The sequence below is a fragment of the Enterococcus malodoratus genome, from assembly GCF_027659535.1.
In the GTDB taxonomy this organism is placed as follows: domain Bacteria; phylum Bacillota; class Bacilli; order Lactobacillales; family Enterococcaceae; genus Enterococcus_A; species Enterococcus_A malodoratus.
Genome location: NZ_JAQDPG010000010.1, coordinates 1 through 115,343, shown reverse-complemented (window position 1 = coordinate 115,343; position 115,343 = coordinate 1). Strand labels below are relative to the sequence as shown.

Here is a 115,343-nt window from a genome sequence, read left to right as displayed (position 1 = left end):
TTTAAGCTAAATATCGCTCGGCTAAGAAATAAAGAACAAAAATTTCAGCGAGAGATGAGACAAATGAAAATCGTTGGAACAACAATGGTCGTATTCGTATGCATCGTTCTAATTGTATTGCATTTTATGTAGAGAAGAGGGCTTTGAATGAGTAAAATTTTCAAAATGAGTTTCGCTTCAATTTATCCTATGTATGTGAAAAAGGTTGAGAAAAAAGATCGCACCAAAGATGAGCTTGATCAGGTTATTTATTGGTTGACAGGCTACGATGAGGCAGGCCTGCAAAAACAAATAGATGATGGTGTCGATATGGAAACCTTTTTCGCGGAGGTTCCCCAATTAAACGAAAATGTTTCCTTGATCAAAGGTGTAATCTGCGGGTATCGTGTCGAAGATATTGAAGATCCATTGATGCAAAAGATTCGCTACATGGATAAGTTAGTGGATGAATTAGCCAAAGGCAGAAAGATGGAAAAAATCTTACGTAAATAATCAGTGCAGCAAGTCTAAGAAGACTTGCTGTTTTTTTATAACCTTCTTTATCTAACGATCGGATGATAGAATAAAGTCAGCCAGAATGAAACGAGGTATGAAGGGGATGCGAGGAATGATAAAGAAAATTAGTGGTGCATTATTTATTCTAGTTGGTTTATTAATGTTCTACGGTTCTTATGATAATTGGCAAAGTAATCAAGAATTTATTCATAGCAGCAAAGGACGGTCGCTTGGGACAGTACATGTTGAGCGGGGCGTCGAAACGGTTAGTTTTCCAGAAAATAGCTACGGTGTAGCGTTGGATGGAGAGGGTCGCAAAGAAGGCGAACAGGTTTATATTTATTATCAGAAGGATAAACCTTATCGTATCTCGACCACGCCCAGCCAATATAAAACGAAGAAGGAAATCTATGGAGCGTTCTTATCAGGAATTTTTTTTATTGGATATGTGATCTTTATCCAGTTTATCGCTCCGAAAATTTGGAGAAAGTTTGCACAGAAACACCATTTGTTGAAGGATGATAATTGACGCTAAAGTTTAATTGATCAACAGGATTGTGACAAAAATTTTTCACCTTAATGAGCAAAAAACGGACAGCAGAACAAACACACTACAGTTCATGATAATGTGCTTGTTCTGCTTTTTAAATATTCACGGTAAAACATACATATAAACTCTACCATTGAATTCATTTTTTGCATGACAAATAAAGCCCTATAGGAGAAGGTGTTTCTATCGATCACTTTATCAATACAACACTACTCTGGACTCATCGTTTTTTCTTCTTTTTACGCGAGGCGCGTTTGCCTTCTGGGGTCTTTTTAAACAGTTCAGCTTGGGATTCTACCTGTTTTTGCTTCTTACTTTTCGGTTTTTTATAATCTACATAGGGGCTTTTCTCTTCTGCGGAAAGTGCCATCGGTTTCTGTGCAGCGGGTTTCTTGGCTTCGGCTTTTGGCGGTTCTTTGACAGCGGATGCGGTTGAACCACTGATTGATTCAGCTTTTTGAGCTGTAGCGGCGATCGTTTTTTCTGGCGCATTAATGTCTGAATCATTTGCCAAAACGTCTTCTTTGAGTTCTTCCATGCGAGTATCGGTCAAAACAATGCCTTCAGGCAGGAGTAATTTTACTATTTCCAGCTTTTCTTCCTCCGTTAAATCATCCAAATCAGCTTCTGGTGATAGTCCCACTTCTGGTTGAAGTTCCTCGACTATATCCGCGTCCTCCACAATTTTTCCTTTTCTAATCTTGATATTGCGGGTACAGTTGTCGATTTCGGAGTTTTCCAATTTAACGAAACGTCGAACGTCATCCTTTTCAAAAATGGTGAAAGAGGACATCAATTCTAAGACAGAATCGATTTTAGTTGCCGAAGAATTCGGATCGGCATCGCGCAAACTCCACGTATGCACCTTGCCCATCGCATCTTCAAAGGTCGAGAGAATTTTATATTGTTGACCTTCTAATGCTTCAATAGGTGTCGTTTTTTCAAGTAAATATCTTTTGCTGTCGCCTAAACGGTTGTTATAACGGTGGATTTGTTTTGAGTTTTTGTAGAAACGTTTGAGGACTTGGTCCCATTCTTTGTCGCTTTCAAAATACGTTTTTCAAGATTCGTTTTTCCCATGGTAAAAAGTGTGATTTGCGACAATGTTTTTGGCATAAGTGTACTCTCCTTCTATTTTAAAGTTATTATTTTTTTTGATCTCTGTTTTTAAATCCACTTTTATGATACATCAGAATAAACTAAAAATAGCCTTAGAAATACTCTATCTTTTAATTAAAATGAATAAATCTGAGTATATGAGTGGTACAATTATCAACTTCAATATATAAAACAATAAGCAAATACGAATAATGAAAAAAGATTAATTCGCTTGTTTTCTTGGTATTGTTTCTATGTTTTTTAATTTTCGTTGTTTCTGGAGAAGAAGCAAATGTTGGGGTTATGTATCGTCTATACAATACCAGTTCAGATGAACATTTCTATACCGCGACTACTGGTGAAAAGAAACATTTTGTGGTGGGGGATTATCATGATTTCTCAAAAGTATGCTTACAAAGAAGAGATGCTTAATTTTGAGCATCTCTTCTTTGCGTTTATATCCTATAGTGTAATGACCAAAGTGATTAGAAAACATAGTTTTGATTAGTCAATCAAAACACGGGGAGAGTGATTAATTAAGCTTCTCACTTTTCAAATCGAACTATCCCGAATTTAGTTGTTTTCAATCTTTCTAATTATATCCTCCTTATTGGAAAATATCCGCAAGATCAAAATTGCATTATTCACATCATCAACTTGATACAAGATGGAATTTTTTTCTTGGCGACATAAGAAGTGATTGACTAATTCGATATTGAACGTTTTTTAAGATCTCTGCCAATTTTCGGATTAGCGAGGGATTGGAATGTTTTAAAGAGTGCCTCGATCATTTTTAACAAAAAACAATTGCTGATAAGTAACCATCCATTTCTTAAAAGCAAAGACCTTTTGTGGTATACTACGTAGGAATCTATTTTTAAAGGAGGAGCCTCATGGCAGAGAAAGAAACATTTTATATCACAACGCCAATTTATTATCCAAGTGGCAAACTGCACATTGGGAATTCTTATACAACGATTGCCTGTGACGCGATTGCTCGTTACAAACGTTTGATGGGCTTTGATGTGTTTTATTTGACTGGAGTCGATGAACACGGACAAAAAATTGAAAAGAAAGCCGATGAACTTGGCGTAGACCCACAAGAGTATGTGGACAAGATGGCAACGGATATCAAGAAATTATGGAAGACGTTAGACATCAGTTATGACAAATTTATTCGGACGACAGATGATTATCATCAAGCAGCAGTCAAAAAAATCTTTGATCAGTTGTTGGAACAAGGGGATATTTATCTAGGGGAATACGAAGGCTGGTATTCCGTATCTGATGAAGAATATTTTACTGAGACACAATTAGCTGAAGTGTATCGTGATGAAGAAGGCAACGTGATCGGCGGAAAAGCGCCAAGTGGTCACGAGGTCGAATTGGTGCGCGAGGAATCCTATTTCTTCCGTATGAGTAAATATGCGGATCGTTTATTGGAATACTACGAGGAACATCCTGAATTTATTCAACCGGAATCTCGTAAAAATGAAATGATCAACAACTTCATTAAACCGGGCTTGGAAGATTTGGCCGTTTCACGGACGACCTTCAAGTGGGGAATTCCAGTCAATGCGAATCCTGAACACGTGGTTTACGTTTGGATCGACGCATTATCGAACTACATCACTGCTTTAGGTTACGATTCGGATGATGACAGTCTATTTAAAAAATACTGGCCCGCAGATGTTCAAATGGTCGGAAAAGAAATCGTGCGTTTCCATACGATTTATTGGCCAATCATGTTAATGGCACTAGAAGTACCATTGCCGAAGAAAATCTATGGTCACGGCTGGTTAATGATGAAAGACGGCAAAATGTCTAAATCTAAGGGCAATGTCGTATATCCTGAAATGCTGGTAGAGCGTTATGGCTTAGATGCGGTTCGTTACTACCTATTAAGAGCGATCCCGTTTGGTTCAGATGGCGTATTTACACCAGAGGATTTTGTGGCTCGGGTGAATTATGACTTGGCTAACGACTTAGGAAACTTATTAAACCGGACAGTTGCTATGATTAACAAATACTGTGATGGAGTTGTACCGGCTTATAAATCTTTAGTAACAGACTTTGATAGCGAATTATCAACGACAGCGGCCAATGTGGTTAGTCGTTACCGCGAATCCATGGACAAAATGGAGTTCAACAATGCGTTGGCAGAAGTTTGGACGTTGGTTTCTCGTGCGAATAAATACATCGATGAAACAGAGCCTTGGGTCTTGGCTAAAGATGAAGAACGCAAAGCTGAATTAGACAGCGTGATGGTTCACTTAGCGGAAAGTCTGCGCATCGTTGCGATTTTATTGCAGCCAATCATGACACAGACACCAAAACGTATTTTTGAACAATTGGGCTTAAATGCTGACATGATGAATTTATCAACGATTCATTTTGGTGAGTTCCCAGAAAATACTAAGGTGACACCAAAAGGCAAACCAATTTTCCCTCGTCTAGATATGGACGAAGAAATCGCTTATATCAAAGCTAAAATGTCTGAAGGCAGTCAGCCGGAAGAAGAAAAAATCAAATGGGATCCAGAAGAAACAGAGCTTGTTTCCGTCAAGGATAAAGAAATCAAATTTGATGTTTTTGATAAAGTTGAATTAAAAGTTGCAGAAGTTATGGAATGTAAAAAGGTCGAAGGTGCAGATAAACTTTTACAATTCCGTTTAGATGCAGGAGATAAACAAGATCGTCAAATCCTTTCCGGAATCGCTGAATTCTATGCGGACCCAGAAAGCCTAGTCGGCAAAAAACTAATCATCGTTGCGAACTTGAAGCCACGCAAAATGCGCGGAGAAATCAGCCAAGGAATGATCCTTTCTGCTGAAGCTCCTGACGGTACATTGAAAGTCGTGGAAGCACCAAACGACATGCCAAACGGCGCGATTGTCGGATAATAGAAATTCTAAAGCTCTCGAAGTTTCGAGAGCTTTTTTTGCTGATTACACGCCTTGCTTTTTCAGAGTGCGATGAAAATGCGGTTTGTAAGGGAATTTATTTAAAACTGAGCTGGATAAGCCAAGCTTTTTTCAATAATCGGATATACTTGGATAAAGTAAATAATTAGGAGTGATTTTAATGCCACTTATTGCAATCTTGATCGACTTAATAACACTTGGAGGCTATTTTCTTCAGTTAAATAATGGCGCCCCCACGCTCTATTTGCTAGGCTTGATTTTCCAAACAATCATGACCGTTTTATTACTGATCATCATGATCGGTTATCATGGCAAGAAATATTCTGGCTTCCGTCCAGAGGGATATTCATACCTAACCATTCGCTATGGGATCATTGTACTTTCATTTGTGCTCAACGGAATTGCCTTGTTTCTATACGGACTCAACTATTTTGGCATCAACGATATTGTGTTCTCAGGCTTTTAATTTTGCTGCGAATAAATTGCTATTTGTATTGTCCATTTCCATAATGCTAAAATGAGAGGACTACAATACGTGAGGTGGATCAATGACATTTAGAATAATTGAGCTTCCAGCTTTTAAGGCGGCTTCATCAGGGGTAGATTCAAACTTTGATTTTTCTGAAAAGGGCACTCTCGGAAAATTTAATGGTTACTTTTCGGCGCTTACACTTAGTCCGCGGGATTCATTTATGCCTAGAGATTTTTTATTTTTTGACGCGGTAAATGGCGGAATGGTCTGGCTGTATGCTTTATCTGAGGAAATCGATGCGGGTGATTTTGACGTGATTGATGTTGAAGGCGGCTATTTTTTGACTTATGTCTATAAGGATGGAGACGAGAAAGCTCGTCGTGAATTGTTTGAAGAAGCAAAAGACTATATTGCAAAATTAGATTCGCTTGAATTGGATATCTCGGAAACACGTTTTATGATGGGACACATCATCACACCCAAGAGAGTTATTGAGCAGCAGGGATGGTCACAAATGGAAAATTTTATTCCAATTAAGTTAAAAGAGCTGGCCGGTTAATAGTATAGTGAAGCCAGGGAACTGAATAATAAAGAATTTGATAATAATCAATTTCACTATTTTTCTTTAGCTGAAAGGTATGCTATAGTTAATAAATACGAAAAATATTTTTATGCGACACTTTAACTCATTTTGATGAAATTTAATCAAACTGGCGTAACTATAGGGTTACAAGGATGTATTAGAAGGATTTGGGAATACATCGTTTAAACGAGAAATAGTTAACTTTTAGTAATAGTAACACCCACAACTTTAAAATAATAAATATTGATTAGTTAGATAGCCCGCTCTTGATTGAGCGGGCTATCGTTCATTTTCAAGGCCTCAGGAGCTTGTTACCAAGTAGCAAGCTCCTGAGGCCTTTTTCTGATTAATTATCATTATGGATTTGAAAAAAAATGGGATATATCTGATTGCTGTTTTTATAACCAAAAAATTTAGAAAAGCTTGATTTATCAAGGATTAAGGACTGTTAGTCGCAGGTTTGAATCAATTTAGAAAGTTTTTTTGATTAAAAATGATTTTTATTATTAGAAAACAATTTTCTCATAACATTAAATAAATGGCATTCTTAATTTAAATAGGAAAATAGCCTCGTTAAATTACATACGAATATTCTTTTTGACTGCATTTTAATATTATTACACTAATTTGATGAATGGAAAGTTTGTTGTTAGGATTTAATTAAGATGTATTTTATTATATTTGTCTTGTTAGAAATATTTATAATTAATTTTTGACGATTTGTTTATAGTATTTTTTGTTTTTGATTTTTTGAGGGGGAGATGAAGAATATGCGTAAAGCAGGTTGGATGACAAGTGTGCTGCTGGTGGTTAGTTTACTTTTTAGTTTAGTTCCAATAAATGCAAGCAGCCGTGCTGAAAATTTGGACGTTCAGAGTGACATTCGAGTAACGGATGCAACAATTTTTAATTCAGTAGGAGAAACGAACGCACCGGATACTCGGGCTAATGCGTTGGAACTAGTGACGATCGATCTTACGTGGCAAATGACTGATCCAAGTCTGATTGAAGAGGGCGAGACGCGAGAATTGACACTGCCGAAAGATCTGGCCTACAGCGAACAAAGCGGCACCTTGCCAGATGGGATGGGCAGCTTTCAAGTCAGCGACGGCAGGATTCAATTTACTTTCTCTCAAAATTATCAAATGATGCCTGATGAACGAATGCCGGATTATCAATTTGTCAGACACTATCAAGGTAGTGTGACGATCCAGGCGGAAATACCTAAAACAGGTTTGTCCGAGGTATCACTTGATTTTGGCAATCAAGTAATCAAAACACTCTTCATCGAAACAAAAGCTGAAACCGAGAGTAAGAGGGAAATCTTGCAAGAGGCGGGACGAGATTTAAATGATTTAGGAACTTGGGTGCTGCGTAGTATGAAAGTGACAGACGAGAATGGTGAAAAATTCTCGGAAGAAAAACCACCAACCCGAGATGATAACATTCAAATCGATTTTGATTGGCTGCTGGACAATGAGGCAGAGATTCAAGCGGGTGATTATTATACCTATCAGCTGCCGGATTATTTTGCAGTGCACCAAGCAATAAAGAATGAACCATTGAAAAATGAAACACCCGGTGGTGGATCGTTAGGCAGTTTTGATGTTAGTTTGGATGGATTGATGACGATCACATTTAATGACAAGGCGACAGCGGTAAGCGAACGTAAGGGAACGATTCAAATTGTGACCCAGTTAGATGTGAAACAATATATTGATGAAATAATTACGGAAGAAGAAATCAATGAGGATGGTACTACAAGCGGAGAGATAAAGGTCACTATTGCTCAAGCCGAGATTACCAAAACCGGCTCAATTGGTACGGACAATATCATCACTTGGGAAGTCATTATCAACGGGAATAGTCGAAAGCTGTCAAATGTCAAAGTTACTGATAATTTGCAGGCTAATCTCGAATTTCTGAGTACTAAATGTGAGGTTCCTGATGGAAATGGCGGTTGGAAAGAAGCCGAATCCGGCTTTTATCATTGCTTGCACTTCAGGCCAGAGGGAGAGCGTCCTTACTTTGAATTAAGCTTTCCTGATTTGAATCAGAAAAAACAGAAGCTGACACATCCTGTAAAATTCACCGTTCGTTCGAAGATTACAGATGGAGGCAGGGCGAATGCTTACGAGAATACAGTTAAGATCGCAGGGACAAATTTTAGAGAAAATGGTACATCGGCGACTGTGGCCTTAAAAAATATTCCTAGCTATAAATTCTTACTTGGTTCCCAATTTGAAAAAGGTATCCTTGATTGGCGCGTCAAGGCGACAATCGAAAATAACGGGGGCAACATCATCGATCAGATGTATAAAACGGATGGTTGGCCGCAAGGGGCGCTGCATTATTTGGAGCCTTCGACGCTTGTAATCACAGATGCAAAGGGAGATACACTTGGGAAGGATCAATGGAAGTTTCTTGAGAAAGAAGAGAAAACAAAGAAGGATGAGTCTGGTACTGATCAAATCATTCGATTCGGCATCGAATTTGCTAAAGCGGGAACTTATTATCTCAGCTATCAAACGAAAGCCTTCGAGCTGCCACTACCGCTTGATGAGGAAATCGCGAATTATCTATGGGTCGAAGGAAAAAAATATAACGGCAGTAGCGGCATCGATGATGATGATCCGTTAGGCGTAACCAAATATCATGCGGGAACCGATTACATGAAACGTGAACTATCCTGGTGGACCTCCATCAATAAGAATCAAATCGTGATGAAAAATGCCGTGATCGAGGATCGCTACAGCAGAGTCGACGGCAACAACAAGTGTGCGCTGCGACTAAATGAGAAGACTCTTCACATCTATCCATTGAAAGAAAAACCAGCTAATGACAACGATATTGATTATTCCCGAGAATTAAAAAAAGGGACAGATTTTACTTTAGAATCTAAAGGCGAGAATTATAAAGATGGTTTTGTGATTCGACTGATCGGGGATTACGCAAGTACGAGCGAAACTTTGCAGATTCGTTATAATACACATTTTAAGATGGAAGATCAAAGCGAGTATTCCCGAGGGAAAAGCAATCACTTTACGAACTCAGCGATCGTAACCTATCAGTATGAACACGGAGAAGGATATGGATACGATTCAGATGAAACCGAAGTTTGGGTTGATGCCCAAATGAGTCAGAATGGCTGGAAATATGGCGCATTTGTAGCAAAAGATGAGGAATACAAAAATCAAGTCAGTCCTTTTGCGGGGGAAAAGCCTTCTGAGGATTCTGTTTACTGGACTGTCCCGTTAAATTCATGGGGATTGAACTTAAAAGCCGGAACGATTATATGAGAGGATATTCATGAAGGGCAATCAAACCCGGAGGTCAAAATATACGAAGTAGAGTACGGACGACCTGAATATGGACTAACAGGATATGGGCGCAAACTTGAGGAGAACGATGATTACCAGCTTATACCGAGCAAAGACGGATCTGAAGACTTCGAAATCGAACTTTTGAAAGATATCGATAAACCGTTTGCGCTTTTTATCAAGGTAAAGGCTGATGAAGATACCTTTAAGTATAAAAATAAAGCCTATATGGACTTTGAGGATGAAAGGCTCGAAATTGAAGCCTTTGTTGAAAAGAGCTATAAAGGAAATTGGCTCACTAAAAGCGGCAGTCAAGAAATGAACGACTCAGAAGCCAAGCTGCAGGCAAATTATGAAATTGTATTAAATAAAGATAGCCGGACGATCAATGATCCGATTATTACCGATACAGTGACAATTAACGAGCAGACCTTTCAGCAAGAGGATGGAGTAGTAAAGGTAAAGGCCCATAAAGCAATCAAACGAAATGGGCAGTATGAAAAAGGGGAAGAAGTTGATTTAAGTACGGGCGGGCGTTCAGTAAAACTCACCAATAATCTTGAAACGGGGAAGCAAATGCTGACGATTGTCCTAGGTGACTCTATTTCGGAACCTTATATAATCACCTACTACACCAATATTGATCCGGCAATCAGAAATGGAACTCAGATAACAAATAGTGCCTCACTTTCTGGAGCCGGCCATCTAATTACCGAAACGGTCGAACGGGTGGAAATCAAGTCTACCCAAGGATCAGGAACTTCCAGTGGAGTAGACGGCGCATTAAAAATCAGAAAGGTAGACGAAAAAGGTGAACTGATTGACGGTACTGCCGAATTTGCGGTTTTTCGCGTAGATAAAGATGAAGAGCTGCATGATTTTCTGCCAAGTATCAAGGTGAAGAAAGATCGAATCGTTCAAATCGGCGAGGGGGAAACGGTTGATCTTGAGAAAATCGCGAATCTTCGTTACGGAAAGTATGCGATACAGGAAATTAACGCACCAGATGGGTATGAACTAGATGATACTATCCATAAATTCACCATTGATGACAAGACACCGAACCACGAATATCTTCACGAACACAAGAATCATCGGCTCAAACCGTTTGAGCTATCAATCTTGAAGAAAAGCATGGTCAGTGAACGAGTGCTGAAGGGCGGCGAATTTTCATTAAATGCGGCTGGAGAAGAACCGATTCTGGCGACAGCGACAACGGAGAAAAACGGAATCGGAAAATTTATAGATGACGAAGAAAATCCTTATCTGCTTCAATTAGGAAAAACTTACATTGTCAAAGAGACAAAAGCGCCAGACGACTTTGACAAATTGAAGGGCGATTTTACTGTTTCGATCTCCAAACGAGGAGAAATCATTGTGACGTACGATGGCGATGAGCTTGACGAACAAGATGTAAGCATCGTAAAGGGTGAGGAAGGAAAGAACACTCAAATTCAGTTCACGGCTAGAAACAATCCGCGAACTCCATTACCGAAAACAGGTGGTGCTGGCGGAGCGTTGCTGATAACGCTCGGACTTATTGGTTTGCTGGTTGGACTGTGGTATCACTTTCCGCTGAAGAAAGAGGAGGGATTGTCATGAAAAAGCTCGTTAGGCTGATAATGCTGTTTGCGGTTCTTCTTTCAACTGTTTTGGGAATGAGCGGTCGTGTTGCTGCAGCCGAGACAGATTCGATAACCTTTACTTTACACAAACTGGTGTTTCCAGAAAATGCACTACCTGAAGCGAGTCAGAACGACGGCGATGAACGTCTGAAGGACTATGACGGGTTGAATGGTATGACCTTCGATGTGTATGATGTGACGGCAGATTTTAATCGTTTGCTGGATGAATCCGACGATCAAGATGCTAAAAAGGTTCAGTCAGAGCTGCAAAACATGGATGTTTCCAATCGAAATATGATCGCGCAGCAAGTTACAGCGACACTAGGCGATAAAGACGGTATTGCCACTTTTCTATTGCCAAAGTTTTCTGAAGGAAAGGATGCTGTTTATCTTTTTCGGGAGAGTGCCGCACCCAGCGATGTAAAAAGTAAAGCGGCGGATATGATCGTAGCTTTACCTGCCTTCGATGCTGCTGGCGATTTCCTTGAAGGTCCGATTCATTTGTATCCCAAGAATGAGATTACGCAACCTCGTTTTGAAAAAGCGGTCCTTGATCAGCAGTTGAGTTATCAGCTAGGAGATCCGATCAAGTATGAGCTAAAAACTAGATTGCCATCCAATTTATCACTTTACAGCAAGTACCGCATTTCCGATCAAGCGGATTCGAGTTTATTACTGAATGCCAAATCGATCAAGGTCCGAATTGCGGATGGACCGTATGAGGACTATCAGTTAGAAAGTTCGGACCATGGCTTTAGATTGCTTTTTGATCTGACAAAGCTAAAAGAACATGCTGGAAAAAACGTTACGGTATCCTACACTATGACCTTGCAGGATACAAATAGGATCGTTCACGAAATCATTAATCGTGCTGAACTTGAAACCGATTTTGATAAGATCATTCGGGAACGCAAGATCAGGACAGGCGGAAAAAAATTTATTAAAGTCGATGCGTTAAAAAAGAATCAAACATTAGCGGGTGCCTCATTTGTGGTCAAAAATGCGAAAGGACAGTATTTGCAGGGGGGAGAGAATGCCTATTATTGGACCGCAAAAAAAGAAGAGATGGACGTAGTTAAATTAACTTCGAATAAAGATGGATTCTTTGAAATCAAAGGCCTAAGTTACGGCAGCTATTCATTAGAAGAAGTGAACGCCCCTGCTGGATATCTTTTAAGTGAAAAAGCAGTTCCCTTCGAGATATCGGAAAACAGCTACACCTTTTCCAAAGGAATCCTGCAGGTGGTCAATCAAAAAACGACTTCAACAAGCAAACAGCCAAATAAGCCTAGCTCGGTCCAAACAAAGAAACAAACGGCTGCTGGTCCGCTTGCTCAGTATCCTAAAATGAATGATAGTCGAAACTTGTGGTTCATCGTAGTTGGCGGAATACTCGTCGTATGTGTCATTGTGCTGGTATTTCTACGCAAAACTAAGAGGAGTGAATAATCCAATGAAAATCAAAAAAGGTTTATTTCTGATGATCGGTTTATTAGCAGCGGTAGTGTCCCAAGGTTTGTTTGGTTTTGCCAGGACAGCAGAAGCCGACAGGGATGTCGAGCAGACAGTCGTGATCCATAATCTAACCTATGATAAATTACCAAGTGAGATTCAAAATACGGGAGATGAAATGACCGACTTTTCCGGCGAGCCATTGGCGGGGTCAACCTTCACAGCCTATGATGTAACGAGTGTTTATTGGGACGCCTATGATGCTGCGAGCGGTGAACACCTAGCGAAAGAAACCGTGGCTATCAAGGCGGCAAAAAAAGTAGATACTTCAACGATGAATGGAAAAGAATTTCCAGAAACAAATACTGATGGCTTAGCTGAATTAGCATTGTCGATAAAAGCTAAGACGGGAAGTGCCATTTATTTAATTAAGCAGACCGGCTTTCCGGCTGGAGTCGTTCCAGCTAAATCAGAACCATTTGTGATTGGCTTGCCTTCTCATGATAAAACTGGGACTTTAAGAGAGAAAGTGCATGTTTATCCCAAAAATGAAATGCTGACAAATGATGTGAATTTTATCAAATATGGGATTGATTCCGATGGAGGAAAAGCCATTTTAAAAGACGCAAAATTTATTTTGAAGAAAAAAGACGGCAATTACTATAATTCTACTACCAACGAGTTTGATCTCGAAGAAGTAAACAAAGAACAGGCGGCGGTGTTCCTATCCAATGATAAAGGTGTTGTGAAAGCAGAAGGGTTGGTGTTATCACCGGGAATCTACGAGTTTTATGAGATTGAAAGCGACGTTGCCACCTCCGAAAAACAGGATACTAATCCGGATAACAACTATAAATATCACTTTTTGATCAATCCAAAAGTGTCTTTCACTGTATCAGACGAGTGGAAAGTGACGAAGTATAATTACTATGATCAAAAACTTCAGCCAAAAGAGTTAAATGCACCATTTGGCGACAATTTAGCGGAGGCCTACAATTTCAAAGTACCGAATGTAAAAAAAGAGGTGGATGATTCAGACGTCCGAAATGGTCAAGAACTCACTTACACCATCTCGAAAAAAATTCCTGAGGATGTCGGAAATTATTCAATGTACAAACTGATCGATACGTTTGATAAGCGATTGGAACTCTGCTGCAATGAGGAAAAAATCATAAAGAGTATCAAAATAAATGATGGAGAACCCACGGGATTGTCTCCTAAATTTTCTATGGAGCCTGGAACGAATGAATTTTGCCTAACCTTCACACCTGCTAATTTAGCGCAGCACGCGACAAAAACATTATCCTTTAGCGCGACGATGAAGGTCAAAGCAGGAACTGATTTGAAAGATATTGATAATGATGTTCTTTTCGAAAATAGCTTCCGGGATTCCAAGGATGAGGAGCGTGTACAAACATATGGGAAACGCTTTGTCAAAGTAGATAGCCGAACAGATAAAAAGCTAGAAGATGTGGAATTTGCGATAAAAAATAAAAACGGCGAGTTTATGAGCTTGGCGCAAGAGTCAGATGGGAAATTTGTTGAATCAGTGACAGGTTGTGCTCAAGACTATGTTGTCAATTGGGTCCCAACTGAAAAGGATGCCACAAAACTTATTTCTGATAAAGCTGGGAATTTTGGAATCTACGGTCTTGGATCAAATGAGGAGAACTACTATACATTAGTTGAAACCAAAGCGCCTGATGGCTATGTCAAATTAAAAGAAATGAAATTTACAGCAGACGGAGCAGGAGATGCTCAAATTCTGCGTGTTGAAAACAAGACAAAAGGAATCCTTCCGATGACTGGAGGTTGGGGGATCACAGGATTGGTTGTCATTGGAATCTTCGGTTTGGCAAGTGGAGTCACCTACTTTAAAAAACGAAATCGATTAACTGGAAAATAGAGAAATTGGTGGTTCGATGAAGAAAAAACGCAGATATTCATTTATAGATATTCTTATGTTTGCGGTGATGCTCGGCGGGGCGGGAGCGCTGCTTTACCCCTTCGTAGGCGATGCATTGAATAATTATTGGAATCAGCAAGTCATCAATTATTATCAAGAAAAATCGAATACTGAAAATCGGCAAGCGATCCAGCAGGAACAAAAACGAATTAAAGAAGAAAATAAAAAAGTTGCCAAGATGGGAATTCCAGGCAGCGATCCATTTACGAAAAAGGAACCTAAGGTCACAAAAATTGAGAAAGATTATTATCAAAAGCATACGATTGCTGTTGTACGAATTCCTAAAATCAACGTTGCGTTACCCGTCTTTGATCAGACAGACACTCTTTTTTTAAAACGCGGGGCGGCCTTGCTGGAAGGAACTTCTTATCCTAACGGCGGCAAAAATACGCACACGGTGATTACTTCCCATCGCGGCTTAAAAGAAGCTCGCTTATTCAGTGATCTGCCTAAATTAAAAAAGGGCAATCAATTTTATCTGGAATACAAAAATCAGACACTTGCTTACGAAGTAGATAAAATTCAAACAATCGAGCCGACTGAGGTTGAGTCATTGAATATCGTTGAGGACAAAGACTATGCGACGTTGATGACCTGCACGCCTTATGGTGTTAACAGTCATCGGCTTCTAATCCGAGGAACACGGATTCCTTTTGATAACGGTATGAAAAAAACGCTAGTCGAGGCCGATCACGTCCGTCGAAATGTGTCTCTGGCAATTCTAATTTTCAGTCTTTTGCTGATTATCGGGCTGATCAGCGTAGTTTTTAAGCGTATCAAGGCCTTAAAAGCACGTTAAGAGCTGTACGATCACTTAGTAAAAATATTATTCTGCCTTTGAACTCAGAAAATCCTTGATACCGTTAACATTTCGCTCTATTTTTGCTAGACTAATTGATAGATTAAAAAAATGGAGTAGTAATGGGAGGAATAGAGTTTATGAATTTTAAACAGGTTGTGGTTTTTTCAATTAAGGATTTCAATAAGAATAAAGAAAAAGATGGGTATCTTCCGCAAAATGGAACGGTTATCAATGCCTTTGTAGGATCGAATGGACTGAATTGCATAGCGGTAGGGTATGTAAGATAGGCCGAATACTTTAGTGGCTAGCATAGCAGAATCGAATAAAGCAAAAAGGACTAGAAAAAATCTAGTCCTTTTATCTTTCAATCTACGCATGTAAAATTTCGACGATTTTCTCATTGAAATCAGGCAGATCATCTGGCGTACGGCTAGTCACCAGTTTGTTATCTACCACAACTGGTTCATCTTTGACGATCGCTCCGGCGTACCCAACATCCGGTCGAACGGTTGTATAGGCGGTCATTGTCCGGCCTTTGGTCAAGCCTGTTTGGATAAACAGCTGCGGTCCGTGGCAGATCGCGAACAGAGGCTGTTCTTTATCTAGGAAGTAAGTCACAAATGAGACAAATCGTGCATCGCTGCGTAATTGATCGGGAGAAAATCCCCCTGGAATTAACAGAGCATCAAACTCTTCAGGTTTCACCTCATCGATTCCTTTATCACTTTTGAACTTCGTGCCTTTTTTACCAGTGATTTCTTGATCGGCCTCAAAACTGATAATCGTTACCTCGTTGCCGTCTTTTTCCAGTGCTTCTTTCGGAGAGGATAGTTCAACATCCTCTACCAGATCTGTGACGATTGCTGCAATTTTCTTAGTCATTGAATGTTCATCCTTTCTTTTCGTTACTTTAACCCTAAAGGATAAATACTGAGATTTCAATTAATCTGTTTGGCCGATAGTTGAAACACTTTTTCCGTTTGAGTATGTTAATACCTACTTTTGAGGTAAAATCTAGGAAAGAGGGGGAAAGAATATGATAATCGGTGTGGCTTTTTTAATTCTTGGGGTGTGGCAATTATGGATGACTAAACGGTCGTTTACTAGTCTGAAAAAGAGTGGCAATCAAAATACGTCTCCTTTCGTGATGTTTAGTTTGTGGAGTAGTTTAGTTATGGCAATTATTTTTTTGGCGCTCGCCTTCAACTTCTTTACAGGTAATATTGGCTTCTAATTGAGTTCACTAGGGACCAATTGTATTGCTGCTAGATTCAGAAATATTTTTTATAAAGCGGTCAATATTCGATTTACAAAAAAGGGGGATACAGAAAATCTTTTTGTAAAATCTATTGACAGCGCTTTCTCTATTTGTTAAGCTAATTTTGAATTAAATAGACCAAATGATGGATAGTGATTGTTTTAATACAAGCTAAACCTGATGATGTGTACGAGTTATTTGTCGTGCCCTCATTGGGTTTTTTTGTTGCTCTAAAACAGGAGGTGACTTTATAAAAAACAACAAACTTGGGTTTGACAACGATTACAAAGATATCTATCATTTTAAGTGAACGAAGTCAGTGGAAGCGATTTTTAGTAGCGAATGTCACAGAACGGAGGAGCATTGGATGCAGATTCAGAAGATTTTGAATAACAATGTAGTCATCACGACTGATCAAAAAAATAACGAGATCGTCGCGATGGGGCGTGGTCTAGCCTTTCAGAAAAAAATAGGGGATGAGATAGCCGAGACGGCGATCGATAAAACCTATCACCTTGCGAATAGTGATTTGTTCCTTAAATTTCAAGAACTGTTAGTAGATGTTCCAATCAGCTATGTAGAAATTGCCAATGACATTATTGATGAGGCAAAGGTCACATTGAAAAATCCGTTGAATGACTCGCTTTATATTTCGATCACGGACCATTTATATGCCGCGATCCAGCGAGTTAAAGAAGGCGTGCGGGTGCGGAACTTGTTATTGTGGGATGTCAAACGTTTATTTCCAGACGAATTTTCAGTCGGGGTAAGTGCCGTAAAGAAAATCAAAGGTAAATTCAACATTGATTTAGGAGAAGACGAAGCCGGAAATATTGCATTGCATTTAGTAAATGCGCAAACGGAAAGCGATAACGAAGATGCTTATCTGATGGCAGAATTGATGCAAGAGATTATTCAAATTACCAGCTATTATTTTAAAGTTCAATTGGATGAGGAATCTGTCTACTTCTATCGTTTTACAACGCATTTGCGTTTCTTTGCTTCTCGTATCATGAATCAACGGCAACTGACTGATGAGACGGATGACGAGCTTCTTTTGATCATTCAAAAGAAGTACCAAAATGCCTATCAATGTGTGGAAAGAATTGCCGATTTTATTAGCAAAAAGTATCATTACGAAATGTCCAATGATGAAAAGTTATATTTAACGATCCATATCGCACGATTAGTCCAAAAAGTAAATCAATAGAATTACCCGCCTGCTTTGCACATGAATCCCGGGTTGTTGCTTAGTGAAAGGGTATACATTATAAAGGATGAAATGTTGTTAAAAAGAACTCTTTTAAGATGAATACAGTAAATTGAATTAGGAGGAAAAACGAGTGGGTAAATATCAGGATTTAGCAGAGAAAATTATCGCAAATGTAGGCGGAAAAGAAAATATCAATAGTGTGACACATTGTATCACGCGTTTGCGTTTCAAATTGAAAGATGAAGCAAAGGCAAATGAAGATGTCTTGAAAAACATGGATGGTGTTGTAACGATCATGAAGAGCGGGGGACAATTCCAGGTGGTTATTGGGAATCATGTACCGCTAGTTTATGCTGATGTATTAGAAGTTGCAGGGATTACAGGTGAAGCAAGCGACGATGACGAAGGTGAAAAGGGCAATATTTTTAACCGTCTGATTGATCTGATCTCAGGCTGTTTCCAGCCTTTCTTGGGCGCTTTGACAGCCTGCGGTATGCTGAAAGGGTTTAACGCACTCTTCTTATATCTCAAATTGTATGAAGCTGGAGCTGGAACAGACCTATTCTTTACTGCAGTCGGCGACTGTATCTTCTACTTCATGCCGGTAGCGATTGGGTTAACCGCAGCTCGCAAGTTCAAGGTTGCTGACTTTACAGGGCTTGCGATTGGGATGGCGATGGTTTATCCAACGATTCAAGCCTCTGCTTTGGGCGCTGGAAAACCGATCATGACGTTGTTTGCCAATACGATCTTGGAGAGTCCTGTATTCATCAGAGTTTTTGGACTGCCGATTATTGCGAACAACTATACAAGTAGTGTGGTTCCAGTTATTTTAGTTATCTGGTTTGCGAGTCGTATTCAAAAATTGGCGAAACGTTTAATTCCTGAAATGCTGCAAACTTTCTTAGTACCTATGTTTACGATTTTGATTTCAGTATTCTTTGGTTTCTTGATTATCGGTCCGGTAATTACTTTCTTGACAAACTTGTTAGGCAGCGGATTCACAGCATTGTACGAATTCTCACCAGTCTTGATGAGTGTTACGGTTGGTTTCTTCTGGCAAGCACTGGTAATCTTTGGGTTACATTGGAGCTTGATTCCATTGGCGATCATCAACATCTCAACACTAGGTTTCGATACGATCTTGGCTGCTTCATTCTCAGCAAGCTTTGCTCAAACCGCAGTTGTTTTGGCGATGTTCTTCAAACTAAAAGACAAAAAATTAAAACAATTGGCGATTCCAGCAGTTATCTCTGGACTATTCGGAGTTACTGAACCAGCGATTTACGGGTTGAGTTTGCCAAAGAAAAAACCTTTCTTGATCTCAATGATCGGTGCAGCAATCGGTGGTTTGATTACTGGATTATTTGGGGCTAGAAGCTTTATCATGGGCGGTTTAGGTATCTTTGGTTTTGTTAATCATATCGATACAGCCAATAGCGATATTAGCAATATGATCACACAGTTCATCGCGGTTGGTGTAGCGATGGTCTTCAGTTTTGTAGCAACGATGCTGTTCTGGAAAGATGATGAAGTAACAGAAAAAACAGAGGTTCAAAATGAGATGGGTGTTCGCAAAGAAATTGTGACATCTCCTGTACAAGGCAATATGATGCCATTAGAGACGGCGAAAGACCAAGCATTTGCGCAAGGCGCGTTAGGCAAAGGAGTAGTCATTCATCCGACGGTCGGGGAAGTAGTCGCACCATTCGATGGGACTGTCATGACGATGTTCCCAACCAAGCACGCGATTGGTTTAGTATCAGACAACGGATTAGAATTATTGATTCACATTGGATTAGACACTGTTCAATTAGACGGAAAATATTTCGAAGCCTATGTTGAGCAGGGAGCAAAAGTAAAACGCGGCGATAAGCTAGTCAGTTTTGATATCCAAGCGATTGAAGAAGCGGGCTATAGTGTAGAAACACCGGTGATTGTGACCAACTCGGCAGACTACCTTGATATTATAGAGGCAGATCAACAAGCAGATGTTGGAAATAGTGATGAACTATTGACTGTTCTAGTCTAAATTAGGGTAAAAATTAAAGTTCGGGACAGTGTCCCGAACTTTAATTTGGTCGAAAGGATTCGCTGATCTGGATCATGGATTCTGGTGATTCAGCCATGATTTCTGAACTAGTTTTTCGTGTATCGGCCAATTCGCCGATAGCAATCAAATGATTCAAGTTTTTCTGGTAGTCTTCAGCAAAGACACAGCTGTACAGTACATCCAGCAAATAACAGATGGATGAATTGATTGTGAAATTGGCGATCTTTGAATAGAGACGCTCGCGAGTCGTGATTCGCAAAGTAGCCTGACTTATCGATGCCAAAGTGTTATCACCAATACTGGTCAAGGCAATGACAGGGATATTCTGTTTTCGCAGGATTTTCGCGAGACGTAAAATGAAATTATTCTCTCCTGTATAGGAAATCAAGATGGCGCATGTATCTTCCTGACTGTTGAAGGCTTCGTAGGTATCTTCGCCCATTGTTTGACTCGTCACGACATTCTTTTTGATGCGGCGCATTTTTAAAGCGAAGTCTTGCGAGATCAGCAGATTGGCATTGCTGCCGAATATTTTGATCTGTTTCGCATTCAATAAAAGCTGTTTGGCTTTTTGCAGATCATCATGATTTAACAAGCTCAAGGTATCATCAACTGTGGTTCGTTCTAAAGAAGCAATTTTGTTGGCGATAGTCATTAGGCCGTCGTTTGTTTGAAAAGGAAAGTTCGCATCGACATCTTCAAAATATGTTTGCAGATAGGTTTGTTCTGCTAAAAATTCTGTTCGTAGTTCCAACCAGCCTTTGTACCCCAATTTTTTTGCCACCCGGATCAAAGTGGATGGATGGACAAAATTGGCTTCCGCGATCTCTTTGATCGTCAGAGGTTCAATCTCGATGCCTTTGTCCAAAACGTAATTGACTAAGGCAGCCTCTGCATTAGAAAAATCAGTTTGTCTCATTTTTTCTGATAAGAGCATTTAAGCACCTCCTAGTCGTTTACGTATAGTATAAATTATTTGTAAACACTTTTGTGGATCAATGTAGAAAAAAAGAGAAATAATCCACCAACATTTACAAAATAAACCGTTTTCTTCTACTGATTTGTAAATAAGAATGGAATAGCTTGTAAACGGATTGAATTAAGATTTTACGTAATAGATAATTGAATTGTAAATAAAAACAGAAGGAGTCGATCGAATGTCAGCAGGAGTAAAAATCGCCACAATTGGTGGAGGCAGCAGTTACACACCGGAATTAATGGAAGGGTTTATCAAACGTTACGATGAATTGCCAGTTCGTGAAATCTGGTTAGTCGATATTGAAGCAGGTCGTGAAAAAGTTGAAATCGTTGGTGCAATGGCACAGCGTATGTGGGATGCATCCCCTTATGATGTTAAAGTTCATATCACTTTAGATCGTGAAGAAGCTTTGAAAGACGCAGATTTTGTGACAACTCAATTCCGTGTTGGCTTATTAGAAGCTCGGATCAAAGATGAACGTATTCCCGCGTATTATGGCATGTTAGGACAAGAGACCAATGGTGCCGGCGGAATGTTCAAAGCCTTCCGAACTGTTCCGATTATTTTAGAAATCGTCGAAGACATGAAACGTCTATGTCCAGATGCTTGGCTGATCAACTTTGCTAACCCAAGTGGTATGGTGACTGAAGCTGTCGTTCGTTACGGCAAATGGGACAAAGTCATTGGCTTATGTAATGTACCAGTAATGGCACAAATGATCGAACCTGAATTATTAGGCAAAGAAGCAGATGAATTGATCTACAAGTTTGCTGGCTTAAACCATTTCCACTGGCATAAAGTGACGGATCTTAAGGGCAAAGACGTGACGATGGATATCGTCGAAAAAATGTACGCAGGCGACGAGACAGGTATGCCGAAAAATATCCATGATATTCCATTCCCAAGAGAAATTTTAGAACAAATGAAGATGATTCCTTGCGGCTACCATCATTATTACTATCAAGAAGAAGAAACACTTGCTCATGCGTTAGAAGAGTACAAAACAATCGGTACGCGTGCGCAGCAAGTGAAGCAAACGGAAACAGAATTGTTTGAATTATACAAAGATCCAAACTTAGATTACAAACCAGAACAATTAGGACAACGCGGAGGCGCTTATTATTCTGATGCAGCCTGTGAATCGATCGCTTCTATTTATGCGAACAAGAACACGCAATTAGTTGTTTCTACTAAAAATGATGGTGCTGTACCAGATCTTCCAGCAGATTGCGTAGTGGAAGTTTCTGCTTATATCGGCGGACAAGGTGCTCGTAATGTCGCATTTGGCGAGTTGCCAGTAGCAGAACGCGGCTGGCTGCAAGTGATGAAAGCGATGGAATTACTAACGATCGAAGCGGCTGTAACTGGGGACTACGATACAGCATTGCAAGCATTCACGATCAATCCGATGGTTCGTTCGGGGAAAACAGCGCAACGGATCATGGATGAATTATTTATCGCACATAAAGATCATTTGCCAAACTTCAAAGAAACGATCGCTCGTCTAGAAAAAGACGGCATCGAGGTACAAGACGAAGTGGCACGTGAGTTGGACTTAGAAAAAGTATAGAAAGCAGGGAAAGTATGGGATTCAGAAAAGACTTTTTATGGGGCGGCGCAACAGCGGCCAATCAATGTGAAGGCGGCTATAACGAAGGCGGACGCGGTTTGGCAAACGTAGACCTTGCACCAGTTGGTGAAGATCGTTTTGCAGTCATTGCAGGGAAAAAGAAAATGTTTGAATTTGATGATGAGCATTTTTATCCAGCCAAAGAAGCGATCGATATGTACCATCATTGGAAAGAAGACATCGCGCTATTTGCAGAAATGGGCTTCAAAACGTATCGACTATCCTTAGCGTGGAGTCGTATCTTCCCTAAAGGCGACGAAAAAGAGCCAAATGAAGAAGGGCTGAAATTCTACGAAGATATCTTCAAGGAATGTAAAAAATTCGGCATCGAACCATTAGTAACGATCACTCACTTTGACTGCCCAATGCACTTAGTTGAAAAATATGGGGCATGGCGCAGCCGTGAAGTAGTTGGTTTCTACGAAAACTTATGTAATGTGATTTTCAATCGTTACAAAGGACTAGTTAAATATTGGCTGACCTTCAACGAGATCAATATGATCTTGCACGCACCATTTATGGGCGCAGGGCTTTACTTTGAAGAAGGCGAAAACGAAGAACAAGTCAAATATCAAGCAGCGCATCATGAGTTAGTCGCTTCAGCGATTGCAACGAGAATCGCTCATGAAGTGGATCCTGAAAACCAAGTTGGCTGTATGTTAGCGGCAGGTTCTTACTATCCATATACACCAAAACCAGACGATGTTTGGGCTGGTCGTCAAGAAGAACGTCAAAACTATTTCTTCATTGATGTACAATCGCGTGGGGAATATCCAGCCTATGCGGTGAAAGAAATGGAACGTAAAGGGATCGAAGTGAAGATGGAAGAAGGCGACGAAGAGCTATTGAAAGCTCACACAGTTGATTTCATCTCATTCTCATACTATTCATCTCGCGTAGCAACAACAGATCCTGAACTATTAGAGCAAACAAGCGGTAATATCTTCGCTTCTGTGAAGAACCCATACTTGGAATCAAGTGAATGGGGATGGCAGATTGATCCACTAGGTCTGCGTATCACAATGAATGACCTGTATGACCGTTACCAAAAACCATTGTTCGTTGTAGAAAATGGTCTGGGTGCTATCGATGCCCCAGATGAAAACGGCTATGTAGAAGACGATTATCGTATCGACTATCTAGCACAGCACGTTCAAGCGATGAAAGATGCTGTAGACCAAGACGGCGTAGATCTATTAGGCTACACGACTTGGGGCTGTATCGACCTTGTATCTGCCGGAACAGGTGAAATGAAGAAACGTTATGGCTTCATTTACGTTGACCGCGACAATGAAGGCAACGGAACCTTGAAACGCAGCAAGAAAAAATCATTTGATTGGTACAAAAAAGTCATCGAAACAAATGGTGAAGACTTAAGCAACTAATTTGAAGACCGAGACTAGTAGAAATACAGTCTTGGTTTTTTTTGTTCTATCTTCCAATAAAGAGCTAATCCGGGTGGTATTTTCACTCGGAATTTTTTTATGTAATTAATGAAAGGAAAAAATTAAAACATCAAGAAATCAAATAGTTTATCTAGTATTTCGATAATGGTAGCCAATATATTTAATTTTTTTTTAACTAAAAGAAGTAAATAACGCATTTTGTATTATAAGTGTTTTTATAGCAGTATTTTATCCTTTTTCAATAACTCTAGCAAAAAAATAATTTGAAGAAATTAAAAAAATAATGTCTGCTATTATTTAGGTTCCAATAAGTCACGATTCGTGATTTAAAGTATCGAAAGTAGAAATACTCATAATATTTGATCGTTTTTAGTTACTGAAATATTAGGGAATAAGTCAAAATTTATTATATGGATTTTTTGGTTTTTCTCTTTTTTATTTAAATCAGAGTAGCTAGTAAGAGAACTAGGAGTCGTTTCTAAATCAATCTAATTTGAAAGGAGAAAAATATGATGAAAAAGATCATGGTATTAGTCTTAGGATTATTATTTTTTTCAATTGTCGTTGAGTTAATTTCGCCAATTATAACTGTTCGAGCTGAAACGACTGGAACAAAACTTGTTGATCACGCTTTTTTGCAGCTTGAATATAGCTATAAAAAAGAAGGAGACAAAAATCAATGGAGGATAATGTTCAAAAGACAAGCTAAGAATGAGGCGTTTCGTCAGCGATTAAAGTTTAAAATCACTGACGAAAAGGAGCAAGTGATCGACTATCCAGAGATAGATCATATGATAGAAGAAGATGGCTGGTTCTTAGAGAAGAACTTTTCAGTTGAAAAGGAAGAACAGCTAATAGTTGAATCTGACTCCTCCGTTGACAAGCTTTACCTATCCGTTCAAATGGATCAACAGAAGCTGTCGTCGGATACTGCTTCTGCAGAGGAGGAGATTCAGAAAGATATTTTGGAACAAGAGAAACCATTTGTTCTTGAATCAAAGACCTCTGATGAGAAGCAAAGTGAACATGCTGACTCAGAGAACTTGAAGCTTAAGGAAGTTTTGCCAACAGCGAATTCAGAAGCGTTTATTGGACCTAAACAATCAACTAAGAATGCTGATTCAAACGAAACGAGTCCAGCACTCCGTCAAATGTACAATCCGTTGTATAAAAATAAGGAAACACAATACACGACAGATGGAACGGGAACTTATCCCACTATGGCGTGGCAGCCAGAAGGACAGACAAATGTGATCAATCATCAGGGCGGATATGAGAAAGCAAGCGGTTGGGACAATGTGACGAGTTGGAATGTTGCGAATGATGAGCATAAGCAATCGTATATAAAGTATGGAGAAGATCAAAGTGATTCGAATATTCACCTGCGAAAGTATGCTCAACAAACGGACAAAGCAGATGAATTTAAGATTAAGCTGAATGTCCGCGGGAATGTCACGTATAAGCCTGGTGTTGACCTAGTTTTCTTACTAGATAATTCAGGTTCAATGAGCAATTATTTAGCTGGGGCAACACAGTCAAGAAAAAAAGATGCGCAAGAATCCCTTAGTAAAATAATTGGGGAATTGAAAAAGGTGTATGCTAACAATCAAGATAGTATTCGGATCGGTTCTCATATCTTCTCAGATTATGAGGGGGCTACATGGGGGACAAGTCCGGGTGAAACGATGACTTTTCCACTATCATCGAATCATGCGAATTGGGATAAAATGGTGGCCGAATATAGTAGAGCTCTATCTGTAGGACAGACATTTACTCAACGGGGGATAAAGCAAGCTAGTGATATTTTTTCAAATGCCTCAAACATGGGTGAGCGGCACAAATTACTTTTTGTTTTAACTGATGGAGCGCCGAATAAAAGCTGGACTCCTTTAGCTGCGGAGTATAATGAAAATATGTATTATGATCCAACCTTGATCACAAGTTTCAATCAAGGTACGGCTCCGAATTATTTAAAAGGCGGCCGTTTAGGTTCAACAGGTAGTTCAACTAAATTTGATAATCAAATCTTCACTGTAAATAACCAACGGATTAGCAGCCATTTAACAACGACTAATTCGACGGCTCACATGGTGAAAAATGAAGGTATTGAAATTCATAGTTTGGCTATGCAGATTGCTACTAAGGAGGGTGATTATTGGGATCACCCAACGAGTGAGTTGATAAATGGAATGTATAAAATGGCGACTAAAAAAGCTAATACTACTGGAGATTCAGAATCTGATTATTTTTTCTATCATGTACAAAACCTGAATGATCTTACTGAATACTTTAACCAATGGTATAAAACAATTATCCGGACAGTTGATAAAGGTGAAGTAACTGATCCATTGGGGGATATGGTTGAACTAGTCACTGATGCGGGGAAAGCACCAAAAGTTAAGCAAATTGATAATGGTGCGCCTAAAATCGAGAATGATGATCTGCCAGTTATTTCGATTGCTGACGACCGTCGTCAAATCAAAGTCAATAATATCAACTTGACTGAGGAGCAAGAAATTGAGTTAGAGTACACTGTGCGTTTGAAAACCACCGACGCATCCTTTGTTTCTAATTATTGGTATCCGGCCAATAAGACGACGACTTTGCGTCCTACGCCAGAAAGAACGAATGATATAGTCGAATTCGGTGTTCCCTCTGTAAAAATCTCAAAGCCAGATTTCGTGATTCCAGTTGAAAAAATTTGGTCAGATACGTATCGAGAAGAAGCTGATTATTGGGGGTTGAGAGCTGATGATATCACGGTTACTTTACAGAAAGCGGAGGGGGCAACTTGGCAAGATATCGAATCCAAAGTTTTGAATCCGGGAAATAATTGGAAGGATACTTTTTCACCGGTAGAAGGTGGTGAAAAAAATACGTATCGTGTCATAGAGTCGAAGCGAACAAAGGGGTATAAGGAACCAAGCCTAAATCAGAGTAGTTTCACCTCGGAGACAATGATCAATGGCGGGATCAAAATTACAAATGAACTTCTGCGTGAGGATTACCAATTCTGGAAATTCATGGAAGATGGAACGACAACATTCGATAACGATCTGCCGAAGTTTCAGGTAGAACGCAGTGATGGAAAGATTCTAGCGCAAGATGTGACACCCGATGATACGGGAAAAGTCACGATTAAAGATTTTCCAATCGGCGACTATATAGTTAAAGAAACCTATGTTCCGGTTGGGTACCAAAAAATGGACGATTTTGAGATCAAAGTTACAGAAGGGAATCCGCCAACAACGCTGGTTTTTAAAGTGAAGGACAAAGCGGAAGAATATCATGCGCTTAATCAATTAAAGGATTTCTCTTTAAAGATCGAAAAAGTTGATCCAGATGAAAAGCTGCTTTCGGGTGCTATATTTAAGCTGATAGGACCGAACAATTATGAAAAAACAATAACCAGTGGTCCCATTTTCGATTTTACAAATTTGAGGCTGGGAAGCTATACATTAATAGAGGTCGATAATCCAAATGGTTATGAACGAATCCAAGACCCGATCAACTTTGAAATCAAGGTGGATGGAACAGTGGCAATTTCAAATCACCCAAATGTTAGTGGATCAGGCGGGATAAATGGGGGAAGCAATACCATCAGTTTGAAAGTAACAAATAAGAAAGTGAAAGAGGGAGTTTTACCTAGTACTGGAGGAGTGGGTATTCACAGTCTATTCCTTATAGCCGGGATATTAGTCATTGCTGGGATCGTAGTGAGTGTCGTTTACTTATATCGTGATAAGTATGTAAGCTAAAGCGGAAGCGGCTCAATAAACATTCTAAAATTTTCAACGCAATAAAATGGGTAGTTAGTGACTAAAATAAGCAGAAAACTAGAGAGATCCGTTTTGCGAACAAGTATAAAGTAGCTAAAGACGTAGAACAATAAATGACAACCACTCTCCGTTTTACGAAGCGTTATCTGAAGTTGAACCGTTATGCGGGCAGCCTTTAGATAGCGCCTTTTTTCTTGTTAAACCAAATACTAGTGGAGCTATTGGATTAGCAGAGTTGATAGAATTTGTCTTTTTTTCAAATAAACTGGAATCAGCTCTCTAGAAACTTTTATTTTAAGTAAATTTACAAACGGAAACTTTTCAAATATGAATATTCTGGGCTTGATTAATTTTTCTTAATTGTAATTTAAGCAATACTGTAATTAAAAATTTAGAATACAGTACTTTTTTTTTCGATTTTCCCATTTATTTTGCGTATAATCCGAGCAACTTTTAAATTTTCAGAATTTTTTCTGAAAAAGAAGAGCTGTTGAATGTCCTAAATAATACAGATGACTTCCTTTATTTATGTCTGGACAATCAAGTGTTCGTTGCAAATTGTTCATTTTTGTCTTGCTGCTATAAAGAATATTTGTATGTGTACTTTAAGGAAAAAGGATTTCTACTAGGTAGAGTTATTTTCTGTTTATATCAAAATAAAAGCCGTTTTTGTTTGTATTCAATTATAATGGTGGTTTTTAAAATTTAATTTTCATGAATTTTTATTGAAAGTTACTAAAAAATCAATTTTTTAAACAATTATTTTGAAATTGAGTATCAATATTCTTAAAATCAAATAAAGAAAATGGTGTGAATAACGCAATATTTATTTAACAAACCCGATTTAAAAGTAATAATACGCTTTTTAAATAACTGATAATGGAATACTTGTTGGATAACTTTAAAAAAAAAGTTTGGATATTATATATTTGTAAAGGAAAAATAGTAAGAAATTAGGTTTTAAAGATTATTGGAATTAAATATTGATATATTCTAGTTTAAAAGCTTTGTTTGTATTTATTTTTTTGTTACAAGGTAATTTAAAAAAGTTTCTTTTTATCTGTGAATAATTGATCAAAAGGTAAGCAGTACAATCAAATTGTTGACTACGAATGATTGCTGCAAGCATGTAGCGGATAAACAATAAATGATAGATTATCAGGTGTGAGGGTCAAATTTTTGTTGATAGAGAAAAGTACACAAGGCAAATGTTCAAATTAACTGAAAAAGGAATGAGGAAATGGATTTTAGAGAGATTTTAGGAACAAGTAGTTTACGGCGTTTACGACTTGTTGAATTACTTTATGCGAGCCAAGTTGGGTTGCCTAGTGATCAATTACTTGAAGAATTAGATTGTTCGTTACCCATTCTGTTAAAAGATATCAAACTCATCAATGATGAACAGGATAATTTTAACATTGAAAAATATAAAGGCCTTTATCAATTAGTGATTAAACCGCATGTTAGTATAAACCGTTTATATTCTGAAGTAGTACAGCAATCCCCTGAATTTCAAATTATTGAAGAATTACTGTATGAAAAATATCCGAGTATTGGCGATTTAGCTAACAAGCTTTTTTTAAGTTCTTCAAATGCACAACGCTATCTAAAGAAAATTGAAGGTACTCTAAAAAAAATCGGGATTCAGTTGGATTATCGACCTTTACGTTTAGAAGGAAATGAAAGTGTGATTCGTCACTTCTTTTATCGCTATTTTTTAGAAAAATCAGACAGCCTCGAATCATTATTTGGTGAGCTGCTGGGTTATCAAGTTAAGGCAATCACCGATTTGGTGGATCAATTTATTCAAGTGAACCATTTAGAAAATCGACATATTTTTAGAAAACGATTGAGCTTTAATATTTACGTTAGCCTATGGCGTATTAAAAACGGCCGCTATTATCCTAAGGAAGACCTAATCAGCCCACTGACCTTGCCGGATGATGAGACACTGGAAGCTTTTGAACAAGTGGGACTAGAAGTTTTTAGGATCCGTCTTTCAAAAGAACAGATTAAAGATTGCTTGTGGTTGTCTTATGCGGACATGTTGGTTTTCGGGGAAGATCAATGGAAATCGGCGATGAAGCAAAGTCGCAGCTACCGTGATCTTTATCAAAAACACTATGGTCTCGTAGAAAAATTTAATAGTTTAATTGGTAATACTTTAAAAGAAGAAGAGAAAAGTGAGCTGACGGTCGTTTTAATTAATGATCAACGAATTTATCCAACTAAAGGGCGATACATTGATATTTTATATCGTCAACGAACGATTTTTTTGAAAAAAATGATGGAGTCGCACTACCAGGCTGTAAAAAAGGTTCTAAAAATCTCAGAAGAGTTCGTTAAGTATTATCGAATCTACCAAGAGGACGATTTTGTTTGGAACTATGCTTACTTATTAATCACGATGGTTCCTAAAAGTCTAAATTTGCTGGCCAGTTATGACAAGTCATTGAAATTATTGCTGATCTCAGAACTATCGCCAACTGAAGAGACCTTTTTGGCAGAACAAATCGAAGAGCGGATTTATGGCAATTTTAAAGTCTACTATGTGGAAGAACGTTTGCGAGATATAAAAATTGGAAAAAAGGAATTGAGAAAGTACGATGCGCTGGTTACCCTAAGCAGCGTTGAAGAGATTTCATATGATTATCCGACAGTGATCATTGATCCATATCTGACGAATCAAAACATTGTTCAATTGCAGCACCTGGTCAGCAATCTGGCAGGTTGATTTAAGTGAGTCTTTTAGCAAGATAATTACAAAACATCTAACTTACTACTTATAATAGAAGAAACTGCTGTAGCGTTAAGTTTAACAACATAAAGGAAGTGCGTTTTCTGATAAGGAAGGCGTACTTTTTTTCTGGGGAATTTGTTAGATTTTTGTTCGTCAAGCACTCATAAAATGTTTTACTACTATTTGAACGAATGTTTTTTTACTGTATTTCTAGTTTTTACTTGTCCTCGATTATTATTAGCTTTATTATTTTTATTAAGAAGACGTTTTCAAATATTGGTTTTATTGAAAAGTTGTTGGGTGTTTTAAGGGATAATTATTATTTTGATCAGACAGTGGTTGGGTTAGATTAGGGAGGATCAATATGGACTTTCGATCAATTTTAGGAACAAGTGATACACGACGATTAGCATTAGTAGAGAAACTGTATTATCGATCGGATGGCATAGCAAGTGATGAATTATTGAGCGAGTTGGAATGTTCATTACCGATTTTGTTGAATGATATCGAGTGGATCAATGAACGTCACGTGTACTATCAGATCATCAAAGTGAAGGGTCTATATCGTCTGGAGATGAATCAGAAGGTTAGTTTGGGGAATGTCTATGCATATATTTTGAATCAAAGCCCAGAGTTTCAGATCATTGAAGAGCTTTTATATGAAAAATGCGACAGTATCACGACGTTGTCGAAAAAACTGTATCTAAGTACGTCAAATACACAACGAGCGTTAAAAAAAATCGAGAAAACGTTGTCTGAAGCAGGCATGACTTTGAATTATCGGCCCTTGCGAATTGAAGGGAATGAGAGCGAGATTCGAACGTTCTATTACCGCTTTTATAGTGAGCGTCAGGATGCGTTTGAAAGTACGCTGCCTAATCTAACTCCGGAGCAGTATCATGTAATTGAAGCCTACGTAAAAGAATTTGTGGAAGTGAATACTATCTGGAAGAAATATGTCTTTCAGAAATATTTAGTCTACCTCATTTTTATTAGTTTATGGCGAATCAAGAATAACCATCCTTTTCCTAAAGAGGAGCTGCGCACGCTGGGAATTAAACTCCCGTTTGATGCTTCCTATAAGGAATTGAGACGAGTTGTGACAGAAATTGTCGGGATCGATCTGCGTCCAGTGATTTTGCAGGATTGCTTGTGGTCAATATTTTCTGATTCAATCGTCTTTAGTATTCCTCACCGGGAACTGGCGATGACGGACAACCCTAGGTATCAGGAACTATTCATGCGACACTTCGAATTAGCTAAAGAGTACGATGAAATGACGGGAAACAATCTTTCTAAACAAGATAGGATCGATTTGACGACGGTTTTATGCAATGACTTCTATTTGTATAATCCTGAAGGTCAATACATTGGGATATTGTGGCGGAATCGGACTGTTTTCTTACGGGAAGTATCGAAGGTATACGGTCGTGGTCTGCAAAAGGTTCGATCATTAGTTGAACGTTTTGTAGAAAAATATCAGATGTACCAAGAAAATGACTTCATCTTAAATTACGTATATTTACTGATTACAACAGAAATAAACAGTTTGGAATGGTTGTCGAAGCAAGATCATCCATTGAAAGTACTGCTGCTGTCTGATTTAACGCCGACGGAAGAAAGTTTTCTAGCGAAGCAGATCAATGATTATGTCTATGGAAATTTTTCAATCGTTCTTTTCGAACAATTATTAGTGGGAAATGCGCAACTGTTGGATGAATTAAAAAAATACGATTGTTTAATTACGACGGGTTCTTCTGAGGGATTGCCGGAGGATTACCCGGTAGTTGTAATCGATCCGTTTTTGACTGCGCAAAGTACTAGTTTAATCCAAGATATGATCAGTCAGATTGCTGAAAAGAAAGATCAAGTAACGATAGTTGAATAACGTGTCAAAGAAGAGTGCGGCAAACTGCCGTACTCTTTTTTTGCAGTTTTTCGAGCGAAATATTCTTAGGTTTAACGAAAAAGTATAATTGTGAGTATTGAAATCTTTAGTGACAAACAAACAGAATAATTAAAATGAGGAAGCCCATTTTTACCTATATACCAGCTTTATTCAGACCTTAATGAAATTAACAACATATTTTATGGGAATGACGAATCTGTATGCTGTAGCAGCAAATGATTACGAGCATTGAAAGGAATAAAAGATGAGAAAGAGCAGATTTTTGATCGGGTATTATTTATTTCAATAATTTTTGAATTTATTGGGACCGATCGAAATCGTACAGACTGGAGCACTCGAGAGTGAGAATAATGATGAACAAATTTTAGAGAGCATTGACTAGTAGAATAAAAGAATTTACGAACCAATCTATTCTAATAAAGAACCGCAATATAAAATCAATCAAAAAAGGAACGTACTATGCCGTTGCTCGGTAACCAGTGGATCAAACAACGAATTTGATTATCAATGAAGAAAACAGCGGGGAATTGAAGTATTTTGAACTTAAAAATAGTTTCTAATTGTTTTTGATCAAAATACAAAAGAACTCGAATGGTTTATTCAGAATTGTGATTTTGAGGATTCATTAATTTAAAAATAAGTAAAATAATCGAGCTTAATAACGTTTTATATAAATGGAAACAGGCGTCTATTGGAGTACCCTCTTGATTTCTAATAACTAGGCTTTAAGAAAAAAGTAAAAATGAATAAAAAATAAATTCTGCTACTCTTAAGTTGTATATAAGAAGTAAATAATCTATGAGTAAACAAAAAAATAAAAATGGTTGTCTCATAAGATGAATGGAAGTATGTAGGGTATTTATAGATTATTTTTTATAGAAACAGGGGGAGATAACATGAAAAGAATAGGTATCCTGATGCTTGTCATGGTGACTTTATTGAGTATGATTCAAGCAACGTTTACGGTAATGATTGCTCGAGCAGAAACGAATGCAATTCAACTGATTGATGAGAAATTTTTGAGCCTTTCTTATAGCCGTGAAAGGCTCAAAGAATCAAGTCAATGGGTAGTGAATTTCAATCACCAGAGTCAGGAAAAAGGCTATCACGAAAGAGTGAAGATACGAATAACTGATGAGAGAAATCAGACAATTGAGTATCCAGAAATAACGGACATGATTGAAAAAGATGGGTGGTTAACTGAAAAGGAGTTTTCAGTTAAGAAAGAAGGCCAGCTGAAATTTGATCTGTCCAAGTCAATCAAGAAATTAAATTTATACGTACAAATAGATCAGCAGAAAGCAATAAAAGAAGATAACGAACATGAACCGAAAATCGAAGAAAACATTTTGGATAGAAAAGAACCATTTGTTCTTGAGGCACACCAAGCAGCGGATAAAGAGACAACAACCTCTTCAGAAAAAGTAGATATCAAAGAAGAAGTAGGAAAGACAACGGTTAGTTCAGAAAAATTTGTAGGTCCAAAAAAGGAAAAACAAAAAAATAATTCTATAGTGACAGCTGCGGCAAACCAAATGTATGCAGCACTATATGAAAATAAAGTGACCGAATATAAACCTGATGGAGGAAGGCATCCGAAGTATTCGTGGCAGCCAGATGGGCAAACAAATGTTATCAATCATCAAGGGGGCGTTGCAGGAAAAGCCGGCTGGGATGGTGAAACCAGTTGGAATGTTGCAAGTGATAACTACTCTAAATCCTATATCAATTATGGAGATGGCGACTCAAATTCAAATATTCAAATAAGAAAATATGCACAAGAGACATCCGATCCTGAGAAGTTTAAAATTAAGCTGAATGTTAAAGGGAATACGACTTATAAACCGGGAGTAGATATCGTTTTTCTATTGGATAACTCACAATCAATGGAATCTACTAGAGATTTAGCGCCTGGCGAGGCCTTTAGAAAAACAAATGCGAATTTGGCTCTCCAAAAGATCGTAGACGAGCTGAAAAAAACCAATGAACCAGCAGCAGAAAATATTCGGATAGGTGCGGAGATTTTTTCTGACTATTCCAGGTACCAATCATGGGGCGGCGGTTCAGATCCCAAACAGACTCGCCCCTTTAAACTATCTAAAAATACGGCGGATTGGGATAAGATGGTGAGTGAATACACTAAAGCAACTCCTGGCGGGGTAACTTTTACGCAGCGAGGACTACAAGAAGCACGAGATATTTTTGATGCGTCCCCCAGTCCAGATCGTCATAAATTATTGTTCGTTCTAACTGATGGTGCGCCGAACCGCAGCTGGGAAACAAATGATTCGGGGACCCCAAATTTGGATATGTACCCCGATCAACGCTATTTCACAAATTTCGTTAAGGGAACTAAAGAGAACTATAATGGAGGAAAGTCGTTAAACTCAAATACGGAAAAAATGACAACGGCAATTAATCCACCCTATAAAAATGTAATCACCAGCCACATGACAACAACCAATTCAACAGCGATGGATTTAAAGAATGCTGGGATTGAAATTCATACGATTGCTTTAAAACTAATGGTTCATCCTGAAGAACCCTCTGGCAGCCGTGATAAACAAATTCGCGGATTGTATAAAATGTCAACGAAAAAAGCGAATGCGACCAATGGGCCCAACGAAGATGTCGCTTCTGATTTTCATTTTTATGATGTGTCTAATGGGGATGATTTAACTGAGTATTTTAAAAATTGGTATAACACGATCATTCGAACCGTTGATAAAGGCGTGATCACCGATCCATTGGGGGAAATGGTTGAGTTGGTGGGTGAACCTACCTGGAGTCAGGTCAATAATGGAAACCCGCAAATTGAACGACTTGATGAACCAGAGATTTCCGTAGAAAATAATCGTCGTTTGATCAAAGTGAATAATATCAATCTATCGAAAAATCAAGAAATACAACTGGAATACACCGTCCGGTTAAAAACGACCGATTCTTCCTTTGAATCTGGAAAATGGTATCAGGCAAATGGGGACACTTTTTTGGAACCTACACCAGAACGAACGACTGACAAGCTTGAATTTGGGATTCCTTCTGTAAAATTCAAAAAAGATGATTTTGTCATTCCTGTGGAAAAAGTTTGGTCTGATAAGCATCAAGGAACGGAAAATTATTGGGAAATGAGACCAGAAAAGATTACGGCGACCTTGCAAAAACAAGACGAATCAGATTGGGTAGATCTCGAATCCATCGATTTGGACAAGGATCATGAATGGAAAGGAAATTTCTCTCCTGTTGGAGGGGGGACAGAACATACGTATCGGGTGATTGAATCGGATCGAATCAACGGATATAAACAAGCGAGTGTAAATCAATCCAGTTTTACCTCGGAAACACTGGCTGCCGGAGGAGTGAAAATCACCAATGAACTTCTGCGAGGCGATTATTCATTTTGGAAATTTATGGGTGATGGGGCAACGAAGTTTGACAGTGATTTGCCGAAGTTCCAAGTGAAACGCGAGGATGGAAAGATCTTAGTGGAAAATCTAACCCCAGATAATTCTGGAAAAGTCACAGTCAATGGTCTTCCAATAGGAAATTACATCGTGGAAGAGACCTATGTTCCGCAAGGTTTCCAAAAAATGACGAATTTTACAGTTAATGTTACAGAGAATAATCCACCAACATCGCTTCTATTTGAGGTAAATAATAATTCGGGCGACTATCATGTGAGCAATCAATTGAAGGACTTTTCACTGAGTGTCGAGAAGGTTGATATGGATGACGGACAGCTTGAAGGCGCAACGTTCAAATTGACAGGTCCCAACTACGAAGAAACAAAATTCAATGGGCCAATCTTTAATTTCGCTAACTTACGTCCTGGGATCTATACATTGACAGAGACAGATAATCCTAACGGCTATGAGCGGATTCGTGAACCAATCATTTTTGAGATTAAGGTAGATGGAAGCGTCGCAATCTCTGACCATCCGAATGCTAGTGGTTCAGGAGGAATTAATGGTGGAAGGAATACCATTGATTTAAAAGTAACGAACAAGAAAGTAAAGGAAGGAGTTTTACCGCGAACAGGCGCATTCGGAATTCGAGGCTTCTTTTTAGCTGCAGGAATATTGGTAATCGCTGGTGTGCTGTTAATGCTGACGGCTCTTACAAAGTGTACTATTTTGAAGAACATGCTTCACCAGGTGTAGAACTTGGATCGTACAATTTGATCTTGATGTTACCACTTAAAGATGGTAATGACGAAATCACGGATATTCAATTGTATCCAAAGAACAAAGTAGAAGGCGAAGATCCTGAAAAGGAATTAGTGGACGAAGATGGTAATCCATTGCCACAACCTTCTGGCGGTTACAACTTTGAAATTGGTCAACAAATTCACTACCGTGCAAGCTTCATGATTCCTAACCAAATCGGGGATATTGAAAACGGTGTTCCGCGTTACAGCCAATTAGACTTCCACGATGAAGTAGATACAGAAGGTGTGAAATTTGAAGGACTTGATCGTATCGCTATCAATGGTACGGATATTCCTCAAGCGACATTCTTGGCTAACGCAACTTATACACCACTAAATACGACTGCACCATGGGCAAACTACGCTGGGTTTAACCTTTCAATGAATTTGACTGGTGCGGCGGGTGTTGCAACAGCAAACTACTTGAGTCAATACGCTGGTCAAACAATCGAATTCTTCTACACGGTGTCATTCACTGAAAATACACCAGTCGATCGTGACATCAACAACGAATTTACAGTAACGATGGATCATGACGGAGATGAAGAAATAAAAGTGAACCCACCGATTGATCCGATCAAAACTGGTGGTAAGAAATTCCTCAAAGTCGAAGCTGGATCTAAAGATCCATTGGGCGGCGCGGAATTCGTAGTGATCAGACGTGTTGGTGGAACAGATTACTATCTAACAGCTGGAGCAGATACAATGACTTGGACAGCAGTTGGACCGAATGAAGATTTCGCAACAGCTACGAAATATACATCTGAAGCAGATGGTACATTTGAAGTAACAGGTCTACAGTATGGCGATTACTTCTTACGTGAAACAAAAGCACCAGGCGGCTTCCAAAAATTACCGAATGACGTGGCATTTACAGTTGCTGAAGGTACCTATGAAGGTGCGACACCACAAGAAATCGAAAATACAACTAAAGGCGGAACATTACCATCAACTGGTGGTATGGGAATCATTGCCTTTATCGTAATCGGTCTTGGCTTGATGGGCTATGCGATTATTCGCTACCGTCGCGTACAGTTTGAAGTTTAATTGTACAAAGGAATTAGTAAAAAGCTGATAAACATTTACTAATTACAGATGTATCTAAAACAGGTTTCAATCTCAGTTGGGATTGAAACCTGTTTTTTTAGGAATGGGAGCTGGTTAATAGACTAGTAAAAAATATTACCATAGAACGAAATTTTCGAACTGCTGATCATAATACATGACAAAAGGTAGCCGTCCAACGGCTACCTTTAAACATTGATCCATGCCTATTTTCCGCTAGGCAAACTGATTTTATCAAAAAGTCACTCGGAGTCAACCGCGAACGGTCATAAACGAAAATAATATAAAAAAGTTGAGAATAAATCACACTAATTGATCTTAATAATCAGTTGTATTTGATGTTTAGTTATAGAGTAAATCTTCAAATTTTGTAATTTCTCAATTTCGCTATTTAGGAATAAAGAGAATTTTTTTGATGTTTGATGAAAGACGCTAAAAAACGTGATTTTTAGTGTCTTTTTTGAATCCAAACGCTAAATATTTATTATATAAAATGAACTTCAATTAACTTAATATTGAATTAAATTAATTATTCAAATAACCCTATTTTTTTCATTTTTCTTATAATAAAAGGTTTTTGCAGTAAAAGGATAACGTCATTTTCACTTTGAAGCGGGACAACGCTGAAAAGTAGAATCGGGTACTATTGTGATAGTAATAGCAATAAATAATTGTGGAAAGGAGAGAACATGAAATGAGAAGAATTAAATTAGTGATTGTACTATTGATCATTTTTTCTTTTGTAGTAAAAAGTTTTGTGGATATACAACTAGCCCATGCGGGAACTACAAAGATAGAATTGATTGATGAAAGCAATTTAAAACTTGAGTATGACTATAATACGAAAGATAATTTGACTCAATGGAAGATTGCTTTTAAAAGACGAAGTGAAGAAGATAGTCAACAACGTCTGAAATTCAAAGTACTCGATGAAAAAAAGATTAAGATTAATTATCCCAATGTTGAGAATATGGAAGAAAATGAAGAGTGGTTAGTAGAAAAGAATTATACAGAAATGGCGGATGGGCAAATTGTTTTGGATTTACCAAAGTCAGTGGAGACACTGTATCTTTATCTTCAAATGGATGAAAAAGGATTAGCTGAGGATTCCGAAATCAAAGAAAATATTTTAGAGAGAGAGAAGCCTTTTAAATTAGAAATCAAAAAAGAACAGAAGAAGGAAATAAAGGAGAGTACTAGCGAAAAAGAGGAAAGCAGCGTCTCTAGTACCGAAAGTAAGGAAAAGAATAGTGTTATTGGACCACAACTTTCAATGAAGTCTACGCTCAGAAGTGGAAGCATTACCGCATATCAAAATCAATATGTAAATAAAGTCCCCGTATATACGGATTCGCCTACGGATGGCAAATATCCAGCAAATGCGTGGTCGCCAACAGGACAAGCTGAGACGATTCGAAATCACCAAGGAGGGAATTCTGCGGATTCAGCAAATGTGTGGGACGGTGTAACGGAGTGGAATGTGTCTCAAGACAATCGAACAAAATCCTATATCAATTATGGAGCTGATCGCACAAATCCCAATCTATCCTTGCGAAAATTAGCTTACGCAACAGACAAGGAAGATGAATTCAATATCCGTCTCAATGTTCGCGGAAATACTACCTACAAACCAGGTGTAGATGTTGTTTTTTTGGTAGATAATACAGGAACAATGGGGCACGCAGTAATCAATGGAAAAAACCGGCGCGATAGAGCGAATGGTGCGTTGGCGAAGATAATACAAGAATTTAAAAAAGCAAAAGTTGATGAGAATATTCGTGTTGGAGCCTATTTCTTTAGTGATGGTCAGTTTGAAAAAGACTTTGGCAAACCACTCAGTTATCCGTTGAGTAGCACAACTAGCAATGGCTGATGTTCCAATCAAGGTAGTCGAGAACGCTGCGGGGAATGGAGTTACTATTACGTTCGTTGACAATAAAGGTGCGGGTTACGTAATCAAGAATGATTTGAAGAAAGACATCACGATTCCAATCGAGAAGGTCTGGGAGGACAAACACAAAGAAACAGAAAATTATTGGGGAAAACGCAGTAATAGTGTAGATTTTAAGATTCAAGAAAAAAGTAACAATCAATGGAAAGATGTTGAAACGGTCACTCTTTCGGAGAAAAATGGTAATTGGAAAGGATCTTTTAAAACAGACAAAGAAGATACGGTCCATAGAATTGTGGAATTAGGGAAAACATCAGGCTATGCTGCACCAGAGGATATACAAGGAGAGTTCTCATATAACTCTTTACGTATTAAAGGTGATGGAACTGCCAAAATCGTCAACCGTTTGTTAAAAGGTGAAGCGATCTTCAACAAATTCCTAGAAGATGGCAAGACACCATTTAAAGGTAGTGATCTACCGAAGTTTACGGTAAAGCGAACGGATGGAAAAGAATTAGTTAAGGATCTTACGCCGAATAAAGATGGAAAAGTGACGATCAGAGATATCCCAGTTGGTGAGTTTATCATTGAGGAAACTTATGTACCGAAAGGTTTTAAGAAGATGGAAAATATTAACCTGAAAGCCGTCGAAAAGAAGGTGACCCAAGGAGGTAATACACAGTATATTGTAGAAACTACGATGGATAATAGTTCGACACCGGTTAATAAGATAAATAAGTTGAAGGATTACAATTTATACATCGCGAAACTTGGGCATGATGGAATACCAGTGGGCGGTGCTGAATTCGAGGTAACTGGTCCGAATAATTATAAGAAAAAAATAAAAGAAGATATCCCATTTTTTTCTTTTGCAGGTTTAAAGCATGGAACTTATCAAGTGAGAGAGACAGAAGCGCCAGAGGGTCATCGATTAATGGAACCAGCATTCCAATTTACGATTAATCTAGATGGTACCGTAACATTTGCTGAACACCCGAATGTTATATCGGCCACGTATGTACTTTCGGATGGCAATACTGTAAATTCTGTCAGCTTAACGATCAAAAACAAAAAAGCTTTACCAGGCGTGCTTCCAAGAACTGGGGGCACCAGCACGAAGCTATTCTTTAAGATAGCGTTTGGGCTGGCCATAACGGCTGGATTACTAAGTGGGGTCTATTGGTTATATTATAGAAAGAAGAGCTAAGGAAAAAATAGAAAGTGAATAGGGTGAACGGGTGCAGGATAGGCAGATTGCTTATCCTGTTTTTTTGTCTCTTTTTTTATTTTTTAAGGGTTAAGCCGATTTTTTGAGCTTTATTTTTATCCGTGTTACGGTTATTTATGTAGTAAACGGCTAATTAAAAATGCTGTTGAAAGAATTCGACCACTACTAGACATGAAAAATAGGAGGAATTAGACACATGGCAAAACATCAAGATTTACCAGCAGTCGAAACACGTCTCTATATAAATGGCGAATGGGTGGAAGGCTCAGAAGGAACAAAACCAGTGACAAATCCTGCAACAGGAGAAACATTAGCGAAGGTCCATGTCGGGGGCGAAAAAGAAATCAATTCAGCGATTAAAGCGGCGAATGAGGCTTTTCCTGAATGGTCGCAAAAATCAGCGGCCGAACGGGCTGAATTAATGAACAAAATGGCGGATCTCGTGGAAGAAGACGCGGATCGTTTAGCGACGATCATGACGATGGAGCAAGGCAAACCGTTGACTCAAGCCAAAGGCGAGATTCAAACGAATGTTGAAAATTTACGCTGGAATGCGGCGGAAGGACAACGGTTACTAGGCGAAATCATCCCTTCACCAGCAACGAATCAGTGGCACGTTCGTAAACAGGCGGTAGGGGTCGTGGGAGCGATCACTCCATGGAATTTCCCATCAAATATGATTATTCGTAAAATTTCACCAGCAATCGCGGCTGGCTGTACGGTAATTTTAAAACCATCGAAGGAAACACCGCTATCATCACTAGCCTTAATGGAACTGTTTGATAAAGCAGGCTTCCCGAATGGTGTTGTGAATATCGTTTTAGGGGATTCTTCAACGATTGGAACGATACTTTCAGAGTCAGATGACGTACAAAAAATCACGTTTACTGGTTCGACCGAAGTCGGCCAAACGCTAAATGAACAAGCAGCACCGAGCCTGAAAAAGGTCTCAATGGAGTTAGGGGGACATGCGCCGTACATTATTTTCCCAGATGCTGATATCGAACGGGCAGTGGAGACATTGATTCAAACAAAATTTATTAATAATGGACAGGTATGTACGTCACCCAACCGAATTTTCATCCATAAAGAAATCAAAGAAAAAGTCACCGATCGAATCGTGGAAGCAATCAAAGATGTGACTGTCGGAAATGGTTTAGATGACCCGACGACGGGGCCTTTGATCAATCAAGATGGGGTCGAAAAGGTCGTCGAACAATTGAAAGACGCGACTGATAAGGGTGCGAAAATCTTGTCTGGCGGTCATAAGTTGGAAGATGGCGATTATGCTGACGGGAACTTCTTTGAACCGACTGTATTGGATGAGGTAACGAAGGACATGGATATTTTCTATCAAGAAACCTTTGGACCAGTAATTCCATTGATTACTTTTGAGGATGAGGAAAAAGTCATCGAAGACGCAAATGATACAGAATTTGGATTAGCCTCTTATTTCTTTTCAACCAATATCCACACAGTTGAAAATGTGAGTAACAAATTACAATATGGAATGGTCGGTGTCAACGATACAGACATTTCAAACTCGGCTACACCTTTTGGTGGTGTAAAACATTCTGGTTTTGGACGTGAAAACGGCACATACGGGGTTGAAGAATATATAGATGTCAAATTTGTCAATATTCGTACTGCTAAATAGCCGCATAATATAGTGGAGAGCCATTCTTTTTCGAAGGAATGGCTCTTTTTGTGATAGATAAAGTTATATAGAGATGGATAAAACAGATTTTCGTCCAAGGTTCTAAAAGAAAAAGTCTTTATTTTTATTCATTTAAGTTCAAAAATTCCAATAATTCAAACGAAACAAAAAATATTTAACTATTAGTTTCTAAAAAAATTTATTTTTATTTTAAAAAGTGAATTAAATAACTGAAGGAGATCGTTATGGAATTTATTTTTAAGGATTATGTTGGGGTAAAATAACGATTGTGAATTTTTGGGAGACAAAAGCAGAGAAGTCTTATATCAGTTACCATGATTATATAGTAAGTCAACGGATAAACCGAAGCGATAATCAGCAAGAATTTGATTTGTTGCTCGGCTTTTTCTTTTATCAGAATAAAAAGGGAGGGATAGACACTATTTTAATTGCCCCAAAAGGATTTAGTGAGAGACGATTCAGTACGAGACAAAAGGGGTTTTGGTTCGTACAAAGATGACTTCTAGTTCCTTAGAGTCAATTGTTGGTGGGTTAAGCTTAGGAGTTAGTGAAGAGGGTGAAGATATGAATTTTAGAGATATTTTAGGGGTGAGCAATCTTCGACATTTGCGTCTAGTTGAATTACTTTATGCCTGTCGAACCGGTCTATCGAGTGACCAATTACTAGAGGAGTTAGAATGCTCGCTATCTGTTTTACTTAAAGATGTTAAGCTGATTAATAGTCAGCAGGATGCTTTTCGCATCATGAAATACAAAGGACTTTATCAATTACAAATCAAATCGCATGTCAGTATCAATCGTTTATACGCGGATACGATTCAGCAATCTCCGGAATTTCAAATTATCGAAGAGCTGCTTTATGAAGAATGCGAAAACATTATTGATTTGTCGAAAAAACTCTTTTTGAGTCCTTCAAAAACGCAGCGAAACCTTAAAAAAATTGAGAGTATTTTGCTGAAAACCGGGATCACATTACAGTACCGTCCATTGCGATTGGAAGGAAACGAAAGTGTGATTCGCCATATGTATTATCGTTATTTCATAGAGAAGTCGGATCGTTTGGATTCATTATATCGTGATTTGAAAGAATTCCAGATCAAGGCCATCACAGATTTGGTGAATCAATTCATCCAAGTGAATAAACTTGAGGACAACTACATTTCCCGTAAACGATTAGGGTATAACATGTACATTAGTCTGTGGCGGATCAAAAATGGCCATTACTATCCAAAATCCGAGTTAAGCAGTGATTTGATGTTGCCGGAAAGACAAATTCTGGATGCGTTCAAACGAATGGCGTTGGAAGTTTTTCGCGTGAAGCTGTCTTCGGATAAGATCAAAGATTGCCTCTGGTTGTCCTATGCCGATATAGTGATAGCCAGCAAGAGCCAGCTGCATAGTGCCTTACGAAAAGAAGGTGAGTACGCGGATTATTATTATCGCCATTTAGAATTGGTGGAGGATTTTGATAGTCTCTTGAATTTTTCGTTGGGGAATGACAAGAAACAGGAATTGGCAGTTGTATTGATGAATGAGCATCGGATTTATGAGCCGGATGGACAGTTGATCGATATTTTGTTCCGTCAACGTAAAATCTTTTTAGAAAAATTGTCGGAGACCCACGATCAAGCAGTTAAAAAAGTGAAAAAGATTGTTGATCACTTTGTTAGACGTTATCAATTTTATCAAGATCAGGACTTTGTTTGGAATTATGTCTATATCTTGATCACAATGGTTCCTCAAAGCTTAACGCTTTTGGCTAGTTGCGACCGGCCGTTGAAGTTGCTGCTGTTGTCCGAGCTGTCGCCAACAGAAGAATTTTTCCTAGGCAATCAAATCGAAAATCAAATCTACGGGAATTTTGAAGTTCATTATGTAGAGAAGAAACTGAGTAATGTGAATATCAATCGTTCAGAATTGGAAAAATATGATGCGCTGATTACGTCCAGCAGTGTGGAAGAAGTACCGGAGGAGTATCCGACTGTTGTGATCGATCCATTCTTAACGAATCAGGATGTTTATCAGCTGCAGCAGCTCATCAGTAAGCTAGCAGGTTGAAAGGGACCGGTTCGGCCCCATAGAGAGCGGATCGTAGATGATCACAGGATTCTTAGAAAAAAGGACAGCAAGGAAATCGAATGATTTTCTTGCTGTCCTTTTTGTAGTTTAAATAAGCCTTGAAGTTTTGACATAGATCTTCGTTTCTTGAGGATAACGGTGGGGATCATGTGTTAGCTGATCTAAAATTTTATAGGCTTGTGTGAAATTCTTTGCATCGAACTTATCAAAGAATTGCCGACCTAATTTCTCAAATTCCTTAGCCAACCGCTCTTCGTTGGTTGGAAGCTCATATTTTGCGATCATGTCAGTCCCCCCTTTAATAGAATGGCTCAAATTACGGTAGGTGTATGCTTTTATTTTAACATGTTTCTTAGATTCAAAAAAAGGTCGTTAAAGAAGGAAACACCTTCTTTTAACGACCTTTTTATTAGCGCTTGATTCTAGTTGGTTGTGCCGTAGTCCGAAACGGTTTCTTGAAGCGCTTAGGTAATACGAGTGAGATTAATTCAAACGGTGTTGCTAACACGGTCCAAGCCACTTGCCGGGCGCTTGGATGGAAGTAGTACACCTGCATCAAAACAAAATGCAATAGCAATAGTCCTGGCAATAATTCAAGACCGATCTGCCATGCCGCATCCCAATGAGTGAAGTAACGTAGCAAGCTCAACCCTAACGGATACAAGTAAAATAGTGAGGTGACGATATTCACACGCCAGCTTTTCGTTAATAAACGAATATTAAATAAGAAGAAAAGTGCTGAAAGAACGATCCCAATTGGCGGAAAGAAACTGACCAACAATGAATAAATCGCACCGAAAAGTAAGATCCCCGGTCCTTTGATCAAAGCAGCGACAAGGATCAAAATCCCAATCAACAATAACTGTTGTTTAATCGTTGCGATACATAAAATAGCGAATAGGACTAATGTTGCCCAATGCCAAAAACTGCTTAAGGGCTCTTTGTCTGGATAGCGTTGTTTTAAATAGCGGGCAGCATTCGGAAAATCTTGTTGAAAATTAGGCATAAAATTCACCTCTTTCTAAATAATGGATATACTTTTCTGTCGTATATCATTCCTCAACAATTAGTATAGAGAGAAAATTTAGCTGGAGCATCCGACTTTCGGCGGATTTTCATAGGGATTTAGACCTAGTTTTCATCAAAATTCGCTTGACCTGAAATGCGTCCCATAGTTTATGGTACTCTTGTGGGGACGAATAAGAAGAAGGAGATGAGGCAAATGACTATCAAAATGATTGCGGTAGATATGGATGGAACATTTTTAGATGATCAGAAAGAATATAATCGGGAAAGATTCGAAAAAATCTTCCATCAAATAAAAGAAAAGGACATCAAATTTGTTGTTGCCAGCGGAAATCAATATGATCAATTAAAAAGCTTTTTTCCCGAGCTGCACAAAGAAATGTCCTTCGTTTCTGAAAATGGAGCAAACATTATCGTTGAAGGCAATGATTACTATAACGCGCAACTGCCGATAGAAAAAGTGATGAAGGTTTTGACAGGGCTCGAGGCGCTTGAACCGACAGTCACTGTGGTGTGTGGCAAAAAGAGTGCTTATGTTTCACAAGAGATGCCTGAAGAGGTATTCAACAATGTGCAGTTCTATTATCCGAGCAATAAAAAACTCGATAGGCTGGAAGAGATTGCGGCGGAAGAGGACGAGATATTCAAATTTGCTCTGACATTTCCAAATACCGGGATCGAAGCCAAATTGGCCGCTTTAACAGATATTTTAGCTGGAGAAATGATTCCCGTTTCCAGTGGGCATGGGGATATTGATTTAATCATTCCGGGAGTTCATAAAGCATTTGGTTTAGCAAAATTAAGCGACAAATGGGGAATCAATCCGGCTGAAATAGCAGCCTTCGGCGATAGCGGTAATGATATCGAGATGCTGAAATATGCTGGGGAAAGTTTTGCTGTAGACAATGCGCAGGAAAAAGTAAAACAGGCTTCCAATGAAATCATCGGATCGAACAACCAAGAGAGTGTCTTGGATAAAATCGAGCTTTTATTGAAATCGTAGAAGGGAAAAGGACATTTAGGCGATCTTAGCTTTAATGTTCTTTTTGTTGTATTAGATTTTCGTTTGTTTGCAGGCAGTGTGTTAAAATAAATTGATTCTAGCTGAACTCGGAAATTGAGCGGATTTTCCAAGATAGATAGTTAAAATGATTTTGATTTAGGAGGACTACAAATGATATTTGATTCTCATACGCATTTGAATGCAGAGCAATTTGAAAACGAAATTCCAGAAACGGTCGAACGAGCACGAGAACTGGGCGTGACAGAGATGGCGGTCGTCGGGTTCGATACGCCAACGATTGAAAAGAGTTTGGAATTAAACCAACAGTATGAAGGAATTTATTCCATCATCGGCTGGCACCCCACAGAGGCGGGAAGCTACACAAAAGAAATTGAAGCGGATTTGATCAAAAAATTGACCTTGCCGAAAGTGGTAGCGTTAGGCGAGATCGGATTGGACTATTATTGGATGGAAGATCCGAAAGAGGTTCAGGATAAAGTGTTCCGTCGGCAAATCGCAATCGCTAAAGAGATGAACTTGCCAATTAGCATTCATACACGTGACGCGATGGAAGATACCTACAAGATTCTGAAAGAGGAAGATATTCGCGATATTGGCGGTATCATGCACAGTTTCAGCGGCAGCGGCGAATGGGCAAAACGTTTCTTAGATTTAGGGATGCATGTCTCGTTCTCAGGCGTCGTGACTTTCAAGAAGGCATTGGATGTGCAAGAGGCTGCGACCATCGTGCCAATAGATAAATTATTAGTCGAAACGGATGCACCGTATTTAGCGCCGATGCCGTATCGCGGCAAACGCAACGAACCGGGCTATACTCGCTATGTCGTTGAAAAAATTGCAGAATTACGGAATTTGCCAATGGAAGAAGTGGCACAGCAAACAACAGAAAACGCCCATCGTTTGTTTAGGATTAATGCCCATGACTAAAGAAAAAATCGAAGAGATCATCGTCGTTGAAGGCAAAGATGATACCAAACGGTTGAAGGAAGTTTTTGACGTAGACACGATCGAAACACGGGGATCAGCTATCAATGAAGCGATCCTAGAACAAATTGAACATGCACAAGAAACACGTGGTGTGATCGTCTTTACCGATCCTGATTTTTCTGGTGAAAAGATTCGTAAGACGATCATGGAGGCAATTCCGGATGCACAACATGCTTTTTTATCGAGAAGAATGGCGGCACCGCAAAAACGCGGCGCTAGTCTTGGGGTAGAGCATGCCAGTGATGAAGCGATTATTGACGCCTTGCATAAAGTTGTGACGCCAGCGGAGAATGATGATCCAAAAATAGCTAGACAAACGCTGTTGGATTATGGTTTAATAGCGGGAGCTCAAGCCCGTGAACGCCGTGAACGGCTGGGTGATGAACTGAAGATTGGTTATACGAATGCCAAACAATTGGAGAAACGTTTAACGATGTTTCGAATCACCGAAGCACAACTGCATGAGGCAATGAGGAAAGTAGAGGAAACTTTGTGAACAAAGATATAGCAACACCTTCGAGAACCCGAGAAATCCTGCAAAAACATGGATTCTCTTTCAAGAAGAGTCTTGGTCAGAACTTTTTAACTGAACCAAATATTTTGAATAAAATCGTCGCTACTGCTGAGATTGATGAGCACACTAACGTGATTGAAGTCGGTCCAGGGATTGGCGCATTGACGGAACATCTGGCGCGCGCGGCCCATCAAGTATTGGCTTTTGAGATCGATGATCGATTGATTCCAGTTCTAGCTGATACATTGAGCCCTTATGATAATATCAAAGTCGTGCATAACGACATTTTGAAAGTTGATTTAACGAAGGAAACAGCATATTTTGATCAAGCTGGTCCGATCAAAGTTGTAGCGAATTTGCCATATTACATCACGACACCGATTATGATGCATATTTTAGAATCTGACCTTGCTGTTGATGAGCTGGTGGTCATGATGCAGCGGGAAGTAGCAGATCGGATTTCAGCTAAGCCGGGAACAAAGGCTTATGGATCATTATCGATCGCCGTACAATATTACATGGAAGCAACGACTGCTTTTATCGTGCCGAAGACGGTATTTATTCCGCAGCCGAATGTAGATTCTGCGATTTTACGTCTCGTTCGCCGAGAAACGCCAGCGGTCGAAGTAACGAATGAGAAGGAATTTTTCAAATTGACTAAATCCGCCTTCATTTTACGACGTAAAACATTGTGGAACAATCTATTAAATAGTTATGGCAAAGATGAGGCCAAGAGAGCTTGGCTAGAAACCAGTTTGCAGCAGGCTGAGATTGATCCAAAACGTCGTGGTGAAACCCTTTCGTTAGAAGAATTCGCCCGTTTGTCTAATGCGTTGGAAGCAAATAAACAAGGATAAAAAGGGCTTCGGCTCTTTTTGTTTTTTCATTAAATCCCAACGAAATTTGTCAATTAAAACTCAACTCCCCTATAATAGAAAGGGACATAAATTTTTTACTTGGAGGATACGATGAAAAAATTCCTAATTGGATTAGTCATTATAGCTGTGTTAGGTACTGGCGGGTATTACGCCTATACAACCTTTTTCAGCAAAGAGGATACACCGAAACAAGAAACACGTAAAACTACGATCAAGAAAGCAAAAGAGCCTGAAAAATCTGGCGAGACGATCAAAGCCAGCGATTACAGCGATTCCGGCAATTGGTTGGCGAAACCAACAGAAATCACTAGCCAAGCGGATGTCTTCATGCTTTATCCAACAGCCTATGCACAAAAGGATAAAAATTCATCACCTGTAGCGAAAATCGATAATGCGACGATGCGTGCAGGGGCGCAAGTATTCCTAGCGACTCAGGGATCGGCCTTCGATACTAGCGGAAATATTTTCGCTCCATATTATCGTCAATTAGATGCAAATTGGCTGTACTCAAAATCAAAAGCAGAACAGAATGAATATGTGGATGGTATTCCAAAGGCTGATGTTTACGCGGCTTTCGACTATTACATTAAGCATGAAAATAATAATCGTCCCTTTATCTTAGTGGGGCATTCCCAAGGGGCGCGCATGATCAAAGCTATTATGTATGATTATTTCAAAAATAATCCTGGTGTCAGCGACCGCATGATCGCGGCGTATGTACTTGGACAATCAGTGACACAGCAAGAAATGAACGACAATCCGCAAGTGAAATTTGCAACGGGCCCAGATGATACTGGTGTAGTTGTTTCATATAATACGGTCTCTCCTGATTTTACTGGAGAATTGCCAACATGGGATGAAGGTGCATTAGCCATCAACCCAATCAACTGGAAAACGGATGGGACGCCTGCGACCGCAGCAGAAAACTTAGGTTCTTATGTACGAAATGACAGCGGAGATTACTCGAAAGAAATGAATCTTGCTGATGCGACCGTCGATGGAACAAGAGGTTTAGTTGTTTCTTCAACCGTGGATAAAGCAAAATACGAAATGCCGGAAAGTACGCGCAAACTTTATCCAGCTGGATCTTACTTAAATAATGATATCAGCTTCTATTATTACAACCTGCAGCAAAATGCAGAAAACCGCGAAGCGCAATACTTTGCGACGCATCCGCAGCCAGCGGCTGATCCGAACCAACAAGGTACACAAACCTCAGATGCGGCTCAACAGCCTGCACAATAATATTTTGAAACTGTCTATCGATTAGAATAGACAGTTTTTTTTAGTTAGAACGGTTAAATCAATCGAAAAAAGAACCGCTCACCCTCGAAATACATTTCTGGGGTGAGCGGTTCTTTTGCTAATCCAAACTTTTATCCAAAATAGAGCGTAAAACAGTTTCTCTTAATTCAATAGAATTTACATTATTTTCAATTTCGTATCGCTGAACAAGCAAGTCGCACAGGTACAATTGAGAGATTTTTCCTGCCAAGGAAGCACCGTCTAGGAACTCTTCAATGGCGGTTTGCAGCACAATATCGGCTAGTTGCGCGATTGGTGATAGCTGATAATTTGTAATAGCAATTACCTTGGCCTTATTTTTCTTTGCGATATCCATTGAATCATAGGTATCTTTGGTTCTGCCTGATAATGAAAATCCGATAACCAAATCTTTTTCTGTTAACAAAGAGGCAATCTGTGCTTGAAAATGTGGATCGATCACTGCACGAGATTGAACACCAACACGCAGCAGCATAGCTTCGAGATCATTGCCGGTATTGCCGCTGGAGCCTACACCAAAGATGTAGATTTGATTAGCATTTGTGATCAATTGGACCGCCTGTTGAAGTTTTTCGCTATCCAGACGCTGATTCGTCGTTTTTAACGCATTGTTGATCGTTTTCGTCCGTTTATCAAAAAGGTCGGATTCCTGCGAGTCTTCCTGCTGTTTGCTGAAATCCTCTTTGGCGATCGCGATTTTCAAATCAGAAAAACCTGAGAAACCAATTTTTTGGCAAAAGCGAATAATGGTTCCGTCGCCGACCTTCGTCGCTTCTCTAATGTCGCTCATGGTACTGTGCACGATTTTTTCACCGCTGGACAAAATGTAGTCAGCGATTTTTTTTTCTGATTTTGTCAGAGTTGAGTAGTTTTCTTGGATCGTATAAGTAATAGCCATTCTTTCTCCTTTAGTCAATGCATTGTCAATTCAAATTATACGTCAAAAAAACTTTTTTTTCATTTTCTATTTACATTTGTGAAAGCGCATGCTATATTTTTGGAGTAATAATCCAAAAATATTTATGAATGGAGTGAAAATGGAGCGTGAATAAAAAAGAGTTTTTGTGCGCTGTTTCAGGCGGCTTAATTGTTTCTTGCCAAGCGTTGCCAGGCGAACCGTTATATACAATGGAAGGAGGGATCATGCCTTTAATGGCGCTAGCAGCAAAAGAAGCGGGTGCGGTTGGCATTCGTGCCAATACAGTGAGAGACATTCTGCAAATTAAAGAAAAGGTTGATTTACCTATCATAGGAATCATCAAGCAGACGTATCCTGAGTCGGATGTGTTTATCACGGCAACAATGAAAGAAGTCGATGCATTGATGGAAACCGGCGTCGAGGTTATTGCGCTAGATTGTACTTTGCGTCAACGTCCGGATAATCAGTCAGTCAATCAATTTATCAAACAAATCAAAGAAAAATACCCAGAGCAATTATTTATGGCTGATATCGCGACTTTTGACGAGGGAATCAATGCTTGGCAAGCCGGAATGGACTTTGTAGGGACGACTTTGAGGGGCTACACCAAAGCAGATGCAACATCGAATGCTGAGTTGGTAAAGGCTTTGGTGGATGAAGGCGTATCGGTTATTGCCGAAGGACAAATTCATACACCGGCAGAGGCCAGAAAAATACAGGATCTAGGAGCTGTAGGAGTTGTTGTCGGTGGAGCAATTACACGACCTAAAGAGATTGCGGAACGCTTTATTCAAGCGTTGAAGGAAGAAAGTTAGTCACTTTTTTATCAATTCACTCAGTTGGAAAGTCATACATGTAAATTAAGGAGGAGAATAGAATGTTTAAAAAGTTTTCACAGTTAGGGCGAGCGTTTATGCTGCCAATCGCTATTTTGCCGGCGGCCGGATTGCTGTTGGGGTTAGGCGGGGCACTGACGAACGAAAGTGCAGTAGCTGCTTATCCATTTTTAAATCAACCGTGGCTGCAAACGATTCTTAGCGTCATGAGTTTTGCCGGGAATGCTGTTTTTGCTAATCTAGCATTGATTTTCGCGATCGGTATCGCAGTTGGTTTGGCCAAAGGAGATAAAGGGACAGCAGGTTTAGCTGGGGGTGTCGCATTTCTAGTCTATACAGCTACAATCAGCGGGTTATTGGAACTGTTCTCTGCTAAAGACGCTAGTATCGACACTGGTGTAGTCGGTTCAATCGTCATTGGGGGAACCGTTGCTTTCTTGCATAACCGCTATCGGAAAATCGAGCTTCCACAATTTTTAGGATTTTTTGGCGGATCACGTTTTATTCCGATCGTTTCTTCATTTAGCGCAATTGCGATTGGCTGTGTCTTCTATCTGATTTGGCCGCCGATTCAAAATGGCTTGGTCGTGGTTGGTCATCAAGTGGCACAAATGGGGAGTATCGGTTCATTCTTTTATGGCTTCTTGCTTCGGTTGACGGGGGCAGTCGGATTGCATCATACGATCTATCCAATGTTTTGGTACACATCGTTAGGTGGAGTGGAAACGGTTGCTGGCCATTCGATTTCCGGCGCACAAAATATTTTCTTTGCGCAATTAGCGGATTCTAGTCATACTGGCTTATTCACTTATGGAACGCGTTTCTTCGCTGGACGATTTGCAACAATGATGTTTGGGCTGCCGGCCGCATGTTATGCGATGTACCGAGCGATTCCCAAAGAAAACCGCAAGAAAAATGGCGGACTATATTTTAGTGGTGCGTTGACTTCTTTCTTAACTGGGATCACCGAACCGATTGAGTATATGTTCTTATTTGTGGCTCCATGGTTGTACGTGATTCATGCTTTTCTTGATGGGCTGTCATTCTATTTTGCCGATATCTTAAATATCCGCATCGGTAACTCGTTTTCTGGCGGATTGATCGACTTCTTGCTATTCGGTGTTTTACAAGGAAACGATAAAACGAACTGGATAAAAGTGATTCCATTTGGGATTGCCTGGGCACTTATTTACTTTTTTGTATTCAGTTTCTTTATTAAAAAATTCCGTGTAGCTATACCAGGAATGGAAAATGATGAAGACGTCTTAAATGAGGTCGATCATTCGGGTTCAAGTACCTTGCAAGAAGAAGCGTGGCAAATCATTGAAGCGTTAGGCGGAGATGAAAATATTGAAACGGTCACCGCCTGTGCGACACGATTGAGAGTTGCGGTGAAGCAAGGGGATCAAATTCAGAAACCGGTCTTTAAAAGGTTAGGCGCGACCGCTGTTTTTGAAGTTCAAGGCGGGATTCAAGCCGTATTTGGCGGAAAAGCAGATTTGTATAGTCAAGAAATCAATCAATTATTGGGACGCGATGATTGATACGAAGGATTGGAGAATGAAAAATGTTTGATTTGTTCAAAAAGAAAACGACGGATGCTTTCTTTGTACCTGTTGATGGCCAGTTCGTGCCTTTAAGCGAAGTGGCTGATCCTGTATTTTCGCAAAAAATGATGGGAGAAGGCTACGGCATTCAACCGACATCCACAGAAATCTACTCACCAGTCAAAGGTGTGGTGACGACCATTTTTCAAACGAAGCATGCGATTGGGCTGACAGGACATTCGGGGACAGAAGTTTTGATCCACATTGGATTAGACACTGTGGAACTTGCAGGTAAACCTTTTGAAGTTCATGTTCACGAGGGACAAAAGGTTGATGAAAAAACGCTGCTGGTGACAGCAGATTTTGAACAGATTCGAACTGCTGGTAAAGCAGACGTTGTCTTAACCTTATTAACAAACGGTGGAGAAAGCTTTGATTCACTAGAGAAGAAGTCGTTGAAGCACGGCGAGTTGCTAAAAAAATAAAATTAAACCGCTCAACTTAAGAAAACTTCTTAAGGTTGAGCGGTTTTTTATAGCTAAATGACTGGTAATAAAATTAGGGTTTTACCAATCAAATAGGGGGCTGAGATTAAACGTAATCTTGAACGGCCGTCTTACTTTTGACTGCTTGAGAGAAATCAGTAAAGATCCGATTCGTGATATCAATGCCTTTTTCGCGGGAAATATACCAGCAAAAGACTTGAAAAGGAACGATTGCCAAATATGGTGCTTTGAACTCATCTGGGCAATTTCCGAAAGCTAGTGTATTCTCATCCTCTGCTTCATTTGACCGTAGGGAAATAGTGAAGACATGCTGAGTATGCTTTTGTTCGTAAGCTTTCAATAGTCTCGCTTTTTCAATGATCTCAGGTTTTGCCGGAGTCTCAATGAAAAATAAACGATGCTCAGAGTTAAGCTCTAGGTAAGGCCCGTGCATGAAGGCTTCTAATTCAACGCCTGTTGAAGGGACGCGAATGGTCTCAGAAAATTTGGTTTCCATTTCTTTGGCAGTTCCAACCGCTGGTCCATAGGCGATCGAAGTAAATCGCTGAGCCAATTGAAAGTCTTTCCGATGACTCTCGAAGAATGTCGTTGATTGTTCAATCACGTGATTAAAACGACTAGTCAATTCTAGAAACTCTTTCAGCTCATCAGTTTCTTGTTGAGAAGTGATCAGTCCTTTTTTCACTCCGATTCTTAAACCTAATAACATCAAAGCCAAAACGGTTGCAGAAAAGCCGACTGTTACATAACCAACCCGTTCACGACCTGAAAGGATATCTAATGTAGAAGTTGTGACTTTAGTGATCTCACTGTTTGGAATACTTGTAACCGCCATAGTGTGGACGGCATGATGGTTGGTGATCTTGTCCATTGCTTCAATAGTCGATGTGCTTTGTCCACTTTGCGAAATTCCTAAAACGACCTGAAGCTGCGGATCAATTTTTTCGTAGTGAGTGAAATTATAAGGCTCTTCAATCGCCAATTTTATATTTGCCATTTTTTCAATATAGTATTTGGCGCTTTTCGCGGCGTTGATACTGGAACCTGTGCCTAAAACGAGCCAGTTTTCATTATCCAAGCTCAGTCCATTAATAGCAGCATCGATATTCGTGGGGTAAGCATTGATCGCGGCCGTTAATATTTCTTGTTCTTCTAAAATGTATGACAACATTGTAGGTTTAGACATCGTTTAGTCTCCTTTATATTTAGTAAAAGTAATCCAGCAGAAATTTGGCGATGCCATCTTCTACATTGGTTTTCGTGATAAATTTCGCGTGACGTTTCAGTTCGTCGACCGCATTGCCCATCGCAACACTGACACCTGAAGCCTGCAGCATTTCCAAATCGTTTAAGCCATCCCCAAAACTGATAATGTTTTTTTGCGGGACTGCCAGATTTTTTCGGACAGCTTGGATCGCGGTAGCTTTGTTGACCCCTAAAGGAATCAGTTCGATATTATTCGGGTGAGATGAGGAGACGGACAAGAGCTGACTTTCTTCCAAAATTTTCCGGACGATCTCAAGCTCTGCCTCCCGATCATCTGCAATGATTATCCCATTAATGATGCGAGGACTGACCGCCATCAAAGTTTCCAATGAATCAATAAATAGAAAATCTTCTTCAGTGTTGCCGATCCGCGATTGATCATTTTTTTGCAGATAACTCGGAAGCTGCTGAGTATAAAAAATCGTATGCTCACCGAAGAAAAACATCGGCAATCGATGTTCGGTCATTGTTTGATAGACGAACTGAAGAGCTTCATCTGATAATCGATTCTTATGGAGTGTCTCATTGATCGAATACACGCTGCCATTTGAAGCAATCACTTGAGTCTGCTCATTCAATCGTTTGGCAATTTCACTTGCTGAAGAGTATTTTCTGCCAGTAGCGACATAAAATTGGTGGCCGGCTTGCTGCAGCTCGCTGACGACCGACTTCGTTCGAGCCGAAATCTGTTGATCTTTAGTAACGAGAGTGCCATCGATATCCATAAAAATTAAGTGTTTATCCATCTATTTTTGTATCCTTCCAATACCGCAGGATTCCCGAATAATCAATTCTGGTGAATGAATTTCTAAAGTATCCAACGGTTCTTCATTAATCATTTTCAAAAGATTGGTAACAGCCAATTTACCAAGAAACTGGTTATGCTGATTGATGGTCGTAATTCTAGGAATCTGATAATCGCCGTCAGGAAAAGCATCGCAGCTGGCGATTGCGATATCTTTTGGACAGGATAGACCATGATCGGCTAAGGCACGGAAAGCACCTAGAGCTACTCGGTCATTGATCGCTAATACCGCATCGGGAAGTGGACCTTGTTTGATGAGTGTATCCATATTTTGATAGCCATCTTCTGTATAAAAATCACTTAGAAGGATCAGTGACGGATCAAAGGTACTGTACAAGGAGATCACTTTCTCGAAAGCTTGAACTCTTTGCGTCGTGATTTTGACGCTAGGCTCCCCACCGATAAAACCAATGCTTCGGTGACCAAGAGCTAGTAGATGTTGCACAGAAAGAAAGACACCTTTTTCTAAATCCCGTTCGATAAAGACGCAGCTGCAGTTTGCTTGCTTTTGTCCAATAATCAGGACAGGTACTTGGCTGTTCAGCTGTTCAAGTGTATGCAGATATTCTGGGTTTGGTTCATCTCGATCGATTTCTCCCCCGAGAATCAGTACGCCATCGACCTTTTTCTCAAAAATCGTATTGAAGGTATCTCGTTCAGCGAAACTGCTGTCTGCTTTTTTTTGACGTCCAGCAGTCATAGTATTAAAAAGTAAAAGGGAATAGTTTTGTTCAAAACTAGCCAGCTCGATTTCAGAAACCAATGAAGTAAAGTAGGGGTTGGTGATATCCGAAACAACTACTGCAAGGGTTTTCGTTTTATTGGAGATCATGCCGCGAGCCAGCATACTTGGTTGGAAACCTTCTTTTTCAATCACTGCTTGAACTTTGGCCCTTTTAGCAGGTGAAACGGAAGGGTGATTATTCAAAACGCGGGAAACTGTCGAAACAGACACACCGCTTTCTTTTGCAATTTCTTTAATTGTTATTGTCTTTTTCATGAGAGAGCGCCTCCTAGAAATTAGTTTAGGGGAGGAGTGAAAAAAAAGCAAGATATTTTTGGTAACGTTTCTAAATGTTAAAAAAACTGTTGACAGCAAGAATACTCACAGGGTATTATGACTCTTGAAAACGGAAACATATTATTTCTATTTGGTAACGTTACCAGAATTTGAGGTGTAGAATGACACAAACGGTTTTAGCAGTTGATCTAGGTGGAACCAAGATATTAGTTGGTGAGGTCACGCCTGCTGGGGAGATTCTCGCGAGTGAGAAATACCCATCAACAGTAGTCGATCAGCGAAGTGCAGCAGAAAAAATAAAAACAGCAATTAGAAGTTACTTACAACAGCATGTCATTCATGGCGATTTAATCGGAATCGGTATTTGTGTCGTAGGTCGGGTAAATACGGAGCAAGGAGAATGGCTGGAGATTCATCCGAGTCTTTCTGATCCGATCTTTTTAGCTGAGGAAATCACCCAAGCTTTTCAGCTTCCGTGCTGGCTTACAAATGATGTATCCGGAGCGGCTTTAGCAGAAAGTATCTTAGGCATCGGTCAGGAAACAGGAAACTTTGTGTATATCAATATTGGAACAGGCATTGCTGCCCGTGTGGTCGCTGATAATCATGTGATCAAGGGTGGAAATTTTAATGCTGGCGAGGTAGGTCATATGGTCGTGGACATGATGAGCGATGATCTTTGCAGTTGCGGCAGAAAAGGCTGTGTTGAACTGTTTTCTTCGGGTTTGGGCATGCATAACCAGACTGTGAAGTTTGCCTCAGAATACCCGGATACGATTTTAACGATCGAAGAGGACAGACGTGTAAGCTTTCAAGAGCTGATCACAGCCTACGAAGCAAATGATCCGCTAGCTAAAAAAGTTGTGGATCAATCATTGCGCGCGGTGGCGGCATTAACGATGAATTTGATTCGAGTAAGCGATCCAGAAGCAGTCATTTTTGGCGGCGGTGTAATGAATGACGGCTGGTTTTTGAATCATTTGGTAACGTTTCTAAATGCGAAAACGATCCGCTTTGTAACGAAAGGTATGCGTGTGACGGCACTTGACCCGAATGAAGTGGCCCTAAAAGGCGCTGCAACATTAGCATTTATTATGGAGAAAGGAGTGAAAACTTATGCATGATTTTAAACAAGCGGTAAAAGCGACAGGCTATATTCATCGACCGTTGCCATTGGACAATGATCGTTCATTTGAAAAACAGCAATTAGAAAAAGAAGTGATAATGAGCCGTCGACGGTTGACTAACAGCTTTGAAAATTGGCAGCATCGCGGACGAGGTGAGATCAAAAAAACAGAGGAAACCGTCACTTTGTTGAGTGCTGCTCGTTATGATACTTGGCCTGAAGGTGCACCAGAGGATGGAGACTATGTTAATTTCGGTGAGGTCGGGGCGTATCTACCAATTCAAAAGGAAGACTGGACAGAATTTACTCAAATCAAGCTGGATGTCTCGGCTGACTGTCTCAATGCGGTTAATCCGAATATCACGATCACATTGGAAAATGACGGGGAGATCAAAATTCCGGATATCTATAATCGTGAAGGAACGCATGTCATTAATTTAGAAGGACAGGAACAGCACACTTATGTCTTGGACATCAGTAATTTGCCAAGAGACGTGGTAACCGGCATTCGTATTTTTAGCGGAGCAAATGGTTCTTATATGAATTTGAAAGGCCGGCTCAGCTATACTATCAGCAAACTATTTTTAGAGAAAAATCTGCACAGTACCTCTGCTAAGGGGTGGCAAGTACCAAGTAAGGAAATCATTTTTTCACATATCGGCTATCATCCCGATTATTCCAAAACAGCAATTATCAACCACGAAGATTTTACAGCGACAACTTTTGAATTAAAAAGGGCCGATCAAGTTGTATTTCAAGCAGAAATTCAAGAAATATCAACCGTAAATGGCACCTTTGGGCTGTTGGATTTTTCAGCTATCACTGAGCCAGGCTGCTATTATTTGCAAATTGATGATATTAAAACGCCAGATTTCCAGATCGGAAAAGTTTCGACCCTAAAATCCGATTCAATTTGGAAGTCGTTGAACTTTATTTTCTGTGAACGCTGCGGTTGTCCGGTCCATGGAATTCATGGAACGTGCCATGAAGACTTAACCGTGGAATATAAAGGTTCGTTAGTCAGTTTTAATGGTGGTTGGCATGATGCGGGCGACCTTTCACAGCAATTAGTTCAAACAGCCGAGGTGACCAGCAGTTTATTTGAAACAGCGGAAACGGTTAAGAATCAGCCGGATCTGTATCTGCGGTTAATTGAAGAGGGCGAGTGGGGAATTGATTTTATCTTGAAGACGCGTCTGGATGAAGGAGATCGGGTGACTAGCGCCGGTATTACTCGCTGGACTGACAATCGTATCGGCACGATGGATGATGCCGTACCACGAATTCATAACAGTCCTTATGACAATTTCTTGATCACGGGACTTTTGGCGAAGATCGTCAAATCCTTACCGCAAGATTACGCGATGAAAGCACAGTTGATGCAAGTAGTAAAAGAAGATTATCACTACGCTTTGGTTGGATTTAAAAAAACAGAATTTAAGCATGAGCCGATTTTCTGGGAGCATACCTATAATACGTCAAAGAGTACTTTCTTAGCGACGATGGCATGGACGGCAGCTCTAATGTATCAGTTGACGGAAGAGGAAGATTATCGAGAACAGATGACGGAATGGTTTGATGGATTACTTTCTTGCCAAGAACAAGCCGGACTTGAATTATCAGATGGCACACTTCTTAAAGGGATGTTTTATCGGGATGAAACGCATAAGGTCCTTCAGCATTTCAATCATCAAGCTCGGGAACATTTGTATGCTTTAGCTTTTGAAGAGGTTTTGGCGGCTTCGCCAAAGCATGAAAAAGGCGATGAGTGGCTTATCCAGGCAAATAACTACGCCGATTATTTGGACTATTTGGGTCAATTTACCGATCCATATCCAATGTATGCCAGCGGAATTTATCACGAAGACGAATGGCAGGATAAAGAAAGTTTCTATAAACAGCATTTATTAGTAGATGACGAAGCAGAAACGAGTTATCAGGAGCAGTTAAAACAGGGGATAAAAGTTGGTGAAGGATTATATATCAAACGTTTCCCTGTATGGTTCTCTTTCCGCGGCAATAATGGCATCTTACTTTCGATGGGAAAAAGCGCCGCTGTGATGGGACGCATACTGGATCGCCGAACACTGCTGGACAAAGCTCATCAACAACTCCAATGGATGGTCGGGAAAAATCCGTTTGGACAATCTATGATCTATGGCGAAGGATACAATTATCCGCAGCAATACTCGGTTTCTTCTGGAGAAATCACAGGTGAGATGCCTGTTGGGATGCAGACATTTGGCAACGAGGATCAACCTTACTGGCCTCAGTTCAATAATGCGACGTATAAAGAAGTGTGGGTTGGTGTTGCAGGCAAGTGGTTGTCATTAGTAGCTGATTTAATTAAATCTGAAAATAAGGGAGATTAAAACAATGATGAAAGATGGCACATTCAACAAAGAGGCTTTAGGAGAAAAAGTAGCTTATTATGCGAACAAGCTGGCTAGTAATCGTTTTATTGCCGCGATTCGAGACGCGTTTGCCAGTACCATTCCGATCACCATCACCGCCGCATTCTTTTTGTTGATAAACAATGTTTTGCTGACAGAAAAGACGGGACTTTTGCGTGGGATTCCAGGTCGTGCAATAATCTCTGAGATTTGTGTCCAAGCTTACAATGGTACTTTAGGAATTTTAGGATTGATGGTCACGTTCTTAATCGGGTTACGCTTGGCTCGTTCTTATGATGCCGATGGCGCGCTTGAAGGAATTGTTGCACTAGCTTCTTATGTCGTATTAGTTCCTAATGTGATCAATATAACGGGGGCCAACGGACAAACCTTTGAAACTGCGGGAGCATTAACACAAACTTATACCAGCGCTTCAGCAATGCTATTAGGAATCATTGCCGCGCTAGTGAGTGTACCGATGGTGGTAAAATTGACGAATAATTCACGGTTGAAGATCAAAATGCCAGACAGTGTTCCGCCAGCAATCGCGAAATCTTTCAATAGCTTAATCCCGACCGTGTTAACGATCAGCGTATTTGCAATCGTTGAAGTTGGCTTGCGTACAGCGACTGGGTTGACGATTCCAGAAATCATTATCAATATTTTGCAGGCGCCATTAGTTGGCGGCTTCCAGACATTGCCGGGTATTTTATTGTATGTATTCTTATCAACCTTTGTCTTTATCTTTGGTATTCATGGTGCCTTTGTCTTTGGTGCGATCTCAGGCCCAATTCTTTTAACTTCTTTGCAGCAAAATGTAGAAGCAATCAATGCAGGTTCTGCTGCACCCAATATCGTGACCCAACCATTCTTAGATGCGTATGTCTATATGGGCGGTGGCGGAACGATGATCTGTTTAGTGATTGCCTTACTGATTTTTTCAAAACGGGAAGATCAGCGTATGATCGCAAAATTGGGTGGGGTTTCAAACTTGTTCAATATTAGTGAACCGATTATGTTCGGCTTGCCGATCGTCTTCAATCCAGTTTATGCGATCCCATTCTGTATCGTGCCAATGGTTTCAACAATGTTGGCCTATCTTGCAACAAGTCTGCAATTGGTGAACCCAACTTACATTTTGATTCCTTGGGTAACCCCACCAGTGCTTTCAGGCTATTTGGCAACTGCGGGCGATATCCGAGCGGCGATTCTACAGCTAGTGATTATCGTGGCGGGTGTATTCATCTACATGCCATTCGTCTTGATTTCAAATAAGATGGAAGAAAGCATCTAGCAAAGAGCGTAACAGAATTGATTTCTGTTACGCTCTTCTTTTTGAAAAAATAAAACTGATGAATAGTAAAAGTATTCCACTGAAAAACAAGACGAGTTTAGAAGTCATATCTTTTTCACTCAAGGTAAAGAGGTAGAAAATTTTTAAATAGTAGATTTACCTTTACTTCAAAAAAGGGTTTGACAAACGAAGGACTGACCGCTATTCTTAACTTAGATTAATATTAAAACACTATGAGAAAGAAAGTAGAGATAAAGCTTTTCTTCCAGAGAGTCTTGGCAGCTGAAAAGAGACAGAAAAGAGTTATGTTGAAAATGGCTTTTGAGTGGATCTTCTGACTAATTAAGAAGATACGGAATGTTCCGTTAAACAACAGAAGTCTCCCAGCGATGGGGTACTTAACGAGGCAGCAACCGTGAGGAAGCTGCGAATCAAGGTGGTAACGTATATCAATTATGCCCTTAGATAGCTATTCAGCTGTTTAAGGGCTTTTTTTGTGAGTTCCACTTCCAGCTTTAGCCGGTTAAAGGAATCGTAGGCGTACGAAAATTGTTTGAATTTTTACGTTAGAAAAATTCATCCATTTATTAATGAGTTAGCTGTCAGTCCGACTTGTAACAGTCCTTTTATTGCGTAAAGAAAATAGTCGGACAGTATTATATGAGATTTTAGTCGAATTCATTACGTTAACAAATCAGAATTATTCTGAAAAAATATAGTAAAAAAGGGAGAGGATTTTATGAGTAAGATTCCATTTCGGTTTGATCAAGTAGGTAGTTTATTGCGGCCTGAGAGGTTAAAAAAGGCTCGTGAGGAGTTCAAACAGGGAACAATCACAAAAGAAGCATTAACCAAAGTTGAAGATGAAGAAATTATCAAAGTTATCCAAAAACAAAAGCAAATCGGTCTGCAAGCAGTGACTGATGGTGAATTCCGTCGCCGTTGGTGGCACTTGGATTTTATTGCTGGACTTAACGGTATTACCGTTTATGATTTTGAAACGACGGCTTTCGGGATCACGACTGAGGCACAAGGTACTTTTGTTAGCGGTCCGCTGGCATTTAATCCTGCACATCCATTTTTAGATCATTTCAAATTTACTAACGAGCAAGCTGAGGATGTGATCGCGAAACAAACGATTCCAGGGCCGAACATGATTTATTTGGATTCATTTATTTTATCGAAGCAATATCATGAGAATCCTGTCTATGAGGATAAAAAGGAGTTCATTCAAGATCTGATCACGACTTATCAAGCAGCCATCCAAGCATTTTACGATGCTGGCTGTCGTTACTTGCAATTAGATGATACGAGTTGGGGCGGACTCTTCGATGAACGATTCCGAGGAATGATCGCTAACAACGGTTATGACCCAGATGAATTGATCCAAGAATTTGGTGATATCACCGAAGCGGTTCTTGCCAATAAGCCGTCCGATTTATCAGTAACCTTCCACTTCTGTAAAGGGAACTTCCAGTCTCATTGGCTTTATAATGGTTCATACGATAAAATCGCTGAACGCCTATTATCGATAACTCAATTCAATGGCTTTTTCTTGGAATTTGATGATGAGCGTTCAGGTAGCTTTGAGCCGTTGAAAAATATTCAGGATCAACGAATCGTTTTGGGACTGGTAACTACAAAAACACCTGACTTAGAAGATAAAGAAACATTGAAGTCTCGTATCAAGGAAGCTGCGAAGTTTGTTTCGCTAGAACAACTATGTTTAAGTCCGCAATGCGGTTTTTCCTCTACACATGAAGGCAACAAAGTAACTGAAGAAGACCAATGGGCAAAATTAAACTTAGTGATTGAAACAGCTAAAGAAGTTTGGAAAGATTAATTCTTTATCCTCTTGTAGAAATTTACAGGAGGATTTTTTTCTTGTAAAAAATTCCACAAGCATCAAGTTCGAAAAAACGGTTTCCATCTCCTATAGTAGTAAAGAATCAAAGAAACTGGAGGAATCATCATGGATTATCGTGTATTGCTTTACTATAACTATACAAAAATCGAAGACCCGGAGGTTTTTGCGAAAGAGCATCTCGCTTTTTGTCGAGACTTAGGGATCAAGGGTCGGGTTTTAGTTGCACCGGAAGGAATCAACGGCACACTTTCAGGAACAAAGGAAGCGACGGATCGCTATATGGAAGTGATGTTGGCGGATGACCGGTTTAAAGATACATACTTCAAAATGGATGAAAGTGAAGGGCATGCCTTTAAAAAATTATTTGTTCGTCCACGAACAGAATTGGTGGCTCTGCATTTAGAGGAAGATGTTGATCCACGACAATTGACTGGAAATTATCTGGAGCCGCATGCGTTTCGCGAAGCTTTGTTGGACGAGGATACAGTAGTCATTGATGCCCGTAATGATTATGAATATGATTTGGGACATTTTCGTGGAGCCGTTCGTCCGGAAATTCATAATTTCCGTGAACTGCCAACATGGATTTGTGAGAACAAAGAACAGTTTATGGATAAAAAAATTGTGACATACTGTACAGGCGGAATTCGTTGCGAAAAATTTTCTGGCTGGTTATTGCGAGAAGGATTTGATGATGTTGCACAGCTTCACGGGGGAATCGCGGCTTATGGCAAAGATGAAACGACACGTGGTGAATTGTGGGATGGGAAGATGTATGTCTTTGATGAACGAATTAGTGTAGAGATTAATCAAGTGGACAAACAGGTCATCGGCAAAGAATGGTTTGATGGGACACCTTGCGAAAGATATATCAATTGTAGTAATCCTGAATGCAATCGTCAAATACTAGTTTCCGAAAAAAATGAGGAAAAATACTTGGGAGCATGCTCAATTGCATGTGCAAAAAAAATAAATAATCGTTATGTGAAAAAACACCACTTAACAGTGGAGGAACGAAATGAACGTTTAAGTTTGATCGGAAAATAGTGAAACTTTTCAAAAAATTCCCACCTTATCTGTCTTGACACCTCTAAGGTTTTGAACTAAACTAAAGAGCGAATTAAGTGTCTTGACATATCAAGGAGGATAAGAGAATAAAATGAAAAATAATTCTGTTAGAAATTTAACGATCTCAGCATTGTTGATTGGGTTAGGAATTTTGATCCCGATGGTTATGCCTAAAATCGTGATTGGCCCGGCATCTTTCACTCTTGCGAGCCATGTACCTGTGTTCATCGCGATGTTCTTTTCACCATTAGTAGCAATTGCAGTCGTCTTAGGAACGACATTCGGATTCTTCATTTCGACGACGCCAATCATTGCATTACGAGCATTTTCTCATTTGATTTTTGCAGTAATCGGAGCAAAATATCTGCAAAAGCATCCCGAACTTGTATTGAAAAATGGAAAATTTACTTTAGCAAACGGTCGATTCCAAATTTTTAACTTAATCATTGGAATCATTCATGCAGTTGCTGAAATGCTTGTTGTATCAGCCTTTTACTTCATGGGGAATATGCCGGATACCTTCTATTCACAAGGATATTTGTATACGGTTTTCATTCTGATGGGCATTGGTGGACTAGTTCATAGTCTGGTTGATTTCAACATTGCATACTTTGTAGCGGGGGCATTGTATAAGCAATTCAACCTGCCAATTTTTGAAAAAGCCGTTAAACAAGAAAAAGAATTAAGTAAAGTAACTGCCTAAACCGTGATAACAAATCACGGTTTTTCTTTATTCCAAATTTAAAAAAACGAAATAGTTAGGAATGTTCATAATTTTATTTAGTATCATCTAAAAAAAGACCTTTTATTTGCTTAAATTTAAGTTATATTTTATTCATAATCATTATTGAGTAGAAAATGAGGTCGGATTGATGGTTCGAGTTTTAGTTTTAACAAAAAATATCCTAGCGGAAGAAATTATAACTAATAAATTGCAACATTTAAATTATGAGGTTTTTTGTTCTACCAGTATTTTGGATGAAATTCAAATGGATGATCGTGTTCCTGATTTGGTAAATCATTTTCCGATCATCATTATCGGCGAAACGATCTCAAGCTATGAGATGGAACTGATGCTGCCAAAATTGAGGGATCGTGGTCAAAGTATCTTACGAGAGGTTGATCATTTTCTCACTGAGGATGAACGAGCGGTATTGAATGAACACGGGATAAGTGGGGTTGTTCAGAATAGCGACTCGGTTGAATTGTTGCGGGAGCAATTGGCAGAGGTGGCTGCGCAATATAAAGGCAGGTCATTTGTACCTGTTGCAGCAGAAGAATGCCCAGTGGCAGAAGAGAATCAGGGCATCTCAGCGATGACATTGATTAACTTATCTTCACTTGAGCTGCAGGTTCTAGAAAAATTACGCAGCCATCCAGGCGAGATTGTCTCACGTGATGAACTGTGTAAAGCTTTGTGGGGAAATGTTTCTCAATCCCGATTAGCTCAGCTTTCTTCTTTAGTCAAAAATATCAAACTGAAATTAGAGGTTTTAGAAGTAGATCAAGAAGTCATTCAAACAATTTGGGGCAAAGGGTATCGTGTTCGAAAAGATGCAACTGTCCAAAACAAATAAATGTAATACCGAGAAAAGGCATTTATGCTTTTTCTCGGTATTTTTTTTTGGAAAAAATCGAAACGATGCTTTCTTTTCATAGGCTATGATAAAATGAACCGTAAGTACTGTCAGCAGGTCATTGTAAAGTTCAATGAATTGAGGTCCACGCTGATATGTATAGCGGAATGATAGAAGTAATTTGAATTGAGCCGATTTTTATTATTAGTGTGTCATTCCAAATAAGGAGCGAGTAGAAGTGAAAAAAAGCATTTTATGGAGTCTGCTGATGCTATCAGCAGTTTTCCTATTAACTGCCTGTGGAAGTTCTGACAACAAAACGTCAACAACTAGCGAATCAGCCAAATCGACTGAATCGACAAAAGAAGAGAAGCAGATAACTGAGTCAAAAAAAGAAGAAATGACTGCGAAGGAAAAGATGGATAAAGTGATGAAAGAAATGACTTTGGAAGAAAAAGTCGGGCAATTATTCATGGCCCGTGTACCAGAGCAAAACCAAACAGCGGATATCCAGACCTATCATTTAGGCGGATATTTACTTTTTGACCGCGATATGGAGGGGAAAGGCCAAAGTGAGATTAAACAGGCAATTACAAGCTATCAAGAGACCAGTAAGATTCCCATGTTTATTGGATCAGATGAGGAAGGCGGAACGGTTAGCCGATTAAGCAGAAATCAAATCGTTTCTCCGGCTTTTGAAAGTCCTCAAACCTCGTATCAAAAAAATGGTTGGGATGGAGTTACCCAGGAGATTGATCGCAAAGCCCAAGTTTTTGGCGAGTTAGGTATTCAGCTGGGGATGTTTCCGGATGCGGATGTCTCGACAGATCCCCAATCCTTTATTTATGATCGAACGATTGGCATGGATGCAGCCGGCACAAGTCATTATGTAAAATTGACTGTTGAAGAAATGAAGAAACAAAAGCTTGGTTCTACGTTGAAGCATTTTCCTGGTTATGGCAATAATCGCGACTCGCATGTGGAGATCGTGACGGATAATCGTTCGATAGATGAATTACGGAAAAATGACTTTTTACCATTTGAAGCAGGGATAAAAGCCGGAGCCGATAGCATTATGGTGTCACACAATATTGTACAGGCTATTGATGGTGAACGTCCGGCATCAATCTCGAAACCAGTCCATGACGTGATCCGCAATGAATTAGGTTTTACAGGAGTAATCATGACTGATGATATGGATATGGCAGGATTGGCAAACTTTACTTCCCAAGAGGAGGCAGGTTTGCAGGCTTTGCAAGCGGGAAACGATATGATTTTGTCTTCAAGCTACAGTACCCAAATTCCTTATATATTGGAGGCTATCAAAAAGGGCGAGTACAGTGAACAACAATTGAATCAATCTGTGGAACGTCTGTTGATGTGGAAAATCGAATTAGGGTTAATCAAATAAAAAGGAGGATTTTTTATGTGTGCTTCTATGCGTTTGAGAATTGAACGAATCGCCAAATAATCAACGTTTGACGAACTTCTTGTTTGTTCAAACGGCAAACAAAGGAGCTATTATGGAAAAACAACAATGGAGAAAAAAATATTTAACGATTTTATCTGGACAGACGGTTTCTTTGATTGGAAGTTCCGCTGTTCAGTTTGCATTGATATGGTGGCTGACCAATGAGTCTAAATCAGCTATTATGTTGTCATTGGCGGGCCTATCTGCGTATCTGCCGCAAATGTTATTAGGTCCTTTTGTCGGTGTCTGGCTGGATCGGTTGAAGCGGAAGTATGTCGTGATTTTTGCAGATTTATTTATGGGACTCGTGGCCTTGATTTTGTCCCTGTGGTTTTTATGGGGAAATCCGGGCTACTTAGTCGTTATTGCCGCATTGTTTTTGCGTGCTCTAGCAAATGTGTTCCACATGCCTTCGATTCAAGCCATTGTGCCGCTATTGGTGCCGGAAGAAGAGCTGGTCAAAGCCAATAGCTGGAATCAGTTTTTACAATCGGGAGCATTCATGTTGGGGCCGGTGTTAGGCGCGGCAATGTTTGCGGCAATGCCATTATGGCTGATCTTATTAACAGATCTGATCGGCGCTTTAGCTGCTTGTCTCACCTTATGGATCGTAGAAGTTCCAAGTATCCCTCGCAGTGAAGAGAGTATGCAGCATTATTTACAAGAATTGAAGGACGGATTCAATGTCTTTAAAGAAGACCGGCCAATGCTGGTTGTCATGTTCTTTTCCTTTTTTATTATGATTTTCTATCTGCCGTTGGGAATTTTGTTTCCATTGATGACCAATGTGCATTTTGAACTGTCTGCTTGGTTTGCTAGTGTGGTGGAATTTTCTTATGCCGCTGGTATGATGGTCAGTGCCTTTTTGATCGGAATGAAAAAGGAATGGCGGGAGAAGCTGCTGGCTGCGCAACTGGCTAATATTGGGTTAGCGATTACCTTTATCGGCAGTGGCCTAGTCCCTGCTAATCTAACAGGCTATTGGATGTTTGTTTTCTTTTGTATCTTAATGGGCGGTGTTGGGAATTTGTACAATATTCCTTTTACTGCGTATTTACAAGAGACGGTTGCACCAGAAAAGCTAGGTCGGGTCTTTTCACTATTTGGCAGTGTAATGTCAGGGGCGATGCCGATCGGGTTATTACTGGCTGGACCATTATCTGAAAAGTTAGGAATTGCCAGATGGTTTTTGATCTCAGGAATTTTAACGTTAATTTTTAGTCTCTTATGTTTATTGTTTTATCGACGAGCAAAGGCAAAAGGAAACCAGCAAGCGGATTAGTTCGCTTGCTGGTTTTTTAGTGCTTCCAAAGTGGAGTTTTGAAGTGTCACCAACAGTTGATGAATCATGTCTAGCGATTCTTTTTGGTCACTAATCAACCATTCGCGCCAAATACTGTAGACGCCGTCACTCATGAACTTGATATAATACCTTTTTTCCGGTTCTTTGAGGTCTTCAAAAAGCGGCAAGCTATTATAAAAGTGCTGCATATTTTCATTGAAGACTCGACGAATGATCGGTTCATAACCTTGTGAGACACTTAGCTCCAAAGTATTTGCAAAATCCTTGAAGAATAGTTCCAATGATTTTAGTTTTTCTGTTGGTGGAACATGTTGGATGATATCAGCAAAGCGCTCGCTAATAATTGTCGAAAAATAATCGAATAGCACGTCATCAAGACTATCAAAATTGCGGTAAAAGGCCATTCGGCTGACTCCTGCACGACGAACGACTTGTGAAACATTGATACTCTGATAGGGATTTTTTTCTAAGAGTTGTAATAAAGCGGTCGTTAAATAATCCTTTGAATCTTGTTTGATTGCTTGTGAGTGGTCAGTAGCTGCCATTACACATTTTCCTTTCTGTCACAGATGCGGGTGAACAACTTGTATTCTGTGAGGTTCTATTCTAATATAACCTCACAAGCGTTACAAGTGTAACGTAACGAAAGAATGATAATTCAACTTTTTACAGAGAATTGAATTCATTTTTCCTATAAGAAAGAAAAAGGAGTCTTCATCATGGCAAAAGAATTAGTTTTAGTAACAGGCGGCAGCGGTTATATCGCTTCAAATATTATTTTACAATTATTGGAACAGGGATATGCGGTACGGACAACGGTTCGTTCATTAGATAAGATTGATCGCGTTAAAAAAATCATTACAGCGGGGGGCATCGATAAGCTTGATGATCTTTCTTTTATTGAAACGGACTTATCTAGCGAAAAGAACTGGGATAAAGCGATGGAAGGTGTTACTTATGTCATTCATCCTGCTTCTCCAACACCAAAGCTGAATTTTAAGGATGAAAAAGAAATGATTGATCCAGCTGTAAATGGTGTCCTATATGTGATGAAGGCGGCACGAGATGCGAATGTAAAACGAGTGGTTTTGACTTCGGCTTACGGTGCAATCTTTGCTGGTCATGAGAATCGCACAACTCCGTATACTGAAAAAGATTGGTCGAACTTAGACGCTAAAAATATTTTTCCTTATCAAAAATCAAAAACCTTGTCTGAACGAGCAGCTTGGAAATTTATCGAAGAAGAGAGCAACGGGATGGAATTAGCAACGGTCAATCCAGTGGCTGTAATGGGGCCAATCTTGACTTCGGATTATTCTCACTCGAATATTCAAATCCAACAGTTATTAGACGGCGAAGTCAAAGCAGTACCGAATGTTGATTCTGGTTACGTTGATGTACGCGATGTTGCAAGTTTGCATCTGTTAGCAATGACTTCGCCTAAAGCTGCAGGTGAACGTTTCTTGGCGACTACTGGAGAAACCTTATCTATGTTGGATGTGGCAAATATTTTACGCGAGGCTTTTCCAGCGTATGCAGCAAAACTGCCTACCAAAAAAATCCCCAATGCGATTTTAAAAGCAGCGGCGGTTGCTGATCCAAAATTGCGGATGGTGGCTTCTTTAACTGGAAAATATGCTGGAACAAGTAATCAAAAAGCAAAAGACTTATTAGGTTGGAACCCACGCCCAGCTCGTGAAGCGATTATCGCAACAGCCCAATCAATGATTGACTTAGGAATCGTCAAAAAATAGAAAATACCTCGAATGATCAGAAATTGACGATCATTCGAGATATTTTTTTATTTATTTAAATCAACTAATACTTTGTTAAAAGAAAATTCTCGATCGGCCATTTGCTGGATCGTTTTTGGTAAATCGGTAAGGGTGATGGTATGAGTAATAAATTCACTCATATCTAGCGAACCATTTCCGATAAAATCAATGATCGTCTGCCATTCTTGCCCAGGGAAAGGAGCAGAATAGGAATTCCATGATCCAGTCAGTGTGATCTCTCCACGAATAATCCGTTCAAAGGTCGCAGCAGGGAAGGTCACATCTTTATGTGCGGTTCCTAAAAGTAATATTTTACCGTGATCGCGGGTGATTTCCGCGGTTTGGACTTGAGTGAAGGGGACACCGGCCGTTTCGATCGCAATTTGAACACCGCCAGTCAGTTCATTGATTTTCTCTGTCGCATTTGTTTTTGCGCTGTTGATTAAAATGGTTGGCCTAATTTTTCAGCTGATGCTAGCTTTTCCTCGGCTAGATCAACAGCGATGATCTGTGTAGCACCTAATAATTTGGCTAAACGAATGGCGAATAATCCGATCGTACCACAGCCTAGTACAGCAACGGTATCACCAGCCGTGATCTTGATGCGATTTAGGCCGTGCAGAGTCACGGCGGCGGGCTCGATCAATGCGCCGTATTTTAACGGAACATGTTTAGGAAATGGAATAATATTTTTTAGCGGCACTTTTAAATATTGAGCAAAAGCCCCATCATTACGTGAACCCATAAATCTATAATTCAAACATTGACCGTAGTTTCCTTGTTGGCAATGCTCGCAATCGAAACATGGCTGCATCGGAGCAACAACGACTGGATCACCGACAGCCAACGTTTCGTGGTTGCCGATTTTTTCAATCCTTCCGGAAAATTCGTGTCCAGGAATTGTCGGAAAAGAGTAAGTCCCAGTCTTCAGAACACGATCAAGATCCGAGCCGCAAATTCCTGTGTGGCTGATACTGATAATGGCTTCATCAGTATCGATTTGATCATTGAAATCGATTGTTTCGACTCGTAAATCACTTGGTTGATAAAGAATCGCTGCTTGCATGTTCATATTACTCACCTACTATAGTCAAATAGGTTTTCATACCTTCACCTGATTGAGCGAAAGCAAAGGCGTCATTGATTTGTTCTAATGAGAAGGAGTGAGTAGCTAATTGCAGCAGGTCAACTTTTTTCGAAGCAACGATATCTAATGATTCACGATAATTTTCAATCGATGAACCGGTCGTGCCTAAAACTGTTAATTCCTTATAATGAAGCAAATTGGTATTCAGCTTTACCAACTCTTTACCTTTTGGCATGCCGCCGAAGAAGTTGATGCGACCATGGACCGCCGCGATTTCTAACGCTGTTTGTTGGACCGCAGGAACCGAGCACGCTGTGATAACTATGTCTGCACCAGCACCGTCAGTCTCTTCTAGGACACGAGCATTTAAATCCTCTTCTGAAGATAAAACGGTCACATCAGCACCAATTTTTTTCATTTCTGTTAAACGAGAAGCAGTCACATCGGCCACGATAATCTTCGTTGCACCCGCTAATTTATTAATCAAAACATGACAGGCACCAATTGGTCCAGCACCAATAATCACAACCGTATCACCGGGTTTCGTATTTAATGCTTTATAGGAATTGTAGGTACAAGAAAATGGTTCGACTAATGCAGCTTCAACGTAAGAAAGATTTTCTGGAACTTTAAAAACATTTCCTCGTTCGATGGCTGCCTGAGGAATCTTCATATATTCTTGGAAGCCGCCGTCATAGCTGATCCCAAACGCTTCATATTCAGAACAAAGCTGGTTATATCCTTTTTGACACATTCGACAATGACCGCAGCCGACATTTGGCGCGACAGAGATCCGATCCCCCAAAGTAAAACCGCTAACATTTTTACCGACCTCAATAATTTCACCAGCCAACTCATGTCCTAATACCCGTTTTTGATCGATTTTGAAATGTCCAAATTTGAAAATTCGTAAATCAGTCCCACAAATCGACCCAACATGTACTTTGATCAATAGTTCGTTTTCGCTAATCGCCGGTTTATCTATTTCCTCGACATGAATATCCTGTGGGCCATAAAAGAAACTTGCTTTCATAATGACTCCTCCTAAAATAAAATTTTATTCTACAAACACAATATAAACCCGGAATTTAATTTTGTCAATTAGAATCGTAAAAAGAATTTCATTCTATAAAAGAAAAAAAGCTATGCCAAAATATTTTGGCACAGCTTTCTATCGGCGTGTGGATTTCAATGCTTCGTGTGTTTCTTCCAATGCATGGATGGTAGAATCGAAGTTCGCTAACCCATAGCAAACGTATAAAATATCGATCAGCAAAATTTGTGACGTTTTAGAAGTAGTCGATTCCCAGCTGCGGCTTGACGGTATGTGCTTAGGTGTAGATAGCGTGAGGTCAGCAACTGTATTGATAGGTGATTTACTACTAGATGTGATTGCTAGAGTAGTGGCATGATTCTTTTTCGCTACCTTTAAACAATCAAGAACACTAGCGGTTTTACCAGAATCACTAATACCGATAAACAAATCGTCTTCAGTAGCTGTGGCCGCGGAAATCGTCTGCATGCTCGTATCATTCCATAGTACACATTTTTTTCCTGCCCGAGAAAAGCGTAGTGTCGCTTCATTTGCTGCAACATTGGAAGCGCCGGTACAAACAAAATTTAACGTTTTTGCTTGTTTGATCATTGTAACGGCTTCTTCGATTTGACTGATCTGAATCAGACTTTCTAGTTCTTTGATTCGCTGGATGTTTTGGTAAATTACCTTTTTGATGGTCATCTCAGTAGAATCATCTCTGGAGATATCATCATATAAGACTTCATTGGCTGGCTCGTTAGTCGATGTTTGTTGGGCCAATTCTTCTGCCAAGCTGATCTTTAATTGGCTGAAACTTTTAAATCCGATTTCTTGAACGAAGCGTGTAATAGAAGATTCAGCAACTTCGCATTCCTGCGCCAATTTTTTTGTGGTGATCGTTTTGGCAATTTCGGGATTTTCAATGATATAGGTACAAACGCGCTGCAGCGCTGGATTGAAAGTAGGCTGGCGAGCAACTAATAGACTCAAAATACTTTGTTTCAAAAGAAAGCCTCCTAAAATAAAATTTTATTCAATTATATCATGAGTTGAGAAAAATTTCTTTATTGTGCAACAAACCTTGATTTAGCGGTAGATGTTGAATCGGATGAAATCATTTTATTGAAGTAATTTTCGTTATTGAAAAAAATTCCTTCTAAATTATATTGACTAGAATAAAATTTTATTCTACAATGTGATCAAGTTAAGAAAATAAAATTTTAGGGAGCGATTTACATGAGTAAGGTCTTAGATGGCAAGGTTGCAGTAATCACTGGCGGGGCTTCAGGAATTGGCGAAGCAATTGCTAAAAAGTTTTCTGAGAACGGTTGCAGATGTTTGTTAGTCGATATCGATGCTGAACGTCTGGCGGAGGTTTCTAAAGAAGTAGAAGAACTGGGCAGCGAAACATTATCGGTGGTTGCAGATGTGGTGGACGAACCCGCAGTCATCGATTTCTTCAAACAAGCTTATGACAAATGGGGCAAAATCGATTTAGTCGTTAACAGTGCAGGACGTGATTCATTGGCACCACCGATCTCTGAAGTAACGATGGAAGAATGGAATAAAACGATTGGACCAAACTTGACTGGTGTTTTTCTTTGCTGTCGTGAAGCTTTCCGCTACATGGAAAAGGAAGAAGCTGGCGGCCGTATCATGAATATTGGTTCATCGTCCGCTCGGATGGCTTCTTGTCCGGGGCACAGTCCTTACCGCGCTTCTAAGCATGGTATGATGGGCTTGAGTAAGAACATCTTGTTAGAAGGCGTTGGTAAAAATATCGGTGTGACGGTCATTAACCCCTCTCACGTGAAGACACCAATGACTGAAGTTATCGATACTGGAATCTACGATGGCGATCTAGCAGCGTATACCGATGGCTGGTTAGATGAAAAAGAATTAAAAGAAGGTATCCATGCTAGTTGTATCGATGTTGAAAATGTTTCTGAGATTGCGTTGTTTGTAGCGACTCGTACGCCAGATGTAACTGTACCATCGATCGCGTTTTATCCGACGCATAAAGCCCACCGGTATGGTATGGAAGTTTAGAGTTTCAGATTAGCCTTTAACTAATTTAGTGGAATACTTTAATAAGAAGTAGGAGGAGAACGATAAATGCAAAAATATATGATGGCGTTTGATGCTGGAACAACAGGTTGCCGAACAATTATTTTTGATAAAGCTGGTAAAGAAATTTCATCGGCGTACCAAGAATTCTCGCAAATTTATCCGCAGCCTGGCTGGGTGGAACACGATCCCCAAGAAATTTGGAACGCTCAATACGGTACGGCGTTGCGGGCGTTAAATCAGGCGAATATCGTACCTGAACAGATCGAGGGTATTGGAATCACGAATCAGCGTGAAACCTGTGTGGTTTGGGATAAAATGACGGGCAAACCAATCATGAATGCGCTCGTCTGGCAAGATCGCCGCACCGCTGATGTATGTGAAGAATTGAAAGCACAAGGACACGAAGAATACATTAAGGAAAATACCGGTTTGATCATCGATGCCTATTTCTCTGGTACAAAAATCTCATGGATTTTGGATAATGTTGAAGGTGCTCGCGAACGTGCTGAAAAAGGTGAACTACTTTGCGGGACGATCGATTCTTGGCTGATTTGGAATCTTAGCGAAGGCGCGGTCCATGTGATTGATTATTCCAATGCCTCTCGGACTCAATTATTCAATATTAAGGAAATCAAGTGGGATGATCATTTGCTGGAAATCATCAATGTGCCGAAGCAGATTTTACCGCAGGCCTTACCGTCCAGCAGTGTCTATGGCGTGACTGGAAAAAATATTTTCAACGGTGCTGAAATCAAGATCGCCGCATCGGTTGGCGATCAACAAGGTGCATTGTTTGGTCAAGCATGTTTTGATGCTGGGATGGTCAAAGCGACGTATGGAACTGGCGGTTCTTTGATCATGAATACTGGTGAAAAGCGGATCGAATCAAAAACAGGATTATTGACGACGATCGCTTGGGGACTAGATGGCAAGGTCGAGTATGCGCTTGAAGGATTATTGTATGTTGTCGGAGCATCGGTTCAATGGCTGCGGGATGAGATGCATTTGGTTTATGATTCTTGCGATACTGAGTATTTGGCAGGAAAAGTTCCGGATACTCATGGAACGTATTTTGTTCCAGCCTTTACGGGATTATCAGCACCTTATTGGGATCAAAATGCGCGCGGTGCGATTATCGGGTTGACCCGCGGCGTCAATCGCAATCATATTATTCGGGCAACACTCGAGTCGATGGCCTACCAAATCAAAGACGTCGTGAACTGTATGGAAGATGATTCTGGGATCAAAAATGTCGCATTGAAAGTCGATGGAGGCGCCTGCAAAAATAATTTTGTGATGCAGTTCCAAGCAGATCTATTGGATATTCCAGTTATGCGGCCAAAAGTCGTGGAAACGACGGCTCGTGGCGCAGCTTTCTTGGCCGGACTAGCAGTGGGATTCTGGAAAAATAAAGAAGAATTATTGGATACCTTTGAATTAGATGCGGAATTCGTCCCGCAAATGGCTGAGGAAAAACGTGAAAAATTATACGATGGCTGGAAGAAAGCAGTCGGTTGTGTACTGACTAAATAATGCCTCTTAGTTTTTGGTTAGCAAAACAATAAATACGATGAATGCAAAATTCATAAAAATTGTAGGAGAGTGTAGAAAATAATGATTAAGACAGCGCAAGAATTAGCCCAATATTTTGATCACACGAATTTGAAAGCGTTTGCCGTGAAGGCGGATTTTGAAAAACTTTGTCAAGAAAGTATGGATTATGGATTTAAAATGGTTGCGATCAATTCATTCCCGGTTGCGACGTGTAAAGAGATCTTGAAGGACAGTCCGGTTCATGTTGGTGCGGCGATCTCATTTCCTTTAGGGCAAACAACAATCGCAGTTAAGGCTTATGAAACAGAACAAGCAATTACAGAAGGCGCAGACGAGATTGATTATGTGGTGAATGTCGGTAAAGTCAAAGAAGGCAATTTCGACTATATCAAAGAAGAAATGGAAACAATCGTGGCGATCTGCCGCAAAAATAATATTTTATCCAAAGTCATTTTTGAAAACTGCTACTTAACCAAAGATGAAATTAAAAAATTAGCGGAAATCGCTTTAGAGGTCCTACCTGATTTTATCAAGACTTCAACGGGTTTTGGAACTGGCGGGGCTTTATTGGAAGACGTCAAATTAATGAAATCGGTTGTCGGCGACAAAGTAAAAGTTAAAGCTTCTGGCGGAATCAAAACAATGGAACAGTGCTTAGCATTGATCGAAGCAGGTGCAGAACGAATCGGCAGCTCCAGCAGTATCGCCATTGTTGAAGCGTTCAAAGAGACCTATGAAAAGTAAGATTCAACTTTTAGTGATGGACTTGGATGGGACGTTGCTGGATAGTTCGGAACGGATTTCTGACGCGACCATTCAAGCGATCTGTCAGGCTAAAAAGTTAGGTGTCAAAACGGCGATTGCTACTGGACGTGTGCTTTCAGAAGCACAATTTGCGATAGAAGCTGCCGGTGTTGAAGATTATTTGATCGAGATGAATGGGTCCAAAATCACCGATTTGCGGACCCGAGAAGTTCTCTATGATCAACCCATGCCGTCAAAATTGGTTGAAAAAAATATTGATTATTTAGGTGAGGAATATGTCTATCAGCTTTATACGGATCAAGGTGTCTTTTGCACAGAGTATTCCTTTCCGCGTTTAGAAATTGCGGGCATGTCTGCGCATTATTTAGAGATGTTCGGCTCAAAAATTCAGCAAACAACTCTCGAACGGTTGAAGACATTGCGCAGTTATAAATTTTTAGTGATCGAAAAGGATTCAACACGACTTGAACGATTGGTCCAAAACGTCATGAAGATTCCAGAGCTGAATTGTGTCAATAGTTTACCGAACTATCATGAGATTGTTTTGGCAGGGATGGATAAGCGAATCGCATTAGAGAAATTGAGTAGGGTATTGGCCATTTCACCTGAGCACATGCTGGCGATAGGCGATAGCGGGAATGATCGTGAAATGTTGAACTATGTTGGCACGGGTGTGGTGCTGGCAAATGGCAATCAGAAACTAAAAGAAGAGATAGGGATCATTTTCCCTTCAAATGATGAGGATGGAGTATGTCACGCGATTGAAGCATTTATTCTGAATAAACGGGGGTAAAAAGATGGAAGAAAAGCACTCTTTTTTTGATCACTTATTGGATGGACTGAACAAAATGATACCTTTTGTTGTTGCGGGCGGTATTTTGATGGCACTGGGATTTGCTATTTCAGGTGCAGGTGCGATGTCTTATCCCGAGGAAGGGTTGGGCACGTTTGGGCAAGTCATTTATCAAATCGGGAATAAGCATGCGATGGGATTGATGTTTCTGATCGTTGGCGGTTTTATTGCTCAATCGGTTGGCGGAAGCGAAGCTTTGCTTGCCGGAATGGTTGGCGGAAGTATTGCATCGGTCAACGGTTCAACTTTCTTAGGAGCGGTGATCAGCGGTTTCTTTGCTGGTTATTTAGTAAAGTATATGATGAAAGTGGCAATCCCAAAATCATTGGAGACGGTCTATAATATTTTATTGCTGCCGGTCATAAGTACTGCGGTAGTGGGGCTTGTCAGTTATTATGTTATCGGTATTCCAGTCGCCTTCGTGATGAATTCATTAACGAGTGTCTTGGAAAGTATGCAGGGAGGAAATCTGATTTTACTCTGTGCGATCTTAGGTGCAATGATGGCAGTCGATTTAGCTGGCCCGATTTTACGAGTTGCCTACTTTTTTGGAGTAGCCGCAGTCGTTGCGAATCCAGGTGTACCGCAAGTCGTAATGGCGGCAGTAATCGTTGGCGGAATGATTCCGCCATTAGGCATGGCGTTGGCTTCAACGATTCAAAAGAAAAAATTTACGCAAGAAGAACAAGAAGCAGGCAAGGCAGCTTGGATTTTGGGATTGTCATTGATCAGTGAAGGGGTGATTCCTTTTGCAATTCGTGATCCGAAACGAGTAATCCCAGCATGTGCGATTGGTTCAGCCGTTTCCGGAGCAATCATCGCTTACTTCAATACGGGAACAACTGTGGTTCATGGCGGAATTTTTATTTTGCCGATTCCGGGAGCCGTTCAAAATCCTTTGGGCTATGTTTTGGCAGTAGTAGTTGGAACAATTGTCGCTGCAGGATTAGCATTGGTTCTTAAACGTGAAACGGCAACTGAGGTTACTGAAGAAGCATAAAAAGAGGTATTAAAAGAACCGCTGCGATTAAATTCGCAGCGGTTCTTTTCAGCTTTTTGAAAATTGTGCTTGATATAACTTCTTGTAAGCTCCATCTTTTTGCAGTAAGGCTTGATGATTGCCGATCTCGACGATTTGTCCACGATCCAGCACAAGGATTTGGTCGGCGTTTTGGATCGTCGACAAACGATGGGCGATCACGAAACTTGTGTGGTTTTTCATCATTGCAAGAAAAGCACTTTGGATTTTTTGTTCGGTCAACGTATCTACGGAACTGGTTGCTTCATCTAGAATCAGCATCGAAGGACGGCTGATCATGGTACGCGCAATCGTCAATAATTGTCGTTGACCATCAGAAAGCTTGATTCCAGCTTCACCCACGATGGTATCCAATTTATCTGGCAAGCGCATCACGAAATCATACATATAAGCATCTTTCAATGCAGCATAGATTTCTTCATCGGTCGCAGATTTTCGTCCATAGCGTAAATTCGATCGTAAGCTGCTGTCCATCAACCAGGTTTCTTGCAGAACCATCCCGAATTGCTGACGCAAACTGTCACGAGTCAAATGACGAATGTTCGTGCCGTCAATGGTGATTTGTCCGTGATCCACTTCATAGAAACGCATCAAAAGATTGACTAGTGTGGATTTTCCGGCACCGGTTTTTCCGACGATGGCGATTGTTTCACCAGGTTCGACGGTTAAATTAAAGTTTTCAATCAATCGCTGATCTTTTTGATAAGAGAAATCTACGTGATCAAAAACGACGGTTCCTTTGGCATCAGTCAACGTGATTGCGTCTGGATCATCTGCTTGTTCAACGGGTTCTTTCAGTAATTCGAAAGAGCGGTCAAGCCCTGCGATCGCTGTTTGAATCTGGATCGTGATCCCGGAAAGTTCGATGAAAGGCTTCGTGAACTGACTGGAATAGATCGTGAAGCTGGAAATGATCCCAATCGTCACATTGCTGTCGGTTTTTAATGCTAACAAACCACCTACAAGACCTACCATTAAGTAAGCCAAATGATCAACAAAACGTGAAGAAGGGTTAGTCAAGGAAGAGGCGAACTGCGCCTTCTGTCCTCGGACATAGAGTTCTTGATTTAATGCTTCAAAGTTCGTTTGGTTCTGTTCCTCTCGTTGAAAAGCTTTAACGATTTTTTGATTGCCAACCATTTCTGTAATGAACCCAGAAATCGAACCAACTAATTTTTGTTGACTCGTAAAGTATTGCTGCGAGGTACGAGCCACGATATAAGTCAGCAAAAAGATGATCGGTGTTGCTACCAAAACTACCAGAGTCAGCATGGGACTAAGGTAGAGCATAAAGACTAAAGCAACTAAGACAACGGTCATGCCAGAAAAAACTTGATTAAAGATGGCCGAGATCGCCGTTGAAATATTATCCATGTCATTGGTAAACCGACTGACGATATCACCTTTGGAGCTTTGATCGTAATAGCTCAACGGCAATTTATTTAGATGAGTAAAGGTTTCTTCCCGTAATTTGGCAACAGAGTCAAAAGCGACCGTATTTCCTAAGCGCTGAATGAAATATTGACTGATGACCGTCACTAAAAAGATACCGACAAACAATTGCAGAATCTGGAAGAGTCGCGTGAAATCAACCGCACCTTGATTGACCATTTGATCGACAGCTACACCGATATAATAAGTCATCAAGACAGAGGTGATTCCGCTGGCGATACCTAAAATGATTGCAGCGATCAATTCTTTTGGATACGCGGTTAAGTAAGGAAGAAATAGTTTTAATGAACGGAAAAAGTTCTTTTTCTTAATCATTAGATTGCCCACCTTCCTCTTGCGATTTCACCAGTTCTTGATAAAGCTCAGATTCCTGCAATAAGACTTCATGTTTACCTTGAGCAGCGATCTTTCCATTATCCATTAACAAAATAGTTTCGGCGTCTTGAATTGAACGTAGACGTTGGGAAATAATAATGACACCGCAATCTAAATCGCGTTTTAAGGCTTGGCGCAAATCTAAATCTGTTTGATAATCCAATGCTGACAATGAATCATCTAAAATCAGCAGCTTCGGTTTACGAATCAATGCACGGGCGATGGTCAATCGTTGACGTTGGCCGCCGGAAAAGTTTTTCCCATTCTCTAGGATAAGTGTGTCCAGTCCCTCCGGTAATGTTTCGATAAATTCGGCAGCTTGGGCAGTGGCTAAGGCTTCCCAACAGTCTTCATCAGAAGCATCTTTTTTCCCCCATTGCAGGTTTTCGCGGATTGTTCCGCTGAACAAAACGGCCGTTTGTGGAACGAGCGCGAGTTCAGACCGCAAGCTGTCTAATGACCAGTCCTCTACATTACTTCCAGCAAAGGCAACGGTTCCTTTAGAAGCATCGTAAAAACGTGGAATCAAACTGATCAACGTTGATTTTCCGCTGCCGGTCGCTCCGGTAATACCAAGAATCTTATTCTCTTTCAAGGTGAAAGAAATGTCTTGTAAAGCTAGCCCAGATTTTTCTGTATAACGAAAATCGACATCGTTAAAAACTATCAAAGGTGCTTGTTCATTGACTTGCTGTGTCGAGCCAGTATCAGTTAGAGTTGTATCTGTTGCAAAAACCTCGTTGATTCGATTCGCCGAAGCGGCTGCCCGAGTGAAAAGCACGACCAGATTTGAAACAACGATTAAGGCTAAAAGCATTTGGTTCATATAATTAATCAGAGCCAAAACTTGTCCCTGTTCTAAATGTCCGATATTAACTTTGAAACCGCCAAAGTAAAGCAAGGCAACAACACCGGCATTCATAATCAGTGTGGTACTAGGAGAAAGCAGGGCAGAAATATTGGCAACCTTTTGATTCAAACGAGAAATTTCTTCAGTTTCTTTATTAAAATGGTCAGTCTCGGTCTTTGTGCGGGCAAAAGCACGAATCACCCGAACACCGCTCAAATTTTGGGTGACTAGTTGATTCAACTGATCCAGTTTTTGCTGAATATTTTTGTACAGAGGGACAGAATAATGAATAATCAAAAAGAGAATCACACAGAAAAGCGGCAATAAAATCAAGAAAATGATCCCCATTTGCCAGTCAATGTAAAAAGCCATGATGACCGAACCAATACTTAGAAATGGCGCGCGAACGACTAAGCGGATCAGCATCGCTAAAGCCCCCTGCATTTGATTAATGTCATTGGTCATCCGGGTAATCAACGTATCAGTACCGAAACGATTCAATTCATTATGAGAAAAACTGTTAATTTTTTCCATCAAACGATTTCGCAAGACCGTCCCAAAGCCCTGGGAAGCAATCGATGCGTAGTACTGACAAATAAGTGCGCAAAGTAAACCAACGATTGATAACCCTAGCATAGCAATCGTCATCTCGATGACCTTGCCTTGATTGTGCTGAGCGATTCCTTCATCAACTAACCGAGCCATGAACAACGGCAGGATCAGTTCGAAGACGGCTTCTAAAAATTTGAAAAAGGGGCCAAGAATAATCTGTTTACGATAATCTTTGGCGTAACGTAAAAGCTGAAACATGTAAGTTCCTCCAATATATAAAGTAAATAATAAGCAGAATAGGATCGCTTCTATTGTAACTTACTTGTCAAACAAGGCCGAAAGATATACCTGCAAAAAAAGAAAAGGTATTGAATGAACGGAGAAATTTCTGTTCACTCAATACTAGTTAATTCTTGTCAGCTCGGGTTAAAGTAGTTGCTAATAAATTTAGGCTATTCGCTATTCCTTTTAATTCATCTTCAGTTATTTGACTGAAGATATCATCAAGTAATTCATAACGTGTTCTTTCGATCAACTGGAGGATTTCGGTTCCTTTTTCTGTTAAGGCGACTTGGCGAATTCTTCGGTCATTATCATTATACGAAGAAACAAGCAGTCCTTGCTTTTCAAATTTATCAATTTGCCGACTGGTTGATGAATGATTTTTTCCTAATTGGTTGGCTAAATCCCCAATACTGATTGTCTGACTTACTCCTACACGAACGATGATGGGTAGTAAATTTTTATCGTCTTTGATGCCTGCCTTTTTCAAAAGAGTAGTGTCGTGTCTCGGATCATTAAAGAAGTTTACAATCTGAAAGAGGGATTCAAAAATATCTGTTTTCATAGTTGTAATTATAGCATAGCTGTACTATAATGTGTGCAAATTGCACATAAAATTTTTTAGAAAGCGTGAAGTGGTATGAAAAAGAAAATCGGTATTATTTTAGGCAGTAATCGACCAACTAGGATTGGCGAAGAAATCGCGAATTGGGTCAAGAAGCAGATGGAAAACGAAAAACTAACGATTGATATCATTGATTTGGCAGTGATCAATCTGCCTTTTTTGGATGAACCAGATATTCCGGCAATGGGAAATTATCAAAAGGAGCATACAAAAAAATGGAGTCAATTGATTCAGCAATACGATGGCTTTGTCTTGCTGTTTCCACAATATAATTGGGGATATCCAGCAGTGATGAAGAACGCGTTGGATTTTCTTTATTCGGAATGGAGTCATAAGCCCGTAAGTATCATGGTTTATGGCGGACATGGCGGTTTTCAAGGATTGATTGCAATGAAATTAGTTACTCAAGGATTAAATATGTATAACATGTCTGTTAATCCGCCTTTGAGTATTTCGAAGGAAATGTTCGATGAAAATAATCAGTTTATTGCTATTGATCAAGCCTTTAAAAGGGTTGCGCCACAAGTCAAGATGGTCTCAGAAGAATTTATAGATCTATTTTCTATGGAAGGAGGGAGCTGATGAGCATTTTTCGAAAAATTTTTGGCGGGGGACTTTTAGGTCTCGCTCTAGTTTGTTTAGGGTTGTATCTCTTTAATTTTGTCTTTGAAAAACATGAAGTTCAGGATGAAGCGCAACGAGAGGAGTTTGTTAAAGATAATGTGGACAATCAAACCATTTCTAGCATTTTTGATTGGAGTCAGGAAGACAATGCACATGATCGACGGGTTAGAAAAATTGCATTACTTGTTATTGGTGTTGGATCGGCAAGTATAGGGATTCTTGCTTTTCCTAATAGAAAGTCCGCTTTCTTGTCGTAATAGTTTTCTGAATTAAAAAAGAGTAATAGAAAAAATTCTATCACTCTTTCATTTCCACTTCTATCATAGCAAGTTCTTTTTGTTTTGAAAGTTCGCTGATCATTTCTTGGATCCAGCGTGTACTCTGACTCGTTAAGAAAGGATCGATAACGACGACTGGGTACTCTTCTGGCAACCCTTCGGATGAACCTGTTGTAATTAGGCAATCATAATCATGCAGTTCTTCCTTCAGATTGGGGATACCGCCGGATAATTTTTCAAAATGAATGATCGTAAAATTTCCATAGATACTGTCAGAGATTTGTTTTGCTAGAAAGCTCTCTTCTGTAGGGGCTAAATCTGAAAGCAGCAAAACTTTTTGCAGAGGCTCTTGACTAGCTAACCATTCCAAACTATAGACTTCTGTGGTGATCAATAAGTAAACATAGTTTTGAATAAAATCCTCTTCTTGAAACATCTGGAATTTTTCTACGAAACGATTTACCAGATCTCTTACTTTTTCCACACCGCGTTTATACACCTCAGAGACCTCTTGCAAAAAGACAGAACGATTTCGCCACAATACACCTAGGTATTTGCCCTGTGGATTGCACAGATAGAAGTCATTACATAAAACCGTAGCTAAATCTAACCGATTCATCTTTGTTAAACGATCTCCCAGCATTTGGTTAAATTCTTCAGCTAACGCATAATGCTGCATGAACATTTTTTTATATTTCGGATTTTCGGTCATTGCTAATTCGCGATGTAATAGACTGAATACAATAGCATCTGAAAAAGTCAGCCAGAGAGTATCGCGCAGCATTTCAGGTGTAAGTTTTAACCCTACTCCTTCTTTGACGGCTTGCCTCAATTTTTTATAGGAGACATCCATTGGTAGAAGGATTCCTTCTGTTCTCAGTTCATCTTTTGGAAAATCATGTCCGCTTTTAATCCGCCAAAAACTGATATACATATTGTAAATTAGCCGTTTTTGGAAAATATATTTCTGATGGATTTTATTAACCTTCACAAAATCTTGTACATATTGTTCGAGGATATGATAATGATTGGATGGTAATTTCGGAAGCGTGCTTTCGAATGCACTTTGCCGCTCACTATAAAAACGATAATAGAAGTTGCGAATTTCTCCCTCGTTTCCCTCAATTCGTAATGGACGGTAACATAGTTTCATCCCGGCCATCGTCAATGTTTGCTCGATTTTTTTTAAATAGCGCTGTGTATTAGAAGAACTTAGATACAATTTCTTTGCCAGCGCAGTAATATTCTCACATTCCTCATATAAAAGTTCTTCAATGATTTGAAACTCAGGACAGGTATTCAAAAAACTAGCATATAAATTTCCTAAACTTACCGCTTTGTCTATGACTATCCGATAGAGTCCTTTGATTTTTACAACTTGAAAACTAGGATGCTCTCCATTAATCAAATCAATATCATTCAATAAAATAGGCAACGAACAATTCAATGTACTCAATAATTGATCACTAGACAGGCCATCTCGCCGATGATACAACTGCTCCAACAGTAACAAGCGCCGTTTGTTGCTAGTTCCTAAAATTGATCGAAAATCCATTGTCATTCCTCCTCGAAAAGAACGTTTTCTATGGGAAATAGTTGAATTACCTTGTGAGATACCTTCTTTTTATACAGAATAATTTTTCGCTAAAATAATAAACGTTCGAACTTTTTTGTTCGTTAAACGTACGACAGATCTTAAAAAAACAATAATATAGTAACGATGCTCAAACAATTAAAACGTTTTCTTTATAAAAATGATAAAACTTTTCGGCTTTGATGACAAGTATTAATCGATAATAGAATAAAAATAATCTTCTTATGAGGCTTTTTTAGACGGACGAATCATCCGATGGAATGAGCGCTCGAAATCTTCAACGGAAATTGGCTGCAGAACAGACTACTTTTCATGAACAAGTTCAATTGACTAAAAAAATTCTAGCAGAGCGGTATTTGCAGGAGACTTCTTTACCAACGATCGATGTGGCCTATTTATTGGGCTATACTGAGACGAGTTCGTTTGCCAGAGCCTTTAAAAGTTGGACAGGTAAAACAATTTCTGAAGTTAAGAGTAACTAGTTCAGTGATTAAATCGCCACGAAACTGGCATTTTCTTTCTATCCATGGAATAATTACTTCTAGTACTTAATAAATTATTCATTTTAATAAAGTCTGCACTAGCAGTATTTTCCGTATTTGACTATGTGAGTTCACTAGTCACTATTATAAGGGGGTAGAAAATGGAACAAATTTTTACGATCGTAGTGCTATTATTTTTTTGCTATTCATTTATTGGCTGGTTATGGGAGACGGTCTACTGTTCAATCAAAGCCAAGCATTTTGTGTACCGGGGATTCTTATTAGGACCGATCACACCGATTTATGGTTTTGGTGTTGTTGGGGTTCTCTACTTGATTGAACCTTATCAGCGGAATATTGTCTTATTGTTTTTCTTAGCGCTGATTCTTGTTACCGCGCTGGAATATCTCACGAGTTTCTTATTGGAGAAAATATTTCATTTAACATTGTGGGATTATAAAGAGGTACCGCTGAACATCAATGGGCGTGTCGCTGTACCTGTATCGATCTTTTGGGGATTGGCCTGTGTTTTTATCGTCCGCGTCTTGAATCCCTATTTGATGAGTTTGATTATTGGCTGGCAGCAACGGTTCGGGATATTTTTACCAATGATTCTATTGATGAGTACCAGTTTTGATCTTGGCTTTACGCTAGCAAACTTAGCGTCACTGCGTCAGGCAATCAACAAGATGAGTGCGACAATTCAAGACAAAAAGGAACAAGTTCAAACCGATCTTGGAGAGTTGAAGGTAGCTGCGGAAGAGCGTCTGCAAAACCGTCAATGGCTAGCTGAAATGAAGGAGCAGCCGGAATGGCGGAAACAATTACCAAAATTGAATTTCCAAGAGCGCCGCTTCTTGAACAGCTTTCCAAACATGAAATCAAAAGAAATAAAGAGTCCGTTAACGGAGATTCGTCAGTTATCTAAAGAGTTGCGAAAAAAATAATATTACAAAATTATGACAAAAATTAGTCCCTTCAATGGTTGAGGGGACTATCTTTTTGGTGCAATTTGAAGAAAATAAAACAAATGTTACTAAAAACCGCTTTGTTTTGTAATGAAATGTAATGCGTTTGAAACAAAAAGGCCGGCTTTTTTTCGTATAATGACGAAGGGTAAATAGAAAGGTGGACTTTTTAAGTGAAAAAGCAAACGTTTGGGTTCGTTGCCACACTATTGTTGGGTGCTAACGTACTTTTACCAGTCTTTGCACAAGCAGAGTCACTGAATGATTTAGACAAAAAGGAATCCGCAATCACTCGCCAAAGCGATAAAATCAGCGGAGAATTGCAGATCGCATTGAATGATGTCAATGAAAAATATCAAGAGGTTAATGACATTCGGACAAAGATCAGCGAAAATGAAGCAACTTTGGAAAAGACCAAAGTCGACATCAAAGAGACAGAACAAAAGATCGAACAACGCAAAGAAGCAATTGCTGAGCGGATGAAAGCCGCGCAAGTCGGCGGTATGACTGACCGTTCTATCAATGCATTATTGGAGTCAAAAGATCTTGGTGAATTTTTAAATCGTGCTTTTGCGATGTCCGTTATTCAAAATGCGGAGAAAACAAAGGTAGCTAGTCTAGGTGAAGCCAAAGATACATTGACTGAACTTAAAGCAACACAAGAAAAAACACAAGCCCAATTAAAACAAGATAGTCAAAGCCTTGAAACTGAAACGACTAAGCTGGACAGTAAAATGGTGAACTTGAAACAAGAGTTGGCCGACAATAAAACGAGTTTAGAAAAAATCAGTCAAGATAAAGATGTAGAAAAAGCCCGACAAGCTGCTGAAAAGGCACAAAAAGCTCAAGCTGAAAAAGAGGCAAAAGAAGCTGAAGCTGCAAAAACAGCCGAAGCTGAGAAAGCTTCCCAGGCTGCGGCAGCACAAGAAAAAGCGAAAGCAGAAGCCGCTCCACAAGCTTCAACGGAATCATCAAAACCTGCATCGTCAGCATCCAGTTCACAACAGTCTACAACACAAACAAGTGAACAACCGAAGCAGGAAGCACCAAAACCAGCTGAACCAAGTACGCCGACAACTTCAGGTCGTACGTTGCAAATGGAATCAACCGCGTATTCATGTGCGGAATCAGTAAATACGTACTTCACAGCAATGGGAATCGACTTACGTCAAAATCCGCAAGTTGTTGCTGTTGATCCAAGTGTCATTCCATTAGGATCAATGGTAGAAGTATCAGGTTACGGCATTGCTATTGCCGGAGATACTGGTGGCGCAATCAAAGGCAATATTATTGATTGCCATTTCTCTACTGTTGAACAATGTATCCAATGGGGACGTCGTTCAGTAACAGTGACAGTTATTAGTTAATAAATTTAAGAGCCGATTGAAATCCGTTGATTTCAATCGGCTCTTTTTGCCAGTTTTACTTTCTGCTTTAGCAGATTAGTAGAATGGTATGCGTACGAAAAAATCATACCCTGATTATGAGCTAGCTCAACTTATCATTTTAGGTTAGTAAAATCGTGCACATACAAAAATTGGCATTTACAAATTATCCTGAGATATCCTTTTTTCCAAACAGTCCTCGGTTCTATCTGCAATTATATTTTTTGTACTTTTTCTTTTCTTCAACAGCGTTGCGAAAATCAAGGTGAGAGATTCTGCTATTAAAAGTGGTAGCCAAATCAGTTTGATACCAAATAATGCTGGGAGAGTAAAAATCAATAAACAATTGAGTACGATCCCGCGACTGCAGGAAATCCAGAAAGCTTGTCCCGATTTTCTGATAGAAAGAAAATAGGTGATGTAGATAATATTGATTGCTGCAGGAATGTAAGCAAGCCCGTACCATTTTAGTGCGGTATAAGCCAAAGGAATCAATGTATTATCAGTGATGAATAATTTTAGCGCGTAGGGACCAATCAAAACATAGATACTGTAAAGCAACGTGGAAAGAATCAAGTTGATAAGTAAACCTGCTCGAAAATAGTAATTGACCTTGTGGGTTTCTCTACGCCCAAAGCTTGTCCCAATCAACGGCTGCAAACCTTGTGAGATTCCAAAGAAGACACCTAGCATAATGACCATCATGTAAGTTACACCAGCAAAGGCAGTCAATCCAGACTCGCCTAAATAGTGGAGTATAACCAAGTTATAGCAAAAGATCGTCATCGGCTGGCTGATCTGAATGACAAATTCTGGCAATCCGCAAACAATGACTTCGCGACACTGTTTAACATTTACAGAGAAACGCTCAATTCGCAGTATGCCTTTTTTACGCAGAAAGTGGAACGCTAAGACGAGACAAGATAGTAATTGTCCCAATCCAGAGGCAATGGCTGCTCCTTTGATCCCCATTTGGAGCGGAAAGATAAATAGCCAATCTAAAAAAATATTACTCAATGCCCCAACGATCATTCCCCAAAAAGCGAGTTCAGGACTGCCATCATTTCTGACAAAAGCATTCCCTAAAATGGATGCGGTAAAAAAAATCGAAAATAGGCTGTACCATTTAATATAGGTAGCCGTCTGTCCCAGCAGCAATTCTGTTGCCCCAAACAAACGGGCGATCTGAGTTGAGGCAAAGAAACCGACCCCTGTTATGAATAGTCCAGCAATAATCACTAACAGTGTACTTGTCAAAAAAACTTGATTTGCTCTCTTCGTATCTTCTTTTCCTTTATAGATTGCCATAGCGGTCGCTCCGCCGATAGCTAGCATAGATGCTATCCCCGTCATGATTTGAGTAAAAGGCATGGCCAGATTCACCGAAGCTAGGGCGCTAGGACCGACACCTTGTCCGACAAACATCCCATCCACCATGTTGTAGGTAAAGGATACGATCATCGCGCTGACTGATGGCAGCACATAACGTAAAATCTGTTTATTCTTTTCTTTGTTCCCCAACATATTATTTTCTCCTCTATCTGTATTGACACGATTTTCCTATCAGTATAGACTGTATAACAATTATACAGTCAAGAGGAGTTGGGAAAATTGGAAAAAGAATTGCTCAAAATCAGCGAGTTTTCCAAGCTTTCTGGTATATCAAGAAAATTGCTGATTTTTTATGATAATTATGGATTGCTGCACCCCCATGCGACCGATCAAACCAATGGCTATCGTTACTATTCTTATCGTCAGATCGATACGGCCAGTGTGATCGTTTCTTTGCGAGAAGCAGGCATGTCATTGTCTGATATCAAAAATTATTTAAGTAAAAAATCGCCGGAAATGCTAATCAGTACTTTGGGAAAACAGGAAGAGATGCTTGAACAGCAAATCATCAAACTTCATCAAATTCAAGAAATGATTCAATCACGTATTCAACAAACACAAAAAGGGTTAGAAAGTGGAAAGCCATCAATCAAAGTGGACGATCAAAAAGAAGAAAATATTTTTCTTGGGCCACATTTGCCGGCTGATTACGATCTGACCGATGGATGGACGCATTTACCCGATTTTTATGCCAAATGTCAGGCAGAGAATATTCAATTAGGTTATACAGTTGGGACACTTGTATCTAAGAAAAATATATTGAATCAGCGTTGGGATAAGCCTAGCCATTACTATTATCGTCTTTCTCATGAAAATTATCCGCTTTATCACGTAAAGCCAGCAGGGAAATATGTTGTTGGAACAATCTATGCAGACTACGGGGAGACTGACGAGCTTTACCAAAAACTGCTTCAATATATTGAGCAGAACAATCTTGAAATCATAGGAAATGCTTATGAGGAGTACTTAATCGATGAAATCGCTGAAAAGAACAGTGCAGACTATTTGTTACAAATTGCCATTCAGATTATTAATTAGCGCGAGTGAATATTAGTGAGGATGATATATTAAAACAATTAAAAATTATAAAAAAGGGAACTTTATCATGCACAATCATCTTTTGCATTACAAGGGAAATTATTGAGTAACTAATCGCGAGAAACATTACAGGTGTTATAAAACTCTTTATATAAAGAAACAAGCAATGCCTGAACTGCTTAGAATCATTCTACATTAGTATATTAACCCAGTTTAGAATAAGTATCATTTTCAGTTATAAAAAGAACTATTTCTGTAGATTCAGATGTCATTTTCAGCTACTTTAACAAGTTAAATATTTAACAGAGGGTCAAAAGTGCTGTATCGTAATATGTGTAGAATAACTCGTGTTACTTAAAAAATGAAATTGCAGAAAGGTGTATGTAAAATGATTAAATTGTATACTTCCGCTAGTTGTACCTCATGTAGAAAAGCCAAAGCTTGGTTGAAAGAAAATGGACTAGCTTTTGAAGAAAGAAATATTATGTCTGAACCTTTAACAAAAGAAGAAATCATCGAGATCCTTTCTCTGACTGAAACAGGTACGGATGAAATTATTTCCACACGTTCAAAGGTTTATGAAAAGTTAGCGATTGATTTTGAGGAATTATCGTTGAATGAGTTGGTCGACATAATCGCGGAATATCCAAGCCTGCTAAGACGTCCGCTTGTTTTTGACGAGACTAGATTTCAAGTTGGTTATAATGAAGATGAGATTCATCAATTTATCCCGCGTGAAGTTCGCAGAGTCACTTCAAAGAAAATGGCCAGAGTCTTACTTTATTTAGATTTACAAAAAGAAAGTCTTGCATAGAGACATAATTATAGATAAATCCCCATCCAGTTCTTTTGTTAGGTAAGAACAGGATGGGGATTATTTTTTATGTTTGACGAATCAAATAATCGAAGGCTCCAAGAGCAGCTGTTGCACCAGATCCCATGGAAATGATGATTTGCTTGTAAGCACTGTCGGTACAGTCGCCTGCAGCAAAAATACCTTCAACATTCGTTGCGCCATGTTTGTCTACTAGAATTTCACCGCGATCAGTCAAATTGACTGTATCAGATAACCATTCAGTATTCGGCATTAAACCGATCAAAATGAAAACACCCTCGACATTCAGCGTATGTTCTTCATTTGTTAAGCGATCCGTGTAAGTCAATGCTTCTACATGGGAAGAACCAGTAATTTCCTTTGTTGCGGCATTGGTGATCACTGTAACGTTTGACAATGAATAAAGTTTTTCTTGCAGAACTTGATCGGCTTTCAACTCTGGTAAAAATTCTAAAACATAGATATGTTTCGCCAAGCCGGCCAAATCAATGGCAGCTTCAATACCAGAGTTCCCGCCGCCGATTACTACAACCTCTTTGTCCTTAAATAATGGGCCATCACAATGCGGGCAATAAGCGATTCCTTTATTTTTGAATTCTTTTTCACCTGGAACATTGATCGCACGCCAACGTGCACCAGTAGAAAGGATAGCAGTTTTGGCTTTTAGTTGTGCACCATTTTCCAACTCAACTTCAATCAAATCATTTTTTTGAATCGATTTTGCTCGCTGTCCCTTCATGATGTCTACGTCATATTGCTTCACGTGTTCTTCAACTTGCCGCATCAATTGTGGACCTTCCACATAAGGCGTACCGATCACATTTTCGATACCTAAAGTTTCTAAAACTTGCCCGCCAAAGGTTTCTACGACCATGCCAGTCTTAATTCCTTTACGAGCGGCGTAGATGGCTGAGCTAGCCCCTGCAGGACCGCCGCCAATCACTAATACATCGAATGTTTCTTTATCAACGAATTCATCCGCGCTTAGTGGTCCGCTGACTTTTTCGATGATTTGCTCGATTGTCATGCGACCGCTGTCGAATTCTTCATCATTCAAGAAAACTGTCGGTACAGCCATGATTTCTTTTTCATCGATTTCGGCTTGATACATCCCGCCTTCGATCATGGTGTGGGAAATTTTCGGATTAAGCACAGCCATGATATTTAAAGCTTGGACGACATCAGGACAATTGTGACAGGTTAAGCTGACGTAGGTTTCAAAGGTTAATGCACGATCAATGGATTGAATCTGTTGAATCATACTATCTTCGATCTTCGGTGCTCGTCCGCCAACTTGCAGTAAAGCGAGGATGAACGAAGTGAATTCATGTCCCATTGGCAAGCCGGCAAAAATGATTCCGCTGGCTTCAGATCCTTTTTGATTGATCTCAAAGCTTGGAGTACGTTTCAACTTTTTGGCCTCGATAGAAATTTTACCATCCATCTCTGCGACTTCAGTCAGAAAATCCTCGATCTTTTTAGAATCGTCGGATTCGTCTAAGCTTGCTGAGAAGACAATATCTGATTCCAATAAGGCTAAATATTGTTTGAGTTGTTCCTTTGTTTCGTTATCTAACATAAGCGCTCCTTGTTCTTGTTGAATGTATTTATCTTACCGGTAAAAAAATAAGCTCCATGCTTACACCAAATAAACCACTTATAGACTTGAGTAAAGTCCATTCTACTAATCTTGTTAAGACAAAATTAGTAGAATGGACAACAGGCAGACTTAAATCTTGCCGACTAAGTCAAAACTTGGTTTTAAGGTTTCGCCGTCTTCTTTCCATTTTGCTGGGCAAACTTCACCCGGATGTGTGCGAACATATTGCGCTGCACGAATTTTATCAATCAAACTGCTGGCATCACGTCCGATACCATCTGCATTGATTTCCATCGCTTGTACAATACCATCAGGATCGATGATAAAAGTTCCGCGTTGAGCTAAACCAGCTTCTTCATCTAATACATCAAAGATGCGAGAGATATGATGTGAAGGATCGCCGATCATTGTATAGTTGATCTTACCAATCGCATCTGAGGTATCGTGCCATGCTTTGTGAGTAAAGTGAGTATCGGTCGAGCAAGAATAAACCTCAACACCTAATTCTTGTAATTTTTCATATTGGTCTTGTAAATCCTCTAATTCGGTCGGACAAACAAAGGTAAAATCAGCTGGATAAAAACAAACAACAGACCACTTGCCTTGTAACGCTTCTTCAGAAACCTCGATAAATTTTCCTTGACGGTAACCTTGTGCGTGAAATGCTTCAACTTGTTTTCCAATTAATGACATGAATGAACCCTCCTGATTAAGATTGAGAATGTTTTCTCGTAATTGATAAAAGGAAATCTGAAAAATCTCAGATTAATGACCTTTTATTTAAAATAATTATAAACAGAAACTCATTCCATTGTAAATGGTTTTTTGGCAGAATGTTGAAACTATTTCTCCTAAAAAGCCCAAAAAAATGTAAAAAAAAGAATTTGCATTGACTAGACAGCTCGTTGAACAATTATCTGAAAATTTAGAAAAGCGATTGCAATAGTGATTAACAGCCTTCATAATTGATAAAAAGGAAAGCGGGTGAGGAAATGAAGCGGGTACTTTATTTTCTTTCGTTGGTAATTTTTGGACTGTTTGTAGGGGGAGCAGTTCATGCAGAAAATATTTATGTTGAAGATCATGCGAATGTGCTGTCTTCAGAGACGAAAGAGGAAATATTTCAATATAATCAAAAGTATAAGGAACTAGAATCGCGTCCGCAGTTGGCTGTTGTTACTCTTGAAGAATTGCCAGCCGATCAGTCAATCGAAACCTATGCGAACGAAAAGTTCCGCGCATTAGGGGTTGGCGATGAGGAGCATGATTCAGGCGTGATGTATGTAATCGCGGTGAAGGATCGTAAACAGCGAATCGAAGTTGGATATGGTTTAGAAGAAACCATTCCTGATTCTTTAGCAATGGATCTTATGACTGAAAAGTCCAAAGATCATTTCCGAGAAGAAAACTATGATGCAGGAGTAGCTATTGTAGCAGCCAACATTAATGAGGTCTTATTAGGAAATAAAAAGGTGGAGGATTTTAAGCCGGGACTGTTTACCAGATTGTTCTCGGGATTGACGCTCTGGGAAATTATCACGCAGCGTGTGGTTCCGGCGATTTTTGTGCTGGTAGCTATTTATGCTTTTGTTGAGCCGCCGATAGTGAAACTGCTTATTTATCGAAAAGCTAGAAAAGAGTTTGCGGCAGAACTAAAGAAGCGATTAGAAACCGCCGATCCCAAATATCAACGCTACTCAACTGGAAAGATTATTCGCTGTAGTGAACCGCCAGTCGAGACGGCGAAACAAGCTATCAAAAAACGATATGGAAAACTAAAACGAAAGCGGCCGCTTTACTTTGATTTTACGTATGCTTTTGGCACCTTGACACTATGGGGGCTGCTTTGGAAGAAACAGAAAGATATGAAGCAATATTCGGTGTATTACCATCATAGAGATACGTGGACCAGCAGTGGTTCTAGCAGCAGCGACTCAGGAGGAAGTGACTCTTGGGGCGGCGGCAGCTCTGGTGGCGGCGGTGCAAGTTCAGATTGGTAAAACTGTTGAGGAGTGTCCCTCAGCAGTTTTTTGTATTCCTGAAACCAACAACTATTTGACCAAAAAATGACAATAATATTGGTATAAATCCATAAATTCTTACTTCTTATATTATTCTTCTTTTTATTGATGATTCTGAGAGCTATTATTTGTAAAGAAAAAATAATCATAGGATAATGGGTAGGAAATTCATCCTGTTCGTTCAAAATTGAACAGGTTATGATTAGAAAACTTGAAAAGTAGGGATAGTATGAAGAGATGGGTAAGTACCGTTATGCTGCTCAGCTTGCTTGGAAGCTTTGCTGCGCCGATTGTTGCGACCGCCGTTGAAACGACAGAAAGTACTGCCAGTGGAGCAAGCGAGAGCACTACGATAAACTCATTATCCAGTGATCCGCAACAAACGGTGCCGACAGAATCGGCTCCAATACCAGAGAAAACAGAGGATACGAAAGAATCCGTTGAGATCAAAAATTCTTTACAGTTTGATAAGACAAGTGAATTTGTCGATAAAGATCTATCTAAAGATCAAACTGAATTGAATCTAGTTGGGACAGTTAATAGTTCAGTTGAAAATAATCAACCAGTTATATTTGAAATGACGAAACCATTTACGGTAAAGGACAATAAAGCTGACGAGAAAATCATTTTAAATGAAACGAATGAAACGATTGGCAAGTATACGGTTGATGCGACTGGTGAACGTACAAAATATACGTTGAATTTCAATAAGCTTGTAAAAGGCGATACTCGTTTCAAACTTAATCTATTAGGCACGATTACTCGTGGTCCCGATCAAACTGTTGATTTTTATCAAGCGGATCAAAAGCTGTTTCAATTAGCAGTGCCGAAACTCAAAGAGTCTGAAGAAAGCTCAAGCATGTCGGAAAGCGAAGCAACAGCTACGACAGATAGCGCTAAATCCAGTACAACAGACAATTCAAAAAAGACCACTGAGACATCAAAAGAGAACGAACCAACTAAGAAAAAGAATGCAACCAAAGCAAAGGCAAATGAACAGAAAGCGCGTAGAGCTGCAGGCCCAATCGACGATTTGTTTACGCAATTTGCACCAGGGGACAATTTTGTCAGTGACAGCAGTTTAGACTTTAATCCTGACCCGCCGACAATCAATTCGGTTATTGATTTCAAACTGAACTTTGTGATTCCAGAATCGGTCCGAACAGAGATGGTTCCTGGCGACTACTATGAAATGGACTTTCCGCAAGGATTAGCGATTGGCACGCCATCACCTAGTGGAAATCTAACTGATAACGATGGAACGATCTACGGAACCTATATTTTTGATGCGACGACGCAAAAATTGCGGATCACTTTTACTCAACAGGATGGCAAGGATTTTCTTCCGCCAGAGAACGGTTCAGTAACAGCAGATGTTCATTTTGATACAAAGAAAATCATGCAGCCTGGACAAACGAGCATCGTTTATCCGACTAAGACGAATATCCCACCTTTGACGATCAAAATTAAACCAACAGTTGGCTCATCTATCAGCAAAGCGGGACACACAGATACACCAAACAATCCAAATAAAGTTATTTGGAACGTGGATTTCAATAAAGATTTCTCTGAATTGACCAATCCATTATTAACGGAGCATTTTCCAGATCAAGTAACATTTAATAAAGAAGAAACAGGTGCAGTCACGATTTACCCATTAAATGTGGATTTCAATGGTAACGTGATTGATACAGGGCAAACACCGATTGATCCAAGTACTTACACTGTGGCTGATGATGGCTCGATCCAGTTCAATACACCGTTGGATAGTCCTTATCGAGTTGTGTACTCGACGACTATCAAGGATACGGCGAAACCAATAGATGGCGGAACCGTACCGATTACAAATAAGGCTGATTTAACGGCGGGAACGATTAACTTGAGTGCTTCAGCTACGGTTCAGCTAAATTACAAAAAGGCGCTAGAAAAAGTTCGGACTGGTTATGATAGTGTCGGGCAGGAATACAGCTGGTTGATTCGTTATAACTATGGTCAGAAAGAACTGGCCGATGACAAAGTTATTTCCGATACGTACTCTACTAATATGGATGTTGAAGCAGACAGTTTTAATATCTATACTGTCAATTTTGATAGTAATGGCAATCCGGTTAACGGAGCTCCCATCAATCCAAATAATTACACGATTGATACTTCAACCAATCCGTTTACCGTGACCTTTAAGAATAATGTTCAAGCAGGTAAAGCAATCAATATCGCTTATAAGACGAAGGTGAACAAAATCGTTTCTGGCTCTTCAACCAATCAAGTAGCCGTGACCAATCAGGCGAAAACGAATAACTTGCCGCCAACGCCGCCTATTACCACAACCCCGGTTCAGCAAGTTGTAATTAAGAATAAGCCAACCGTGGACGTAGGAACAAAAACAGCTCATTACACCATTGATCTGAACAAAAATAAGTATCAAATGGATAATGCGCTATTTACTGACACGATGAGTTACACCGAGCAAGGTTATGCGAATGTCCCGTCAAAGGTTAAATTGCCCAAAGCAGATGAAGACGCAGGGGTCGTGATTCGTGACGTTTCAGACAATGATCGAATCTTAATCGGTGCGATCCAATTAGTCGAATCCAATGGGGATATCTTGGGAACCATTGGTGATCCAGTTGCAGCAGATTATATTCTTTCGGTGAATCTGACTCCAGATCATGCAGGTTATAAGAATTTTACTGTGAAATTTCAAAACGCTTATGCGCAAACCAATCATCAATTTAAAATGGAGTACTATATAGGCTATAACCAATTTAGTCAAAATAAGCCGAATCCAAATACGAGTATCGATTATAAAAATACGATGGAAGCCAATTTCACGAATAATGGAAATCCTTATTCATCTTCAAGTTCAACTGATTTCAAAACCAGCACGCAAGAAGTGAACCAAGGGATGAAGTCAGGCAGTTATGATCCGAAAACAAAAGAGATTACGTGGACGATCATCGCCAACTACAATAATCTTGGTGCATCGGTGTTTGGCTTCAAAGATCCAATCACTGGAAATCAGGTTTATGAACCGGATTCATTAACTGTTACTCGCGGAAGTATCAATGCAAATGGGAATTTTCAAGCGACAACAGACACTAATTATAGTGGTAATCAAGTAGGCAAAGACTATCTAAAGGTGACTAATCCGCAACCAACTGGAGAGAACGCTCAGGGAACTTTGGAAATGGGAATTGGATCAGACAGCAATTATATTCCTGGATGGGATACAGTTGGTACGCCGATGGTCTTCCGCATTCAATTTAAAACATCTTTACGCGGAAAGCTGGTTTATGATCAATCAACGTATACCAATACGGCGACTACCACGGTAGAAGGAATTGAACAACGGCTGAGTGCCTCGGTGTCGATTGCCTTTGGCGGTAAATCGGCTGTAAAAAAGGGAAATTACAATACTCAAACTGGATTTATCAATTGGCAGCTGGATATCAATCCTAACCAATCTTTGCTGTCTAATGTAAAAATCCAAGACACACCAAGTTCGAATCAAATATTGCAAGAGAGCTTCAAGTTATACACTGGAAAATACGCAGGCTTAGGAAATTCGACGACGGTTCAGCCTGATCAGCTAGTTCCTAGTGATCAGTACAAAGTAAATGTGACGACTGACCCAGCGACTGGACAGCAAAGCTTCACTGTGGATATGTCTGCTATAAAGGAAAAGCCAGATCCAAATAATGCAGGTCAGTACTTAACAGGGGTTATTGAAAAACCATATGTCTTGGTTTACGATACCGAGCCCAATTTTACTGCCAAAACAGAGACGGTTACAAACAGCGCGTCTATTTCCAGTGAAGGCAGAGAGCTGCCAGGAAAAGACACACAGAAGAACATCGCTGTAACTATCCAGGATTCTAGTGGAACGGCATTTGGAACCAAAGGAAAAATTACTGTTCAAAAAGTTGATGGCAATGGCAGCATCGTTTCGGGAGCCGTTTTAGAATTGTTGCGTAAAAATATTAAAACCAATAAGACCGATGTCCTTTATAAAACGACGACAGATAGTCAAGGATTGGCGACTTTCGGAAATCTAATCGCTACCAGTTCGACTTACGAGTATTACGTCAAAGAAATCGAGGCGCCAGATGGGTACACTATTTCGCCGGATCTGCTAGCAGGAAAGAAAGTTTCTGTAAGTACTAGTAATGATACACCAATCACGCAGATTGAAAATGAGCCAGTGAAGGTGATTTTCCATAAGACCGATCGCAATGGGCAACCGCTAGAGGGTGGATTTTTTAATCTTTACCAAAATAACGGTACGGCTGATGCGCCAAATTATATTTTGTTAAGGGCCTTTGTATCTAAGAAAGAAGGAGTCGATCTATCTGGGTTAGGGGATGGACAATACCGAATTCGAGAAGCAGCCTCACCGAAAATATACCAGATCAATCTGACGCCCATTGATTTTGAAGTAAAGAGAAACGCGGATAATTCACGCAACGTTTTTGTGAATGACGAAGTTGTCTCGGATGGGAAATTACAGTTGAAGGACTATCAAGGTTCTGCAATGCTGAAAAAATCAGATGAATCAGGTAAGAGTCTTGCCGGAGCGAAATTCAATTTACAACGGGCGGAATACAATACGAATGATTATTATGATTATGGGATTCAAGATTCTTATGTAACAGATAGCAAAGGGCAATTGAATTTGACCGAACTGCCGCCTGGTAAATACAAGTTAAAGGAAAGCCAAGCGCCAGAAGGATACTATTTAAATAGTAGAGAATTTACTTTTGCAGTGGAACCAGTCACGACTGGGGATCAAGAACCAGCTACGATTCAGCTAAATGACGGAGATCCGTTGATTGATTACCAAGGCTCCGCACGCTTCAAGAAAGTCGATGGACATGACTATAATAAAGGCAGAGATACACCTTTAGCTGGTGCACGATTCCAATTGTATAAAGCTGATGGAAAGACCACAGTCGGAGACCCTGTCACTTCAAGATCAGATGGCTACTTTACATTTGAGAATCTAACACCAGGAACGAGTTATGCGATCAAAGAAATTCAAGCCCCGAACGACTATTTGACAAACCGGCAGCTAGTCCGCTTTACAACACCTGTATCAAATAACCAAGAAGGCAGTTCAGTCACAATTGATGACGCGAGCCAAAAATTGGTCATAGACGAACAGACGCCTTTCAAAAACTATAAAGAAGGCGTCCGATTCCAAAAGCTTGATGCTAAAGGGCATGGTTTAGGCGGTGCAAAATATCAACTACTCATGCAGCAAAACGACCAGTGGCAGCCTATTACTAACGTTGATAATGGGGCAGGAAGCGATGGGCTTTTCACCTCAGATGAATTGAGCGGAAATGTGCAGGCCTTCGAACTATCGCCAGGCAGCTACAAATTTGTTGAAGCGCAAGCACCACAAGGATATCTGCTGAATACGAAGGAAATTCCTTTCAAAGTGCAAGAACAAGCAGAGAGCGATCCGTCAGTACTTGATATTCCGATTACTGAGGATGCCAATGTAAATTATCAAGGCTCCGCACAGCTTACTAAGACAGATGAGGCTGGCAAGGCGCTGCAGGATGCAAAATTCAAAATCATTGATGATCAAGGAAAAGATGTCGCGGGTAAAATGGCGACATCCGATGAAAAAGGACTTGTTCGTGTGACCGGACTAGCTCCTGGTAACTATCGTTTCGTGGAAACCGAGGCGCCTGATAAGGGCAAGGATGGTAAATACATTATGACTGGTGAGAATCTAGCATTCAGGATTCCAGCAGAAAACAATGGCGAACCAGCAACTGTAAAAATAAAAGATACTGTCGCAAACTATCGGGGTGCGATCCGTCTGCATAAAGTTGGAAATGATCTTTCTGATAACTCCAAAGAGGTTGATTTAGCCGGAGCAGAATTTACGCTTTATACAAAAGCAGATTTTAGTGATTCAAACCCTGTCAAAGTCACCTCTAATGCAAAAGGCAATGTGTCATTCGCAGATTTAGCACCGGGAACGTATTATGTGAAGGAAACCAAGGCGCCAAACGGGTATTTGGTCAATACGTTCCCGTTAACATTTGTCATTCCTGATCGCGTACCAGCAACGATGCCAATGACGGATGGACAAAACCATTCAAATAAAATCGAAGACGGTACGTACGTTGTTGACGCCGGCGATTTCCAAAATGCTCGAAAAGAAATTGAGCTGAAGAAAACAGACGGTGAATCGAAGGAGATTGGTAACCTAGATTTGTCACAAGTCAAGTTTGCTTTGTACCTTGATGATGGGTCAACAGACGGCAAGCTTATCAAAGATGACTTAAGTCCAGAAATTACTAATGGGACGATCGAGCTAAGTAATCTAGCGCTAGAAGATGGCAGCTATAAATTAGTCGAAACACAAACCTCTGCAAACTATGTGCTTAGCAATCAACCAATTTATTTCGTAGTAAATAATCAGCAAGCCATTGGAATGACGTTTGATTTGGCAAACTATCAAGCTTCTATTAAAGGAAGAAAAGTTAGCGGTGATAAAGAACTTGCTGGAGCCGAGTACGAGCTATTCAAGTCTGGTGGCCTGAATCAATCAATTGAAACCACCGATAAAGATGGTGAGAAACAAACTACTATTAAAACAGGTAACGATGGCGAATTCTTTGCTAAAGGCTTAAGTGCTGGAGACTATATCTTAAAAGAAACCAAGGCGCCAAAAGGATATATTTTAGATACCACCGAACACAAATTTACGATTTATCCGCAAAACGGGAAACCAGCAACTTTAAACCTAGGTGATTTTGAAAATTATCAAGGAAGTGTCGAACTGACCAAGGTCGATACTGATAATTCCAATAAACGATTGGCGAATGCTGAATTCCAGCTATTCGATAGCAATCAAAAAGTCATTCATGATCAGCTGAAAACCAATGCTGATGGAAAGCTAGAAGTAACTGATCTGGCCCCTGATAAGTATCATTTCAAAGAAACAAAAGCACCAGCAGGCTACCGATTGTCAGAGAAAACTATCGATTTCACGGTTTCCGCGAAATCGAATGGAAAACCTCGACTATTAGAAGTAACCGCTAAGAACAAAAGAGTACCAAACCAGCCGACTGAACCCAATAAGCCAAGTAGACCAAATACACCAAGTCAAGGGTTCTACCCAAAAACTGGTGAAGCGAAGGGACTTACTTTACTTGTTATTGGCGTGATCATTGTTCTTATAGTGGGCGGCATCGTCTATATCCGAAGAAGAAAATAGACTGTCGTTAAAGGATTCTGGAGCAGTCAGGCTATCAAAAAGGTCGATAAAAAAAAGAATACGTGGAAAAAGGGTATGCTGTTGCATACCCTTTTTTTGGTCAATTTCTAATGTTAAATGATGAGGGAAGTTTCAAAAATGTTACAGCAAATAAAGATTTAAACCTTAATTTTGAAGTTTTGTTCACAAAAAAGAATCGGATATGAATAAAACCGATTCGGCATAATTTAATAAAAAAATTGGGTTCTTATTCAGACGAAAAAGTCTGTGTTTTAACAACAAGAAACGTTATTCTAATATCTTATGTGGCTGTTAAATAAAGGAATACAGTTTAAAATCAGTCGTAATTGATAGCGCAAACAAAGCGGAAAAATATTTTCAAATAATACTTTCAAAGATAGGGGAAATAGCTCTTTATAAGTGTGTTCTGAAAAAGCTTCATTTAAGTTATAAGCCCGTTATTTTATCAGTAAAAGTAGAAAGAATGTCTATTTCATGCAAATGCGGTGCCTAAAGTTTTAAAAATGTTGAAATGAAATTGAAATATGAAGGTTTCGTTTATTTGAAAAGAAGACAATTTGCTTATAAATCAAAGAAACAATCGAAATGACCAATTATATCCATAATATTTTAGAATTATAAAATTTTTGGTTTTAATTTTGATAATACCAAATTAATGTAAAATTATTATTGTTATTTTCACCATTTTAAGATCAGGGTTTTTTATAAAAAAATTAAATTGTGAATTTCATTGTTTTTTTTGTAATAGAAAGTATACTAAATTCAGCAGAAAAAATGGATTTTTTTTTGCTGGAATTGTGACATGAGTAACATAAAATAATTAGTAAGGGAGGTATGTAAATGAAGAAAATTGTAAGTGGGTTAATTGCACTCATCGCGGTGGTTTTGTTTGTTGGGCCTAGTGCTCATGCAGACGGTGCTGTATCTGCTGATGAACAAAGAATTTTGTCGGAGTTGGATAAAGGCGTAACTGTTGGCGGAAAGACGTTTAACATTGGTGCAGCAGAACGTGCACAAGCAGAAAATTTCTTGAAACAAAATGATGTTTCTGCTGATAAAGTGAACGATGTTGTTGCCCAAATTCAAAGCGCTCGTTCTTTAGTTGAAGCTTCTGGGCTTGATGTTTCAAACATCAATTCTATTGAAGCATTGATTAAAGCATTGCCATTGAACACCAAAAACCAACTGAAGGATATTATCACGAAAGCGGCTAATGTCCTAGGGCTGACAATCACCTTCTACCCTGGAGGCTATTCTATTACTCAGCCAGGTTCAGGTTCTGCTGGTTCAACTAGTGGTTCAACTAAACCAGCAAGCAGTACGGTTTACACATCAGGTGGTGCAGTAAAACAGACAGGCATTACACATTTGTCTAGTGCAATTTCTTTCGCAAGCTTATTACTTGTTGCAGCAGGTGCATTTGTAGTAGGACGTAAGAAACTTGCGTAAGGCTTCTAGGCTGAAGAGGGTTGGAGCGATTTTGATCGCTCCGATCATCTTTCTGATTTTTGGCTATTCTTTGATGTATGTGATAGGAAGACCTGTCATTCAATTTGTTACTTCTTCTATTCAGTTATTTTTACTGACAGATACTCCCGACTTTGAGGCGACGGAACAGACTTTTGAGGCTGTAGATAATAAAAAGATCGCGACGAATGAAAAGAACGAACTGCCATCGAGCAAGGTCAACTACCCGGTGGGAGGGGAACTTTTCGGAAAAGTGAAGATAGAAAAACTGCAATTGGATGTTCCTTTATATTTTGGAGATACCGAAGAAATTTTACGTCAAGGCGCGGGTCAGTTTATGGGCTCGGTCTATCCAGGCGAACTTGGTACGTCGCTGATTGGCGGACATAACATCGATGATTTCGGAAAACTAGGTGCCGCCCAAGTTGGTGACACGATCGAAGTTCAGACGACTTACGGCAATTATTCGTACCGTATTACACAGCTTGACGTAAGAAATAAAAAAGATAAAGAAATCGATGAAATGATCTATCAACGAAACGACCGACGAATCGTTCTCTATACGTGCTATCCATTAGATAGCTTGGGGTTAACAGACGATCGCCTGTTTGCCATCGGAGAACTTGTTTCGGGACCGATTATTAATGGAAATGAGTAGGGGGAAAGACAAAAATATGAAACAAGCGACACGAAATGTTCCACGGTGGATCTTAGCATTCATTGGGTCTTTACTCCTATTTGCAACGTTAGCATTAATCTGTATTCGCATGACTTTGTTTAATCAGAACTTTATGATCAAGCAAATTCATCAGACAGAATATGTAGAAACAATCCGGAAAGATATGACACAAAGCATTCAAGATTTAGGTCGGGGAAGTAATATTCCGCCAGAAGTCTTAGCGGATGTGGTCTCGGAAAAAACAGTTTCTGCGAACGTCGATAATTATATTCGAAGTATTTATCAAGAAGTTCCCTTTGAAATTCAAGGGGAAGATCAGCTGAAAGACAATATCATGAAGAACGTCACTCAATATGCGCAGCAGAAAAATATTGCGATTGACGAAACGACTCAAAACAATCTGAATAACCTAGCAGCTTCTGCTACGAAGAATTATTCAAGCTATATCGAGATCCCGTATTTATTGAGCTATGGGAAGAAAGTCATGGCTTTTAAATCTGCTTTGACATTGATTCTGATTATAGCTGGTGCGGCCTTTTTATTGGTCTTCGTTGGATTGATGCTAATGGCTAAAATGAAGCATCAAAAGATTCGCTGGAGCAGTGTGACTTTTTTAGGCGGCGGATTGATGTTAGCTGTTTTACCAGCACTCATCTATTTCAGTGGAGTAATCGATCGTTTGGGCATTATGTCAGAAGGATTGTACCAATTTGTAACAGGGTATATCACGGCGTTTGATTTGAGTTTTGTTTTTGCGGGACTAGGGTTAACCGTCCTAGCACTTCTTTTGGTGCTCATTAGTGAGAGGATGCGCTCTAAAAAAATACATAACGTTCGTTAGTGAAGGGAAAAAAGATGGAAGAAACAATCAGCTTAGAAGAGTTATTTCAAGTTTTAAAAAAGAAAGCATTATTGATCCTGATGACAACAATCGCCGGGATCGGACTGGCTGCAGTGGTCACCTTTTTCTTAATTACGCCTAAATACGATTCAGCCGCACAGCTGATCGTGCAAAATACACAAGCAGAAGGGGCTAATACCAATCTGCAAAATGATATTAACGGAAATGTACTATTAATCAATACATACAAGGACATGATTAAAGGTGACGTCGTCATCGATGCGGTTCAAAAGCAATTGCAAAATGAGTATCAATACACCTACAGCAATGCTGAATTGAAGGACATGATCGAAGTGGAACAGGCACAGAATTCTCAAATGTTCCAGATCGTCGCAACTTCGCCAGAACCACGAAAAGCAGCAACGATCGCTAACGTTACGGCTACGACATTCCAAGAAAAGGCTGAAGACGTACTAGCGGTCAATAAAGTTACGATTACTTCAAAAGGGGTCGTTCCTTCCAAAGCAGTCTTCCCGAATAATAAGTTGAACCTGTTGATCGGTGCAGTCTTAGGTTTGATGATCGGTGTAGGTCTAGCTTTCTTAACCGAATTGTTGGACAAAACAGTCAAAGACGAGCGATTCATTATTGAAGCGCTGGAATTACCGATTCTTGGACAAGTCTCTGAGATCACTAAAAAAGAATTATATGAAAACCGCGGTGCGGCACCTGCTCCACCAGAGAAATCTAAAGAGACACGAGGAACACGGACAGTGCCAACTCGTAATCGAAAACGCGTGTAAGGGGAAAATGATAGATGGCGAAAAAGAAACAAGCAATTACACCGGTTGATTTGATCACAGCAATCAATCCTTTTTCAACCGCGGCAGAGCAATACCGAAAGATTCGGACAAATATTGAATTCTCTTCAGCAGACAAGAAGATCAAATCATTAGTTGTCACTTCCTCAGGTCCATCTGAAGGAAAGACAACTACCGCATCAAATCTCGCGGTCGTTTTTGCCAATGCAGGCAGCCGAGTTGTTTTAGTGGATGCGGATTTGAGAAAACCGAATATCGCCTTGAGCTTCAAGGTTCCAAATGTGAATGGGTTGAGCAATTACCTAACCGAAGGGAACTCTGCTACAGGTAGTTTCTTATCTGAAAACGATGTAGAAAATGTGTATCTAACACAGGGGAATACACAGATCGGCAGCCGTTTGATCGAAACGGATATCGAGAATCTGTACTTGATGCCAAGTGGACCAACGCCACCGAATCCATCTGAACTTTTAAGTTCAAAACGGATGCAGGAACTGGTTGATACCTTGAGTGAATCCTTCGACTTAGTAATCTTTGATATGCCGCCGGTAGTAACAGTGACCGATGCGCAAATCATGTCATCATATGTTGACGGAACTATCTTGGTTGTTCGTGAACGGAAAACCAATAAGCAAGCGATTTTAGAAGCGAAAAAGCTATTGGATATGGTCAAAGCTAAAATTATCGGTGTCGTTTATAACGGTAAAAAGCAAGGGGAAGACTCCTACTATTATTATGGCACGGAAGGGAAGTAAGTGAGTACTAAATGATTGATCTGCATAGTCATATCTTACCTGGTGTCGACGATGGCGCTCAAACATTAGAAGATAGCTTAGAGATGGCGCGAAAAGCGATCAGCCAAGGTATCACTCATCTGATGTGCACACCGCATCATAATAATGGGAAATACAACAATCCAGCAGACAAAATTATTCGAGATGTTGCGGCTTTGCAAAAGGAACTCGATCAGCGTGGACTAGATTTAACCTTACTCGAAGGGCAAGAAGTACGGCTCACCGAGTATCTCTTAACAGCGATTAAACGTGAGGAAATTCTATTTACAGATCTTGATAATACTTATTTGTTGATTGAGTTTCCCACAAATGAAATACCCATCTATGCGGAGCAGGTTTTCTATCATCTGCTTAGCCAAGGTCATGTACCTGTTATCGTACATCCAGAAAGAAATGCGGTCTTTCGCGAAGAACCCAATCGCTTGGTCTCATTTCTGGAGATGGGAACACTGACACAATTAACGGCACCGAGTATCGTGGGGATATTTGGCAGCGAGATTCAAAAGACAGCAAGGCTAATGTTGGAACATCAGATGCTATACATGGTTGCTTCCGATGCTCATAATCTCCGTCATCGCACCTTTCTAATGAAAGAAGCTTATGAAGAAATTCAGAAAATTGGCGGAAGAGAAATGGTCGCAGCGATGCAGCAGATGGCAAAAGACTTAGTGAATGGGGATTCAGTAGTTAGGCCGATGTATCAAGCAATAAAATGAATGACGCTTCAAATTTTTTAATCAATAGTTTGTTGGGGGGATTAATTATGAAAAGCGAGAAAACCTTTGGGGACGTGAATAGTTTGAACAATAGAACATTTTCCAATCAAGGGGATTCCAAGGTGATTTGGTTAGATAAAGGGAAAATAGAAAATCAAAAAGGGTATGATTTGATCAAACGAATCATTGACCTCGTTTTAGGCTGCCTTGGGCTCGTGTTTATCTCTCCAATCATGCTGTGGGTTGCCTATAAAATACGTAAAGAAGATCCCAATGGTTCAGTAATTTTTGCGCAAAAACGTGTTGGCCGAAACGGAAAATTATTTACTATGTATAAGTTTCGTTCGATGTGTTCGGATGCAGAAAAACAATTAGATAGCCTACTTGATAAAAATGAAATCAAGGGTGCTATGTTCAAGATTCAGGAAGACCCTAGAGTGACCGAATTTGGTAAATTCATCCGTCGAACTAGTTTAGATGAACTTCCTCAACTGTTGAATGTCATTAAAGGTGATATGAGTCTGATAGGTCCGCGACCACCATTGCAACGAGAAGTTGCTGAGTATACGCAGTATGATATGCAGCGACTGCTGGTGAAACCAGGCTGTTCTGGTCTGTGGCAAGTTAGTGGACGGAACGATGTTCACTTTGACGAGATGGTCGAATTTGATATTGACTATATTCAAAAACGTGGAATTAAATATGATATCTCACTAATTATGAAGACGATAAAAGTAATGATGAAGCCAGATGGGGCATATTAAGGAGTTTATTCGTGGTAAATAAGATGAAGCATGTTTATATTATTGGATCAAAAGGAATACCTGCAAAATATGGAGGATTCGAGACATTCGTTGAAAAGCTGACAGAATATCAAGTGGATAGGAATATTCAATATCATGTAGCGTGCATGACTGAAAACTCGGCCAAATCAGGAATTACTGACAAGCACTTTGAGCATAATGGCGCAAAGTGCTTTAACATTGATGTACCAAATATTGGACCAGCTAGAGCGATTTACTATGATATTACAGCTTTAAAATATGCAATTCAATTAGCAAAAAATAATGAAGATTATCAACCGATTTTCTATGTTTTAGCTTGTCGAATAGGCCCTTTTGTTGGAAATCTGAAGAGACAAATCGTTGAATTAGGTGGCCATTTATTAGTTAATCCAGATGGGCATGAATGGATGAGAGCAAAGTGGAGCTACCCCGTTCGGCGATATTGGAAATATTCTGAACAGTTAATGGTAAAGCATGCAAATCTATTAATTTGTGATAGTAAAACTATTGAAAGGTATATTAGCGAAGAATATCGACAATACAATCCGCGGACTAAATATATTGCTTATGGTACCGACTTGGAAAAATCGAAATTGAATAAGGATAATCCAGAAGTCGTCAAATGGTTTCGAGAGAAGGACATTCTACAAAGTAGTTACTATTTAGTTGTTGGAAGATTTGTTCCAGAAAATAACTTTGAGACAATGATTCGTGAATTTATGAAGTCTAATAGTAAAAAAGATTTTATTCTTATTACAAATGTCGAAAAAAATAGATTCTATGATCAATTGCAACGAGAAACTCGTTTTAATGATGATAAGCGAATAAAATTTGTTGGTACAGTTTATGATCAAGAATTATTGAAATATATTCGTGAAAATGCATTTGCTTATATTCATGGCCATGAAGTCGGTGGAACCAATCCGTCATTACTGGAAGCATTGTCTTCAACTAGACTAAATTTACTTTTAGATGTTGGGTTTAACAGAGAAGTCGGAAAAGAGGAGGCCTTGTATTGGAATCGAACTGAAGATAATTTATCTCTACTAATTAATACATTAGAAACAAATAAAAGCAAAGATGGATCTTGGTTGAATAAAACAAAAAAAGTAATTTCAAAATCATTTACTTGGGATTTTGTGGTGAATGAGTATGAAAATGAATTTTTGAATAGAGGGTAATAATGAAAATTCTGCATTATACATTAGGTTTTACTCCTGAAAGAAGTGGTGGATTAGTAAATTATGCAACCGATTTAATGGAAGAACAAAATCGGAGAGGACATATTGTTTGTGCTTTGTATCCTGGGACGCTGAATGTACTAAATAGGAAAACCTACATAAAGAAAGATGAAAGTAGGGGAATTAATTCTTTTCAAATTATAAATAGCTTACCCTTACCGATATTCGGAGGTATAAAAACACCAAAAGATTTTATGGTTTCTATTTCAAAAGATATTTATGTGGATTTCTTAAAAAAAAATTTACCTGATGTTATACATATACATACACTTATGGGAATACACCGAGAGTTTTTTGAAGTAGCAAAAAAAATGAAGATACCAATAATCTTTACTTCTCATGACTATTTCGGATTAGCCCCTGAGCCGAATTTCTATTCTAAAGGGGAGTCTTACGATCAAACAAACAAAGTTGCAGACTGGATTCAAGCGTCTTCAAAAGCGATGAGTACTAAAAAACTTAGGGTTTTCCAACTTAAAATATACCCCTTTTTAAGAGCCGCTAAAAAGGTTGTAAATAGAAAGAGTAGAATTAATCATATAAGCGTAAGCGAGGAAAAAATCGTAGATGACCCCAACAAAATTGATGAATATAGAGAGCTAAGAAAATACTATCAAGATATATTTTTATTAGTAGATAAATTTCATTTTAATAGTAGCATAGCAAAAAATATTTTTATCAGTCAAATAGATAAGCAATTGAATTATGCTGTTATTTCTATTACTAGTTCAAGAATAGTTAAAAGAAAAAGTCATTTTCAAAAAAAAGCAGAATCAAAGATAAACGTAGCATATATTGGACCAGATAGGGATTATAAGGGATTTTACGATTTCATTTGTTTAGCAGATCAAATGTCGTCAGTAGAAAATTTGGAGTTTCATACTTATGGATATATTCCAACTAGCAAGTTATCAAATGTTTTTCAGCATGGGAAGTACGAGAGTGGTGAATTAGAAAATGTTTATAAGAATATTGATATTTTAATTGTACCTAGTAAGTGGAAAGAGACATTTGGATTGATTGTTTTAGAAGCGATATCATTTGGTAAGAGTGTTCTAGTCAGTAGTAATGTGGGAGCAAGTGAATTTATCTGTGATGAATGCATATTCAATAACCTTGAAGAGCTTCAACAAAAGTTGAAGAATCAGAGTGATTTTCATTTATATAAAGAGACAGACATCAAAACAATGAAAGATCATGAAAATGAAATTTTTAAATTATATATAGAAGCAAGGTGTTAATTTTGGATATTGAAAAAATAATAAGAAGAGCCTCAGGAAAAAAGGAATTTACTCTTTCTTCGAACATACCATTATCATATTTATTACGTAAAGGTGTTAAGTTTTATTTTGGAGTCTTTCGAGGGAAGATAAGTAAGATAAGAATTAAAAAAACAGGGAAAAATTTTTTTGTTGGAAAAAAAGTGAAATTATTGGATAAATCACGAATTATGGTTGGTGACAACGTTCGTATTGAAGATCAAGTCATAATTGATGCATTATCTACTGAAGGAGTGGTATTAGGTGATAGAGTGAAAATTGGTGAGTATAGTAAAATCATTTGTTCTGGAACACTAGCTGATTTGGGAAAGGGTCTAATTATAGGCAATGATACCAGTTTTGCAGAAAACTCCTTTTTCGGAGCAGCGGGCGGTATATCTATCGGCAATGATGTAATTGCTGGGCAAAATGTACGATTTCATTCTGAGAATCATAATTTTAGCGATACAAATAAACTAATACGACTTCAAGGAATTTCGAGAAAAGGCATAAAGATTGGCAATGATGTTTGGATTGGTTCGGGAGTTGTCTTTTTAGATGGATGCGAAATTGGAGATGGATGTATCGTGGCAGCAAATAGTCTTGTAAAAGATAAGTTTATTGATAATTCTATTATCGCTGGGTCACCTGCGAAAATGATTAGGAGAAGGTAACTTGGATATTTCAGTAATAGTCCCATTTTATCGTGGATTTGAATATATAGAGGACATAAAAAATAGTTTTGAAGATATTTATCATAGTCTAAATAAAAAAAGTTTTGAGGTGGAATTTATTGTAGTTAATGATTCTCCTGATTTTGATTTAAGAGAGAGTCATTTCAATGCACCTTTTTGTGTAGAAGTTTTATCTAATAATAGGAACAGAGGAATTCACTATTCAAGAGTTAAAGGATTAAAGCGATCTAGAGGCGAGTATGTATTATTTTTAGATCAGGATGATCAGGTGTCTGGTAAAAAAGTATTAGAAAACTATATGAAAATAAGAAGTGATGATACCGATGTTGTAATAAGTAATGGTTATTTTGAATTTTCAAATGGAGATAAAAAACCAATATTTACCAATAATTTCTATAAGAAAAAGCTTGTTAAGGAATTTTACTATTTAAATATAAAAGATTTAATTATTTCTCCAGGTCAATGCTTAATCAAGAGTAATTCTATTCCATTAAGTTGGAAAGAGAATATTATAATCAACAATGGTACTGATGATTATATGCTCTGGCTTTTAATGTTTGACAATAATAAGAAATTTATTTACAACGATGTGATTTCTTACTTTCATAATGACTCCGGTAGGAACCTATCATTTGATATTGATAAATGGATCATTTCTTTAAAAGAGTTAGAAGATACATTGTCATTTATTGAAGGTTATCCAAACAGAAAAGTACATCAATTGAAGAAAACTAATGATTTGAAAATCTCTTTTGTAAAAAGTGAGGGGAGTTCATTGATTAGAACATGTATTAAGCAACCCAGATCATTTTTGATCAATCTCATTTTCAGATTAATTAATGGAGCTACTGTTATTCAAGGTGCTGATATTAGAAAAAATCACAGAAAAAATCAATTGAAAAGATAGAGAGGCAAAATGAGAAAATTAATTATCCGCTTAATAAATCTGTTGCTGATATTGATGCCGTATCATTATTATATATGTGACGTAATTTTTAAAAACTTTACTTTTCTAAATTTATGGAGAGATTTTCTTATAATATTAATTTTTATCTCTTCTATTGCTATATGTATAAAAAATGATTATAGAATAAAAATTAGTTTTACAGATGTGTCGTTATTACTCTTTTCAGTTATAACTGTTTGTTATATCATAATTTCACAAAATATTAGTGTATCGTTGACTATAGGTCGTGTTTATTTGATTCCTATTTTAGTTTACTTTAGCTGTAAATTTTGTAGATATACAAAGGAAGAGTTTATTAGTTTGCTTAAAGCATTGTTTATTAATACTACAGTGATTAGTTTTTTTGGAATATTTCAGGCTTTTATATTGGGACAGGATTTTTTAATAAATATCAACTTTGTTGGGAATGGAGCTAAATACTTACCAGATTCATTCTATTTAGGCGGACTTTTTGGCCAGCAACGCGTTAACGGAACTTTCGTTGCACCAAATACTTTTGGATTGTACCTATCAATTATGATAGTTACCTTTCTATTTACAAAAGAATCTTTAGTAAAAAGATTGAATACTTTTTTTTCACTTGGAATGGTAATTATGTTTATTGCATTAGTGGGGACTTTTTCTAGAACAGCTTGGATTTCTACGCTGGTAACAATAGTATTTTTCTCGGTGATAGAGGACAAATTAAAACTAAAAAAAATATTAAGGGCAATCGTCTCAATTGTAGTAGTAGTTTTGTTGATAATTATTCTAGACAATGTGCTGTTTGATAGCCTGATTGTAAATACAGTGCAACATTTATGGCAGTTTACATTCTCAAAAAAGGATCCATCACTAAATGGACATATAAATTCTGTTTATGATTCAATTGAAAAAGTAATCAATCATCCATTAGGTCTAGGTTTTGGCCAAAATGGTCCAAAAGCGGCTAATTTTATTATGGATTCAAATAAAACGGAGTCTACGTATTTTCTAATGAATTTTGAAGTTGGATTTCTGGGTGCGTTACTCTATTTTATACCTTTCGTTCAAACGGCAATTAAAGGTCTTTATAAAAAAGAAGATTTCTCTATTGAAGGCTTTATCCCCAAAGTATCTTTTGTCTGCTTGATCGCCTTTTTGACACTACCGTTTAGTCAAGATTATGAAATAATGGTTTTTGCTTTCTTCTTTTTAGGAATTTATCATGCAAGAAATGTTTATGATCGAGAAAAAAAGCAATTATCTAGTATCTATCAATTAGAAGGAGATTGACATGAGTACACCTTTTTTCTCAATTATATTACCTGTATACAACGTTGAAAGATACCTTGAAAGAAGCATTAATTCTATAAAAAATCAAATCGAACAAAATTTTGAAGTTATTCTAATTAATGATGGTTCAACAGATAATAGTGAAAATAAAATTCTCGATTTAATTGCTAATGATAATAGATTTAGTTTGATTAATAAAGATAATGAAGGTAGCGGACCTGCTCGAAACGACGGTTTGAGGTTAGCTGAAGGAAATTATATCTACTTTATGGATCCAGATGATGAGATAAAGAAAAATCTTTTGGATGACTGTAAAAAAACTCTAGAAAAAACACAATCTGATATTTTAATGTTTGGTTATGAAGGAATAGATATAGTCAATGAAAAGAGATATATAATCTCTAATGACAATTACTATCTATTGAAAAATCAGACGGATTTTAGAAATGAGTTTAAGCGAATACTATTTGGAAATTCTTTTAATGCAGTTTGGAATAAGATGTACAAATTGGAATGGCTACAATCCACAGGAGTTTATTTTCCAAGAATGATAAATGCTGAGGACGGGAAATTTAATTCAGACTTATTACCATATATTTCTAGTTTTGAGATAATTCCAAAATCTTACTATATATACTATATATCTAGACCTGATTCGATAATGACAAGGTACAATGAGAAATTTTTAGATAATGAACTGATTTTAATAAATTGTTTTGAAAGTTCAATACGCGTTTGGGAAAATTACCGAGAGTTTAGGAGTTATATAAATAATTATAAAATAGATATATTGTTTAATGAAATTAAGAATTTAATAGGAAAGAAAAAAGTTGCAAAAAAAGAGTTGATAAAGTCTCTTGAGAGAGTGTAAAATATTTTGTGTAAATGAGAAAGTCCATTCTATTATTTAAGTTAAAACA

Annotated in this window: 94 protein-coding genes and 1 other annotated feature (1 of these 95 running past the window's edge); of the genes, 72 read left to right on the top strand and 22 right to left on the bottom strand. The window is 39.2% G+C overall.

Annotated features, from left to right (window positions below):
* The 3 genes from PGP85_RS16110 to PGP85_RS16100 all read left to right on the top strand — a co-directional run.
* A protein-coding gene (locus tag PGP85_RS16110) for a helix-turn-helix domain-containing protein (RefSeq protein WP_270328447.1) crosses the window boundary here: on the top strand, positions 1–132 show its 3' portion. It extends 384 nt beyond the left edge of the window; the window shows 132 of its 516 coding nt (coding positions 385–516); its start codon lies beyond the left edge, outside the window; the stop codon is at positions 130–132.
* A 15-nt stretch (positions 133–147) separates the two neighbouring features.
* Positions 148–492: a DUF2200 domain-containing protein gene (locus PGP85_RS16105; protein ID WP_270328446.1), complete on the top strand. Its 345-nt coding sequence runs from the start codon at positions 148–150 to the stop codon at positions 490–492.
* 115 nt (positions 493–607) lie between these two features.
* Positions 608–1,024, top strand: coding sequence for a hypothetical protein (locus tag PGP85_RS16100; protein ID WP_270328445.1), 417 nt, complete (start codon positions 608–610; stop codon positions 1,022–1,024).
* 241 nt (positions 1,025–1,265) lie between these two features.
* On the opposite strand, the gene PGP85_RS16095 is transcribed toward PGP85_RS16100, so the two are convergent.
* Together PGP85_RS16095 and PGP85_RS16090 are read right to left on the bottom strand one after the other, a co-directional pair.
* Positions 1,266–1,919: a hypothetical protein gene (locus tag PGP85_RS16095; protein ID WP_270328444.1), complete on the bottom strand. Its 654-nt coding sequence runs from the start codon at positions 1,917–1,919 to the stop codon at positions 1,266–1,268.
* Positions 1,920–2,011: 92 nt separating this feature from the next.
* Positions 2,012–2,161 (bottom strand): hypothetical protein, encoded by a 150-nt coding sequence (locus tag PGP85_RS16090; RefSeq protein WP_270328443.1) that lies wholly within the window; start codon positions 2,159–2,161, stop codon positions 2,012–2,014.
* A 285-nt stretch (positions 2,162–2,446) separates the two neighbouring features.
* Here PGP85_RS16090 and PGP85_RS21340 point away from each other — a divergent pair, with 285 nt between their 5' ends.
* From PGP85_RS21340 to PGP85_RS16045, 10 genes are all read left to right on the top strand, one after another.
* On the top strand, positions 2,447–2,575 hold the full coding sequence (locus tag PGP85_RS21340) for a hypothetical protein (protein ID WP_353745217.1): 129 nt from the start codon (positions 2,447–2,449) through the stop codon (positions 2,573–2,575).
* Positions 2,576–3,036: 461 nt separating this feature from the next.
* Positions 3,037–5,046 (top strand): methionine--tRNA ligase, encoded by a 2,010-nt coding sequence (metG, locus tag PGP85_RS16085; protein ID WP_270328442.1) that lies wholly within the window; start codon positions 3,037–3,039, stop codon positions 5,044–5,046.
* Between the two features lie 181 nt (positions 5,047–5,227).
* Complete coding sequence (locus PGP85_RS16080; RefSeq protein WP_270328440.1) at positions 5,228–5,533, top strand: hypothetical protein; 306 nt, start codon at positions 5,228–5,230, stop codon at positions 5,531–5,533.
* Positions 5,534–5,615: 82 nt separating this feature from the next.
* Positions 5,616–6,098, top strand: a complete 483-nt coding sequence (locus PGP85_RS16075) for a hypothetical protein (RefSeq protein ID WP_270328438.1) — start codon at positions 5,616–5,618, stop codon at positions 6,096–6,098.
* A 794-nt stretch (positions 6,099–6,892) separates the two neighbouring features.
* Positions 6,893–9,421 (top strand): Ig-like domain-containing protein, encoded by a 2,529-nt coding sequence (locus tag PGP85_RS16070; RefSeq protein WP_270328436.1) that lies wholly within the window; start codon positions 6,893–6,895, stop codon positions 9,419–9,421.
* Between the two features lie 165 nt (positions 9,422–9,586).
* The gene (locus PGP85_RS16065) at positions 9,587–11,044 is read left to right on the top strand and encodes a SpaA isopeptide-forming pilin-related protein (protein WP_270328434.1); all 1,458 of its coding nucleotides are present in this window, start codon (positions 9,587–9,589) and stop codon (positions 11,042–11,044) included.
* Entirely contained in the window at positions 11,041–12,516 is a 1,476-nt protein-coding gene (locus PGP85_RS16060; RefSeq protein WP_270328431.1) for a SpaH/EbpB family LPXTG-anchored major pilin, read from the top strand. The genes PGP85_RS16065 and PGP85_RS16060 overlap by 4 nt, the downstream gene beginning before the upstream one ends.
* 4 nt (positions 12,517–12,520) lie before the next feature.
* Entirely contained in the window at positions 12,521–14,425 is a 1,905-nt protein-coding gene (locus PGP85_RS16055) for a pilin N-terminal domain-containing protein (RefSeq protein ID WP_270328429.1), read from the top strand.
* Positions 14,426–14,441: 16 nt separating this feature from the next.
* Complete coding sequence (locus tag PGP85_RS16050) at positions 14,442–15,284, top strand: class C sortase (RefSeq protein WP_270328427.1); 843 nt, start codon at positions 14,442–14,444, stop codon at positions 15,282–15,284.
* A 140-nt stretch (positions 15,285–15,424) separates the two neighbouring features.
* Positions 15,425–15,574 (top strand): hypothetical protein, encoded by a 150-nt coding sequence (locus tag PGP85_RS16045; RefSeq protein WP_167545846.1) that lies wholly within the window; start codon positions 15,425–15,427, stop codon positions 15,572–15,574.
* 82 nt (positions 15,575–15,656) lie between these two features.
* On the opposite strand, the gene PGP85_RS16040 is transcribed toward PGP85_RS16045, so the two are convergent.
* On the bottom strand, positions 15,657–16,169 hold the full coding sequence (locus PGP85_RS16040; RefSeq protein ID WP_010741010.1) for a type 1 glutamine amidotransferase domain-containing protein: 513 nt from the start codon (positions 16,167–16,169) through the stop codon (positions 15,657–15,659).
* Between the two features lie 154 nt (positions 16,170–16,323).
* Between PGP85_RS16040 and PGP85_RS16035 the strand changes: the two genes are divergently transcribed.
* The 3 genes from PGP85_RS16035 to PGP85_RS16025 all read left to right on the top strand — a co-directional run bounded on the left by PGP85_RS16035 (position 16,324) and on the right by PGP85_RS16025 (position 19,790).
* Positions 16,324–16,521, top strand: coding sequence for a hypothetical protein (locus PGP85_RS16035; protein WP_010741009.1), 198 nt, complete (start codon positions 16,324–16,326; stop codon positions 16,519–16,521).
* A gap of 391 nt (positions 16,522–16,912) precedes the next feature.
* Positions 16,913–17,755, top strand: coding sequence for a BglG family transcription antiterminator LicT (gene licT, locus PGP85_RS16030; protein WP_270328425.1), 843 nt, complete (start codon positions 16,913–16,915; stop codon positions 17,753–17,755).
* 133 nt (positions 17,756–17,888) lie between these two features.
* Complete coding sequence (locus tag PGP85_RS16025; protein WP_270328424.1) at positions 17,889–19,790, top strand: beta-glucoside-specific PTS transporter subunit IIABC; 1,902 nt, start codon at positions 17,889–17,891, stop codon at positions 19,788–19,790.
* A gap of 40 nt (positions 19,791–19,830) precedes the next feature.
* Here the strand turns inward: PGP85_RS16025 and PGP85_RS16020 are convergent, their stop codons facing one another.
* A complete protein-coding gene (locus tag PGP85_RS16020; protein ID WP_090406945.1) occupies positions 19,831–20,748 on the bottom strand; it encodes a MurR/RpiR family transcriptional regulator in 918 nt (305 codons plus the stop codon).
* Between the two features lie 220 nt (positions 20,749–20,968).
* On the opposite strand from PGP85_RS16020, the gene PGP85_RS16015 reads away from it, so the two are divergent.
* The 11 genes from PGP85_RS16015 to PGP85_RS15965 all read left to right on the top strand — a co-directional run bounded on the left by PGP85_RS16015 (position 20,969) and on the right by PGP85_RS15965 (position 44,381).
* Positions 20,969–22,360 carry a 6-phospho-beta-glucosidase gene (locus tag PGP85_RS16015; RefSeq protein ID WP_010741005.1) on the top strand — a complete coding sequence of 464 codons (1,392 nt, stop codon included), beginning with the start codon at positions 20,969–20,971 and terminating at the stop codon, positions 22,358–22,360.
* A gap of 14 nt (positions 22,361–22,374) precedes the next feature.
* Positions 22,375–23,805: a 6-phospho-beta-glucosidase gene (locus tag PGP85_RS16010; protein WP_270328423.1), complete on the top strand. Its 1,431-nt coding sequence runs from the start codon at positions 22,375–22,377 to the stop codon at positions 23,803–23,805.
* A 533-nt stretch (positions 23,806–24,338) separates the two neighbouring features.
* Positions 24,339–27,584 carry a VWA domain-containing protein gene (locus PGP85_RS16005; RefSeq protein WP_270328422.1) on the top strand — a complete coding sequence of 1,082 codons (3,246 nt, stop codon included), beginning with the start codon at positions 24,339–24,341 and terminating at the stop codon, positions 27,582–27,584.
* A 1,261-nt stretch (positions 27,585–28,845) separates the two neighbouring features.
* Positions 28,846–30,339, top strand: coding sequence for a helix-turn-helix domain-containing protein (locus PGP85_RS16000; protein ID WP_270328421.1), 1,494 nt, complete (start codon positions 28,846–28,848; stop codon positions 30,337–30,339).
* A gap of 370 nt (positions 30,340–30,709) precedes the next feature.
* Positions 30,710–32,233, top strand: a complete 1,524-nt coding sequence (locus PGP85_RS15995; protein WP_270328420.1) for a helix-turn-helix domain-containing protein — start codon at positions 30,710–30,712, stop codon at positions 32,231–32,233.
* 917 nt (positions 32,234–33,150) lie between these two features.
* Positions 33,151–36,414, top strand: a complete 3,264-nt coding sequence (locus tag PGP85_RS15990; protein ID WP_270328419.1) for a VWA domain-containing protein — start codon at positions 33,151–33,153, stop codon at positions 36,412–36,414.
* Positions 36,378–37,508, top strand: a complete 1,131-nt coding sequence (locus PGP85_RS15985; protein WP_270328418.1) for a SpaH/EbpB family LPXTG-anchored major pilin — start codon at positions 36,378–36,380, stop codon at positions 37,506–37,508. Before PGP85_RS15990 ends, PGP85_RS15985 begins: the two co-directional genes overlap by 37 nt.
* A gap of 712 nt (positions 37,509–38,220) precedes the next feature.
* Positions 38,221–39,399, top strand: coding sequence for a vWA domain-containing protein (locus PGP85_RS15980; RefSeq protein ID WP_270328417.1), 1,179 nt, complete (start codon positions 38,221–38,223; stop codon positions 39,397–39,399).
* Positions 39,392–40,624 (top strand): MSCRAMM family protein, encoded by a 1,233-nt coding sequence (locus PGP85_RS15975; protein ID WP_270328416.1) that lies wholly within the window; start codon positions 39,392–39,394, stop codon positions 40,622–40,624. Before PGP85_RS15980 ends, PGP85_RS15975 begins: the two co-directional genes overlap by 8 nt.
* 217 nt (positions 40,625–40,841) lie before the next feature.
* Positions 40,842–42,302, top strand: a complete 1,461-nt coding sequence (locus tag PGP85_RS15970; protein ID WP_270328415.1) for an NAD-dependent succinate-semialdehyde dehydrogenase — start codon at positions 40,842–40,844, stop codon at positions 42,300–42,302.
* Between the two features lie 585 nt (positions 42,303–42,887).
* On the top strand, positions 42,888–44,381 hold the full coding sequence (locus tag PGP85_RS15965; RefSeq protein WP_034709481.1) for a helix-turn-helix domain-containing protein: 1,494 nt from the start codon (positions 42,888–42,890) through the stop codon (positions 44,379–44,381).
* Between the two features lie 108 nt (positions 44,382–44,489).
* Here PGP85_RS15965 and PGP85_RS15960 read toward each other — a convergent pair whose 3' ends face one another.
* Both PGP85_RS15960 and PGP85_RS15955 read right to left on the bottom strand, forming a co-directional pair.
* Positions 44,490–44,687, bottom strand: a complete 198-nt coding sequence (locus PGP85_RS15960) for a hypothetical protein (RefSeq protein WP_010740993.1) — start codon at positions 44,685–44,687, stop codon at positions 44,490–44,492.
* Positions 44,688–44,811: 124 nt separating this feature from the next.
* The gene (locus tag PGP85_RS15955) at positions 44,812–45,408 is read right to left on the bottom strand and encodes a hypothetical protein (RefSeq protein WP_010740992.1); all 597 of its coding nucleotides are present in this window, start codon (positions 45,406–45,408) and stop codon (positions 44,812–44,814) included.
* Positions 45,409–45,624: 216 nt separating this feature from the next.
* Here PGP85_RS15955 and PGP85_RS15950 point away from each other — a divergent pair, with 216 nt between their 5' ends.
* The 5 genes from PGP85_RS15950 (at position 45,625) to PGP85_RS15930 (ending at position 50,076) form a co-directional block, all read left to right on the top strand.
* A complete protein-coding gene (locus tag PGP85_RS15950; protein ID WP_010740991.1) occupies positions 45,625–46,431 on the top strand; it encodes a Cof-type HAD-IIB family hydrolase in 807 nt (268 codons plus the stop codon).
* Between the two features lie 171 nt (positions 46,432–46,602).
* Entirely contained in the window at positions 46,603–47,379 is a 777-nt protein-coding gene (locus PGP85_RS15945) for a TatD family hydrolase (RefSeq protein WP_010740990.1), read from the top strand.
* A complete protein-coding gene (gene rnmV / locus PGP85_RS15940) occupies positions 47,372–47,935 on the top strand; it encodes a ribonuclease M5 (protein WP_010740989.1) in 564 nt (187 codons plus the stop codon). Before PGP85_RS15945 ends, rnmV begins: the two co-directional genes overlap by 8 nt.
* Complete coding sequence (rsmA, locus tag PGP85_RS15935) at positions 47,932–48,810, top strand: 16S rRNA (adenine(1518)-N(6)/adenine(1519)-N(6))-dimethyltransferase RsmA (protein WP_270328414.1); 879 nt, start codon at positions 47,932–47,934, stop codon at positions 48,808–48,810. Before rnmV ends, rsmA begins: the two co-directional genes overlap by 4 nt.
* A 111-nt stretch (positions 48,811–48,921) precedes the next feature.
* Positions 48,922–50,076, top strand: a complete 1,155-nt coding sequence (locus PGP85_RS15930; protein WP_270328413.1) for a DUF3089 domain-containing protein — start codon at positions 48,922–48,924, stop codon at positions 50,074–50,076.
* Positions 50,077–50,194: 118 nt separating this feature from the next.
* Here the strand turns inward: PGP85_RS15930 and PGP85_RS15925 are convergent, their stop codons facing one another.
* A complete protein-coding gene (locus tag PGP85_RS15925) occupies positions 50,195–51,013 on the bottom strand; it encodes a MurR/RpiR family transcriptional regulator (RefSeq protein WP_010740980.1) in 819 nt (272 codons plus the stop codon).
* Between the two features lie 146 nt (positions 51,014–51,159).
* Here PGP85_RS15925 and PGP85_RS15920 point away from each other — a divergent pair, with 146 nt between their 5' ends.
* The 3 genes from PGP85_RS15920 to PGP85_RS15910 all read left to right on the top strand — a co-directional run bounded on the left by PGP85_RS15920 (position 51,160) and on the right by PGP85_RS15910 (position 53,902).
* The gene (locus tag PGP85_RS15920; protein WP_270328412.1) at positions 51,160–51,849 is read left to right on the top strand and encodes an N-acetylmannosamine-6-phosphate 2-epimerase; all 690 of its coding nucleotides are present in this window, start codon (positions 51,160–51,162) and stop codon (positions 51,847–51,849) included.
* 62 nt (positions 51,850–51,911) lie between these two features.
* A complete protein-coding gene (locus PGP85_RS15915) occupies positions 51,912–53,414 on the top strand; it encodes a PTS transporter subunit EIIC (RefSeq protein WP_251867699.1) in 1,503 nt (500 codons plus the stop codon).
* A 23-nt stretch (positions 53,415–53,437) separates the two neighbouring features.
* A complete protein-coding gene (locus tag PGP85_RS15910; protein ID WP_010740977.1) occupies positions 53,438–53,902 on the top strand; it encodes a PTS sugar transporter subunit IIA in 465 nt (154 codons plus the stop codon).
* A gap of 106 nt (positions 53,903–54,008) precedes the next feature.
* Here PGP85_RS15910 and PGP85_RS15905 read toward each other — a convergent pair whose 3' ends face one another.
* The 3 genes from PGP85_RS15905 to PGP85_RS15895 are packed head-to-tail and all read right to left on the bottom strand — an operon-like array spanning position 54,009 to position 56,994.
* A complete protein-coding gene (locus PGP85_RS15905; protein ID WP_270328411.1) occupies positions 54,009–55,109 on the bottom strand; it encodes an SIS domain-containing protein in 1,101 nt (366 codons plus the stop codon).
* A 19-nt stretch (positions 55,110–55,128) separates the two neighbouring features.
* Positions 55,129–55,935 carry a Cof-type HAD-IIB family hydrolase gene (locus PGP85_RS15900; protein WP_090403267.1) on the bottom strand — a complete coding sequence of 269 codons (807 nt, stop codon included), beginning with the start codon at positions 55,933–55,935 and terminating at the stop codon, positions 55,129–55,131.
* Positions 55,936–56,994 (bottom strand): LacI family DNA-binding transcriptional regulator, encoded by a 1,059-nt coding sequence (locus PGP85_RS15895; RefSeq protein WP_090403265.1) that lies wholly within the window; start codon positions 56,992–56,994, stop codon positions 55,936–55,938.
* A gap of 182 nt (positions 56,995–57,176) precedes the next feature.
* Between PGP85_RS15895 and PGP85_RS15890 the strand changes: the two genes are divergently transcribed.
* The 9 genes from PGP85_RS15890 (at position 57,177) to PGP85_RS15850 (ending at position 69,093) form a co-directional block, all read left to right on the top strand.
* On the top strand, positions 57,177–58,139 hold the full coding sequence (locus PGP85_RS15890) for an ROK family protein (RefSeq protein ID WP_270328410.1): 963 nt from the start codon (positions 57,177–57,179) through the stop codon (positions 58,137–58,139).
* Positions 58,132–60,513, top strand: a complete 2,382-nt coding sequence (locus PGP85_RS15885; RefSeq protein ID WP_270328409.1) for a glycoside hydrolase family 9 protein — start codon at positions 58,132–58,134, stop codon at positions 60,511–60,513. The genes PGP85_RS15890 and PGP85_RS15885 overlap by 8 nt, the downstream gene beginning before the upstream one ends.
* 4 nt (positions 60,514–60,517) lie before the next feature.
* Entirely contained in the window at positions 60,518–61,828 is a 1,311-nt protein-coding gene (locus PGP85_RS15880) for a PTS sugar transporter subunit IIC (RefSeq protein WP_270328408.1), read from the top strand.
* 224 nt (positions 61,829–62,052) lie between these two features.
* Positions 62,053–62,294, top strand: a binding site (T-box leader).
* A 273-nt stretch (positions 62,295–62,567) separates the two neighbouring features.
* A complete protein-coding gene (locus tag PGP85_RS15875) occupies positions 62,568–63,671 on the top strand; it encodes a 5-methyltetrahydropteroyltriglutamate--homocysteine S-methyltransferase (protein ID WP_270328407.1) in 1,104 nt (367 codons plus the stop codon).
* Between the two features lie 129 nt (positions 63,672–63,800).
* Positions 63,801–64,742: an oxygen-dependent tRNA uridine(34) hydroxylase TrhO gene (gene trhO, locus PGP85_RS15870; RefSeq protein WP_270328406.1), complete on the top strand. Its 942-nt coding sequence runs from the start codon at positions 63,801–63,803 to the stop codon at positions 64,740–64,742.
* Between the two features lie 112 nt (positions 64,743–64,854).
* The gene (locus tag PGP85_RS15865; protein ID WP_270328405.1) at positions 64,855–65,466 is read left to right on the top strand and encodes a hypothetical protein; all 612 of its coding nucleotides are present in this window, start codon (positions 64,855–64,857) and stop codon (positions 65,464–65,466) included.
* Between the two features lie 169 nt (positions 65,467–65,635).
* Complete coding sequence (locus PGP85_RS15860) at positions 65,636–66,340, top strand: winged helix-turn-helix domain-containing protein (protein ID WP_010740966.1); 705 nt, start codon at positions 65,636–65,638, stop codon at positions 66,338–66,340.
* 238 nt (positions 66,341–66,578) lie between these two features.
* Positions 66,579–67,751: a glycoside hydrolase family 3 N-terminal domain-containing protein gene (locus PGP85_RS15855; RefSeq protein ID WP_090403251.1), complete on the top strand. Its 1,173-nt coding sequence runs from the start codon at positions 66,579–66,581 to the stop codon at positions 67,749–67,751.
* Between the two features lie 112 nt (positions 67,752–67,863).
* Positions 67,864–69,093 (top strand): MFS transporter, encoded by a 1,230-nt coding sequence (locus PGP85_RS15850; protein ID WP_270328404.1) that lies wholly within the window; start codon positions 67,864–67,866, stop codon positions 69,091–69,093.
* Here the strand turns inward: PGP85_RS15850 and PGP85_RS15845 are convergent.
* Positions 69,090–69,659 carry a TetR/AcrR family transcriptional regulator gene (locus PGP85_RS15845; RefSeq protein WP_270328403.1) on the bottom strand — a complete coding sequence of 190 codons (570 nt, stop codon included), beginning with the start codon at positions 69,657–69,659 and terminating at the stop codon, positions 69,090–69,092. The two genes, PGP85_RS15850 and PGP85_RS15845, sit on opposite strands and share 4 nt — an antisense overlap.
* A gap of 174 nt (positions 69,660–69,833) precedes the next feature.
* Between PGP85_RS15845 and PGP85_RS15840 the strand changes: the two genes are divergently transcribed.
* Positions 69,834–70,868 carry an SDR family oxidoreductase gene (locus PGP85_RS15840; protein WP_270328402.1) on the top strand — a complete coding sequence of 345 codons (1,035 nt, stop codon included), beginning with the start codon at positions 69,834–69,836 and terminating at the stop codon, positions 70,866–70,868.
* Between the two features lie 47 nt (positions 70,869–70,915).
* On the opposite strand, the gene PGP85_RS15835 is transcribed toward PGP85_RS15840, so the two are convergent.
* The 4 genes from PGP85_RS15835 to PGP85_RS15820 all read right to left on the bottom strand — a co-directional run bounded on the left by PGP85_RS15835 (position 70,916) and on the right by PGP85_RS15820 (position 74,017).
* Positions 70,916–71,290 carry a zinc-binding dehydrogenase gene (locus PGP85_RS15835; protein ID WP_270328475.1) on the bottom strand — a complete coding sequence of 125 codons (375 nt, stop codon included), beginning with the start codon at positions 71,288–71,290 and terminating at the stop codon, positions 70,916–70,918.
* Between the two features lie 41 nt (positions 71,291–71,331).
* Positions 71,332–71,961 (bottom strand): alcohol dehydrogenase catalytic domain-containing protein, encoded by a 630-nt coding sequence (locus tag PGP85_RS15830; RefSeq protein WP_270328401.1) that lies wholly within the window; start codon positions 71,959–71,961, stop codon positions 71,332–71,334.
* A 1-nt stretch (position 71,962) separates the two neighbouring features.
* Positions 71,963–73,009, bottom strand: coding sequence for a zinc-dependent dehydrogenase (locus tag PGP85_RS15825; protein ID WP_270328400.1), 1,047 nt, complete (start codon positions 73,007–73,009; stop codon positions 71,963–71,965).
* A 138-nt stretch (positions 73,010–73,147) separates the two neighbouring features.
* Positions 73,148–74,017, bottom strand: a complete 870-nt coding sequence (locus tag PGP85_RS15820) for a MurR/RpiR family transcriptional regulator (protein ID WP_270328399.1) — start codon at positions 74,015–74,017, stop codon at positions 73,148–73,150.
* A 231-nt stretch (positions 74,018–74,248) separates the two neighbouring features.
* On the opposite strand from PGP85_RS15820, the gene PGP85_RS15815 reads away from it, so the two are divergent.
* The 5 genes from PGP85_RS15815 (at position 74,249) to PGP85_RS15795 (ending at position 79,254) form a co-directional block, all read left to right on the top strand.
* Positions 74,249–75,061, top strand: coding sequence for an SDR family oxidoreductase (locus PGP85_RS15815; RefSeq protein ID WP_270328398.1), 813 nt, complete (start codon positions 74,249–74,251; stop codon positions 75,059–75,061).
* Positions 75,062–75,127: 66 nt separating this feature from the next.
* Positions 75,128–76,615, top strand: a complete 1,488-nt coding sequence (glpK, locus tag PGP85_RS15810) for a glycerol kinase GlpK (protein ID WP_251867105.1) — start codon at positions 75,128–75,130, stop codon at positions 76,613–76,615.
* An 81-nt stretch (positions 76,616–76,696) separates the two neighbouring features.
* The gene (gene deoC / locus PGP85_RS15805) at positions 76,697–77,380 is read left to right on the top strand and encodes a deoxyribose-phosphate aldolase (protein WP_251867103.1); all 684 of its coding nucleotides are present in this window, start codon (positions 76,697–76,699) and stop codon (positions 77,378–77,380) included.
* A complete protein-coding gene (locus PGP85_RS15800; protein WP_270328397.1) occupies positions 77,370–78,194 on the top strand; it encodes a Cof-type HAD-IIB family hydrolase in 825 nt (274 codons plus the stop codon). Before deoC ends, PGP85_RS15800 begins: the two co-directional genes overlap by 11 nt.
* A 4-nt stretch (positions 78,195–78,198) precedes the next feature.
* The gene (locus PGP85_RS15795) at positions 78,199–79,254 is read left to right on the top strand and encodes a PTS fructose transporter subunit IIC (RefSeq protein WP_270328396.1); all 1,056 of its coding nucleotides are present in this window, start codon (positions 78,199–78,201) and stop codon (positions 79,252–79,254) included.
* Positions 79,255–79,302: 48 nt separating this feature from the next.
* Here PGP85_RS15795 and PGP85_RS15790 read toward each other — a convergent pair whose 3' ends face one another.
* The 3 genes from PGP85_RS15790 to PGP85_RS15780 form a co-directional block, all read right to left on the bottom strand.
* A complete protein-coding gene (locus PGP85_RS15790; RefSeq protein ID WP_270328395.1) occupies positions 79,303–81,060 on the bottom strand; it encodes an ABC transporter ATP-binding protein in 1,758 nt (585 codons plus the stop codon).
* Complete coding sequence (locus PGP85_RS15785) at positions 81,053–82,780, bottom strand: ABC transporter ATP-binding protein (RefSeq protein ID WP_270328394.1); 1,728 nt, start codon at positions 82,778–82,780, stop codon at positions 81,053–81,055. The genes PGP85_RS15790 and PGP85_RS15785 overlap by 8 nt, the downstream gene beginning before the upstream one ends.
* Before the next feature lie 148 nt (positions 82,781–82,928).
* On the bottom strand, positions 82,929–83,294 hold the full coding sequence (locus PGP85_RS15780) for a MarR family winged helix-turn-helix transcriptional regulator (protein WP_270328393.1): 366 nt from the start codon (positions 83,292–83,294) through the stop codon (positions 82,929–82,931).
* A gap of 150 nt (positions 83,295–83,444) precedes the next feature.
* Here PGP85_RS15780 and PGP85_RS15775 point away from each other — a divergent pair, with 150 nt between their 5' ends.
* Both PGP85_RS15775 and PGP85_RS15770 read left to right on the top strand, forming a co-directional pair.
* Positions 83,445–84,011 carry an NADPH-dependent FMN reductase gene (locus PGP85_RS15775; protein ID WP_010740957.1) on the top strand — a complete coding sequence of 189 codons (567 nt, stop codon included), beginning with the start codon at positions 83,445–83,447 and terminating at the stop codon, positions 84,009–84,011.
* Complete coding sequence (locus PGP85_RS15770; RefSeq protein ID WP_270328392.1) at positions 84,011–84,310, top strand: hypothetical protein; 300 nt, start codon at positions 84,011–84,013, stop codon at positions 84,308–84,310. Before PGP85_RS15775 ends, PGP85_RS15770 begins: the two co-directional genes overlap by 1 nt.
* Positions 84,311–84,350: 40 nt before the next feature.
* Here PGP85_RS15770 and PGP85_RS15765 read toward each other — a convergent pair whose 3' ends face one another.
* Entirely contained in the window at positions 84,351–85,886 is a 1,536-nt protein-coding gene (locus PGP85_RS15765; RefSeq protein ID WP_270328391.1) for a helix-turn-helix domain-containing protein, read from the bottom strand.
* A gap of 299 nt (positions 85,887–86,185) precedes the next feature.
* Between PGP85_RS15765 and PGP85_RS15760 the strand changes: the two genes are divergently transcribed.
* The 3 genes from PGP85_RS15760 to PGP85_RS15750 all read left to right on the top strand — a co-directional run bounded on the left by PGP85_RS15760 (position 86,186) and on the right by PGP85_RS15750 (position 88,742).
* A complete protein-coding gene (locus PGP85_RS15760) occupies positions 86,186–86,407 on the top strand; it encodes a helix-turn-helix domain-containing protein (protein WP_251867092.1) in 222 nt (73 codons plus the stop codon).
* A 161-nt stretch (positions 86,408–86,568) separates the two neighbouring features.
* A complete protein-coding gene (locus PGP85_RS15755; protein WP_178981420.1) occupies positions 86,569–87,354 on the top strand; it encodes a putative ABC transporter permease in 786 nt (261 codons plus the stop codon).
* A gap of 194 nt (positions 87,355–87,548) precedes the next feature.
* Positions 87,549–88,742 carry a 3D domain-containing protein gene (locus PGP85_RS15750; protein WP_270328390.1) on the top strand — a complete coding sequence of 398 codons (1,194 nt, stop codon included), beginning with the start codon at positions 87,549–87,551 and terminating at the stop codon, positions 88,740–88,742.
* Positions 88,743–88,919: 177 nt separating this feature from the next.
* On the opposite strand, the gene PGP85_RS15745 is transcribed toward PGP85_RS15750, so the two are convergent.
* Entirely contained in the window at positions 88,920–90,284 is a 1,365-nt protein-coding gene (locus tag PGP85_RS15745) for an MATE family efflux transporter (RefSeq protein WP_270328389.1), read from the bottom strand.
* Between the two features lie 87 nt (positions 90,285–90,371).
* On the opposite strand from PGP85_RS15745, the gene PGP85_RS15740 reads away from it, so the two are divergent.
* Together PGP85_RS15740 and spx are read left to right on the top strand one after the other, a co-directional pair.
* Entirely contained in the window at positions 90,372–91,190 is an 819-nt protein-coding gene (locus tag PGP85_RS15740; protein ID WP_270328388.1) for a MerR family transcriptional regulator, read from the top strand.
* A gap of 388 nt (positions 91,191–91,578) precedes the next feature.
* Positions 91,579–92,004, top strand: a complete 426-nt coding sequence (spx, locus tag PGP85_RS15735) for a transcriptional regulator Spx (RefSeq protein ID WP_090403228.1) — start codon at positions 91,579–91,581, stop codon at positions 92,002–92,004.
* 67 nt (positions 92,005–92,071) lie between these two features.
* Here spx and ahpF read toward each other — a convergent pair whose 3' ends face one another.
* Positions 92,072–93,604 (bottom strand): alkyl hydroperoxide reductase subunit F, encoded by a 1,533-nt coding sequence (gene ahpF / locus PGP85_RS15730; protein ID WP_090403226.1) that lies wholly within the window; start codon positions 93,602–93,604, stop codon positions 92,072–92,074.
* Positions 93,605–93,754: 150 nt separating this feature from the next.
* A complete protein-coding gene (gene ahpC, locus PGP85_RS15725; RefSeq protein ID WP_010740945.1) occupies positions 93,755–94,318 on the bottom strand; it encodes an alkyl hydroperoxide reductase subunit C in 564 nt (187 codons plus the stop codon).
* 299 nt (positions 94,319–94,617) lie between these two features.
* Between ahpC and PGP85_RS15720 the strand changes: the two genes are divergently transcribed.
* From PGP85_RS15720 to PGP85_RS15650, 15 genes are all read left to right on the top strand, one after another.
* Positions 94,618–95,625, top strand: coding sequence for a TPM domain-containing protein (locus tag PGP85_RS15720; RefSeq protein ID WP_270328387.1), 1,008 nt, complete (start codon positions 94,618–94,620; stop codon positions 95,623–95,625).
* A gap of 250 nt (positions 95,626–95,875) precedes the next feature.
* A complete protein-coding gene (locus PGP85_RS15715) occupies positions 95,876–102,883 on the top strand; it encodes a SpaA isopeptide-forming pilin-related protein (RefSeq protein ID WP_270328386.1) in 7,008 nt (2,335 codons plus the stop codon).
* An 861-nt stretch (positions 102,884–103,744) separates the two neighbouring features.
* On the top strand, positions 103,745–104,353 hold the full coding sequence (locus tag PGP85_RS15710) for a hypothetical protein (RefSeq protein WP_010740941.1): 609 nt from the start codon (positions 103,745–103,747) through the stop codon (positions 104,351–104,353).
* Between the two features lie 28 nt (positions 104,354–104,381).
* Positions 104,382–105,029, top strand: a complete 648-nt coding sequence (locus tag PGP85_RS15705; RefSeq protein WP_258956383.1) for a class D sortase — start codon at positions 104,382–104,384, stop codon at positions 105,027–105,029.
* Positions 105,030–105,045: 16 nt separating this feature from the next.
* Entirely contained in the window at positions 105,046–105,891 is an 846-nt protein-coding gene (locus PGP85_RS15700) for a hypothetical protein (protein ID WP_270328385.1), read from the top strand.
* A gap of 14 nt (positions 105,892–105,905) precedes the next feature.
* Complete coding sequence (locus PGP85_RS15695) at positions 105,906–106,694, top strand: YveK family protein (RefSeq protein ID WP_090403215.1); 789 nt, start codon at positions 105,906–105,908, stop codon at positions 106,692–106,694.
* A gap of 14 nt (positions 106,695–106,708) precedes the next feature.
* Entirely contained in the window at positions 106,709–107,467 is a 759-nt protein-coding gene (locus tag PGP85_RS15690) for a CpsD/CapB family tyrosine-protein kinase (protein WP_270328384.1), read from the top strand.
* Between the two features lie 11 nt (positions 107,468–107,478).
* Positions 107,479–108,222, top strand: coding sequence for a tyrosine-protein phosphatase (locus tag PGP85_RS15685; protein WP_090403212.1), 744 nt, complete (start codon positions 107,479–107,481; stop codon positions 108,220–108,222).
* A gap of 47 nt (positions 108,223–108,269) precedes the next feature.
* Complete coding sequence (locus PGP85_RS15680; protein ID WP_270328383.1) at positions 108,270–108,986, top strand: sugar transferase; 717 nt, start codon at positions 108,270–108,272, stop codon at positions 108,984–108,986.
* A gap of 23 nt (positions 108,987–109,009) precedes the next feature.
* A complete protein-coding gene (gene cps2T / locus PGP85_RS15675; protein WP_270328474.1) occupies positions 109,010–110,188 on the top strand; it encodes a beta 1-4 rhamnosyltransferase Cps2T in 1,179 nt (392 codons plus the stop codon).
* Between the two features lie 2 nt (positions 110,189–110,190).
* Positions 110,191–111,489 carry a glycosyltransferase gene (locus tag PGP85_RS15670; RefSeq protein ID WP_270328382.1) on the top strand — a complete coding sequence of 433 codons (1,299 nt, stop codon included), beginning with the start codon at positions 110,191–110,193 and terminating at the stop codon, positions 111,487–111,489.
* Entirely contained in the window at positions 111,483–112,181 is a 699-nt protein-coding gene (locus tag PGP85_RS15665) for an acyltransferase (RefSeq protein WP_270328381.1), read from the top strand. The genes PGP85_RS15670 and PGP85_RS15665 overlap by 7 nt, the downstream gene beginning before the upstream one ends.
* A gap of 1 nt (position 112,182) precedes the next feature.
* Positions 112,183–113,109 (top strand): glycosyltransferase family 2 protein, encoded by a 927-nt coding sequence (locus PGP85_RS15660; protein WP_270328380.1) that lies wholly within the window; start codon positions 112,183–112,185, stop codon positions 113,107–113,109.
* A 9-nt stretch (positions 113,110–113,118) separates the two neighbouring features.
* Positions 113,119–114,423 (top strand): O-antigen ligase family protein, encoded by a 1,305-nt coding sequence (locus PGP85_RS15655; RefSeq protein ID WP_270328379.1) that lies wholly within the window; start codon positions 113,119–113,121, stop codon positions 114,421–114,423.
* A 1-nt stretch (position 114,424) separates the two neighbouring features.
* Positions 114,425–115,294 (top strand): glycosyltransferase family 2 protein, encoded by an 870-nt coding sequence (locus PGP85_RS15650; RefSeq protein ID WP_270328378.1) that lies wholly within the window; start codon positions 114,425–114,427, stop codon positions 115,292–115,294.
* Positions 115,295–115,343 lie beyond the last annotated feature (49 nt).

Coding starts and splice junctions, on each gene's coding strand:
- PGP85_RS16055 (WP_270328429.1), top strand. CDS start 12,521: ATGAAAATCAAAAAAGGTTTATTTCTGATGATCGGTTTATTAGCAGCG.
- PGP85_RS16090 (WP_270328443.1), bottom strand. CDS start 2,161: ATGCCAAAAACATTGTCGCAAATCACACTTTTTACCATGGGAAAAACG.
- PGP85_RS15875 (WP_270328407.1), top strand. CDS start 62,568: ATGAGTAAGATTCCATTTCGGTTTGATCAAGTAGGTAGTTTATTGCGG.
- PGP85_RS15800 (WP_270328397.1), top strand. CDS start 77,370: ATGAAAAGTAAGATTCAACTTTTAGTGATGGACTTGGATGGGACGTTG.
- PGP85_RS15715 (WP_270328386.1), top strand. CDS start 95,876: ATGAAGAGATGGGTAAGTACCGTTATGCTGCTCAGCTTGCTTGGAAGC.
- ahpF (WP_090403226.1), bottom strand. CDS start 93,604: ATGTTAGATAACGAAACAAAGGAACAACTCAAACAATATTTAGCCTTA.
- PGP85_RS15990 (WP_270328419.1), top strand. CDS start 33,151: ATGAAAAGAATAGGTATCCTGATGCTTGTCATGGTGACTTTATTGAGT.
- PGP85_RS16070 (WP_270328436.1), top strand. CDS start 6,893: ATGCGTAAAGCAGGTTGGATGACAAGTGTGCTGCTGGTGGTTAGTTTA.
- PGP85_RS16105 (WP_270328446.1), top strand. CDS start 148: ATGAGTAAAATTTTCAAAATGAGTTTCGCTTCAATTTATCCTATGTAT.
- PGP85_RS15680 (WP_270328383.1), top strand. CDS start 108,270: ATGAAAAGCGAGAAAACCTTTGGGGACGTGAATAGTTTGAACAATAGA.
- PGP85_RS15900 (WP_090403267.1), bottom strand. CDS start 55,935: ATGGATAAACACTTAATTTTTATGGATATCGATGGCACTCTCGTTACT.
- PGP85_RS15690 (WP_270328384.1), top strand. CDS start 106,709: ATGGCGAAAAAGAAACAAGCAATTACACCGGTTGATTTGATCACAGCA.
- PGP85_RS16050 (WP_270328427.1), top strand. CDS start 14,442: ATGAAGAAAAAACGCAGATATTCATTTATAGATATTCTTATGTTTGCG.
- PGP85_RS16075 (WP_270328438.1), top strand. CDS start 5,616: ATGACATTTAGAATAATTGAGCTTCCAGCTTTTAAGGCGGCTTCATCA.
- PGP85_RS15955 (WP_010740992.1), bottom strand. CDS start 45,408: ATGCCTAATTTTCAACAAGATTTTCCGAATGCTGCCCGCTATTTAAAA.
- PGP85_RS16095 (WP_270328444.1), bottom strand. CDS start 1,919: ATGGGCAAGGTGCATACGTGGAGTTTGCGCGATGCCGATCCGAATTCT.
- PGP85_RS15840 (WP_270328402.1), top strand. CDS start 69,834: ATGGCAAAAGAATTAGTTTTAGTAACAGGCGGCAGCGGTTATATCGCT.
- PGP85_RS15685 (WP_090403212.1), top strand. CDS start 107,479: ATGATTGATCTGCATAGTCATATCTTACCTGGTGTCGACGATGGCGCT.
- PGP85_RS15670 (WP_270328382.1), top strand. CDS start 110,191: ATGAAAATTCTGCATTATACATTAGGTTTTACTCCTGAAAGAAGTGGT.
- PGP85_RS16035 (WP_010741009.1), top strand. CDS start 16,324: ATGATAATCGGTGTGGCTTTTTTAATTCTTGGGGTGTGGCAATTATGG.
- PGP85_RS15745 (WP_270328389.1), bottom strand. CDS start 90,284: ATGTTGGGGAACAAAGAAAAGAATAAACAGATTTTACGTTATGTGCTG.
- PGP85_RS16040 (WP_010741010.1), bottom strand. CDS start 16,169: ATGACTAAGAAAATTGCAGCAATCGTCACAGATCTGGTAGAGGATGTT.
- PGP85_RS15980 (WP_270328417.1), top strand. CDS start 38,221: ATGAGAAGAATTAAATTAGTGATTGTACTATTGATCATTTTTTCTTTT.
- PGP85_RS15910 (WP_010740977.1), top strand. CDS start 53,438: ATGTTTGATTTGTTCAAAAAGAAAACGACGGATGCTTTCTTTGTACCT.
- spx (WP_090403228.1), top strand. CDS start 91,579: ATGATTAAATTGTATACTTCCGCTAGTTGTACCTCATGTAGAAAAGCC.
- PGP85_RS16060 (WP_270328431.1), top strand. CDS start 11,041: ATGAAAAAGCTCGTTAGGCTGATAATGCTGTTTGCGGTTCTTCTTTCA.
- licT (WP_270328425.1), top strand. CDS start 16,913: ATGCAGATTCAGAAGATTTTGAATAACAATGTAGTCATCACGACTGAT.
- PGP85_RS15760 (WP_251867092.1), top strand. CDS start 86,186: ATGAGCGCTCGAAATCTTCAACGGAAATTGGCTGCAGAACAGACTACT.
- PGP85_RS15720 (WP_270328387.1), top strand. CDS start 94,618: ATGAAGCGGGTACTTTATTTTCTTTCGTTGGTAATTTTTGGACTGTTT.
- PGP85_RS15825 (WP_270328400.1), bottom strand. CDS start 73,009: ATGAAAGCAAGTTTCTTTTATGGCCCACAGGATATTCATGTCGAGGAA.
- PGP85_RS16010 (WP_270328423.1), top strand. CDS start 22,375: ATGGGATTCAGAAAAGACTTTTTATGGGGCGGCGCAACAGCGGCCAAT.
- PGP85_RS15915 (WP_251867699.1), top strand. CDS start 51,912: ATGTTTAAAAAGTTTTCACAGTTAGGGCGAGCGTTTATGCTGCCAATC.
- PGP85_RS15880 (WP_270328408.1), top strand. CDS start 60,518: ATGATGAAAGATGGCACATTCAACAAAGAGGCTTTAGGAGAAAAAGTA.
- PGP85_RS15860 (WP_010740966.1), top strand. CDS start 65,636: ATGGTTCGAGTTTTAGTTTTAACAAAAAATATCCTAGCGGAAGAAATT.
- trhO (WP_270328406.1), top strand. CDS start 63,801: ATGGATTATCGTGTATTGCTTTACTATAACTATACAAAAATCGAAGAC.
- PGP85_RS15890 (WP_270328410.1), top strand. CDS start 57,177: ATGACACAAACGGTTTTAGCAGTTGATCTAGGTGGAACCAAGATATTA.
- PGP85_RS15770 (WP_270328392.1), top strand. CDS start 84,011: ATGAGCATTTTTCGAAAAATTTTTGGCGGGGGACTTTTAGGTCTCGCT.
- glpK (WP_251867105.1), top strand. CDS start 75,128: ATGCAAAAATATATGATGGCGTTTGATGCTGGAACAACAGGTTGCCGA.
- PGP85_RS15765 (WP_270328391.1), bottom strand. CDS start 85,886: ATGGATTTTCGATCAATTTTAGGAACTAGCAACAAACGGCGCTTGTTA.
- PGP85_RS15995 (WP_270328420.1), top strand. CDS start 30,710: ATGGACTTTCGATCAATTTTAGGAACAAGTGATACACGACGATTAGCA.
- cps2T (WP_270328474.1), top strand. CDS start 109,010: ATGAAGCATGTTTATATTATTGGATCAAAAGGAATACCTGCAAAATAT.
- PGP85_RS15815 (WP_270328398.1), top strand. CDS start 74,249: ATGAGTAAGGTCTTAGATGGCAAGGTTGCAGTAATCACTGGCGGGGCT.
- PGP85_RS15970 (WP_270328415.1), top strand. CDS start 40,842: ATGGCAAAACATCAAGATTTACCAGCAGTCGAAACACGTCTCTATATA.
- PGP85_RS15885 (WP_270328409.1), top strand. CDS start 58,132: ATGCATGATTTTAAACAAGCGGTAAAAGCGACAGGCTATATTCATCGA.
- PGP85_RS15790 (WP_270328395.1), bottom strand. CDS start 81,060: ATGATTAAGAAAAAGAACTTTTTCCGTTCATTAAAACTATTTCTTCCT.
- ahpC (WP_010740945.1), bottom strand. CDS start 94,318: ATGTCATTAATTGGAAAACAAGTTGAAGCATTTCACGCACAAGGTTAC.
- PGP85_RS15945 (WP_010740990.1), top strand. CDS start 46,603: ATGATATTTGATTCTCATACGCATTTGAATGCAGAGCAATTTGAAAAC.
- PGP85_RS15700 (WP_270328385.1), top strand. CDS start 105,046: ATGAAACAAGCGACACGAAATGTTCCACGGTGGATCTTAGCATTCATT.
- PGP85_RS15950 (WP_010740991.1), top strand. CDS start 45,625: ATGACTATCAAAATGATTGCGGTAGATATGGATGGAACATTTTTAGAT.
- PGP85_RS15905 (WP_270328411.1), bottom strand. CDS start 55,109: ATGTCTAAACCTACAATGTTGTCATACATTTTAGAAGAACAAGAAATA.
- PGP85_RS15895 (WP_090403265.1), bottom strand. CDS start 56,994: ATGAAAAAGACAATAACAATTAAAGAAATTGCAAAAGAAAGCGGTGTG.
- PGP85_RS15650 (WP_270328378.1), top strand. CDS start 114,425: ATGAGTACACCTTTTTTCTCAATTATATTACCTGTATACAACGTTGAA.
- PGP85_RS15775 (WP_010740957.1), top strand. CDS start 83,445: ATGAAAAAGAAAATCGGTATTATTTTAGGCAGTAATCGACCAACTAGG.
- PGP85_RS16005 (WP_270328422.1), top strand. CDS start 24,339: ATGAAAAAGATCATGGTATTAGTCTTAGGATTATTATTTTTTTCAATT.
- PGP85_RS15755 (WP_178981420.1), top strand. CDS start 86,569: ATGGAACAAATTTTTACGATCGTAGTGCTATTATTTTTTTGCTATTCA.
- PGP85_RS16015 (WP_010741005.1), top strand. CDS start 20,969: ATGTCAGCAGGAGTAAAAATCGCCACAATTGGTGGAGGCAGCAGTTAC.
- PGP85_RS16000 (WP_270328421.1), top strand. CDS start 28,846: ATGGATTTTAGAGAGATTTTAGGAACAAGTAGTTTACGGCGTTTACGA.
- PGP85_RS16100 (WP_270328445.1), top strand. CDS start 608: ATGATAAAGAAAATTAGTGGTGCATTATTTATTCTAGTTGGTTTATTA.
- PGP85_RS21340 (WP_353745217.1), top strand. CDS start 2,447: ATGTATCGTCTATACAATACCAGTTCAGATGAACATTTCTATACCGCG.
- PGP85_RS15830 (WP_270328401.1), bottom strand. CDS start 71,961: ATGAACATGCAAGCAGCGATTCTTTATCAACCAAGTGATTTACGAGTC.
- PGP85_RS15865 (WP_270328405.1), top strand. CDS start 64,855: ATGAAAAATAATTCTGTTAGAAATTTAACGATCTCAGCATTGTTGATT.
- PGP85_RS15695 (WP_090403215.1), top strand. CDS start 105,906: ATGGAAGAAACAATCAGCTTAGAAGAGTTATTTCAAGTTTTAAAAAAG.
- PGP85_RS16045 (WP_167545846.1), top strand. CDS start 15,425: ATGAATTTTAAACAGGTTGTGGTTTTTTCAATTAAGGATTTCAATAAG.
- PGP85_RS15795 (WP_270328396.1), top strand. CDS start 78,199: ATGGAAGAAAAGCACTCTTTTTTTGATCACTTATTGGATGGACTGAAC.
- PGP85_RS15965 (WP_034709481.1), top strand. CDS start 42,888: ATGAATTTTAGAGATATTTTAGGGGTGAGCAATCTTCGACATTTGCGT.
- PGP85_RS16020 (WP_090406945.1), bottom strand. CDS start 20,748: ATGCTCTTATCAGAAAAAATGAGACAAACTGATTTTTCTAATGCAGAG.
- rnmV (WP_010740989.1), top strand. CDS start 47,372: ATGACTAAAGAAAAAATCGAAGAGATCATCGTCGTTGAAGGCAAAGAT.
- metG (WP_270328442.1), top strand. CDS start 3,037: ATGGCAGAGAAAGAAACATTTTATATCACAACGCCAATTTATTATCCA.
- PGP85_RS15710 (WP_010740941.1), top strand. CDS start 103,745: ATGAAGAAAATTGTAAGTGGGTTAATTGCACTCATCGCGGTGGTTTTG.
- PGP85_RS16080 (WP_270328440.1), top strand. CDS start 5,228: ATGCCACTTATTGCAATCTTGATCGACTTAATAACACTTGGAGGCTAT.
- PGP85_RS15845 (WP_270328403.1), bottom strand. CDS start 69,659: ATGGCAGCTACTGACCACTCACAAGCAATCAAACAAGATTCAAAGGAT.
- PGP85_RS15850 (WP_270328404.1), top strand. CDS start 67,864: ATGGAAAAACAACAATGGAGAAAAAAATATTTAACGATTTTATCTGGA.
- PGP85_RS15960 (WP_010740993.1), bottom strand. CDS start 44,687: ATGATCGCAAAATATGAGCTTCCAACCAACGAAGAGCGGTTGGCTAAG.
- PGP85_RS15925 (WP_010740980.1), bottom strand. CDS start 51,013: ATGGCTATTACTTATACGATCCAAGAAAACTACTCAACTCTGACAAAA.
- PGP85_RS15930 (WP_270328413.1), top strand. CDS start 48,922: ATGAAAAAATTCCTAATTGGATTAGTCATTATAGCTGTGTTAGGTACT.
- PGP85_RS15655 (WP_270328379.1), top strand. CDS start 113,119: ATGAGAAAATTAATTATCCGCTTAATAAATCTGTTGCTGATATTGATG.
- deoC (WP_251867103.1), top strand. CDS start 76,697: ATGATTAAGACAGCGCAAGAATTAGCCCAATATTTTGATCACACGAAT.
- PGP85_RS15975 (WP_270328416.1), top strand. CDS start 39,392: ATGGCTGATGTTCCAATCAAGGTAGTCGAGAACGCTGCGGGGAATGGA.
- PGP85_RS15785 (WP_270328394.1), bottom strand. CDS start 82,780: ATGTTTCAGCTTTTACGTTACGCCAAAGATTATCGTAAACAGATTATT.